At 64.7% G+C, this 112,210-nt stretch carries 108 protein-coding genes and 5 tRNA genes (2 of these 113 only partly in view); 61 read left to right on the top strand and 52 right to left on the bottom strand.

Annotated elements, in window-relative coordinates:
• Positions 1–358 carry the beginning of a cysteine desulfurase family protein gene (locus tag B5483_RS05130; protein ID WP_079729642.1) on the bottom strand. It extends 722 nt beyond the left edge of the window, so the window shows 358 of its 1,080 coding nt (coding positions 1–358); its start codon is at positions 356–358; the stop codon falls past the left edge of the window.
• Positions 355–1,404 carry a cysteine desulfurase family protein gene (locus B5483_RS05135; protein ID WP_079729643.1) on the bottom strand — a complete coding sequence of 350 codons (1,050 nt, stop codon included), beginning with the start codon at positions 1,402–1,404 and terminating at the stop codon, positions 355–357. The genes B5483_RS05130 and B5483_RS05135 overlap by 4 nt, the downstream gene beginning before the upstream one ends.
• 131 nt (positions 1,405–1,535) lie before the next feature.
• On the opposite strand from B5483_RS05135, the gene B5483_RS05140 reads away from it, so the two are divergent.
• Positions 1,536–2,192, top strand: coding sequence for an alpha/beta hydrolase (locus B5483_RS05140; protein WP_054944773.1), 657 nt, complete (start codon positions 1,536–1,538; stop codon positions 2,190–2,192).
• A gap of 34 nt (positions 2,193–2,226) precedes the next feature.
• Here the strand turns inward: B5483_RS05140 and B5483_RS05145 are convergent, their stop codons facing one another.
• The gene (locus B5483_RS05145) at positions 2,227–2,439 is read right to left on the bottom strand and encodes a hypothetical protein (protein ID WP_054944772.1); all 213 of its coding nucleotides are present in this window, start codon (positions 2,437–2,439) and stop codon (positions 2,227–2,229) included.
• A 126-nt stretch (positions 2,440–2,565) separates the two neighbouring features.
• Between B5483_RS05145 and B5483_RS05150 the strand changes: the two genes are divergently transcribed.
• A complete protein-coding gene (locus B5483_RS05150) occupies positions 2,566–4,425 on the top strand; it encodes a DUF885 domain-containing protein (protein WP_079729644.1) in 1,860 nt (619 codons plus the stop codon).
• Positions 4,426–4,493: 68 nt separating this feature from the next.
• Here B5483_RS05150 and B5483_RS05155 read toward each other — a convergent pair whose 3' ends face one another.
• From B5483_RS05155 to B5483_RS22785, 3 genes are all read right to left on the bottom strand, one after another.
• Entirely contained in the window at positions 4,494–4,847 is a 354-nt protein-coding gene (locus B5483_RS05155) for a hypothetical protein (RefSeq protein ID WP_054944725.1), read from the bottom strand.
• A 148-nt stretch (positions 4,848–4,995) separates the two neighbouring features.
• Positions 4,996–6,597 (bottom strand): phosphoenolpyruvate carboxykinase, encoded by a 1,602-nt coding sequence (locus B5483_RS05160; protein WP_079729645.1) that lies wholly within the window; start codon positions 6,595–6,597, stop codon positions 4,996–4,998.
• Positions 6,594–6,842 carry a hypothetical protein gene (locus B5483_RS22785; protein ID WP_139383906.1) on the bottom strand — a complete coding sequence of 83 codons (249 nt, stop codon included), beginning with the start codon at positions 6,840–6,842 and terminating at the stop codon, positions 6,594–6,596. The genes B5483_RS05160 and B5483_RS22785 overlap by 4 nt, the downstream gene beginning before the upstream one ends.
• Here B5483_RS22785 and B5483_RS05165 point away from each other — a divergent pair.
• The 8 genes from B5483_RS05165 (at position 6,841) to B5483_RS05200 (ending at position 12,629) form a co-directional block, all read left to right on the top strand.
• Entirely contained in the window at positions 6,841–7,614 is a 774-nt protein-coding gene (locus B5483_RS05165; protein ID WP_054944727.1) for a response regulator transcription factor, read from the top strand. The two genes, B5483_RS22785 and B5483_RS05165, sit on opposite strands and share 2 nt — an antisense overlap.
• Entirely contained in the window at positions 7,607–9,184 is a 1,578-nt protein-coding gene (locus B5483_RS05170) for a sensor histidine kinase (RefSeq protein WP_079729646.1), read from the top strand. The genes B5483_RS05165 and B5483_RS05170 overlap by 8 nt, the downstream gene beginning before the upstream one ends.
• A complete protein-coding gene (locus B5483_RS05175; protein ID WP_079729647.1) occupies positions 9,169–9,618 on the top strand; it encodes an HPr kinase/phosphorylase in 450 nt (149 codons plus the stop codon). Before B5483_RS05170 ends, B5483_RS05175 begins: the two co-directional genes overlap by 16 nt.
• A 70-nt stretch (positions 9,619–9,688) precedes the next feature.
• Positions 9,689–10,627 carry an RNase adapter RapZ gene (gene rapZ, locus B5483_RS05180; RefSeq protein ID WP_079729648.1) on the top strand — a complete coding sequence of 313 codons (939 nt, stop codon included), beginning with the start codon at positions 9,689–9,691 and terminating at the stop codon, positions 10,625–10,627.
• Between the two features lie 48 nt (positions 10,628–10,675).
• The gene (locus tag B5483_RS05185) at positions 10,676–11,080 is read left to right on the top strand and encodes a PTS sugar transporter subunit IIA (RefSeq protein WP_007014998.1); all 405 of its coding nucleotides are present in this window, start codon (positions 10,676–10,678) and stop codon (positions 11,078–11,080) included.
• A complete protein-coding gene (locus tag B5483_RS05190) occupies positions 11,077–11,355 on the top strand; it encodes an HPr family phosphocarrier protein (protein ID WP_007014997.1) in 279 nt (92 codons plus the stop codon). The genes B5483_RS05185 and B5483_RS05190 overlap by 4 nt, the downstream gene beginning before the upstream one ends.
• 5 nt (positions 11,356–11,360) lie before the next feature.
• Entirely contained in the window at positions 11,361–12,170 is an 810-nt protein-coding gene (locus B5483_RS05195; RefSeq protein ID WP_079729649.1) for a TrmH family RNA methyltransferase, read from the top strand.
• A gap of 48 nt (positions 12,171–12,218) precedes the next feature.
• The gene (locus B5483_RS05200; RefSeq protein WP_054944731.1) at positions 12,219–12,629 is read left to right on the top strand and encodes an META domain-containing protein; all 411 of its coding nucleotides are present in this window, start codon (positions 12,219–12,221) and stop codon (positions 12,627–12,629) included.
• A 3-nt stretch (positions 12,630–12,632) separates the two neighbouring features.
• On the opposite strand, the gene B5483_RS05205 is transcribed toward B5483_RS05200, so the two are convergent.
• The 3 genes from B5483_RS05205 to recR all read right to left on the bottom strand — a co-directional run bounded on the left by B5483_RS05205 (position 12,633) and on the right by recR (position 15,532).
• On the bottom strand, positions 12,633–14,180 hold the full coding sequence (locus B5483_RS05205; RefSeq protein WP_079729650.1) for a DNA recombination protein RmuC: 1,548 nt from the start codon (positions 14,178–14,180) through the stop codon (positions 12,633–12,635).
• 111 nt (positions 14,181–14,291) lie between these two features.
• Positions 14,292–14,861: a peptide deformylase gene (gene def / locus B5483_RS05210; protein WP_054944733.1), complete on the bottom strand. Its 570-nt coding sequence runs from the start codon at positions 14,859–14,861 to the stop codon at positions 14,292–14,294.
• A gap of 74 nt (positions 14,862–14,935) precedes the next feature.
• Entirely contained in the window at positions 14,936–15,532 is a 597-nt protein-coding gene (gene recR, locus B5483_RS05215) for a recombination mediator RecR (protein WP_054944734.1), read from the bottom strand.
• Positions 15,533–15,646: 114 nt separating this feature from the next.
• Here recR and fmt point away from each other — a divergent pair, with 114 nt between their 5' ends.
• The 3 genes from fmt to B5483_RS05230 are packed head-to-tail and all read left to right on the top strand — an operon-like array spanning position 15,647 to position 18,420.
• Complete coding sequence (gene fmt / locus B5483_RS05220) at positions 15,647–16,555, top strand: methionyl-tRNA formyltransferase (protein WP_079729651.1); 909 nt, start codon at positions 15,647–15,649, stop codon at positions 16,553–16,555.
• A gap of 4 nt (positions 16,556–16,559) precedes the next feature.
• Positions 16,560–17,306, top strand: a complete 747-nt coding sequence (gene truA, locus B5483_RS05225; protein ID WP_054944736.1) for a tRNA pseudouridine(38-40) synthase TruA — start codon at positions 16,560–16,562, stop codon at positions 17,304–17,306.
• A 1-nt stretch (position 17,307) separates the two neighbouring features.
• Positions 17,308–18,420, top strand: coding sequence for a zinc-binding dehydrogenase (locus B5483_RS05230; RefSeq protein ID WP_079729652.1), 1,113 nt, complete (start codon positions 17,308–17,310; stop codon positions 18,418–18,420).
• A gap of 25 nt (positions 18,421–18,445) precedes the next feature.
• On the opposite strand, the gene cobS is transcribed toward B5483_RS05230, so the two are convergent.
• Together cobS and B5483_RS05240 are read right to left on the bottom strand one after the other, a co-directional pair.
• Positions 18,446–19,438, bottom strand: a complete 993-nt coding sequence (gene cobS, locus B5483_RS05235; protein ID WP_079729653.1) for a cobaltochelatase subunit CobS — start codon at positions 19,436–19,438, stop codon at positions 18,446–18,448.
• Positions 19,439–19,549: 111 nt separating this feature from the next.
• Positions 19,550–20,269 carry a winged helix-turn-helix transcriptional regulator gene (locus tag B5483_RS05240; protein WP_079729654.1) on the bottom strand — a complete coding sequence of 240 codons (720 nt, stop codon included), beginning with the start codon at positions 20,267–20,269 and terminating at the stop codon, positions 19,550–19,552.
• 115 nt (positions 20,270–20,384) lie between these two features.
• On the opposite strand from B5483_RS05240, the gene B5483_RS05245 reads away from it, so the two are divergent.
• From B5483_RS05245 to B5483_RS05275, 7 genes are all read left to right on the top strand, one after another.
• Positions 20,385–21,065 (top strand): glutathione S-transferase family protein, encoded by a 681-nt coding sequence (locus B5483_RS05245; protein WP_054944740.1) that lies wholly within the window; start codon positions 20,385–20,387, stop codon positions 21,063–21,065.
• Between the two features lies 1 nt (position 21,066).
• Positions 21,067–21,426 carry a DUF1428 domain-containing protein gene (locus B5483_RS05250; protein ID WP_054944741.1) on the top strand — a complete coding sequence of 120 codons (360 nt, stop codon included), beginning with the start codon at positions 21,067–21,069 and terminating at the stop codon, positions 21,424–21,426.
• A gap of 2 nt (positions 21,427–21,428) precedes the next feature.
• Positions 21,429–22,229 (top strand): VOC family protein, encoded by an 801-nt coding sequence (locus B5483_RS05255; protein ID WP_176167948.1) that lies wholly within the window; start codon positions 21,429–21,431, stop codon positions 22,227–22,229.
• A 76-nt stretch (positions 22,230–22,305) separates the two neighbouring features.
• A complete protein-coding gene (locus B5483_RS05260; RefSeq protein ID WP_079729656.1) occupies positions 22,306–22,932 on the top strand; it encodes a glutathione S-transferase family protein in 627 nt (208 codons plus the stop codon).
• Positions 22,933–23,002: 70 nt separating this feature from the next.
• Positions 23,003–23,389 (top strand): VOC family protein, encoded by a 387-nt coding sequence (locus B5483_RS05265; RefSeq protein ID WP_079729657.1) that lies wholly within the window; start codon positions 23,003–23,005, stop codon positions 23,387–23,389.
• On the top strand, positions 23,386–24,039 hold the full coding sequence (locus B5483_RS05270) for a glutathione S-transferase family protein (protein WP_079729658.1): 654 nt from the start codon (positions 23,386–23,388) through the stop codon (positions 24,037–24,039). Before B5483_RS05265 ends, B5483_RS05270 begins: the two co-directional genes overlap by 4 nt.
• A 33-nt stretch (positions 24,040–24,072) precedes the next feature.
• A complete protein-coding gene (locus B5483_RS05275; RefSeq protein WP_079729659.1) occupies positions 24,073–24,531 on the top strand; it encodes an SRPBCC family protein in 459 nt (152 codons plus the stop codon).
• Between the two features lie 89 nt (positions 24,532–24,620).
• Here B5483_RS05275 and B5483_RS05280 read toward each other — a convergent pair whose 3' ends face one another.
• Positions 24,621–25,211 (bottom strand): J domain-containing protein, encoded by a 591-nt coding sequence (locus tag B5483_RS05280; protein ID WP_079729660.1) that lies wholly within the window; start codon positions 25,209–25,211, stop codon positions 24,621–24,623.
• Between the two features lie 39 nt (positions 25,212–25,250).
• On the opposite strand from B5483_RS05280, the gene B5483_RS05285 reads away from it, so the two are divergent.
• Positions 25,251–25,523: a BolA family protein gene (locus B5483_RS05285; RefSeq protein ID WP_176167949.1), complete on the top strand. Its 273-nt coding sequence runs from the start codon at positions 25,251–25,253 to the stop codon at positions 25,521–25,523.
• A gap of 2 nt (positions 25,524–25,525) precedes the next feature.
• Here the strand turns inward: B5483_RS05285 and B5483_RS05290 are convergent, their stop codons facing one another.
• Positions 25,526–26,596 carry a DUF2332 domain-containing protein gene (locus B5483_RS05290; protein ID WP_079729662.1) on the bottom strand — a complete coding sequence of 357 codons (1,071 nt, stop codon included), beginning with the start codon at positions 26,594–26,596 and terminating at the stop codon, positions 25,526–25,528.
• A gap of 43 nt (positions 26,597–26,639) precedes the next feature.
• Here B5483_RS05290 and hisG point away from each other — a divergent pair, with 43 nt between their 5' ends.
• The 8 genes from hisG (at position 26,640) to B5483_RS05330 (ending at position 34,859) form a co-directional block, all read left to right on the top strand.
• The gene (gene hisG, locus B5483_RS05295) at positions 26,640–27,299 is read left to right on the top strand and encodes an ATP phosphoribosyltransferase (RefSeq protein WP_079729663.1); all 660 of its coding nucleotides are present in this window, start codon (positions 26,640–26,642) and stop codon (positions 27,297–27,299) included.
• Positions 27,299–28,588, top strand: a complete 1,290-nt coding sequence (hisD, locus tag B5483_RS05300; protein WP_079729664.1) for a histidinol dehydrogenase — start codon at positions 27,299–27,301, stop codon at positions 28,586–28,588. The genes hisG and hisD overlap by 1 nt, the downstream gene beginning before the upstream one ends.
• A complete protein-coding gene (gene nusB, locus B5483_RS05305; protein WP_007014975.1) occupies positions 28,585–29,028 on the top strand; it encodes a transcription antitermination factor NusB in 444 nt (147 codons plus the stop codon). Before hisD ends, nusB begins: the two co-directional genes overlap by 4 nt.
• A 39-nt stretch (positions 29,029–29,067) precedes the next feature.
• Complete coding sequence (gene thiL, locus B5483_RS05310; RefSeq protein WP_079729665.1) at positions 29,068–30,036, top strand: thiamine-phosphate kinase; 969 nt, start codon at positions 29,068–29,070, stop codon at positions 30,034–30,036.
• 145 nt (positions 30,037–30,181) lie between these two features.
• Positions 30,182–32,278: a sodium-translocating pyrophosphatase gene (locus B5483_RS05315; protein ID WP_054944750.1), complete on the top strand. Its 2,097-nt coding sequence runs from the start codon at positions 30,182–30,184 to the stop codon at positions 32,276–32,278.
• Between the two features lie 152 nt (positions 32,279–32,430).
• Positions 32,431–33,624, top strand: coding sequence for a GNAT family N-acetyltransferase (locus tag B5483_RS05320; protein WP_245828819.1), 1,194 nt, complete (start codon positions 32,431–32,433; stop codon positions 33,622–33,624).
• Complete coding sequence (locus B5483_RS05325; RefSeq protein ID WP_054944752.1) at positions 33,621–34,457, top strand: cupin domain-containing protein; 837 nt, start codon at positions 33,621–33,623, stop codon at positions 34,455–34,457. The genes B5483_RS05320 and B5483_RS05325 overlap by 4 nt, the downstream gene beginning before the upstream one ends.
• 96 nt (positions 34,458–34,553) lie before the next feature.
• A complete protein-coding gene (locus tag B5483_RS05330; RefSeq protein WP_054944753.1) occupies positions 34,554–34,859 on the top strand; it encodes a hypothetical protein in 306 nt (101 codons plus the stop codon).
• A 15-nt stretch (positions 34,860–34,874) separates the two neighbouring features.
• Here the strand turns inward: B5483_RS05330 and uvrC are convergent, their stop codons facing one another.
• Together uvrC and B5483_RS05340 are read right to left on the bottom strand one after the other, a co-directional pair.
• Complete coding sequence (gene uvrC / locus B5483_RS05335) at positions 34,875–36,836, bottom strand: excinuclease ABC subunit UvrC (RefSeq protein ID WP_079729667.1); 1,962 nt, start codon at positions 36,834–36,836, stop codon at positions 34,875–34,877.
• Between the two features lie 55 nt (positions 36,837–36,891).
• Positions 36,892–39,852, bottom strand: a complete 2,961-nt coding sequence (locus tag B5483_RS05340) for a TonB-dependent receptor (RefSeq protein ID WP_245828820.1) — start codon at positions 39,850–39,852, stop codon at positions 36,892–36,894.
• A 199-nt stretch (positions 39,853–40,051) separates the two neighbouring features.
• On the opposite strand from B5483_RS05340, the gene infA reads away from it, so the two are divergent.
• The 10 genes from infA to B5483_RS05390 all read left to right on the top strand — a co-directional run bounded on the left by infA (position 40,052) and on the right by B5483_RS05390 (position 50,207).
• Complete coding sequence (gene infA, locus B5483_RS05345) at positions 40,052–40,297, top strand: translation initiation factor IF-1 (protein ID WP_007014967.1); 246 nt, start codon at positions 40,052–40,054, stop codon at positions 40,295–40,297.
• A complete protein-coding gene (locus tag B5483_RS05350; protein ID WP_245828821.1) occupies positions 40,278–40,913 on the top strand; it encodes a Maf family protein in 636 nt (211 codons plus the stop codon). Before infA ends, B5483_RS05350 begins: the two co-directional genes overlap by 20 nt.
• On the top strand, positions 40,906–41,880 hold the full coding sequence (locus B5483_RS05355) for a ribonuclease (protein WP_079729669.1): 975 nt from the start codon (positions 40,906–40,908) through the stop codon (positions 41,878–41,880). Before B5483_RS05350 ends, B5483_RS05355 begins: the two co-directional genes overlap by 8 nt.
• Positions 41,877–42,044 (top strand): DNA gyrase inhibitor YacG, encoded by a 168-nt coding sequence (gene yacG, locus B5483_RS05360; RefSeq protein WP_079729670.1) that lies wholly within the window; start codon positions 41,877–41,879, stop codon positions 42,042–42,044. The genes B5483_RS05355 and yacG overlap by 4 nt, the downstream gene beginning before the upstream one ends.
• 101 nt (positions 42,045–42,145) lie before the next feature.
• A tRNA-Phe gene (locus B5483_RS05365) sits at positions 42,146–42,221 on the top strand.
• Positions 42,222–42,453: 232 nt separating this feature from the next.
• The gene (locus B5483_RS05370) at positions 42,454–43,650 is read left to right on the top strand and encodes an efflux RND transporter periplasmic adaptor subunit (RefSeq protein WP_139383907.1); all 1,197 of its coding nucleotides are present in this window, start codon (positions 42,454–42,456) and stop codon (positions 43,648–43,650) included.
• 6 nt (positions 43,651–43,656) lie between these two features.
• On the top strand, positions 43,657–46,851 hold the full coding sequence (locus B5483_RS05375) for an efflux RND transporter permease subunit (protein WP_079729671.1): 3,195 nt from the start codon (positions 43,657–43,659) through the stop codon (positions 46,849–46,851).
• Positions 46,848–48,260: an efflux transporter outer membrane subunit gene (locus B5483_RS05380; RefSeq protein ID WP_079729672.1), complete on the top strand. Its 1,413-nt coding sequence runs from the start codon at positions 46,848–46,850 to the stop codon at positions 48,258–48,260. The genes B5483_RS05375 and B5483_RS05380 overlap by 4 nt, the downstream gene beginning before the upstream one ends.
• A gap of 175 nt (positions 48,261–48,435) precedes the next feature.
• On the top strand, positions 48,436–48,924 hold the full coding sequence (locus B5483_RS05385) for a MarR family winged helix-turn-helix transcriptional regulator (protein WP_079729673.1): 489 nt from the start codon (positions 48,436–48,438) through the stop codon (positions 48,922–48,924).
• Positions 48,925–49,214: 290 nt separating this feature from the next.
• Positions 49,215–50,207 (top strand): AMP-binding protein, encoded by a 993-nt coding sequence (locus B5483_RS05390; protein WP_079729674.1) that lies wholly within the window; start codon positions 49,215–49,217, stop codon positions 50,205–50,207.
• 36 nt (positions 50,208–50,243) lie between these two features.
• On the opposite strand, the gene B5483_RS05395 is transcribed toward B5483_RS05390, so the two are convergent.
• The 4 genes from B5483_RS05395 to cysD form a co-directional block, all read right to left on the bottom strand.
• The gene (locus tag B5483_RS05395; protein ID WP_079729675.1) at positions 50,244–50,690 is read right to left on the bottom strand and encodes a MarR family winged helix-turn-helix transcriptional regulator; all 447 of its coding nucleotides are present in this window, start codon (positions 50,688–50,690) and stop codon (positions 50,244–50,246) included.
• 120 nt (positions 50,691–50,810) lie between these two features.
• On the bottom strand, positions 50,811–51,548 hold the full coding sequence (locus B5483_RS05400; protein WP_079729676.1) for a 3'(2'),5'-bisphosphate nucleotidase CysQ: 738 nt from the start codon (positions 51,546–51,548) through the stop codon (positions 50,811–50,813).
• Positions 51,545–53,470: a sulfate adenylyltransferase subunit CysN gene (gene cysN, locus B5483_RS05405; protein WP_054947387.1), complete on the bottom strand. Its 1,926-nt coding sequence runs from the start codon at positions 53,468–53,470 to the stop codon at positions 51,545–51,547. The genes B5483_RS05400 and cysN overlap by 4 nt, the downstream gene beginning before the upstream one ends.
• On the bottom strand, positions 53,470–54,372 hold the full coding sequence (cysD, locus tag B5483_RS05410; protein WP_054947386.1) for a sulfate adenylyltransferase subunit CysD: 903 nt from the start codon (positions 54,370–54,372) through the stop codon (positions 53,470–53,472). Before cysD ends, cysN begins: the two co-directional genes overlap by 1 nt.
• A gap of 108 nt (positions 54,373–54,480) precedes the next feature.
• On the opposite strand from cysD, the gene B5483_RS05415 reads away from it, so the two are divergent.
• Entirely contained in the window at positions 54,481–55,575 is a 1,095-nt protein-coding gene (locus tag B5483_RS05415; RefSeq protein WP_079729677.1) for a helix-turn-helix transcriptional regulator, read from the top strand.
• A 10-nt stretch (positions 55,576–55,585) separates the two neighbouring features.
• Here B5483_RS05415 and thiE read toward each other — a convergent pair whose 3' ends face one another.
• Positions 55,586–56,257, bottom strand: a complete 672-nt coding sequence (thiE, locus tag B5483_RS05420; RefSeq protein WP_054947384.1) for a thiamine phosphate synthase — start codon at positions 56,255–56,257, stop codon at positions 55,586–55,588.
• Positions 56,258–56,335: 78 nt separating this feature from the next.
• Here thiE and B5483_RS05425 point away from each other — a divergent pair, with 78 nt between their 5' ends.
• Positions 56,336–56,803: a hypothetical protein gene (locus tag B5483_RS05425; RefSeq protein WP_245828822.1), complete on the top strand. Its 468-nt coding sequence runs from the start codon at positions 56,336–56,338 to the stop codon at positions 56,801–56,803.
• Here the strand turns inward: B5483_RS05425 and B5483_RS23425 are convergent.
• The 8 genes from B5483_RS23425 to B5483_RS22790 form a co-directional block, all read right to left on the bottom strand.
• On the bottom strand, positions 56,800–57,006 hold the full coding sequence (locus tag B5483_RS23425; RefSeq protein WP_054947382.1) for a hypothetical protein: 207 nt from the start codon (positions 57,004–57,006) through the stop codon (positions 56,800–56,802). The two genes, B5483_RS05425 and B5483_RS23425, sit on opposite strands and share 4 nt — an antisense overlap.
• 44 nt (positions 57,007–57,050) lie before the next feature.
• Positions 57,051–57,347, bottom strand: a complete 297-nt coding sequence (locus tag B5483_RS23430) for a hypothetical protein (RefSeq protein ID WP_245828823.1) — start codon at positions 57,345–57,347, stop codon at positions 57,051–57,053.
• Positions 57,348–57,429: 82 nt separating this feature from the next.
• On the bottom strand, positions 57,430–58,341 hold the full coding sequence (locus B5483_RS05435; protein WP_079729679.1) for a fructose bisphosphate aldolase: 912 nt from the start codon (positions 58,339–58,341) through the stop codon (positions 57,430–57,432).
• Between the two features lie 123 nt (positions 58,342–58,464).
• Positions 58,465–59,664 (bottom strand): phosphoglycerate kinase, encoded by a 1,200-nt coding sequence (locus B5483_RS05440; RefSeq protein ID WP_079729680.1) that lies wholly within the window; start codon positions 59,662–59,664, stop codon positions 58,465–58,467.
• Complete coding sequence (locus B5483_RS05445; RefSeq protein WP_079729681.1) at positions 59,661–60,095, bottom strand: MOSC domain-containing protein; 435 nt, start codon at positions 60,093–60,095, stop codon at positions 59,661–59,663. Before B5483_RS05445 ends, B5483_RS05440 begins: the two co-directional genes overlap by 4 nt.
• A gap of 62 nt (positions 60,096–60,157) precedes the next feature.
• Positions 60,158–61,165, bottom strand: coding sequence for a type I glyceraldehyde-3-phosphate dehydrogenase (gene gap, locus B5483_RS05450; protein ID WP_079729682.1), 1,008 nt, complete (start codon positions 61,163–61,165; stop codon positions 60,158–60,160).
• Between the two features lie 14 nt (positions 61,166–61,179).
• Positions 61,180–63,168, bottom strand: coding sequence for a transketolase (tkt, locus tag B5483_RS05455; RefSeq protein WP_079729683.1), 1,989 nt, complete (start codon positions 63,166–63,168; stop codon positions 61,180–61,182).
• Between the two features lie 88 nt (positions 63,169–63,256).
• Positions 63,257–63,637, bottom strand: coding sequence for a hypothetical protein (locus B5483_RS22790; RefSeq protein WP_176167950.1), 381 nt, complete (start codon positions 63,635–63,637; stop codon positions 63,257–63,259).
• On the opposite strand from B5483_RS22790, the gene B5483_RS05465 reads away from it, so the two are divergent.
• The 3 genes from B5483_RS05465 to B5483_RS05475 all read left to right on the top strand — a co-directional run bounded on the left by B5483_RS05465 (position 63,615) and on the right by B5483_RS05475 (position 64,914).
• The gene (locus B5483_RS05465) at positions 63,615–63,938 is read left to right on the top strand and encodes a cell division protein ZapA (RefSeq protein WP_079729685.1); all 324 of its coding nucleotides are present in this window, start codon (positions 63,615–63,617) and stop codon (positions 63,936–63,938) included. The genes B5483_RS22790 and B5483_RS05465 overlap by 23 nt on opposite strands.
• Positions 63,939–64,094: 156 nt before the next feature.
• Complete coding sequence (locus tag B5483_RS05470) at positions 64,095–64,697, top strand: 5-formyltetrahydrofolate cyclo-ligase (RefSeq protein ID WP_054947373.1); 603 nt, start codon at positions 64,095–64,097, stop codon at positions 64,695–64,697.
• A 1-nt stretch (position 64,698) separates the two neighbouring features.
• Entirely contained in the window at positions 64,699–64,914 is a 216-nt protein-coding gene (locus tag B5483_RS05475) for a DUF2842 domain-containing protein (protein ID WP_079729686.1), read from the top strand.
• 236 nt (positions 64,915–65,150) lie between these two features.
• On the opposite strand, the gene B5483_RS05480 is transcribed toward B5483_RS05475, so the two are convergent.
• Positions 65,151–65,227, bottom strand: a tRNA-Asp gene (locus B5483_RS05480).
• 66 nt (positions 65,228–65,293) lie between these two features.
• Positions 65,294–65,370, bottom strand: a tRNA-Asp gene (locus B5483_RS05485).
• Between the two features lie 215 nt (positions 65,371–65,585).
• On the opposite strand from B5483_RS05485, the gene B5483_RS05490 reads away from it, so the two are divergent.
• Positions 65,586–66,035, top strand: coding sequence for a hypothetical protein (locus B5483_RS05490; RefSeq protein WP_079729687.1), 450 nt, complete (start codon positions 65,586–65,588; stop codon positions 66,033–66,035).
• A 68-nt stretch (positions 66,036–66,103) separates the two neighbouring features.
• Here the strand turns inward: B5483_RS05490 and B5483_RS05495 are convergent, their stop codons facing one another.
• The 4 genes from B5483_RS05495 to thyA all read right to left on the bottom strand — a co-directional run bounded on the left by B5483_RS05495 (position 66,104) and on the right by thyA (position 70,886).
• Positions 66,104–67,438, bottom strand: a complete 1,335-nt coding sequence (locus tag B5483_RS05495; RefSeq protein ID WP_079729688.1) for a dihydrolipoamide acetyltransferase family protein — start codon at positions 67,436–67,438, stop codon at positions 66,104–66,106.
• 4 nt (positions 67,439–67,442) lie between these two features.
• Positions 67,443–68,495, bottom strand: coding sequence for an alpha-ketoacid dehydrogenase subunit beta (locus B5483_RS05500; RefSeq protein WP_054947369.1), 1,053 nt, complete (start codon positions 68,493–68,495; stop codon positions 67,443–67,445).
• A 5-nt stretch (positions 68,496–68,500) separates the two neighbouring features.
• Positions 68,501–69,799, bottom strand: a complete 1,299-nt coding sequence (locus B5483_RS05505; protein ID WP_079729689.1) for a 3-methyl-2-oxobutanoate dehydrogenase (2-methylpropanoyl-transferring) subunit alpha — start codon at positions 69,797–69,799, stop codon at positions 68,501–68,503.
• A 112-nt stretch (positions 69,800–69,911) separates the two neighbouring features.
• The gene (gene thyA, locus B5483_RS05510; RefSeq protein ID WP_079729690.1) at positions 69,912–70,886 is read right to left on the bottom strand and encodes a thymidylate synthase; all 975 of its coding nucleotides are present in this window, start codon (positions 70,884–70,886) and stop codon (positions 69,912–69,914) included.
• Positions 70,887–71,064: 178 nt separating this feature from the next.
• On the opposite strand from thyA, the gene B5483_RS05515 reads away from it, so the two are divergent.
• The 5 genes from B5483_RS05515 (at position 71,065) to B5483_RS05535 (ending at position 74,918) form a co-directional block, all read left to right on the top strand.
• Positions 71,065–71,400, top strand: a complete 336-nt coding sequence (locus B5483_RS05515) for a hypothetical protein (RefSeq protein WP_054947366.1) — start codon at positions 71,065–71,067, stop codon at positions 71,398–71,400.
• A gap of 6 nt (positions 71,401–71,406) precedes the next feature.
• A complete protein-coding gene (locus B5483_RS05520; RefSeq protein ID WP_079729691.1) occupies positions 71,407–72,954 on the top strand; it encodes a methyl-accepting chemotaxis protein in 1,548 nt (515 codons plus the stop codon).
• Positions 72,955–73,040: 86 nt separating this feature from the next.
• Positions 73,041–73,117 (top strand) — tRNA-Pro (locus B5483_RS05525).
• A 174-nt stretch (positions 73,118–73,291) separates the two neighbouring features.
• The gene (gene trhO, locus B5483_RS05530) at positions 73,292–74,281 is read left to right on the top strand and encodes an oxygen-dependent tRNA uridine(34) hydroxylase TrhO (RefSeq protein ID WP_079729692.1); all 990 of its coding nucleotides are present in this window, start codon (positions 73,292–73,294) and stop codon (positions 74,279–74,281) included.
• Positions 74,265–74,918, top strand: a complete 654-nt coding sequence (locus B5483_RS05535) for a glutathione S-transferase (protein ID WP_054947364.1) — start codon at positions 74,265–74,267, stop codon at positions 74,916–74,918. Before trhO ends, B5483_RS05535 begins: the two co-directional genes overlap by 17 nt.
• Before the next feature lie 180 nt (positions 74,919–75,098).
• Here B5483_RS05535 and B5483_RS05540 read toward each other — a convergent pair whose 3' ends face one another.
• The 5 genes from B5483_RS05540 to B5483_RS05560 form a co-directional block, all read right to left on the bottom strand.
• Positions 75,099–75,581, bottom strand: coding sequence for a response regulator (locus B5483_RS05540; protein WP_245828824.1), 483 nt, complete (start codon positions 75,579–75,581; stop codon positions 75,099–75,101).
• Positions 75,582–75,716: 135 nt separating this feature from the next.
• Complete coding sequence (locus B5483_RS05545) at positions 75,717–76,367, bottom strand: response regulator (protein WP_245828825.1); 651 nt, start codon at positions 76,365–76,367, stop codon at positions 75,717–75,719.
• Positions 76,364–77,878: a response regulator gene (locus B5483_RS05550; protein WP_054947362.1), complete on the bottom strand. Its 1,515-nt coding sequence runs from the start codon at positions 77,876–77,878 to the stop codon at positions 76,364–76,366. The genes B5483_RS05545 and B5483_RS05550 overlap by 4 nt, the downstream gene beginning before the upstream one ends.
• Positions 77,878–78,291 carry a response regulator gene (locus tag B5483_RS05555; RefSeq protein ID WP_245828826.1) on the bottom strand — a complete coding sequence of 138 codons (414 nt, stop codon included), beginning with the start codon at positions 78,289–78,291 and terminating at the stop codon, positions 77,878–77,880. The genes B5483_RS05550 and B5483_RS05555 overlap by 1 nt, the downstream gene beginning before the upstream one ends.
• Positions 78,292–78,530: 239 nt before the next feature.
• Entirely contained in the window at positions 78,531–80,378 is a 1,848-nt protein-coding gene (locus B5483_RS05560; protein WP_139383909.1) for a PAS domain-containing sensor histidine kinase, read from the bottom strand.
• A 221-nt stretch (positions 80,379–80,599) separates the two neighbouring features.
• Here B5483_RS05560 and B5483_RS22795 point away from each other — a divergent pair, with 221 nt between their 5' ends.
• Positions 80,600–81,799, top strand: a complete 1,200-nt coding sequence (locus tag B5483_RS22795; RefSeq protein WP_176167952.1) for a sensor domain-containing diguanylate cyclase — start codon at positions 80,600–80,602, stop codon at positions 81,797–81,799.
• 18 nt (positions 81,800–81,817) lie between these two features.
• Here the strand turns inward: B5483_RS22795 and recG are convergent, their stop codons facing one another.
• On the bottom strand, positions 81,818–83,875 hold the full coding sequence (recG, locus tag B5483_RS05575; RefSeq protein WP_079729696.1) for an ATP-dependent DNA helicase RecG: 2,058 nt from the start codon (positions 83,873–83,875) through the stop codon (positions 81,818–81,820).
• Between the two features lie 105 nt (positions 83,876–83,980).
• On the opposite strand from recG, the gene B5483_RS05580 reads away from it, so the two are divergent.
• Positions 83,981–84,403 carry a host attachment protein gene (locus tag B5483_RS05580; RefSeq protein ID WP_054947356.1) on the top strand — a complete coding sequence of 141 codons (423 nt, stop codon included), beginning with the start codon at positions 83,981–83,983 and terminating at the stop codon, positions 84,401–84,403.
• Between the two features lie 57 nt (positions 84,404–84,460).
• Positions 84,461–84,745 carry an FAD assembly factor SdhE gene (locus B5483_RS05585; protein ID WP_054947355.1) on the top strand — a complete coding sequence of 95 codons (285 nt, stop codon included), beginning with the start codon at positions 84,461–84,463 and terminating at the stop codon, positions 84,743–84,745.
• A gap of 26 nt (positions 84,746–84,771) precedes the next feature.
• Here B5483_RS05585 and B5483_RS05590 read toward each other — a convergent pair whose 3' ends face one another.
• The gene (locus B5483_RS05590) at positions 84,772–85,527 is read right to left on the bottom strand and encodes an SDR family NAD(P)-dependent oxidoreductase (protein ID WP_079729697.1); all 756 of its coding nucleotides are present in this window, start codon (positions 85,525–85,527) and stop codon (positions 84,772–84,774) included.
• A 107-nt stretch (positions 85,528–85,634) separates the two neighbouring features.
• On the opposite strand from B5483_RS05590, the gene mfd reads away from it, so the two are divergent.
• Positions 85,635–89,120, top strand: coding sequence for a transcription-repair coupling factor (mfd, locus tag B5483_RS05595; RefSeq protein WP_079729698.1), 3,486 nt, complete (start codon positions 85,635–85,637; stop codon positions 89,118–89,120).
• Between the two features lie 18 nt (positions 89,121–89,138).
• On the opposite strand, the gene B5483_RS05600 is transcribed toward mfd, so the two are convergent.
• On the bottom strand, positions 89,139–90,467 hold the full coding sequence (locus B5483_RS05600; RefSeq protein WP_079729699.1) for an EAL domain-containing protein: 1,329 nt from the start codon (positions 90,465–90,467) through the stop codon (positions 89,139–89,141).
• 98 nt (positions 90,468–90,565) lie between these two features.
• On the opposite strand from B5483_RS05600, the gene B5483_RS05605 reads away from it, so the two are divergent.
• The 4 genes from B5483_RS05605 to B5483_RS05620 all read left to right on the top strand — a co-directional run bounded on the left by B5483_RS05605 (position 90,566) and on the right by B5483_RS05620 (position 93,326).
• Positions 90,566–91,360 (top strand): NAD kinase, encoded by a 795-nt coding sequence (locus B5483_RS05605; protein WP_054947351.1) that lies wholly within the window; start codon positions 90,566–90,568, stop codon positions 91,358–91,360.
• A gap of 121 nt (positions 91,361–91,481) precedes the next feature.
• A tRNA-Asn gene (locus B5483_RS05610) sits at positions 91,482–91,556 on the top strand.
• A gap of 269 nt (positions 91,557–91,825) precedes the next feature.
• Positions 91,826–92,821, top strand: coding sequence for a glycosyltransferase family 4 protein (locus B5483_RS05615; protein ID WP_079729700.1), 996 nt, complete (start codon positions 91,826–91,828; stop codon positions 92,819–92,821).
• A gap of 79 nt (positions 92,822–92,900) precedes the next feature.
• The gene (locus B5483_RS05620) at positions 92,901–93,326 is read left to right on the top strand and encodes a hypothetical protein (RefSeq protein WP_139383911.1); all 426 of its coding nucleotides are present in this window, start codon (positions 92,901–92,903) and stop codon (positions 93,324–93,326) included.
• A gap of 215 nt (positions 93,327–93,541) precedes the next feature.
• Here B5483_RS05620 and B5483_RS05625 read toward each other — a convergent pair whose 3' ends face one another.
• The 5 genes from B5483_RS05625 to B5483_RS05645 all read right to left on the bottom strand — a co-directional run bounded on the left by B5483_RS05625 (position 93,542) and on the right by B5483_RS05645 (position 100,950).
• Positions 93,542–94,849: a PepSY-associated TM helix domain-containing protein gene (locus B5483_RS05625; RefSeq protein WP_054944130.1), complete on the bottom strand. Its 1,308-nt coding sequence runs from the start codon at positions 94,847–94,849 to the stop codon at positions 93,542–93,544.
• Positions 94,846–95,424, bottom strand: a complete 579-nt coding sequence (locus B5483_RS05630) for a hypothetical protein (protein WP_079729702.1) — start codon at positions 95,422–95,424, stop codon at positions 94,846–94,848. The genes B5483_RS05625 and B5483_RS05630 overlap by 4 nt, the downstream gene beginning before the upstream one ends.
• Entirely contained in the window at positions 95,424–97,523 is a 2,100-nt protein-coding gene (locus B5483_RS05635) for a TonB-dependent siderophore receptor (RefSeq protein ID WP_079729703.1), read from the bottom strand. Before B5483_RS05635 ends, B5483_RS05630 begins: the two co-directional genes overlap by 1 nt.
• A gap of 220 nt (positions 97,524–97,743) precedes the next feature.
• Positions 97,744–100,482, bottom strand: a complete 2,739-nt coding sequence (gene secA / locus B5483_RS05640; RefSeq protein ID WP_079729704.1) for a preprotein translocase subunit SecA — start codon at positions 100,480–100,482, stop codon at positions 97,744–97,746.
• A gap of 108 nt (positions 100,483–100,590) precedes the next feature.
• Positions 100,591–100,950: a hypothetical protein gene (locus B5483_RS05645; RefSeq protein ID WP_245828827.1), complete on the bottom strand. Its 360-nt coding sequence runs from the start codon at positions 100,948–100,950 to the stop codon at positions 100,591–100,593.
• A gap of 71 nt (positions 100,951–101,021) precedes the next feature.
• On the opposite strand from B5483_RS05645, the gene argJ reads away from it, so the two are divergent.
• From argJ to B5483_RS05660, 3 genes are read left to right on the top strand one after another with little or no spacing between them, the layout of a single operon-like run.
• Positions 101,022–102,248: a bifunctional glutamate N-acetyltransferase/amino-acid acetyltransferase ArgJ gene (gene argJ / locus B5483_RS05650; protein ID WP_054944125.1), complete on the top strand. Its 1,227-nt coding sequence runs from the start codon at positions 101,022–101,024 to the stop codon at positions 102,246–102,248.
• Complete coding sequence (locus tag B5483_RS05655) at positions 102,248–102,871, top strand: glutathione S-transferase family protein (protein WP_054944124.1); 624 nt, start codon at positions 102,248–102,250, stop codon at positions 102,869–102,871. The genes argJ and B5483_RS05655 overlap by 1 nt, the downstream gene beginning before the upstream one ends.
• Positions 102,868–103,677, top strand: coding sequence for an inositol monophosphatase family protein (locus B5483_RS05660; protein ID WP_054944123.1), 810 nt, complete (start codon positions 102,868–102,870; stop codon positions 103,675–103,677). The genes B5483_RS05655 and B5483_RS05660 overlap by 4 nt, the downstream gene beginning before the upstream one ends.
• Positions 103,678–103,753: 76 nt before the next feature.
• On the opposite strand, the gene trxA is transcribed toward B5483_RS05660, so the two are convergent.
• The 5 genes from trxA to B5483_RS05685 form a co-directional block, all read right to left on the bottom strand.
• The gene (gene trxA, locus B5483_RS05665) at positions 103,754–104,074 is read right to left on the bottom strand and encodes a thioredoxin (protein WP_007014895.1); all 321 of its coding nucleotides are present in this window, start codon (positions 104,072–104,074) and stop codon (positions 103,754–103,756) included.
• Positions 104,075–104,150: 76 nt separating this feature from the next.
• On the bottom strand, positions 104,151–107,651 hold the full coding sequence (gene addA, locus B5483_RS05670) for a double-strand break repair helicase AddA (protein ID WP_079729705.1): 3,501 nt from the start codon (positions 107,649–107,651) through the stop codon (positions 104,151–104,153).
• Positions 107,648–110,644 carry a double-strand break repair protein AddB gene (addB, locus tag B5483_RS05675; RefSeq protein ID WP_079729706.1) on the bottom strand — a complete coding sequence of 999 codons (2,997 nt, stop codon included), beginning with the start codon at positions 110,642–110,644 and terminating at the stop codon, positions 107,648–107,650. The genes addA and addB overlap by 4 nt, the downstream gene beginning before the upstream one ends.
• Entirely contained in the window at positions 110,637–111,362 is a 726-nt protein-coding gene (locus tag B5483_RS05680; RefSeq protein ID WP_054944120.1) for a nucleotidyltransferase family protein, read from the bottom strand. Before B5483_RS05680 ends, addB begins: the two co-directional genes overlap by 8 nt.
• Positions 111,359–112,210, bottom strand: the 3' portion of a protein-coding gene (locus tag B5483_RS05685) for an aminoglycoside phosphotransferase family protein (RefSeq protein WP_079729707.1). 144 nt of this gene lie beyond the right edge of the window; the window shows 852 of its 996 coding nt (coding positions 145–996); its start codon lies beyond the right edge, outside the window — the gene reads right to left on this strand; the stop codon is at positions 111,359–111,361. The genes B5483_RS05680 and B5483_RS05685 overlap by 4 nt, the downstream gene beginning before the upstream one ends.

Below are 112,210 nucleotides of genomic sequence, written 5' to 3' on the forward strand. Positions count from 1 at the left end.
CCAACCCCTCTTCGTCGACGGGCAGGATAGTCGTGGCGGGATCGAGCGTCCGAGCCGTATCGAGCACTGCGGCATGTTCGATGGCCGAGACGGCAAGATGCCTGCGCCCCACACCGGCAAGCGCGAGGTTGAGCGCCTCGGTCGCGCCGGATGTGAAGACGACACGACCACCGGGCGGGAGAAGCGCGGCAACCTGATCGCGCGCCACTTCCACCGCCGCAGCGGCCGCCCGGCCCGGACGATGCGGGCTGTGCGGATTGGCGAAACCCATGGTGCCCGGCCCGCCAAGCCAGGGCCTCATCGCCTCGAGCGCTTCGGGCGCGAGCGGCGTCGTCGCCTGATAGTCGAGGTAGATCATTCCACTGCCTGCTTTCCGGCGATCTCGCGCCATGCGTCGAGGAAACGGTCGATGTCCGCCTCCTGAGTTTCCCGTCCGATGCTCACACGGATGACCTCGGAAGCCGCCTTGTCGTCCAGCCCCATGGCTGAAAGCACGTGACTGGTACGCAGCGAGCCCGAGGAACAGGCGCTTCCAGCCGAAACCGCTATGCCCATCGCGTCAAAGCGAATGAGCTGCGCGGCCGAGGATTTGCCGGGCATGCGATACCCCCCGATCGTCGGACTGCGTTTCGCATCGGCCGCAATCACCTCGCCACCGGCGGCGACAATACCCGCTTCCAGCTTGCCGCGCAGCCGCGCCGCTTCGCCCATCCAGTCGCAACCGGCATCCAGAGCCGCCGCCATCGCCAGCACGCCCGGCAGGTTTTCCGTCCCCGCGCGATAGCCGCGCTCCTGCCCACCGACCGGTTCGAGCAGCGCCCAGTCGCGCACCAGCAGCGCGCCAATTCCAATCGGCCCGCCGAACTTGTGCGCCGCGAGAGCGATCAGGTCGGCATCGGGGAGCGAGAGTTTTCCCGCCGCTTGCGCGCAATCGGCGAGGAGGATGCCGCCGCTCTCGCGCAGTTTCACGGCTATCCCGTCGAGCGGCTGGATGACCCCGGTCTCGCTGTTCACCTGCTGAACCGCAACAAGGCCATCGCCGCCCGCCGAATCCGCATCGACATGGCCCGAGGCGTCCACAGGCAAGCGCCGCGCATCACCGGCATGGCGCAGCACCGCTTCGTGTTCGACAGGAGAAACCGCGCGTAGCGGCTTCTTGCTGCGCCCGATCGCCAGCGCGAGCGCTTCGCTGGCGCCCGAAGTGAACACCACTTCGCCCGTCCACCCCAGCAGTTGCGCGATTCTTGCGCGCGCCTCCTCCAAGGCTGCGCGCGCCGCGCGGCCTTGCCGATGGGGACTGGAAGGATTGGCCCAGATCGCCGCTCCTTCGAGCCAGGCATCGCGCGCGGCAGGCAGGAGCGGTGTGGTTGCCGCATGGTCTAGATAGAGTGGTTTGGTCGACATCGCTTGCAAAGTTGTTTTCAGAGCAAAGGTTTCTATATAGCGAACCTCATCTTTTCCACTCCCGCAGGTGGCAGGCGATCAGGATCGCCGCCGGTTGGCGGGAGTTTCAACAGGTCAGGTCCCGAACGCATATGCCCGCAGTCATCTTCCCCGGTCCCGAAGGTCGCCTCGAAGGCCGGTTCCAACCCGCGCCGCGCCCGCGTGCGCCGGTCGCGATGATCCTTCACCCGCACCCGCAGGCGGGCGGCACGATGAACGACCGCATCACGCAGCACCTGTACAAGACGTTCGTGGCACGCGGCTTCGCGACCTTGCGCTTCAACTTCCGCGGCGTAGGCCGCAGCCAGGGCAGCTTCGACAACGGCATCGGAGAGCTTTCGGACGCAGCCGCCGCGCTCGACTGGGTGCAGTCGATCCACCCCGAAGCCTCGACCACCTGGATCGCGGGCACCAGCTTCGGCGCGCTGATCGGCATGCAACTGCTGATGCGCCGTCCGGAGATTCGCGGGTTCATCTCGATCGCTCCGCCGGCGAACATGTACGACTTCAGCTTCCTGGCGCCCTGCCCCGCCTCGGGCATCATCATTCAGGGCACCGCAGACACCGTGGTCACCCCGAATGCGGTACAGAAGCTGGTCGACAAGCTGCGCACGCAAAAACACATCACCATCCACCACGACGAGATTCCGCGCGCCAACCACTTCTTCGAGAACGAGATGGGCGACCTGATGCGCGCCGTCGACAACTACCTCGACATGCGCCTCGCGCCGGACTGCCCGATCAAGTAAGTGGGCATCGCCATGAAATTGCAAAGGCGTCGGATCATTCCGGCGCCTTTTGCTTGTCTGCCTGGGTGACGAGCGACTGGCCTTCGGAATTAGGCAATGTCCAGATCACGACATTGGCCGCCATAACTATGGCCAGGACCAGCATCAGCATCGCCTGCTTGCGGAAGCCTCCGCGACGAAACAGTGCGACGGCGCCCAGCACGAGGGCGATGGCGGTCAGCACGAGAAGGGAAATCGCGATATCCATACCACGCCCTCTAGCGCAGTGGGCATAGCCGCGCGAGCGCGTTTGACTTGTCAGATGGCCCCCGCCAACTTCCCGGCCATGACAAACACCCCCCCTGTTTTCAGCCACCCCCATGTTTCCAACCCGATGTCGCGCCGCTCGGCGCTGCATTTGCTTGCAGCAGGAACGGCGAGCCTTGCCCTTCCCGGCTGCGCCCGCTCGATAGCCGGAACGCCGCCGCCCCCTGCCCCTGCAACACCTGCAAGCCAGTCCGGAACTGCGCAGGCTTCGGCCCTGCTCGACAGGATCGCGTGGCGCCTGCTCGAACATGCGCCCGAAGCCGCGACCAGCCTTGGCGTCGACGAAGGCGAACATGCAGCGCTGCGCTATCGCCTCGAAGACCGTTCCGCAGCAGGCAAGGCCAGGCTTGCCCGGACCTTGAGCGAAGACCTCGCCCGGGTCGAAGCCGTCGACACCGCCGAACTCGATCCTTCCACCCAGACCAGCCTTGCCGTCGTCAGAAGCGCCTACCGGACCGCGCTCGACGGTCTAGCCCAGCCTTATGGCGACGTCGCCGTCGGCGGCTGGCGCAACACGCCCTATGTCGTGATCCAGAACGTGGGCGCCTATCTCGACACGCCGCGCTTCCTCGACGCAGATCATACGATCAAGACCGAGGCCGATGCGCAAGCCTACGTCGCACGGCTCGGCCAGATGGACCAGCAGCTCGACGGCGAGCTGGACCGGATGAAGGACGCGGCAGCGCAGGGGCTTGTCCCGCCCGACTTCCTGCTTGACCGGGCCATTGCGCAGATGACCGGCACGATCGCAGACGCGCGCGACAACGGTGGTGGCCTCGTCCATTCGCTGGTCAGCCGCACCACGTCGATCCCGGGCAACTGGGAAGCGCGCGCGAGAGAGATCGTTGCAAAGCGGACCCTGCCTGCGCTCGAACGCCAACTTGCCGAACTCAAGCGCCAGCGGACAATCGCCAAGGGCGATCCGGGCATGCGCGAGCGACCGGGCGGCGAAGCGTTCTACGCTTGGGCACTAAGGGCGAGCACCACCACGCAGGTACCGCCTTCCGAAGTCCACCAGCGCGGACTGGAGGAACTGGCAGCGCTCCACGCGCGCATGGATCCGATCCTCAAGTCTCTCGGCTATAGCGACGGTTCGGTCGGCATGCGCATGGCGGCGCTGGGCAAGGACAAGCGCTTCATGTTCCCCGGAGGCGATCCCGGCCGCGCCGAAATCCTCTCCTTCATTCGCAAGCGGATCGACTGGATCCGCGCACGGATGCCGCGCGCCTTCCGCGAAGTCGTGGCGGGCAATGTCGAGGTACGCCGCCTGCCGCTCGCTGAGGAACCGGGCGCGCCGACGGCCTATGGCGGTGCGGGTTCGATCGACGGATCGGTACCCGGCAAGATGTGGATCAACTTGCGCACTACCGACCTGCACCGCAAGTACGACCTGCCCACGCTCGTCCACCATGAGGCGATTCCGGGCCACGTCTGGCAGGGTGAATACGCCAACCGCCTGCCGCTGATCCGCTCGATCCTGGCGTTCAATGCCTATTCGGAAGGCTGGGCGCTATACGGAGAGCAACTGGCCGACGAACTGGGCGCCTATGACGACGATCCGGTCGGCCGCCTCGGCTACCTGCAGTCCATCGCCTTTCGCGCCTGTCGCATGGTCGTCGACACCGGGCTGCACACCAAGGGCTGGACTCGTGAGCAGGCCGTGCGCTTCTTCATGGAGAAGAACGGCAACAAGCGCGAGGAAGTGGTCAACGAAGTCGACCGCTACTGCTCATGGCCGGGTCAGGCCTGCGGGTACAAGATGGGCCACAGCGAGATCAACCGGCAGCGTGAACGCGCCATCGCCGCGCTCGGCAATGGCTACGACCTGCGGGACTTCGACCAGGCCGTCGTCGATGGCGGCAATGTTCCGCTCGACGTGCTGGCGGACAATATCGAACACTACATTGCGCGAATGAAATCCGCCTGACTTCTGCTTCCGGACGCGCGGCTTCCCCTTCGAGGAACCGCACGTCCGGGAGTGGCAGGCGGGGTCCCTTACTTCTTCCCGAAGAAACCTTTGGCCATGTCGGTCAGGTCGTCGATGGCGCTGCCATCACCATCCCTGTCGAAGATGGCAGAGAACCTGGCAGGGTCCCGGGCCACTTCACCCGCGAACTGGCTGAGCGAACCCTCACCGCCGATCGCAGTGATGACCTTCATGATGGTGTCGAGGTCGAGGCCGGTCCTGTCGGCGGCAAGCTGCGCCGTGTCGCCGGGTTCCTGATGCGCCATGCCAAGCGCGGCAATCGCCTTTTCGGCCATCGCCGGATCGATGCCCAACTGGCCCGCCAGATTGGCAACGTCCGCGTGTTCGCTCACCTGGCCGAGAATGCCGTCGAAAAGTCCCATGCGCCGATCTCCAGATTATCGAGGACGGCAGGATGCCGCATTACGGTGACGGTACAAGGACTTCTCGACGAACTGGCTTCGCTGCAAAGAGAAAGGCCCCGGAACCGCAGTTCCGGGGCCTCTTTCCCGTCAGTCCGTCAGGCGCCGGTCAGGCGGCCACGGGCGCTGCCTTGCGCACGCCTTCATCGACGTGGTCTTCGAACTGCTCGAAGTTGTCGATGAACTGCTTGACCAGGGTCTGAGCGGTCTTGTCATACTCGGCGACATCGGCCCAGGCACCGCGCGGATCGAGCAGCTTGCTGTCAACGCCTGCCACGGCGACCGGAACCTCGAAGCCGAAGTTCGGGTCTTCCTTGAACTCGGCATTGTTGAGGCTGCCGTCGAGCGCGGCGTTGAGCAGGGCCCGGGTCGCCTTGATCGGCATGCGCTTGATGCCTTCCATGGTGGCCTTGCCGCCCGACCAGCCGGTGTTGACGAGCCAGCACTTCACGCCGCCCTTGGCGATACGCTCCTTGAGGAGGTTGCCGTAAACGGTGGGATGACGCGGCATGAACGGCGCGCCGAAGCAGGTCGAGAAAGCCGCTTCCGGTTCGGTCACACCGATTTCGGTACCGGCAACGCGCGCGGTGTATCCAGAAAGGAAGTGATACATCGCCTGGTCCGGGGTGAGACGCGCGATCGGCGGCAGAACGCCATAGGCATCCGCGGTCAGGAAGATGATGTTCTTCGGAACCGGGCCGAGGTTCTTCTCCGAAGAATTCGGAATGAAGTCGATCGGGTAGGAACCGCGGCTGTTCTCGGCCAGCGAGTTGTCGTCGAGGTCGATCTGCCGGGTAACCGGATCGATCACCACGTTTTCGAGCACGGTGCCGAAACGCTTGGTGGTAGCGAAGATCTCCGGTTCGGCTTCGGCCGAAAGGCGGATCATCTTGGCGTAGCAGCCGCCTTCGAAGTTGAACACGGCCGTGTCGGACCAGCCATGCTCGTCGTCACCGATCAGGGTGCGCGATGCATCGGCCGAAAGCGTGGTCTTGCCGGTGCCCGAAAGACCGAAGAACACCGCGGTATCGCCATCGGGACCGATATTGGCCGAGCAGTGCATCGGCATGACGCCCTTGGTCGGCAGCAGGTAGTTGAGGATGCCGAAGACCGACTTCTTCATCTCGCCGGCATAGGCCGTGCCGCCGATCAGGATCAGCTTCTCGGTGAAGTTGACCGCGATGACGGTTTCACTGCGGCAGCCATGACGTTCCGGATCGGCGCGGAAGCTGGGCAGGTCGATGATGGTGTATTCCGGCTCGAAACCGTTCAGTTCTTCTGCGGTGGGACGGACCAACAGGGTGCGGATGAACAGGTTGTGCCAGGCGAATTCGTTGATGACGCGGACATTGACGCGATGCTCGGGCTGCGAGCCGCCGAACAGGTCGGCCACGTAAAGCTTGTCCTTCTCGGCGACGGCCTTGAGGAAATCTTCCTTGAGGGCGGCAAAATGCGCAGGGGTCATCGGGACGTTGGTCTTGCCCCACCAGACGGTGTTTTCCGTCTCGGTGTCCTTGACGATGAACTTGTCCTTCGCGGAACGGCCGGTGTGCTTGCCGGTTTCAACGACGAAAGGACCGTCTGCAGAAAGCATCCCCTCCCCGTTACCAACTGCGTGCTCAACCAGCGGCGCCGTGCCCAGGTTTGCGAAGATCTCGGCCTCCGTCTCGATGCCTTGGCGGGCGAGCGGGTAGCTAAGGGAAGCGGTCAATGTTTTCTCCTCCAAATTGACGCGTCTGCCAGCAGCGATTTTGGTCGACGCATCGACAATTCCTGAAAGGAATCGACCGGCGCATAATCGACACCTCCTTGTCCGTCAAATCTGTCAAAATTGAAACCTTCGTGCGGCGGATTACCTCGATATGCGAGCTTTTCGGCTGGACGATTGTCATGCACGCCCCGACCCGCTAACCAGCCCGTTGGAATTTGCAGCAAAGGCAAAATCACCGCGTCCATGGTCGATGCACCTCCATCCAACGGTCCTGCGAGCGAAGGGCAGACGCAACCGCCGATCGAGCAGCAGAAGTCGATCGCGCTCGTCGACGATGACCGTAACATCCTGACAACGCTCTCTATCAGCCTGCAGGCCGAAGGTTTCGCAACACGCGTCTATACCGACGGGGAAACGGCGCTGAAGGCCTTGCTCGATAATCCGCCGGACCTCGCCATCTTCGACATCAAGATGCCGCGCATGGACGGTTTGCACCTGCTGCAGGCGCTGCGCGAACAGTCAAGCCTACCCGTAATATTTCTTACCTCCAAAGACGAGGAACCCGACGAGGCCCTCGGCCTGGCCCTCGGCGCGGACGACTACATCACCAAGCCGTTCAGCCAGCGCCTGCTCGTTGCGCGGATTCGCGCGATCCTGCGCCGCAGCGAACTGGTGCGCGCAACGCCGGAGGAAGCGGTGCAGGAGAACCTGCCCGAGCCCGTCGTGCGCGGCCGCCTGCGCCTCGACCCGGCCCGCCACCTGGTCGACTGGGACGACAAGCCGGTTTCGCTCACGGTCACCGAATTCCTGATCCTGGAAGCCATGGCCCTGCGCCCCGGCGTGGTGAAGAGCCGCAACCAGCTCATGGACGCAGCCTACAGCGATGACGTCTATGTCGATGACCGCACGATCGACAGCCACATCAAGCGCCTGCGTCGCAAGTTCCGCGCCGTCGATCCCGAATTCGCCGCCATCGATACGCTGTACGGCGCCGGCTATTCGTTCTCCGATGGCTGAACCGACAGGCAAGCGCCGCAAGCACTCGCTGGCCGCGCGCCTCGGGCTGTCATGGCGCGTTTCACTCACAGCGCGCATCCTCGCGGTGAACATCATTGCACTTGCCCTGCTGGCTGGCAGCCTGTTCTACATCGACAGCTATCGCCGTGAACTGCTGGCCGAGCGTTATCGCCTGGCCCAAGCGGAAGCGGAAATCACTGCCAATGCCCTTGCCGGGGAGACACCGGAAAAGCAACGCAAGCTGATCCGCCGGATCGGCACCAGCCAATCGCTGCGTCTGCGCCTCTTCGGCACGGACGGCAGCCTGCAGATCGACAGCTTCGACCTTGCCCGGCCCTCCTATCGCCTGATCGACCCGGCCAGCGAACCCTGGCTGCAGGATGCCGCCCGCGCGCTTGATCGCGGCATGGATTTCCTGCTCGGTGCGCCGCCGATTCCCGACTATCGCGACCCGGCGGACAGCAACGCCGGCGCCTGGCCCGAGATCGCCGCCGCACTGGCCGACGGGCGGACCGAGATCGGCCACAAGGCCGCTCCGGACCAGACCCCGGTCATCATTGCGGCCACACCCGTCGGCAGCACCGGCATGGCCCTGCTCGTCACCCGCAATGCCCGCGACATCACCGAAAACGTGCGCATGGCGCGCCAGACCCTGGCGATCATCGTCGGTGCCGCGCTGGCCGTCTCGATCCTGCTTTCGCTGTTTCTGGCCCGCACCATCGTCGAGCCCTTGCGCAAGCTCGTGCGCGCCGCCGTCCGTGTGCGGCTCGGCCGTGACCGCAGTGTCGTCGTCCCGCGCCTGCCCGACCGCCGCGACGAGATCGGCCTCCTCGCCCGCGCCATTTCGGACATGAGCGTGGCCCTGCGCCAGCGTATCGACGCGGTCGAAAGCTTCGCCGCCGATGTCGCGCATGAGCTCAAGAATCCGTTGACTTCGCTCCGCAGCGCGCTGGAGAGCCTGGACCGCGTCGACAAGCCGGACTTGCGCCGTCAACTCCTCGGCATTGCCAAGGACGACGTGCGCCGGATCGACTTCCTCGTCACCGAGATCGCCGATGCAAGCCGCATCGATGCCGAATTGAGCCGAACCGTCTTCGAACCCGTCGACATGGGCCAGATGGTCCGCGGCCTCGTGGCCGAACGCGACCAGCGGGGCGTCAACGGGACCTGCACCATCGTTATCGGCCGTGAAGGGACCGCTCCGCTCACGGTTGCCGGCGATCCTCCGCGCCTCGAACGCGTGCTGCAGAACCTGCTCGACAATGCCGTGTCGTTCTCGCCCGATCACGGCACGATCGAAGTGGCCCTCTGTGCGAAGGACAATCGCGTGAAGATCAGCATTTGCGACCATGGGCCCGGCATCCCCGCCGATGCGCGCGAGCGGATATTCGAGCGTTTCCATTCACTGCGCCCTTCCGGCGAGGAATTCGGCAAGCACAGTGGGCTGGGCCTGGCGATCGCCCGAACCATCGTGGAGGCGCATTTCGGCCGGATCTCGGCGAACGACCGGCCCGACGGCGGCCCCGGCGCCAGTATCGAAATTTCCTTCCCGGCATGGCAGGCCGGATGACGGCCACCGGCGAACCCATCACGCGGCAAGCGACCTGCGTTGCGATTGACGGGCGCGGCGTGCTGATCGAAGGACCGCCGGGCAGCGGCAAGACCAGTCTCGCGCTCGAACTGATCGATCGCGGCGCTCTGCTCGTGGGCGATGACGGGGTACTCCTTCGGACCGAAGGCTCGCGCCTGATTGCCAGCCCGCATCCCCGCACCCGCGGCATGATCGAAGTGCGCAACCTTGGAATCCTCGAGTTTCCCTGCACCGACGGTGTACCGCTTGCACTGGCCTTGACCCTGGACGCCAAGGCCCCGCGCTTCATCGAGCGAGCCGGGACGCACGAGATCGCCGGAATCGCCTTGCCGCACTTGCGCACCTGGCCGGAAGGCGGGCCGCTTGCGATCAAGGCCGAACTCGCGCTCAGGCACTTCGGCCTGCATTTCTGAGCTCGGGCATTCAACAGGATCGCGCCACGCCCCCTTTCATTTCCCGGTCATCGGGCGCAAACAGCCGCAGATGACAGTCGAGTCCGGCAAAGAAGCTCCCGAGGTCGCAAAACAGCGCGTACTCCTGGTTACCGGCATGCTGGGTGCCGGCAAGACGACAGCCCTGCGCGTGCTCGAAGACCTTGGCTGGGAAATCATCGACAACTTCCCGATCCGCCTGCTCAAGGGCCTGATCGAGACCTCTCCCGGAGACGGCCACGGCACGCCGCTCGCCATCGGCTTCGACAGCCGCACCCGTGGATTCGATCCGCAGCGGATCATTCGCCAGGTCCAGACCCTGGGCAAAAGCGGCACGATCGAACTTACGACGCTGTTCCTCGATTGCTCGGGCCGGGAACTGGAGCGTCGCTACAACGAAACGCGGCGGCGCCATCCGCTGGCTTCGGACGCCCCGGCTTCGACCGGAATCCGGGCCGAGCGCGAACTGCTGACCCCGCTGCGTCGCTGGGCCGACATCCTGCTCGATACCACCGATTTCAGCTCGAACGACTTGCAGCGCACGATTCGCGAACAGTTCGCCTCGAGCGCACCGAACGAACTGACGGTGACCGTCTCCAGCTTCGGATTTTCGCGCGGGATGCCACCTGTCGCCGACCTCGTCTTCGACATGCGCTTCCTCAACAATCCGCATTGGGACACCGATCTGCGGCCGATGACCGGGCAGGATCAACCCGTGGGCGAGTACATCCGCAAGGACCCCGCGTTCGACGAGGCATTCAACCGGATTCGCGATCTCGTCCTTTTGTTGCTGCCGCGTTACGCGGCGCAAGGGAAGGCGTACGCCCACATAGCCTTTGGATGTACCGGAGGGAGACATCGTTCAGTATTCGTTGCCGAACAGTTAGCTGCGGCCTTGCGTCAGAATGGATTTTCCCCCACATTGCTGCACCGCAACTTGGGCTCGCGAGCAGCCGATCTTCTGGAAGGAGGTCTGCGGCGTGAAGGATAACTGGAAAACCCAAGGGCGAATGCAGGTATTTCGGAGCGCTCTTCCCGCATGATCGGTATGATTCTGGTCACTCACGGCAATCTCGCCGAGGAGTTTGTTCACGCCATGGAACACGTCGTCGGCGATCAGCCGGCGGTGGAGACCATCTGTATCGGTCCCAATGACGACATGGAAAAGCGCCGCGGGGAGATTGCCGACGCGATCAAGGCGGTCGACAGCGGTGAAGGCGTCATCATCCTGACCGACCTGTTCGGCGGCACGCCATCGAACCTCGCCATTTCGCTGATGCAGGCAGGCAAGGTCGAAGTGATCGCCGGTATCAACCTGCCCATGCTCATCCGCCTCGCCAAGGCGCGCGCCTGCATGCCGGTGCGCGATGCCGTGGCCGCTGCGCGCGATGCCGGACGCAATTACATAACAATAGCTTCGGAATACCTGGGACAGGATGCATGATCGATTGCCGTGAGTCGGTGCTCATCGTCAACAAGCGTGGGCTCCACGCACGCGCCAGCGCCAAATTTGTGAACCACGTCGCCGACCTGCCCGGTTCGGTCACCGTCACCGTCATCAAGGACGGTTCGGAAGCTTCGGGCGGATCGATCCTCGGCCTGATGATGCTCGGGGCCGCCAAGGGCGACACCATCGAAATTGCCTGTTCCGGCGAAGGTGCCGAAGGTGCGCTCTCGACGCTCGCCTCGCTCGTCAGGGACGGCTTCGGCGAGGATTGAAGCCAGTGGCCACGCGCCGCACGATTACCGGATTTTCCAACCCGCTGGTCAAGTTCCTGCGCTCGCTGCGCGAGAAAAAGCACCGCAAGCGGGAAAAGCGCTTCCTTGCCGAAGGATTGCGCCTGCTGACCGATGCGCGCGAATGCGGGATCGTGCCCGAGATGCTGGTCATGGCGACCGGCCGCGATCCGCACCCGCTGCTCGACGCGCTTGAAGACGCCGTGGCCGCAGCGGGCGGCGAGATCGTCGAGATGGACGTCGATATCCTCGCAAAGGTCACCGGCAAGGACAATCCGCAGGCCGTCGCCGGAGTCTTCGCCGAATTCGACACGCGCATCGCCAATGTCGACCGCCGCGCCGCGCCGATCTGGCTGGTCGCGCAGGCGCTGCGCGATCCGGGCAATCTCGGCACGATGCTGCGTACCGGCGATGCAGTCGGCGCAGGCGGCCTGATCCTGATCGACGATTGCGCCGACCCGTTCTCGGTGGAGGCCGTGCGTGCCAGCATGGGCGCAATCTTCACGCAGAAGCTCGCCATCGCGCGCTGGGACGAATTCATCGCATGGCTGCGCGAGGACGAAGGCCAACTCGTCGCCGCATCGCTGCGCGATCCAACCGATTATCGCGAGGCGCCTTACGCCGCGCCGTGCTTCCTCATGGTCGGCAACGAGTCGCAGGGGCTACCGCGCGAATACGAGAATGCATGCGACCTGCGCGTGACCATCCCGATGCGTGGCCGGGCCGACAGCCTCAATGCCGCGGTTGCCGGTGCAGTTCTTGCCTATGAAGCACTGGCGCATCTGGACAGGTCCTGAGAACAGGTTCATCCTGCCATCATCAAAGGCCGTTAAGGTGCTGCGACGATGCTACTTCGTTCCGCACTCATTCTGGCCTTGTCTCTCGGCGCCGCGTCCTGCGGTACTGGTCCCAAGGCCGACGTCCAGCTCAAGGGGAGCGCCTGGCGCTTTGCGCTGATCGACGGGAAGCGACCGTCCACCGACGCGGCAGACCTCGTATTTCTGGGCAGCAAAATTCGCGTCCAGATCGGCTGCAACCTCATGGAGGGCCGCTGGCACGTCGAGGATGACCGCCTCGTCGCCGCCTCGCTGAACCAGTCGGAAGTTCCGTGCAGCAAGCCTGTCTGGGGACAGGAAAAGGCGGTGATCGCTCTCCTCGTCGCCACCCCGCGCCTTGCGGTAGACGACGATCGCATGATCATCCAGTCCAGCGGTCACACCGCCGAACTGGTCCGCGACCTCCAGACTGCGAAGTAGTGCCTAACCGGCCGCGGCCGGAAGCGCCGGCGTCTCGGAATCGTCCTCAAGCGAATCGACACCATAGCGCGGCATGGATTCCACCTGCGGCACATCCTCGATCTCGCGCTTGCCGATCTCGATGTGCTTGTCGCGCAGGCGTTTGCCCGAGGAGAGCACATTGCGTTCGAAGCTGCCGACGAACTTGTTGTAGTTGTTGACCGCACTTTCCAGCCCCGCCCCCACGCGCTTCATGTGCTCGGCCGCGACGGCGAGGCGATCGTAGAGCTCGCCGCCCATGCGCCCGATCTCACGCGCCTCGCGGGCAAGACCGTCCTGGCGCCAGACCTGTGCGACGGTGCGGGCAATCGCGACGAGGTTGGTCGGCGTTGCCAGCAGCACGCGGTTGCGGAAGGCGAAGTCCCAAAGCTCCGGATCGTATTCGAGCGCAGCCGCCACGAAGTGCTCACCCGGCACGAACATCACGACATAATCCGGCGCATCCTCGAACTGGCTCTGGTAGCTCTTCGCGCCGAGCGTCTGGACGTGGCCCCGCATCGAGGCGACGTGCTGGCGCAGCGCGCCTTCGCGCGCGATGTCGTCCTGCGCTTCGAAGGCCTCCTGATAGGCATTGAGCGAGACCTTGGCGTCGATCACCAGCTTCTTGTGACCGGGGATGTTGACGATGGCATCGGGGCGCAAGCGCCCATCCTCGGTCTCGATCGAATGCTCGGTAATGAAATCGGTGTGTTCGGACAGCCCGCACTGTTCCAGCACGTTGCGCAGCTGTTGCTCGCCCCAGCGCCCGCGGGCCTTGGGGGCATTGCGCAGCGAATTGCCGAGCCTTGCGGCTTCCTCGCGCACTTTCTCCTGCCCCTCACGCATCGACTGGATCAGGCCGGTGAGCTGGCCGAACGAATCGACCCGCTTGGCCTCGAGCACCTGCACCTGCTCCTCGTAGCTCCTCAGGCGGGCACCGACCGGTTCCAGCAGCGAACGGATGCGCTCGGCATTGGCTTTCTCGCTTTCCTCGAAGCGGGCTCCGGCGCGGCGCAGGAACGCTTCCTGCGCGCCTTCGAGGACCTTGGCCCCGGCATTCTCGAATTCCTTGCGCAAGGCTTCCTGCGCTTGGAGCAGCAGGCGCTTCTGCTCGTCGAAATTGGCTGTCTTCTCGCGCAGGGTCGCCAGTTCGGAGGCCAGTTCGCGCTGCTCGCGGCGCAAGCCGTCGACAAGCGCTGCATTGTCCGAGCGGACCTTGTCGAGCGTGGCGGTCGCTTCACTGCGGACGCGATCCAGCCCAGCACCGGCCTCGGCGCGCAGCTGTTCGATGCGTTCGGCTTGTTCATTGCGCGTCCGCTCAAGCGCTTCGCCCAGCGCATCGGCGCGACTGGCGCGCTCTTCGGCGCTCGCCAGATCGCGAATCGCGGCGCGGAACTTCTCGTCCAGCTCACGCGCCTCGCGGTCGCGCGTCTCGAACTGGCTGCGCCACTGCGCACCGGTCCGCGATCCGAAGAACCAGCCCAGCCCCAGTCCGATGACGAGGGCGACGATAGCGAAAATGATCCCTTCCATTCCGGCAGGTTATCCGGAACGTTTCAGGAACGCCAGACCTTCCGGCGAACTATCGACAGGATTGACATCAGGGTGTGGGAGCGGCCCTGTACCCGGGCCGCTCCGCAGCGATCAGGCTGCCTTGCGCAGCTTGTCGAGCTTCTTGAGGACCATCTGGCGCTTCAGGCGCGAGAGGTGGTCGATGAACAGGATGCCTTCGAGGTGGTCCATCTCATGCTGGAGGCAGGTGGCCATGAGGTCATCCATGTCCTCTTCGTGGACATTGCCCTCAAGGTCCTGCCAGCGCGCGCGGATGCGCGAAGGACGCTCGACCTCGGCGTAGATCTCGGGGACCGAGAGGCAGCCTTCCTGATAGACCGAATGCTCTTCGGAAGGATCGAGGATTTCCGGGTTGATGAAGACCCGCGGTTCGCGCTTCGTCGGCTGATGCGTGTGGGCATGGCCGCCGTGGGCAGTGCAGACTTCCGGCTCGGCGTCGGGATCATCGGGCTGAAGATCGATGACGAGCACACGCAGCGGCACACCGACCTGGATGGCGGCAAGGCCGATGCCCGGGGCATCGTACATCGTCTCGAACATGTCATCGACGAGCGTCTTGAGCTCGTCGTCGAACTTTTCGACGGGCGCGGAGACCTGCTTCAGGCGCGGGTCGGGAACTTCTAGGATTTCGCGAATAGCCATGTATCGCAAATAAGCGCGAAGCGCGTTTTTCGCAATATTGGCGATGCGCGGGAAATGCGCGGGGCGGCGATTTCTCAGCCCACCGGCCGACGCGCCCGGATCGCCTGGGCCAGCGTACCCTCGTCCAGATAGTCCAGCTCACCGCCCACGGGAAGCCCATGGGCAAGCTGGGTGATGCGCACCGGATAGTCTTCCAGCCGCTCGGCAATGTAATGCGCGGTCGTCTGGCCTTCGAGCGTGGCATTCATCGCCAGCACCACCTCGTCGACCTGCCCTTGCGCGACTCGCACCAGCAGGCGGTCTATCGTCAGGTCTTCCGGACGCACTCCGTCGAGCGCGGAAAGGCGGCCGCCGAGGACATGGTACTTGCCGGTGAACAGCCGCGCACGATCGAGCGCCCACAAGTCGGCGACTTCCTCGACGACGCAGATCGAACGGGCATCGCGGCGCGGATCGGCACAGATCCCGCAGGGATTGGCGGTGTCGATATTGCCGCAGGTATCGCACTCCACCAGCGTATCGCGCACGGCGGAAAGCGCCTCGAGCAACTGGATCAGCGACGTCTCGCGCCGCTTGATCAGCCAGAGAACCGCACGGCGCGCCGAACGCGGGCCCAGCCCGGGCAGCCGCGACAAGGCGGCAGTAAGCGTCTCGATCTCTTGCGATGCCATGACCAATTCCCTAACCGCTCGGGCAGAGCTTGTCGAAGCACGACCATGTCTTATGCGCAATCGCGCCCTTCGACTCTTCGACAGGTTCGGGCCTCAGGCGAGCGGAGAATCGAATTGCGCATCATCTTCATGGGAACGCCTCAGTTCGCTGTACCGGCGCTCGTCGCGCTGGTGGAAGCCGGGCATGATGTCGTCGCCGTCTACACCCAGCCGCCGCGCCCCGGTGGCCGTCGCGGCAAGGAACTGACCCCCTCACCGGTCCACAAGGAGGCCGAGGTGCGCGAAATCGAGGTGCGCCATCCGGTCTCGCTGAAAGGCGCGCACGAACAGGCCGTCTTCGCCGCGCTAGAGGCCGACGTCGCCATCGTCGCCGCTTACGGCTTGCTGCTGCCACAGGCGATACTCGATGCCCCCCGCAAGGGCTGCCTCAACATCCATGCCTCGATCCTGCCGCGCTGGCGCGGCGCCGCGCCGATCCAGCGGGCCATACTGGCCGGTGATCCGACAACGGGCGTGACGATCATGCAGATGGAAGCCGGGCTCGATACCGGGCCGATGCTGGCGACCTTGCGCACGACCATCGACAGCAAGACCGCAGGCGAACTGACCGAGGAACTGGCCAACAAGGGCGCGCAGCTCATGGTCGGCACCTTGCGCCAACTCGACAATCATCGCCCTGTTACCCAGCCCGAAGACGGCGTGACTTATGCCAGGAAGATCGACAAGACCGAGGCCCGCCTCGATTTCACCGCCGAAGCCGAGCAGGTGGAGCGGCAGGTTCGCGCCTTCCAGCCCGCCCCCGGCGCTTTCTTCGAACTGGAGGGCGAGCGCTACAAGGTTCTTGCGGCACAAGTCGTCGCAGGATCGGGTGAGCCCGGCAGCGTGCTCGACGACGCCCTGACGATCGCCTGCGGTTCGGGCGCGATCCGGGTCACCCGCATCCAGCGCGCCGGCAAACCCGCCATGGATACCGCAGACCTGCTGCGCGGCCGCCCGGTTCCGGCCGGAACCTTGATCGCCTGACTCGATGACGCGCTACGCCCTCACCCTCGAATTCGACGGCGGCCCGTTCATGGGCCTGCAGCGTCAGGCCCATGGCCCCTCGGTACAGCAAAGCGTCGAGGACGCCGTCCACGCAATCACCGGCGAAACCGCGATCATGCATGCTGCCGGGCGCACCGACGCCGGCGTTCACGCGCTGGCGATGCAGGCCCATGTCGAGATCGAGAAGCCCTTCACGCCGTTCCGGCTGATGGAGGCGATCAACGCCAAACTGCGCCCCGATCCCATCGCCGTGACTGCCTGCGAGGAAGTGCCCGACGACTGGCACGCCCGCTTTTCGTGTATCGGGCGCGCCTATGTCTATCGCATCGTCAATCGCCGCGCGCCGCTCACGCTCGAACGCGGCAAGGCCTGGCAAGTTGCCAAGCCGCTCGACGCACAGGCGATGCATCGCGCCGCACAGTTCCTTGTCGGGCGCCATGACTTTACCACCTTCCGCTCGGTCCATTGCCAGGCGCAAAGCCCGCTCAAGACGCTCGACCGCCTCGACGTAAGACGCGAAGGCGAGCATGTGCTGATCGAGGCCGAGGCGCGCAGCTTCCTGCACCATCAGGTGCGCTCGATGGTCGGCTGCCTTGCCATGGTCGGGATGGGCCGCTGGCGCGAGGAGCAGGTGCGCGAAGCACTGGAAGCGCGCGACCGCCAGGCGCTCGGATTGAATGCCCCCCCCGACGGCCTCTACTTCGTGAGGGCCGTATACCCTGGAGAATGACATGAGCTTTGCCGGCAAGGAACTCACCACGAGGCTCGATGCTGACGGCACGCTGACCGTTCAGTTGAACGAGCGGACCTGGGATGCGCCGAAAGGACGCCAGGTGCTCGTTCGTATGGAGGCATCCCCGGTCAACCCTTCGGACCTTGCCCTGCTCTTCGTAGCCGCGGATCTCGAAAACGCGACTTACTCACCCGGAAAGCTCGTCGCGCAGATGCCTGAGGGGTACACCAGGGTCGCGAGCGCCCGCCATGGCCTCGACCTGCCCGCAGGCAGCGAAGGCGCCGGCACGGTTGTCGCTGCCGGTGACGACCCGGCGGCCCAAGCGCTGATGGGCAAGCGCGTCGCCTGCGTTCCGGGCACGGCCTATGCCAGCTACGCCTACTGCGACGCCGCGATGGCGATTGCCCTCGACGATGGGATCAGCGCCGAGCAGGCGGCCTCCAGCTTCGTCAATCCGATGACAGCGCTGGGCTTCGTGGAAACGATGAAGGCCGAAGGCTTCACCGCCCTGATCCATGCCGCGGCGGCATCGAACCTGGGCCAGATGCTGGTGCGCATCTGCCAGGAGGACGGGATCGACCTCGTCAACATCGTGCGCAGCGAAGCGCAGGTAAAGCTGCTCCAGGACCTTGGCGCGAAGTACATCGTCAACTCGTCCGAGCCCGACTTCATGTCCCGGCTCGTAGCCGCGGTTTCCGCAACCGGCGCGCGCCTCGGCTTCGATCCCATCGGCGGCGGCACGACGGCCAGCGCCATGCTCAATGCGATGGAAATGGACGCGACAAGGGACATGGCCTTCAACCGCTATGGTTCGTCCGAGTTCAAGAAGGTCTTCATTTACGGAAAGCTGGATACCGGCCCGACCACGATCGCCGGGAACATCGGCCTTTCGTGGGAGCTTGCGGGTTGGCTGCTGACCAATTTCCTCGCCAAGGTCGGGCCTCAAGTGGCCGGGCGCATGCGCGCCCGCGTGATGAAGGGCCTCGGCACGACTTTCGCCAGCCACTTCAGCGACCGCATCGCTCTCGACGACATGCTCACGCGCGAAGCGGTGTGCCGCTATGCGGCGCGGCGGACCGGACAGAAGTTCCTGATCCTGCCCAACGGCTGATCGGGCAGGCCTGTCGTGGGCAGGGTCAGACCTTGCCCACGACGCTTTCGGGAAGTTCGGTGCCGAAGACACGCTGGTAGTACTCGGCCACCATCACGCGTTCGGTCTCGTCGCACTTGTTGAGGAAGGTGAGACGGAACGCGAAGCCCACGTCCTTGAAGATCTCGGCGTTCTGGGCCCAGGTGATCACAGAGCGCGGGCTCATCACGGTCGAGATATCGCCGTTCATGAAACCCTGGCGCGAGAAATCGGCGACCTTCACCATGTCGGAGATGGTCTTCACGTCCATGCTCGGGACCTTCTTGTGGACGATGTCCACCTCGATGTCCTCGGGCAGGTAGTTGAGGCCGACGACCATATTCCAGCGGTCCATCTGGCCCTGGTTGATCTGCTGGGTGCCGTGATAGAGGCCCGAGGTATCACCCAGACCCACGGTGTTGGCCGTCGCGAAAAGGCGGAAATTGCGGTCCGGGCGGATCACGCGGTTCTGGTCGAGAAGGGTCAGCTTGCCCTCGGTTTCGAGAATGCGCTGGATCACGAACATGACGTCCGGACGGCCTGCGTCGTACTCGTCGAAGACCAGCGCGACCGGGTGCTGCAATGCCCAGGGCAACAGGCCCTCGCGGAACTCGGTGACCTGCAATCCGTCGCGCAGGACGATCGCGTCGCGGCCGATCAGGTCGATACGGCTGATGTGCGCGTCGAGGTTGATGCGGATGCACGGCCAGTTGAGGCGTGCCGCGACCTGTTCGATGTGGGTCGACTTGCCGGTGCCGTGGTAGCCCTGCACCATGACGCGCCGGTTGTAGGCAAAGCCGGCAAGGATCGCCAGCGTGGTGTCCGGATCGAAGACGTATGTCTCGTCGAGATCGGGCACGCGCTCATCCGCCTTGGAGAAGGCAGGCACCTTCATGTCGATGTCGATGCCGAACGTCTCGCGGACGTCGATCTCGATATCGGGAGCGGCAAGCAGCGTGGAATCGCGGCGGTCGGTCTTGATGTTCGCGGAGTCAGTCATTGCGTGACCTCGCCTAAAGGACCGGACGCTGCACCGCAATAAGCTTTAAGGGTTCGAAGCGGTGGACCTGTGACTTGCGGGAGGCAGGCCGCCCCGCCATCCCGCTGCGCATCAGCCCTCGCACTTGGGCGGCAAGGCGAAGAGATCGATGAAACGCTGGACCATCGCCGGATCGCCATCGATCTTCAGTCTGCCCCCGGCTTCGGCAGCGCTTCGCTTGCCGTAGAAGACGGGCAGGAAATCGCTGGCCGCGGGCGCGGTGAAGCGCAAGTCGGGCGAAGTCATGCCCTCCCCTATCGGGTGAATCGCCAAATCGCCTTCGCGCAGCCGTCCCGCGAAGTGCTGCTCACCGATGTCGAAGGCAATCCACAGCTCCAAACCGCTCGCCCGGGCCGGAACGATCATCGTGCGCATCGATAGCATCAGCGCAACCGGCGTCAGCGGCAGCGTGTGATCGTGCATAGGCGAGCGCACGGCCCAGCGGCCGAGTTCCTGCAGCACCGGCTCTAGCGCCCGACCCCAGTCGGTCAGGCCGTAGACTTGCGCGGAAATCGGCGGCTTGCGGAACGAACGGGCGACGATTCCGTTCGCCTGCAGCGTTTCCAGCCGCTCGGTCAGGACCTTGGCGCTGAGGTTCGGCAGCGCCTGCCGCAGTTCGCTGAAGCGGCGGGCGCCCAGCATCATCTCGCGCACGATCAGCAGCGACCAACGCTCGCCGAGCAGTTCCATCGCGAAGGCCGCCCCGCAGGCATCGCCATACCAGCGCCCATGCGGGCCCTCGCCACTGCTCACCGCAGATTCCGACCCCTTGGTATCTTTTTGTAACTTCATAGTTGCTTTTTGTAACCTGCAAGGACACCCTCGCGCAAGCTCGATTCGCCCCAATGCGCATCGCAAGCAAACACGGACTGCCCCCCGCCGTTCGTCCACAGACAGGAGAGTACGGATGCCGATTCGCCCTGATGCCGAAATCGAGATCACTGCCTTCGACTGGGTTCCTCCCTTCGCCAAGGGCTTCGTGCGCGACTTGCGCCCGCGCTGGGCCTGCGAGGAACTGGGCCTGCCCTATCGCGAGCGACTGATCAGCGCAATGAAGCGACCCGAGTGGTATTACGACGATCAGCCCTGGGGCCAGGTCCCCTACTTGCGCCACGGCGAAATCTGCCAGTTCGAAAGCGGGGCGATCCTGATCCACCTCGCCGAAACAGGCGGCGGCCTGCTGCCCGGAGGCGGGCAAGAGCGCGCATCGACACTTTCCTGGCTATTCGCGGCGCTCAACAGCATCGAGCCGATGTTGTTCGAGTTGAGCAACGTCGAGGTCTTTTCCGCAAAGTCGGACTGGGCACCGCTGCGCCGCCCCTCTCTGCTCGAAACCGTAGGCAAGCGGCTCGACCGGCTCGAAGCGCGGGTGCCGCAGGACGGCTGGATCGCCGGCGAGTTTTCCATAGCCGATATCGCCTTGGTCACGGCCCTGCGCGAACTGGCCGGACGCGGACAGCTCAAGGACCGCGCCACGCTCACCGCCTATGTCGAACGGGCCACGGCGCGCCCCGCGTTCCAGGCTGCGCTCAAGGCACAACTGGCCACCTTCGATGCCCATGCGCCGGCCGAAACCGCAGGAGCCTGACATGACCTACGTCGAAGGATTCGTGATCGCAGTACCGACCGCGAACAAGGCCAGCTTCATCGCCCATGCCGAGGAATTCGACGCGCTGTTCGTCGAAAAGGGCGCCAGCCGCGTGGTCGAATGCTGGGCAGAAGACGTTCCGCACGGAAAGCAGACCGACTTTTACCGCAGCGTTGCAGCCAGGGATGACGAGGCGGTCGTCTTCAGCTGGATCGAGTGGCCCGACAAGGCCACGCGGGACAAGGGCATGGAAGCCGTCATGGCCGATCCACGCATGGACATGGGGAGCAATCCCGTCCCCTTCGACGGGGCGCGGATGATCTTCGGCGGCTTCACGCCTGTCGTCGACATGGGAGCATGACCATGACCAACCCGGCAGGAAGCTTCATCTGGTACGAACTGATAACAACCGATCCCGATGCGGCCGCCCGGTTCTACGGCTCCATCGTCGGCTGGACGGTCACGCCGGGCACGGCTGAGCAGACCGGCGGCATGGATTACCGCATGCTCGTGCGTTCTGACGGCGGCAATGCGGGCGGGATGCTCAAGCTAACCGACGAAATGGTCGCAGGCGGCGCGCGGCCCACGTGGTTGCCCTACCTGCACGCACCCGATGTGGACCGCGAAGTGGCCGCGATCGAAGCGGAAGGCGGCAAAGTGATGATGCCGGCGACCGACCTGCCGGTAGGCCGCATCGCCATGGTTACCGATCCGCAGGGCATCCCGATCTATCTCATGGACCCGATCCCGCCTGCAGATAAGCCCGATGCCGCCAGCGACGTCTTCTCCGTGACCGAAAGCCAACACGTACGCTGGAACGAGCTGGCCAGCCCCGACCAGCCCGCTTCGATGGACTTCTACGCCCGCCATTTCGGCTTCGCCTTCAACGAGCGGATGTCGATGGGCGAAATGGGCGATTACTGCTTCATCGACCATCACGGCGTTACGCTGGGCGCGATCATGCCGCAGATGAACCCGCAGCAGCCTGCCCTGTGGCTGTTCTATTTCGGGGTACCGTCCCTGCTTGCCGCAAAGCAGCGGGTCGAGGATGGCGGAGGACAGATCATCATGGGGCCGCACGAGGTTCCGGGCGGGGACTGGATCGTGGTCGGGCTCGATCCGCAAGGCGCCCCGTTCGGTCTGGTCGGACCCAAGGGCGAATGAGCGAATAGGCATTGACGCGGGACACGTGTTCTACGCATGTTCCGCCTTAGCCTTGGCGTCTTGAGGAGTCCGGACAGTGGCCGATTATACCTTCTTCACCAACCCGATGTCGCGCGGACAGATTGCCCGCTGGGCCCTGCACGAAGTGGGTGCGGACTACGAACAGGTCCTTGTCGACTGGAAGGACAAGCAAGCCGAATTTCTCATCGCCAACCCGATGGGCAAGGTGCCGACCCTGATCCATCACGCCGAGGACGGCGACAGGGTAGTAACGGAGGCTGCGGCGATCTGCCTCTATCTCGCCGAGATGCATCCCGAGGCGGGCCTGCTGCCCAACGATTCGGAGATGGCAGACTACTACCGCTGGACCTTCTTTGCCTCGGGGCCGGTGGAGCAGGCGATCACTTCGCGCAGCCTCAAGTTCGAACCCGCGCCCGAGCAGGAAGCGATGGCCGGTTGGGGCAGCTTCGATCGCACCATGGACGCACTCGAAGCGCACCTGGACAACGTTCGCTGGGTTTGCGGCGACCGCTTCACGATGGCGGACGTCTATGTCGGCAGTTCGGTCGACTGGGGCCTCAACTTCGGCGTCATGCCGCCCCGTACCGCCTTCGTCGCATATGCCGAACGGGTCCAGTCGCGCCGGGCCTACAAGGAAGCCAAGGCCGTCGACAGCGCCCTGATAGCGGAGATGAGGAAGTGACTGTCCGCAGCAGCATCTGCCTCCGGAACGAAAGCGCAGCCGAAAGGGACGCGCGCGGCGGAGCAGAAGCATGGGCATCGAACTGAACCACACGATCGTCTGGTCTTCGGACAAGGATCGCTCGGCACAGTTCGTCGCGGAAATTCTCGGACTGCCAGAACCCGGCAGCTTCGGGCGCTTTCGCGTCCTTGAGCTTGGCAACGGCGTTTCGCTGGACTTTGCAGACCGACAGGGCCCGATCGCGCCGCAGCACTATGCTTTCCTCGTCAGCGATGATGAGTTCGACGCCATCTTCGCCCGCATCAAGGACAGGGGCATCCGTTTCTGGGCCGATCCCGGCCAGCAACAGCCCGGGCAGATCAATCACCGGTTCGGCGGCCGGGGCGTCTATTTCGAGGGGCCTGACGGCCATGACCTCGAGGCCCTGACTGCCCCATACAGTGGGGCAGAGGCATGACTCTCGCGCTCTACGGCCATCCTTTTTCATCCTACACCTGGAAAGCCCTGATCGCACTTCAAGCGGCAGGTATCGCATTCGATTTCCGTATCGTCGACCCCGACCATCCCGAGAATGGAGAGGTCGTGCAGACGACGGGGCCACTCGGCAAGTTTCCGGTCCTTGTCGACGGCACGACGCGCATCTTCGAGGCGACTTCGATCGTCGAGCATCTTTCCCTGCATCACGCGCCCGATGCGGGCCTGTTACCCTTCGATGCTGCAGAAGCGGCGCGGGTGCGGATGATGGACCGCGTGTTCGACAATTACGTCATGACCCCGATGCAGGCCGTGGTCGACGAACACCTGCGCGCGCCCGGGAACCCGGACATGACGCGCGTGGCCGAACAGCGCGGACGGCTGGACCGGACTTATGGCTGGCTGGAAGCCTGGCTCCGCTCCTACGAATTGCCTGAAGGCGTAACGCTGATCGAATGTGCTGCAGCGCCTTCGCTGTTCTACGCCGACTGGGTCCATCCCATTGCCGATGGCATGTCCCGGCTCAAGCGCTGGCGCGCGCACCTGCTGGCCCTGCCCCCGGTCGCCCAATGCGTCGAGGCCGCCCGGCCCTACCGCGCATTCTTCCCGCTCGGCGCGCCCGACCGCGACTGAGGCGCCACGCCAATTCCACGAGGAGAGAAATCGATGTCCGATGCGTCCCATGAGCTTTCGGTGACCCGATTCATAGCCGCGACTCCTGCCAAGGTCTGGGAAGTCATGGCCGAACGGCAGGAAGAATGGTGGTGCCCCAGGCCCTGGCGCGCGGAAGTGGACGAGCAGGACCGCCGCCCCGGTGGCGCGTGCCGCATGACCATGTACGGCCCGGGCGGCGAAGTCGCTCCGCAGGACGGCATCTACCTCGCCTATGACGAGGGCCGCCGCTTCGTAACGACCGATGCCGTCGTCGGCGATTTCGAGCCGGCCGGCCCCTTCATGATCGGCATATGGGAAATCGCGCCCGAAGCGGACGGTACCCGCTATACCGCCAAGGCCCGACACTGGAGCGAGGAAACCCGCCGCAGTCACGAGGAAATGGGCTTTGTCGACGGCTGGAATGCCTGCGCGGCACAACTCGCCGAGATCTGCGAAGCGGAGGCCGGTTAACCCCGAGCCCGCTCTTTCGCGTTCCAGTGGCAGGCCGTCGAAACGCCCGCCTTCGCAGGGATGGCGGGATGGTCGTGGCCTGATTGCCCTTACGCGAAAGCGGCCGCCCGGCGCAGCAGCTGATAGGCCTCTACCACGACCTGAAGACGCGCCTCGTGACCGCGATCACCGCCGTTATGGTCGGGATGGTACTTGCGCAGCAAGCTCGTGTAGCGTTGGCGCAGGCCTCTGCGGTCGATTTCCGCGTCCAGCCCGAGCACGTCGAGCGCGCGCCGTTCGTCCGGCGTGAAACGGTGGTTCTGCGGGCCCATGCCTGCCTGACGGCGCCGCACGTGCGCGCGGGCCCTGCCGCTGATCGCCTCGAGCGGATCGGCAAAGTCGGCCCAGCGCGGCACGCCGTCCACCCCGGCGTCGGGCCGGAAGGCGCGGGTATGGGTTTCCCAGCCGTGCAAGGGAGACTGGGCGCGCAGGATTTCCTCCGCCTCCATGCCCTCGAAGTAGTCGTAGCCCGCGTTGAATTGCCGCACGTGTTCGAGGCAGAACCAGCGGTAGTCTCCGGGCCCGTCGAAGCCGGAGGGCCGTGCCCCCGGAGCCCGGAATTCGCCTGACTGCTCGCACCCGGGCCAGCTGCATTCGCGACCCGCGGTTTCGTGTCTTCCATGAAATCTGCTGTACTTCACCCGCTTCAAGATGGACTCAGATGCGCCTAAATGGAAGACATGAACGGATCGATAGCACAGGAAATGCGGCAACTGCTCACAGCGGCCTTTGCCCCCACACAGCTGGAAATCATCAACGATTCCGCCAGTCACAGCGGTCATCTGGGCGATGATGGCAGCGGCGAATCGCACTTCACGATCCTGATCGAGAGCGAAAGGTTCGCAGGCGCTTCGCGCCTGCAGCGCCAGCGCCTCGTCAATGCGGCGCTGGGCGATATCCCGGGTCAACGTGTCCATGCGCTGGCGATCAAGGCCCGCGCGCCGGGCGAATAAACCTAGGCGGGGAACCACTCCACCCATGCGCCATGCGCATGGACCTCGCCCAGCAGGGCCTCCTCGCCACCGCCGGGCCAGTGCCGCACGCGAATCTCGTGGCGGAAGGTCCGGCGGTTGGTCTCCACCCTGATCCAGGCCAGTGGCCGCTCGGCGCTCGCTTCCTTCCCTGCCCGCTCCATGACCTGCTCGATCAGGGTGCGCGATACGGGCGGCAGATACTGCCAGACGATGGTATGGAACAGCACCCGCGCGACCCCTGCGTCCTGCGGCGCGGCCAGCATGCGGGTCACGAAATCGGCGGCATCGGCGCGCTCGACCGAGGGCTTGCGCTCGACAGCGAGTGCCTGCGCCGCATCGATCCGCTCCAGCCTTTCGTGCATCTCCGCCCAGACGTAGCTCTTGAGGCGCAGCGCCTGCACGGGATCGGTCAGGTCGATCGGGGCAATGTCGCAGCCGCGGATCGAGGTGATTTCGACATCGGCCTGTGGCGGCATTGCGCCGCGCCATTCGGGCGCAATGTGCATCGGCGAAGTGCGACCGCCCACCCTCACTCCGCCCAGATCGAACGAAAAGCGGTCAAGCATCGTGTTGATGCCCGCGCTCGATCCCAGCTCCATGAGCGCAAAGCGCGGTCCGATCCGATCCGAAAGCCACAGCAGCGCGCCCATGACGCCCGCCGATCGCCCTGCTTCGTTGGTCTGCGGAGGACCATCGAACCAGGGCAAGAGCTGCGCATCGTGGTCCTGCGCCACTGCCAGCACGATCGCATCCACCTCGCCCTGAACCGTGGTTTCGCCACGATAGACCGGGCCAAGGCGCATTTCGGCGCCGGTCAGGTGGAGGTTGTGAAATCCCCCGGCAAGCCGCAGCGGCATGGCATCCTCGAGCGAGAGCCCTTCCCATTCACGCATGCGCCCGGCCACCGCGAGATCGGTGCCGAGCAGCGCCAGAAAGCCCAGAAGCAAGCGCCCGGTGCACGGCGCGCCATTGCGCATACAATGCTCCGCCTGCCAGCGGATCGCCCGCTCGACATCGGCAATGTCCATGATCGCGCCGTTTTCACCCTCCATCGCGTGTTGCCCTTTGCCGCTACCGCGCCTAAATGCGCGCCCTATGCCAAATCCGCTGACATTTGCCGTGCCCAAGGGCCGTATCCTCGACGAGGCGTTGCCGCTGATGGCGCGCGCCGGTGTGGTGCCCGATGCGGAGTTCCACGACAAGAAGTCGCGCGCGCTTTCTTTCGCCTGCGAAGGCAGTGACATGCGCCTCATCCGCGTGCGCGCTTTCGACGTCGCCACCTTCGTCGCACACGGCGCCGCGCAGGTTGGCATCGTCGGCTCCGACGTGGTCGAGGAATTCAACTATTCCGACCTCTACGCCCCGGTCGATCTCGACATCGGTCATTGCCGCCTCTCGGTCGCCGAGATGGCCGAAAAGGTCGGCGGACCGCTGCCCTCGCACCTGCGGATTGCCAGCAAGTACCCGAATCTCACCCGCCGCCACTTCGAGAAGCTGGGCGTGCAGGCCGAGGTCGTGAAGCTGAACGGCGCAATGGAACTCGCCCCGACGCTGGGACTGTCGAGCCGCATCGTCGATCTCGTCTCAACGGGACGTACCCTCAAGGAAAACGGCCTGGTCGAAACCAGCCGCATCCTTGACATCTCCGCGCGCCTGATCGTCAACCGTGCTGCCCTGAAGACCGACGAGCGTGTCGCCGCACTGGTCGAGCGTTTCCGCGCCCTCGTTGCCGAAGACGCCGGGGCTGCCGCCTGATGCTGCGCCTTTCGACAAGCGATGAAGGCTTCGCCGAGGCCTTCCGGCGCGTCGTGGCCGACCGCCGCGAAAGTGCGGTCGACGTCGCAAAGGATGTCGCCGATATCCTCGCAGCCGTGCGCGAACGTGGCGACGGCGCGCTGGCCGACTACACGCAGCGCTTCGACGGTCACGATCTGAACCAGAGCGGCTGGCAGGTCGATGCCGAAACCTGCCGTCAGGCCTTCGAAGCGCTCAAGCCGGAGCTGCGCGAAGCGCTCGAACTGGCTGCGACCCGCATCCGCGCCTATCACGAGGCCCAGCTTCCCGAAGATCGCGACTATACCGACGCGGCCGGCGTGCGCCTTGGTGCAACCTGGCGCGCGGTCGATGCCGCAGGCCTCTACGTTCCCGGTGGACGCGCGGCCTATCCTTCCTCGATGCTGATGAACGCGATCCCCGCCAAGGTCGCGGGTGTCGAGCGTCTGGTCGTCGTCACGCCCACGCCCAAGGGTGAAGTCAACGCGCTGGTGCTCGCCGCCGCGCATCTTGCCGGCGTGGACGAAGTCTGGCGGGTGGGCGGCGCCCATGCCGTTGGCGCGCTGGCCTATGGCACGGAGCGGATCGCCCCTGTCGACGTGATCACCGGCCCGGGCAATGCCTGGGTCGCCGAAGCCAAGCGCCAGCTTTACGGCGTCGTCGGCATCGACATGGTCGCAGGGCCGAGCGAAATCCTCGTGATTGCCGACGCAAAGAACGAACCGCGCCGGATCGCCGCCGACCTGCTGAGCCAGGCCGAGCACGACCCGACCTCGCAGTCGATCCTGATTACCGACGACACTGCCTTCGCCGATGCCGTCGCTGCGGCAGTCGAAACCGAACTGGCGGCGCTCGCGACCGAGCAGACCGCCCGCACCAGTTGGAGCGACAACGGCGTGATCGTCGTCGTAGGCAGCTTCGACGAGGCACCTGCACTCGCCAACGCGCTGGCCGCCGAACACGTCGAGATCGCCACCGACGATCCCGAGGCACTGATGAAGCAGATCCGCCATGCCGGTTCCGTATTCCTCGGCCGCATGACGCCCGAAGCGGTCGGCGATTATGTCGCCGGGCCCAATCACGTACTGCCCACCGGACGGCGCGCACGATTCTCTTCGGGCCTATCGGTCCTCGATTTCATGAAGCGTACCAGCTTCATCCAGCTCGACCTGGCGGCGCTCGAGGCCATTGGCCCCGCCGCCGTCGCCCTTGCCGATGCGGAAGGGCTCCCTGCGCATGCGCGCTCGATTCAAGTAAGGCTTGGCCAATGACCGCCCGTAACAAAGCCCGTGCCGCCGCCCGCCTCGCCGCGGTGCAGGCACTCTACCAGCATGACATGGAGGCGACTCCGCAGGCTTCGCTGCTCGACGAATTCCACCGCCATCGCCTTGGCATGGAAATCGACGAGGACCAGTACGCCAAGGCCGAGACCGCCTTCTTCGACGACGTCGTGAAGGGTGTGATCGCCCGCCGCGACGAGATCGACGAGATCCTCACCGGCAAGCTGGCCGAAGGCTGGTCGCTCGCCCGCCTCGACAAGACCATGCTCCAGATCCTGCGCTGCGGCGCATGGGAGCTGATGGCCCGCGCCGACGTGCCGACCGGCGCCGCGATAAGCGAATACGTCGATGTCGCCCATGCCTTTTTCGAGGCGCGCGAGGCAAAGTTCGTCAACGGCGTGCTCGATTCGGTGGCCAAGGCGGTTCGCTGAACCCTCGACAGGATCGCCGATCATCGCCATGCTTCTGGCGTGACAAGCGAATTTGCCTTCATCGAAGCGCTGCGCGCGATTGCCACCGATCCGGCCGCGCGCGGGCTCGACGACGATGCTGCCGTCATCGAAATCGGCGGAGAAAGACTGGTCCTGACCATGGACACCATGGTCGATTCGGTGCATTTCCTGCCCGACGATCCGCCGGCCGACGTCGCGTGGAAGCTGGTCGCCGTCAACGTTTCAGACCTTGCCGCGAAAGGCGCAGAGCCACTTGGCTGCCTATTTTCCCATGCACTTGGCGAAGATGGCTGGGACACTGCGTTCCTTGCCGGTCTCAAGGCCGCTGCCGAACATTTCGCAATTCCCCTGCTTGGCGGCGACACGGTGCGCATGCCCGAAGGCGCGCCGCGCAGTTTCTCGCTGACCGCCCTGGGACGTGGGCCCCGTGACTGCCCGGTTCCCTCGCGTTCGGGCGCGCAGCCGGGCGACCGGGTGTGGGTCAGCGGTACGATCGGCGATTCAGGTCTGGGCCTCGCAGTTCTGAACGGGACGCTCAAGAGCGACGCGGTCGTTCCCGAGCATGCACGCTGGCTGGGCGAACGTTACCGCCGCCCCGCTCCCGTCCCCGCGCTGGGCATGGCGCTTGCCTCGATGGTCAATGCGATGATGGACATTTCCGACGGCCTGCTCGTCGATGCGCGGCGCATGGCCGATGCCAGCGCGGCGCGGATTGTGCTGGGCCTCGAAAGCGTACCGCTCTCGCGGGCCTTGCGCGAAACCTCCGGACAGGACCGCGCGGCCCGTCTCGCCGCGGTCACGGCCGGGGACGACTACTGCCTGCTGTTCACCGCACCGCCGGAAAGAACGGCCCGAATTCGCGAACTGGCAGCGGGCCTGGGCTGCGAGGTGAACGCGGTGGGCATCGTCGTGAAAGGCGATGGACTGACGCTCATGCACGACGACCAGCCAGTCCCCCTGCCCGATCGTCTCGGCTACCAGCACTGACATTCCGGCCCGCTGCAAGTCGATGAACAGTCCGCAAGCGACTGGAACAAGGCGCTTGCCAGTATCGAGGCTTGTCTATAGCCCTTGCCACTTCGAGCGGGAAAACTCGCCGAAATAAAGGAACTCTTTGGGAAGGGGGCGTTCTGTGAGTCTAGTCACGATCGCAATAGGCCTCGGACTTCTGGCCATTATCTATGGCCTGGAGACCAGTAGGCAAGTGCTGGTCAATTCGACCGGCAACGAAAAGATGCAGGAAATCGCAGCAGCCATTCAGGAAGGCGCACAGGCCTACCTGAAGCGGCAATATTCCACGATCGCACTGGTCGGCATCGTCGTCGCGATAATCATCGCGGTTACGCTGGGCACGATTTCGGCCGTAGCCTTCGTCGTCGGCGCCGTCCTGTCGGGCGTAGCCGGTTTCGTCGGCATGAACATTTCCGTCCGCGCCAACGTGCGTACCGCCGCTGCAGCCCAGGAAGGATTGCAACAGGGGCTGACACTGGCTTTCCGCGCCGGCGCGATTACCGGCCTGCTTGTGGCGGGCCTGGCCCTGCTCGCGATTTCGGTCCTGTTCTGGTACCTGACCGGACCGGCCGGATTTGGTGTCGGCGGCGAAGACCGCACCGTCGTACAGGCGCTGACCGCCCTGGCCTTCGGCGCTTCGCTGATCTCGATCTTCGCACGCCTTGGCGGCGGCATCTTCACCAAGGCCGCGGATGTCGGCGCCGACCTTGTCGGCAAGGTCGAGGCCGGAATTCCCGAAGACGATCCACGCAACCCTGCCGTGATCGCCGACAACGTGGGCGACAACGTGGGCGATTGCGCCGGCATGGCCGCCGACCTGTTCGAGACTTATGTCGTTACCGTCGGCGCGACGATGATCCTCACCGCGCTGCTCATGAAGAACCTCGGCGAAGTGCTCATCCAGATGATGTCGCTGCCGCTTCTGATCGGCGGTGTGTGCATCGTAACGTCGATCATCGGCACCTATTTCGTCCGCCTTGGCAAGTCGAACAACATCATGGGCGCCATGTACAAGGGCTTCCTGGTCACCGCCGTCCTGTCGGTTCCGGCGATCTGGTGGTCGATCAGCTTTGCCCTCGGCAGCATGGAAGCCCCGATCGGCGATGCCGACTTCAACGGCCGCTCGCTGTTCTACTGCGCGCTGCTGGGTCTCGTCATCACCGGCCTCATCATCTGGATAACCGAGTACTACACCGGCACGAACTTCCGGCCGGTCAGGTCGATTGCCAAGGCGTCGGTCACCGGTCACGGCACCAACGTGATCCAGGGCCTTGCCGTCAGCCTTGAGGCAACTGCCCTGCCGACCATCGTCATCGTCGCCGGCATCATCATGGCTCACCAGCTCGCGGGCCTGCTCGGGATTGCCTATGCAGCCACCGCAATGCTGGCGCTGGCCGGCATGGTCGTGGCGCTCGATGCCTATGGTCCGGTCACCGACAATGCCGGCGGCATTGCCGAAATGGCCGGTATGGACGACGAGGTCCGCGAAAAGACCGACGCGCTCGATGCCGTAGGCAACACCACCAAGGCCGTTACCAAGGGTTATGCCATCGGCTCGGCTGGCCTCGCCGCACTGGTGCTCTTCGCCGCCTATACGACCGACTTGCGGGAGTTCTTCCCGGGGCTGACCGTCAACTTCAGTCTCGAGAACCCCTACGTCATCGTCGGCCTGCTGCTCGGCGCGCTCCTGCCCTATCTCTTCGGAGCCATGGGCATGACCGCGGTGGGCCGCGCGGCGGGTGACGTCGTCGTCGACGTGCGCGACCAGTTCGCCAAGAACAAGGGCATCATGGAGGGTACTTCGAAGCCCGACTATGCCCGCACGGTCGATCTCGTCACCAAGGCGGCGATCAAGGAGATGATCGTCCCCTCGCTGCTGCCGGTGCTGGCGCCGATCGTGGTCTACTACGTGATCACGGCGGTGGCCGGGAGCGAGAACGGCTTTGCCGCTCTGGGCGCACTGCTTCTGGGCGTGATCGTCGGCGGCCTGTTCGTCGCACTCTCGATGACCTCGGGCGGCGGCGCATGGGACAATGCCAAGAAGTACATCGAGGACGGCAACTACGGCGGCAAGGGCTCCGAAGCCCACAAGGCCGCCGTCACCGGCGACACCGTGGGCGATCCTTACAAGGATACTGCGGGGCCGGCCGTCAACCCGATGATCAAGATCACGAACATCGTGGCATTGCTGCTGCTGGCAGCGCTCGCCGCGGGATAGAATTTACCACACGACGGTAAGACTGCGGGTCTGCCGGGACATCCGGCAGGCCCGTTTTTCTGTCCGCTTCCCGGCACAGCAGGGTGAATGGCCATCGTTAGCAATTCCTTGAAGGAAAACCGTTAGGTCGACCTGAAGAAATCCCTGCTCGCTTGAAGTGGAAGTTCAGGACAGTGGCCAGCCTGCCCAAGGAGGAACGCACGCGCCCGGTCTCGGCGACCGAAACCGCATACCTGCATCCCGATGCCGGAACGCTGAACTGCATCGACTGGCGCGACCTGGAGCGCGAGATCGCAGCTTGGGAAGGCCTTGCGCGCGAAGCCAGCGAACCCAATCCCTTCTTCGAAAGCTGGTATCTGCTGCCGGCGCTGCGGCATTTGCCCGGCAGCGATCAGGTCGGCATACTGCGCTTCGAGCGCGGCGGCCGCCTCACGGGGCTCCTGCCGGTCCTGCGTGAGAAACGCTACTATCGCTGGCCGGTCCCCCAGATCTCAAGCTGGCTGCACGCCAACTGCTTTTGCGGCGCACCGCTGGTCGCACGGGGAAGCGAGCGCGAATTCTGGCGAGCCATGCTCGAATGGGCCGATCGCAGCCCCGGTGCAGCCCTGTTCATGCACTTGCGCGCCATGCCGCTCGGTACGCCGCTGCACCGTGCCCTCGAAGACGAACTGACCCAGCAGAACCGGCAGGTCGAACTCGTTCACCTCGAACATCGGGCGATGCTGGCATCCAATCTGGCACCCCAGGCCTATCTCGATGCGTCGCTTTCCACCAAGAAGCGCAAGGAGCTGCGCCGTCAGGCCAAGCGCCTCGCCGACGAAGGCGAACTCGCCGTGATCCGCCAAGGCGATGCCGAAGGGATCGCGGCATGGTGCGATGCCTTCCTCTCGCTCGAAACGTCTGGCTGGAAGGGCAAGGCCGGCTCTGCCCTAGCCTGCGATCCGGCGACGCAAGCACTGTTCCGTGAAAGCCTGGAGGGTGCTGCGTCTTGCGCTAGGCTGGAGCGGCTGACGCTGACGCTCGACGGCAGACCGCTGGCGATGCTGGCCACGTTCCTCGCTCCGCCGGGGGCCTTCTCGTACAAGACCGCCTTCGATGAAGCCTACGCGCGCTTCTCGCCCGGTGTGCTGCTGCAGCGGGAGAACCTGGAGATGCTCGCGCGACAGGACATCGACTGGACGGACAGTTGCGCCGCCGCCGACCATCCGATGATCGACCACTTCTGGCGCGAGCGCCGTCCGGTCGGGCGTCTCTCCATTGCGATCGGCGGACGCCTGCGCCGCGCCGCCTTCCGCCAATTCGTGCGCGCCGAAACCGCACGCAATCCGTCAGGAACATCTTCATGAGCGTCTTCCCGCCCAGCGTCCGCGCGACTTTTGCGTCCAATTACCCGGAGATCCCGCACAAACTGGTCCATGCACTCGGAGACCACCCGCTGATGGAACTCGGGGCGCTCGCCGACCTTGCCGAATCGCTGCCGCAAGCTTCGATCGAGTACAACGCAGGCAACCAGCCCATCGGCATAGACGGCAAACCCGAGGCGACCGGAATACCTATCGGCGAGACAATCCGCACGATCGTGACGAGCAATTCCTGGGCCGCGCTCAAGAACATCGAGCAGCATCCTGCCTACGCCGCCCTGCTGGAGGAATTGCTGGGCGAACTGCGCCCGCAGATCGAGGCGAAGACCGGACGCATGCTCAGGACACAGGGCTTCATCTTCGTGACCTCGGCAGGCGGCGTGACGCCCTATCACTTCGATCCGGAGCACAATATCCTGCTGCAGGTGCGCGGTTCCAAGGTCATGACCCAGTTTCCCGCCGGGGACGCCCGCTATGCGCCGGACGAGGTGCACGAAACCTATCACACCGGCGGGGGGCGTGAATTGCGCTGGAGCAGCGACCTGATCTCGGGAGGCCGGGAATTCGCGATCACCGCGGGCGAAGCGCTGTTCGTGCCGGTGATGGCGCCACATTTCGTCCGGAATGGACCGGAGCCTTCGGTCTCGCTGTCGATTACCTGGCGCTCCGAATGGAGTTTCGCCGAAGCCGATGCCCGTGCCTTCAATGGCTTGCTGCGCAAGTACGGTCTGAGGCCCCGCTGCCCGGGACGCTGGCCCGCCCGTAATCTGGCCAAGGCCTATGGCTGGAGAGTGGCGCGCAAGTTGGGCGCGCGATAACGCCTACCAATTAATAACCGTTCGCAGAAACGGTATGCCCCCTGCACAAGTTCGTGGCCACCTGCTAGAAGATTTCGGGGAGCACAGGGGTGTACCATGTCCGAAGTTAGCAGTTTCAATCAGGTCGAGCCTTTCCCTCAGGCATCGAGAGCAAACTCTATTGCCGAAGAGCTTGGCAAATTACTTGAAGTACTGAAATCTGAATTTCCCAAGGCCATCAAGGTCTTCTTCGAATTCGACGGCAAGCTGAAGTTACATATCGACGTGCGCACGGGCGAAGAAGTCTCCACCGCCTCGGCTCGGCTGGGCAGCCTGTGCGGCGGGATCTTCGTGAACATCCATAACGGAGCGACTCCGCACCACCCCTTCTTCCACCGCGTGACGGCCGAAGTGCACCGCTGACGGAAATTTCCCGGTTCAACCGTTCGGGTGATAGAAGTCGTAGATCGTCTGCGCGACGGCCTTGCTGACACCCGGCGCCCTCTGCAGGTCTTCCAGGCTGGCCGCCCGCACTTTCCCCGCCGTACCGAAATGCAGGAGCAGCGCCCGCTTGCGCGCGGGGCCGATGCCCGGGATTTCGTCTAGCGGACTGGCTGAAATGGCGCGGCTGCGCTTTGCCCGATGCGCGCCGATCGCATAGCGGTGGACCTCATCGCGCAGGCGCTGCAAATGAAACAGCAGCGGCGAATTGACCGGCAGCATCTTTTCGCGGCCATCGGGAAAATGGAACACCTCTCGCCCCTCGCGGCCGTGGTGCGGCCCCTTGGCAATGGCGACAAGCGGCACATCCTCGATGCCCAGTTCCTCAAGCGCGTCCTTGACCGAACTCATCTGTCCCTTGCCGCCGTCGATCAGCACCAGATCGGGCCAGGTCCCGCTTTCGCGCTCGGGATCTTCCTCTTGCGCTCGGCCGAAGCGACGGGTCATCACCTCGCGCATCATTGCATAGTCGTCGTCGGTCTGGGCCGACTTGATATTGAACTTGCGGTACTGGTTCTTGAGGAAGCCCTCGGGCCCGGCAACGACCATCGCGCCCAGCGCCTTGGTGCCCTGAATGTGGCTGTTGTCGTAGACTTCGATGCGCTGCGGCACGTCCGGCAGTTCGAGGAACTCTGCCAGTTCGCGCAGGATCTTCGCCTGCGTGCCCCGCTCGGCAAGGCGACGGTCGAGCGCCTCTTCCGCATTGCGATGGGCCTGCGCCATCAGTCTCTTGCGATTGCCGCGCTGGGGAACGGAGATCTCGACCCTGCCGCCCGCCAGTTCGCGGAAGGCTTCCGCCAGAAGGTCCGCCTCGGGCAATTCACGGTCGACGAGAATGGTGCGCGCTGGCGGCACTTCCTCATAGAACTGGGCAAGGAAGCTCTGCATGACTTCTTCTTCGGACAGCCCATCGGTGTGCGTGGGAAAGAAGGCCCGGTGCCCCCAGTTCTGGCCGCCGCGGATGAAGAAGGCCTGCACCCCGACATGGCCACCCTTGTTCGCCATCGCGAAGATATCGGCGTTGTCGAGCCCTTCCGCATTGATCGCCTGGCTACCCTGGATGAACGTGGCGGCGCGCAACCTGTCGCGCAGCATGGCCGCGCGTTCGAAGTCCAGCGCTTCTGCCGCCTCAGCCATCTGCGATTCGATCTTGCGCTGCACCGCGTTCGACTTGCCGCCAAGGAAGTCCTTCGCTTCCTGCACCAGTTCGGCATAGCCCGCCTCGTCGATCCGGTCGACGCATGGGGCCGAACAGCGCTTGATCTGGTAGAGGAGGCAGGGCCGTTCGCGCCGGGAAAAGAAGCTGTCGGTGCAACTGCGCAGCAGGAACAGTTTCTGCAGCGCATTGATCGTCGTGTTCACCGATCCCGCGCTGGCGAAGGGGCCATAGTAATTGCCCTTGGCCTTGCGCGCGCCGCGATGCTTCATGATCCGCGGAAAGGCGTGGTCCGCGCGCAGCAGAATGAACGGGAACGATTTGTCGTCGCGCAGCAGCACGTTGTAGGCCGGACGAAAGCGCTTGATCAGCTGCGCCTCGAGCAGCAGCGCCTCGGCCTCGGAATTGGTCGTGACGATCGTCATCGACCGGGTCTGGCTGACCATGCGCTGCAAACGGCTGGGCAGCCTTTCCCACTGCACGTAGTTGGCCACGCGGTTCTTGAGTGCGCGCGCCTTGCCGACATAGAGCACTTCGCCGCGCGCATCCTGCATGCGATAGACACCCGGCTTGTGCGGCAGGGTGCGCACCGTGTCGCGGATCACTTCGGCACCGGCCTGCAGGTCGGGCTTGTCCGACCCGCGCACGGTCGTCGCCGCCCGCTCCTCGTTGAAGCGTTCGAGGCCCTTGGGGTGATCGGGTGTTCCGGCTGGTGTTCGCGCCATGCCCGCCAGATAGGACATGGTGCGCAGGAGCGGTAGACCCGCGCACCATGTCTTCCTCAACTGAAGCGGCGGTTCAAAACATCTTGCGGAAATCGATGCCCACGACACGGCCCTGCGGCTGGCGGTAGGCCGCCTGATAGGCCAGCGGCACAAGGCCGTTCTCGTCCGTCACCTTTTGGCGCGAGTCGAGCAGGTTGTCGGCGGTCAATGCGATGCGCGCACCCTTGAAGAACGGGGCCTTGGCGACAAGGTTCTCCATGCGCCCAAGGTCGACAAAAAGCCGCGCGTCGAGGATGAAGGTGCTGCCGAAACGCAAGTCGGAGCTGCTGGGAAGACCGCTGCCGTTGACCTTGGCCGGAGCATTCCACTCGCCCTTGAGGCGCAGGCCGTAGCCGTTCTTGAACAGGCCGCCCTCCATCTCGATCGAATGACGCGGCACGCCGCCTGCGCTGATCGCATCGCCGGCCAGTTCGTCCAGTTCCGGAACGCCCGGGGCGATGCGCACCCGGTCGACGAACCGCCAGGTGTGATAGACCGAGAGGTTCCAGCGCCCGCCACCCGGAGGACCGAAGCCCGAGCGTTGGCTGCCGCCACCGCCGGAGGACGATTCGCCGGACTGCTTCTTCTCCGCGGGCGCTGCGCCCGCTGGCGCGGCTCCTTGCGGAGGGGCACCGTTACTGCTGCACACCCGCTCGCGCATGGCGGCCAGGCGCGCCTTGTCCACCTGCCCATCGGGCCCCTTGAGCCGTTCGAGCATCGGTTCGGGCAGCTTCGAAAGATCGGGCTCGGAGCCACCGTCGGTGCAGACCGCCTGACGCAGCCTCGCGAAGCGCTCGGGATCGAAGCCGCCGGGAGCCCACGGAGCTTCGGCCGAACAGACCCGCTGCTTCATCCTCTCGAGCTTTTCGGGATCGACCTTGCCGTCCGCGCCCACCAGGCGTTCGCGCATCCGCTCAGGCATGGCCGAGAGATCGGGCGATGCGCCCTCGCCCGCCGGTGCGCAAAGGCTCTTGCGCATGGCCTCGAAGCGCGAGGGATCGAAGCCGCCCCCCCCGGTAGGCGGAGGGCCGCCAGACAGCCCCGGCGGCGCAGGCACTTCGCTTCGCACCGGGGGCGCCGCGCGCGTTGGCCGGCCGCCCCCGCCACTGCCCGAAGCGCTGTCACTGCCCAGTTTGCCGGAAATATTGAAACCCCAGCGCATGCTCGAGGTCGACACCTCGTCGTAAGTGACCGCGCGCCGGTCGATGGCAATCAGGTTGCCAAAGGCGTCGCGCGTGACGCGTCCCGGGAACGCTGCTTCGATGGCGGGAGTCAGCAGCGGGAACGCCTTGGTGACGTCGCTGGACCGGTTGCGGAAGTATTCGACAATCAGGTTCGAACGATCGAGGAAGGGCAGCTGCCACGTCGCCGACAGCTTGATGTCGCGCTGCTTTTCCTTGACCAGATCGGGGTTGCCGCCGGTCGTGACCGTCACCAGCGAGGTCGTCGCATTGGTGAAGTCGTAGACCGAGACATTGTAGGTCACGATGTTCGGCGCGCCGAGTTGCGAGAGCGACGGCGCGGCATCCTCGACGAGATAGCTCGCCTGGAAGGAAAGCTTGTCGGTCGGGTTCCAGGTCAGCCCCAGGTTCCAGTTCTTCAGCGTACCGAAGTCGGAGAGGTGATCGATTCCGCCGCCCAGGTTGAGCGTAAAATCGCCGATGGCGCCGAGGAAATCCTCGGCTCGGCTGGTGAGCGGCAGGGCGAGGTTGATCCCGCCCGACACATCCGATCGCTTGAGCGTGAAGGCGCCGACATCGGTGCGGGTGTCTTCGCTGGTGGTGCGGTTGAAATCGAACCCGCCATTGAGCGTCAGGTTGGCATCGCCGGCGGGCATCCGAAACGGCCGCCCGGACAGGGTCGTCAGCGTGGCGAGCGCCAGCGCACGATTGCGCGCGACATCGACGCCCGCTCCTGGCACCGTGGGCAGCGCGCCGTCGATTGCCAGAGAGCCATCGGCCGCAGCGGCAACGAGGCCATCGGTATCGCGCCGCCTGTCCGTGCGCGTATTGGTGTCGGTGTAGCTGCCGTCCGCCGTGGTCGAGAACGTCCAGTCCCCGATCATCGTGTTGTAACCCAGCCCGCCTTCGAAGGTATCGATCACCGAACGGGTGGTCAGCGGATCGGGCAGCGTGCGGATCTCGCTGTCGCCGTTGTGGGTCAACATGACCGTGTCGAGGCCGGAAAGCGAGGTCGTCTGCTGATGCGTGTAGGCGCCATTGACGGTGATCGAGCCGTCGAGACCGCCCTCGCCGATGCCCTGCGTCATCGTGCCGTTCAACTCGAGCGTCGAATCGGCATCGGCAAGGCTGCGATAGCGTGCCGGTTGCGGATCGCCGGAAACGGTCGGCTGGCCGGATGCGCTCTGCCGGATCCTGCGCTCGGCCTCGGTCAGCATCGTCGTCTCGGTCAACTTCGCGGAGAAGTTGTACCGGCGCGGTCCCGATATCTTGAAGACACCGCCTTCCGCTTCGTAGTTGTCATAGCCACCGCGCGTCGGGACATTGTACTCGCCCGCGGCCATGATCGACGCGAAGTTGTCCTTCAGGATCATGTTGAGGACGCGCTGGTTGGCCGGATAGCCGAAGCGCAGGGCAACCTCTTCGGGCAGCACTTCCATGCGCCGGATGGCCTCGGGCGGGATTCGATGCAACTCGCGGAAGCTGGCGATGCGCTGACCGTTGACGAGAATCACCGGGCGTCCAGAGCCGCGCCCGCGCCCGCTGCCTGTCTGCGGCGAGATGGCCGCGATCAGGTCGGCGATCGAGTCGGCGCCGTAGGCCGCGATGTCTTCCTCGTCGAAAGTCTGGACCGGCTGGTTGGGGACTTCGACCTGCCCGCGAATACGCGGGGCGACAACGACGATCTCGCTCGAATTGACTTCGATCGCATCATCATCCTCATCGATGATCGTGGCAGGAGCCGTAACCTGTGCGAAGGCCAGGGAAGGCAGGGATGCACCCGTAATCAGGGGAAGCCAAATGTGGGAACGCAAACAAATTTCTCCGCCAAAATACGCCTTCCCCATCCCATCGCGCTCTTGCCGGGAGTGGATTCAAGCCGCAAGCCGCGGCCGGGTAACAATTTGTCGCAAGTAACTTGCGCGCGAATGAACAAGCGAGGCTTCCCTTTTTCGCGAGTCGTAGCTATGGCGCGCCGCACTGTTGCAGCAAAACTACGGATATTGATCGCCGATGGCGAAAGAAGAACTTCTCGAGATGCGCGGCCGCGTTGTGGAACTGCTTCCCAACGCCATGTTCCGCGTCGAACTGGAAAACGGTCACGAGATCCTTGGCCATACCGCCGGCAAGATGCGCAAGAACCGCATCCGCGTGCTGGTTGGCGACGAAGTTCTCGTCGAACTGACGCCCTATGACCTTACCAAGGGGCGCATCACCTATCGCTTCATGCCCGGTCGCGGTGGCCCCGGTCAGTACTGAGGCCCTGCCCGTCGCCGGGACGCAAGCCGGTGACACCCGTGCTCACAGCCCACGGCTGATCCTCGCTTCGGCCAGCCCGCGCCGGCGCGACCTGATCGCGCGCCTCGGCCTGGAGCCCGACGCCGTCATCGCTGCAGAGATCGACGAGACCCACGGACCGCGCGAATTGCCGCGCGTCTACGCCTGCCGCATGGCGCGCGAGAAGGCCATGGCCGTCGAGGCCGCCGACGCGCATGTGCTGGCCGGCGATACGGTCGTCGCCTGCGGACGGCGCATCCTGCCCAAGGCAGAAGACGAAAAGGCGGCGCGCGACTGCCTCGAACTGCTGTCCGGCCGGCGCCACCGCGTGCTCTCGGCGATCGCGCTCAAGGGACCTGACGGCACCTTGCGCGAGCGCGTGTCCGAAACGGTCGTGCGCTTCAAGCCGCTCAGCCGCGAAGAGATCGAACATTACATCGCCGGCGGCGAGTGGCACGGCAAGGCTGGTGGCTACGCAATCCAGGGCAGCGCCGAGGGCCTGATCGCGTGGATCGGCGGAAGCCACTCGGGCGTCGTCGGCCTGCCCCTTTTCGAAACCCGCGCGCTGCTCAAGGCGGCAGGATTCCCGATTGGCTGAGTGGCTCGTCGAGGAAGGGATCGGGGAAACCCGGGCAGTTCTCGTCGAGGCCGGGCAAGTACTGGCCGCAAGGCTTGAGTGGCCCGGCTCGCTGGCAGCGGGCGAAACGGCCGATGCCACTCTGATTTCCCGAAGGAGCGGTGCCAAACGAGGCACGGTGCGCTTTGCCAGCGGCGAAGAGGCCCTGATCGACGGGCTTCCCGCCAATGCCAGCGAAGGCGCCAGCGTGCGCGCAACGATCACCCGCGCGGCCATTGCCGAGACCGGCCGCCTCAAGCGCGCCCAGGCCCGTTTCACGGACCGACCCGCCCGCCCCGCCCCGTCGCTTGCACAACGTCTGCGCGAGGACGGCGCACCGGTGCGCGTGGTAAGTCGCTTCCCGGACGATCCCTGGCCCGAAATCATCTCCGAAGCACTCGACGGCCTCATCGCCTTCGACGGCGGCTCGATCGTCGTCAGCGCGACGCCCGCCATGACCCTGATCGACATCGACGGCGCGATGGCTCCGCGCATGCTTGCCCTCGCGGCCATTCCCGCCATCGCCACGGCCATCGGCCAGTTCGACCTCGCCGGTTCGATCGGCATCGACTTTCCCTCGCTGGAGCGCAAGGATGAGCGTCGCGACGTGGATGAAGCCCTTGCCGCTGCACTCGACCATTGGCCCCACCAGCGAACGGCGATGAACGGATTCGGTTTCGTCCAACTCGTGGCCCGGCTCGAACGCCCGTCGATTCTCCAGCGCGTGCGGCAGGAGCCTTGCGCAGCCAGCGCCAGACTGCTGCTGCGCCGCGCAGAGCAGGTCAGCGAACCCGGCGTGCTGCTGCTCAAGGCCCATCCACAGGTCTGCAACGCAATTGCGACTGCCTGGCAGGACGAACTGCAACGACGCACCGGGCGCCGGATTCGCATCGAACCGGACAGCAACCTTGCACTCGCCGGAGGATTCGCTCAGGCCGTGGCGTCATGACCCGTTCCGAACGCAAATGCCCGCTCTGTTCCAAACCCCGCACCGCCGAGCACAGCCCTTTCTGCTCGAAACGGTGCCGCGACCGCGACCTGTTGCAATGGCTGGACGATGGCTATGCCCTGCCCGGTCCGCCCAGCTTTTCGGATATTCCACAGGATGAATGAAAATTACTGAGCGATAGGGGGTTGCAAAGGTGCGCGAGCTTCGTCATAGGCCCGCCACCAACGCACGACGGGACGCAAACGCAACCGTCTCTGGCTTAGATGCCCGGGTAGCTCAGTTGGTAGAGCACATGACTGAAAATCATGGTGTCGGCGGTTCGATTCCGTCCCCGGGCACCACTCTTCTCCCCCAAGGGAACACAAGAGTGGCGCACTGACATAAGCCCCCGATCGATTATCACCCAAGATTGCACGCCTGCTCTGGACCCGCATGTCCGGTGCGCCCGCCCTTGCGAAATGTAATCGTCATTCGCATAGCTGTAAGAATTTGTCGCAATTGCGAAATGCAAGCTTGCGACGTCATCCGAATGAACGGATATCAAGGCCTTCTGATCATCAGACGGTGCTTGTCTTGAAACTTCTCCCCCCTGAGCCGGCGCGTGCCGGGCAGCTTCGACGTGGCATCATTGCAGCGATCACCCTGACGGCCCTTTCTGCCTGTTCCGGTGGAACGTCGCAGGATCGCGGCGCAAGAACGGCCACGGTCGGCTATGTCGTCGCCAGGCCGACCGACGTGCCAGTGGAAGTCGTGCTGGGAGGGCGCACAGTCGCCTACGAGACTTCGGAAGTGCGCCCCCAGGTTTCGGGCGTGATCAAGAAGCGCTATTTCACCGAAGGCAGCTTTGTCCGTGCCGGACAGCCCCTTTTTCAGATCGACCCCAGCCTCTACCGCGCCGCAGTCAACCAGTCCGAGGCCAACCTCGCCAGCGCCCGCGCCTCGGCCGATGCCGCTGCAGTGAAGGCCGAGCGCTACCGGCCGCTCGCCGACATGGAAGCCATCGCCAAGCAGGACTACACCGACGCTCTGGCCCAGGCCCGCGTCGCCAAGGCCGCCGTTGCGCAGAATGCCGCGGCGCTCGATACCGCGCGCATCAACTTGCGCTTCACGACCGTCCCCGCACCGATCAGCGGCCGCATCGGTCGTTCGCTGTTTACGGTCGGCGCCCTTGCCAGCGCGAGTCAGAGCGACCCGCTTGCGGTGATCCAGCGCACCGACCCGATCTTCGTCGACATGAAACAGTCCTCCACGGACCTGACCGCCTTGCGCCAGAAGCTGAGCCGGGGCGGTGCGCGCGCGGGCAGCGCGTCGGTTCGCCTCAAGCTGCAGGACGGAACGGACTATGGGGCAACCGGCACGGTCAAGTTCTCCGAAGTGACGGTCGACGAGGCGACCGGCACCGTGACCATTCGCGCCCAGTTCCCCAATTCCGAAGGCCTGCTGCTGCCGGGCATGTTCGTGAACGCCGTCTTCGACCAGTCCGTCGAGCAGAACGCCTACCTCGTGCCGCAAGCCGCAGTGCTGCGCGACTTCGACGGCAGCGCCTACGTCATGGTCGTAGGCAAGGATAACAAGGCGATGCGTCGCAAGGTCACCTCCGGACGCACGAGAGGCCAGTACTCGGTCATCACCGGGGGACTTTCCAGAGGCGACAAGGTCATCGTCGACGGGCTGAACGGTCTCAAGCAGGGAGCTGGGATCAAGCCGGTACCGGCCTCCACCCCGGAAAAGGTTGCTTCGCCCGCCAAGCCTTCCGGCAAGCAAGACTGACCGCGAATGTCCCGGATCTTCATCGACCGCCCGATCTTCGCCTGGGTGCTTGCGATCATCGTGATGCTTGGGGGCATCGGTGCGCTCGCACTCCTGCCCAACGAACAATACCCGGACATCGCGCCGACCGAAGTCAACATCCGCGCCACTTACCCGGGCGCTTCTGCCGAGACCGTCGAGAACAGCGTAACGCAGATCATCGAGCAGCAGCTTACCGGGATCGACGGCCTCCTCTATTTCAGTTCGCAGTCGACCAATCGCGGCCAGGGCACCATCACTGCAGTCTTCAGCAAGGGGACCGATCCGGACATCGCCCAGGTCCAGGTCCAGAACAAGGTGCAGACCGCGCTGTCCCGGCTGCCGCAATCGGTCCAGAACCAGGGCGTAAGGGTCACCAAGTCCAACCCGGACCAGTTGCTGGTTGTCGCGGTCTTTGACGAGACCGACACGCGTTCGAACCAGGACGTTTCCGACTACCTGACCTCCCACATCCAGGACCCGCTATCGCGCATCGAAGGCGTGGGTGACGTTCGCGTCTTCGGATCGCCGCACGCCATGCGCATCTGGCTCGATCCGGCACGGCTTGCCGCGGTCTCGCTCATGCCCAGCGACGTGATTACCGCAATCAGGGCCCAGAACACCGAAGTCGCGGCCGGCGAAGTGGGCGGCCTGCCCTCACCCGACGACCAGGCCATCGATGCCATCGTCACCGCCGGTTCGAGATTGCAGACCCCGGATCAGTTCCGCCGGATCGTCGTCAAGACGAAGACCGACGGCTCGACCGTGACCATCAGCGACGTCGCGAGGGTCGAAATCGGGGCAGAAAACTATTCCTCGGTCACCCGCGTCAACGGGCACCCCGGTGCCGGCATCTCGATTTCGCTGTCGCCCGGCGCCGACGCGCTGCAGACCGCAGAGCGCGTCAAGACGGCGATGACCGCCCTTTCGTCCGATTTGCCCGACGGCATGAACTACATCTACGCCAACGATTCCACGACCTTCATCAAGCTGTCGATCTCGGAAGTGGCGAAGGCCCTGTTCGAAGCCATCGTGCTGGTCGTGCTGGTGATGTTCGTCTTCCTGCAGAGCTGGCGCGCCACGCTCATTCCGGCCATCGCCGTCCCGGTCGTCCTGCTCGGCACCTTCGGGATCTTCTACCTCGCGGGCTTCTCCATCAACACCATGACCCTGTTCGGGCTGGTGCTGGCGATCGGCCTGCTGGTCGACGATGCCATCGTCGTGGTCGAAAACGTCGAGCGGCTCATGGAGGAAAATCCCGGCATGAGCGCACGCGAGGCGACCATCCTGTCGATGCAGGAAATCCAGGTGGCCCTCGTCGCGATTGCGCTGGTACTTTCGGCCGTGTTCCTGCCCATGGCCTTTTTCGGCGGCTCCACCGGCGTGATCTATCGCCAGTTCTCGCTGACGATCATCTCGGCCATGGTGCTCTCGGTGCTGGTCGCGCTGATCCTCAGCCCGGCCCTGACCTCCACCCTGCTCAAGCCCAGGAACGGCGACGACGCGCCGGCCTGGCTGGAAAGGCGCCTGCCCTCATTCGCGCGGTTTCTGGACAAGTTCCACAAGGGCTTCAACCGCACCGTCGAACACGGCACGGAGCGCTACGGCAGGGCCGTCGAGCGCGTCGTCGAGCAGAAATGGCGGTGGCTTGGTATCTTTGCGGTGGTCTGCGTCGCAACTTATGCCCTGTTCATCAGACTCCCCACCGGCTTCCTGCCCAACGAGGACCAGGGCTCGATCTTCGTGCAGTGGCGTCTGCCGGCCGGAACGCCGCGCTCGAAGACGGAGGAGGTACAGGATCAGGTCGAGAAGTATTTCCTCGGCGAGAACAAGGACCTCGTCTCCGGCATGCTCACGATCTCGGGCGGCGGGCTCGGGGCATCGGGCCAGAACACAGGCACCGGGTTCCTCAACCTGATCGACTGGGACGACCGGCCCGGCGACGAGAACACGGCGCAGGCCATCGTCGACCGCACCTCGGCAGCGTTCGGCGGCTTGCGCAATGCACAGGTTTTCGCGCTGGTGCCCGGATCGATCCGCGGTCTCGGCCAGAATTCCGGCTTCACCATGGAACTGCAGAACAATGGCGGGATGAGCCGGACCGATTTCGCCGCCGCGCGCGACAGGCTTCTGGCGCTGGCGAACAGCGATCCCCGCCTCGCCCAGGTTCGCCTCAGCGACTTGCCCGACGTCTCCACGCTCAAGGTCGATACGAACACGCAGGCGCTGAGCGCCTATGGCCTGTCGCAAAACGACGTGAACGCGACCCTGAGCACCGCCTGGGGCGGCGACTACGTCAACGATTTCCTCGACGAGGGTCGCATCAAGAAGGTCTATGTCCAGGGCGACGCGCAGTACCGCTCGCGCCCTGAAGACCTCAGCCAGTGGTTCGTGCGCGGTTCCAACGGGCAGATGGCGCCATTCTCGGCCTTCTCGAAAGTGAGCTGGTCGACTGCCCCCAGCAGCAGTTCGCGCTTCAACGGACTTCAGGCCTACGAGTTCTCGGGCACGCCCGCGCCCGGCGTCAGTTCTGGCACGGCGATGGACGTGATGGAGGAACTGGCCAGCCAGATCCCCGGCACGAGCGTGGCCTGGGCAGGTTCCTCCTACCAGGAGCGGCTCTCCACGGGTCAGGGGCCACTGCTCTACGGCCTTTCGCTGCTGGTCGTGTTCCTGTGCCTTGCCGCACTTTATGAAAGCTGGTCGATCCCGGTCGCGGTGATCCTGGTGATCCCGCTCGGTCTGCTGGGAGCGATCGTCTTCGTAACCCTGCGCGGCCTGGAAAACGACGTCTACCTGCAGATTGGCCTGCTCACCACGATGGGCCTTGCCGCGAAGAACGCGATCCTCATGATCGAGTTCGCCGAGCAGGCCGAACGGCAAGGCAAGCGCGTGATCGACGCCGCCCTCGAAGCGGCGCGGATTCGCCTGCGTCCGATCCTGATGACGAGCTTCGCCTTCATCTTCGGCGTGCTGCCGCTGGCACTGGCGACGGGTGCCGGCGCGAACAGCCGCGTGGCCATCGGCACCGCCGTCGTCGGCGGGATGCTGACCGCAACGATCCTGGCGATCTTCTACATCCCGCTGTTCTTCGTCCTTGTCCGGCGCGGCGTTCGCGACGGCCTGGCGGCAGCCCGGCGCAAGCTTGCCGAGCGACACTCAGAAGCGGGAGAAGGCGCATGATGCTCTCCTCCAGGGCACGCCTTGCCATCTTGCTCCCGGCCATGGCGCTGGGGGCCTGCTCGATGGCCCCGAAGTATGTCCAGCCCGACGCACCGGTGCCGGCTTCCTGGCCTGCGGGCGACGCATACCTCACGGAAAGCGAGGCTGCGCTTCCCCTCGTCTCCTACACCGGGATCTTTCGCGACGAGCGACTGCAGGCGCTGATCCGGCAGGCACTGGCCAACAACCGCGACTTGCGCGTGGCCGCCGCCAATGTCGCGGCAGCCCGTGCGCAAGTGCGTGTCGTGCGTTCAGACCAGTTCCCAGAACTCGGCGTGAGCGGCTCTGCGACTTATGCCGATCGGCAGGGCAGCAGCGGCGACGGCTGGTCCTATTCGGCGCAGGGCGGCGTCTCCAGCTTCGAACTGGACCTGTTCGGCAAGCTCGCCAATGCCACCGAAGCGCAGCGCAATGCGGCGCTGTCGACGGAATCGGCGGCACGGACCGTCCGGCTCGGCCTCGTCGCGGATCTTGCCCGCGCGTGGTCCACGTATGCGGCGGACAAGGACCTGCTGCGTATTGCACAGGAAACTGCAGCCAATGCTCAGCGCAGCGTGGAACTGACCGGTGCCCTGCTGAAGGCGGGCGTCGCTCCGCGCACGGATCTGCGGCAGGCCCAGCAGGTCCTCGAGACCGCGCGCGGGGACCTCGCTTCGCAGCAGACGGCGCTGGCGCAGGACATCAACGCCATCCGCCTGCTGGTCGGCGCCGACATCGACCGGACCATGCTTCCCGACACCATCGACCAGGTGAACGATAGTCTGGCCGTCCTGCCCGCCGGGACGAGTTCGCAAGTCCTGCTTCGTCGCCCCGACGTCATCGGTGCGGAATACGACCTGCGCGCCGCCAATGCCGACATCGGCGTGGCCCGCGCCCAGCTCTTTCCCTCGATCTCGCTGACCGGCCTGCTGGGATTTGCCAGCAAGTCGCTGTCGTCGCTGTTTACCGACGGGGCCTTTTCGGCGACCGGCGGCGGGAATGCCGGCTGGTCGATCTTCAACGCTGGCGGCAAGGGCGCGAACGTCGATGTCGCCAAGGCCCGGCGCGACGCAGCCCTCGCCACTTACGAAAAGACGATCCAGACCGCCTTCAGCGAAGTGGCCGACGCCCTGGCCGATCAGGGTACGCTGTCCGAGCGCCTGCGCTCTGCCCGGGCATTTACCGAGGCCGCCAACGATACGGCGAAATTGACCGAGGCCCGCTACAGACAGGGCATCGACAGTTATCTCGACAACCTCGATGCCCAGCGCAGCCTCTATTCGGCGCGCAAGACCGAAGTGGCTGTTCGGCTTGCCGTCGCTTCGAACCGGATCACGCTCTACCGCGTGCTGGGCGGCGACCAGGCAAGCGACGCTGCCGCTTCCGACTAGACCGGCACCTCTCGCGAACCGGACGAAGGACCGACAAGGTATCGCGCCGTCGAAAACTCGGCGAGCGAGCTTGACCTTGCGCCTTGCCGAAGCTCACCCTTGCACTGCGCGATTGTGTCAGTTCCACAAGGGGCGGCGCAGGGTGCGGGATCGAAGGGTACGGCAAGGAGCGGACGTGGCGACTGAAGCTGAAAAGACATCCGCGGACATTTCCAAGAATCCTTTCAGCGGCGAGAATATCGACCCCCGCCGCCAGATCGCCTTGAACTTGACCGTCATTGCCCGGCTCTTGCGCAACAATTTCGATCGCAAGGTCGCAACGCTCAACGTCACCCGATCGCAATGGACTCTGATCGCTGTCGTTTCCCGCAATCCCGGTGCCACGCAGCGGGTGATCGCCGAGCACCTGGAAATGTCGGAAGCCTCGGCGGGGCGCCTCATCGACAGGCTTTGCGCCGAGGGCCTGCTGATCCGGCGCGACCGCAAGGATGACCGCAGAGCCCGTGCCATCTACCTGACCGAAGCGGCCACCCCCTTGCTCGAACAGCTCCACCAGATCGCCACGGCCAGTGAAGACCGCATGTTCAGCCACTTCTCCGTCGAGGAGATCGATCAGCTCAAGGATTTCATGGCGCGCATCTACGAGAACGTCAGCCGCGGCTGAGACATAAGGTGCGCGCTAACCTCTCCGCGGAGCGCGCACTCTTCTTCGCATCCGCCAAAAGCTCTCCCGCCCCCTGACTTTTGCGCCGAAAAGCACTACATTCAGCCGAAAGCAGATAAAGATGCGGTGAGGATGTCGAGACCATGGTCGAGACCCGGCTGACAGTTGCTGCGTTATGTTCCGAGCCTGCTCATCAGGCCCGCCTCCTTTGGCGCGTACCGCCATCGTGCGCGCATTCCCCGATCTTTCGCCCACCCCGCCGTAACGGTCCCAAAGGCTGAGTAGATCAGATGAACATCGCACTCCTTCTCGAACGCGCGGCCGCATCCGCACCCGACCAAATCGGACTGGTCTGCAACGAGCGATCGTGGCGTTACGGAGACCTGCTCGATGCCGCGCGCGGCGCCTTCGAACTGATACAGGAGAGCGAAGCCGAGGCCGTCGCAATCATCGACGAGAACAACGAAGCCGCCGTCTTTGCGATGTTCGGCGCAGCCCTGGCAGGCGTGCCGTATTGCCCGCTCGACTGCGCACTGCCCGACGAGGTGCTGACCGCCGAACTGGAACGGCTCGTTCCCGCAATCGTCATCGGCGACGAGGAACGCGCTACGCGCATTGCCGGTGCGCAGGGACACATGATCCTTTCGCGCGAAGAATTCAGCCTCAAGGCGCAAGAGACTGTACCTGCCGACGATGCCCGCGAATACGATCCCGGCGAAGGCGTCGCCATCGAGATTTTCCAGCATGTCACCAACGGATCGCCCAAGGCGGAGATCTTCCGCCACGCCGAATTGCTGGAACATGTCTCCCGTGCACCGGCCACGCTCGCTTCTGACCAGCCGGGCGTCACCTTACTGGCTGTGCCTCCCCATGACGGTGCTGGCATTCTTGCCTTGCTCTGCTCCGTTCAGGCGCATCGCAAGGTGATCCTGCTGCCCGCCATCACCACCGAGAGATGGTTTGCCTTGGTGGAAACCCAGAGGGTTTCTCAGGCACTGGTGGTTCCGCCCCTGCTGGCGCGCATTGTCGAGGAGATGGAAGCGGGAATGGCGCGGGATCTCTCGACCCTGCGCGGCATCGCCTGCGCCGGAGCCGAGATCCCCCTGGAGATCATGCGAAGAGCACTTGAGCTGTTTCCCTCGACAGATTTCACCAGCGCCTGGGGCCGCGCAGGGCCACGCGACACGATCACCGCCCTTGCGCACGACTCGCTTGCCGGAGTCGAAGCAAAGCTGGCGCATTCCGAAGGGCCGATGCCCCGTATCGACATCCGACCGAGCTGACTGGCGCAAGCGGTTCTCCGCCGAACCAACAGGCGTTCAATCCTCGTCGTGAGCCGGTGCGATCGGCTTGCCGCTAAGGTTCAGGCGGATTTTCTCGAGAGTTTCGAACAACTGGGCCTGTTCGGCATCCGAAACACCGGCGAGGGCCAGGTCGGAAATTTCAACCGAAAGCGGTTCAAGCTGCCCGACAAGTCCCTGCCCGCGTTCCGTCAGGAACAGGCGCCAGGCCCGGCGATCGGTGGGATCGGCGCGGCGCTCAACCAGCCCTGCATCCTGCATGCGGTCAATCATGCGACCGGCAGTAATCGGCTCAACTTCGAGGATCTCGGCCAGTTCGCCCTGCTTGATGCCTTCATGGCGTCGCAAGACGTAGATGACCTGCCACTGGGGGCGCGTGATGCCGATTTCCCGCGCGCGCTGGTCGAATCTGCGACGCATCAGCCGCGCGACCTGCCCCAGAAGTGTGCCGAGCCTTCGTTCCATGGCCGAAAACTTAGTAGGCTTGCTTATTATTGACCAGTGCAAATATTGCGTCGGTCAGTGCACGATGCAAATGCCTTGCGGGGATCCAGCTGCAATGCCGGATCACCGCAAGCACCTGAATCAAAAGAAGGCTTTCACTTCGCGCAGGACCATCTCGGCATGTTCCTTACGGCAGATCAGCAGGTCGGGCATGTAGACGTCCTGCTGGTTATAGACGAGCGGGTTGCCGTCGATGCGCGACACATGCAGGCCCCAGCCAAGCGCGACCGCAGCAGGCGCGCAGCTGTCCCACTCGTACTGACCGCCCGAGTGCAGATAGATATCCGCTTCGCCGCGCAGGATCGCCATGGCCTTGGCACCGGCAGAGCCCATGGGCACGAGTTCGCCGCCAATCGCCTCGCACACGCCGGTGGCCTCCTTGGCCGGACGGGTGCGGCTTACCACCATGCGCAGCTTTTCCGGTGCAGCGGGAAGTTCACCCGGCTGATCCGACCGCAGGACCTCGCCAAGCCCGGGCAGCGCAACCGCGCCCAAGACCGGCACGCCATTTACCGCCAAGCCGACGTGGACGGCCCAGTCGGCACGCTCCTCGCCATATTCACGGGTACCGTCGACCGGATCGACGATCCAGACGCGCTCCTTCGAGAGGCGTTCAGCGTTGTCCTTTTCCTCCTCCGAAAGCAGTCCGTCATCCGCACGCTGCTGGCGCAGCGCGTGGACGAGGAACTGGTTCGCCGTCTGGTCCCCCGCCTTGCCGAGCGACTTGCCCTCGAACATGCCGGATTCACGCACCTCGATGAGGATCTTGCCGGCGACCCCGGCAAGATGTGCGGCAAGATCGCCGTCAGTCATCATCATGCGTCTCCCAGAAGCGTGTCGACGATCAGGTTCGCCGCCTCTTCAGGCGACATCTTCGTCGTGTCGATCCGGATTTCCGGGCTGCGCGGGGCTTCGTAGGGGCTGTCGATGCCGGTGAAGTTCTTCAGCTCACCGGAACGCGCCTTCTTGTAGAGGCCCTTGACGTCGCGGGCTTCGGCCACCTTGAGCGGCGTGTCGATGAAGACCTCGAAGAATTCGCCGTCGGGCAGCATCGAACGTACCATTTCGCGATCCGCCTGGAAGGGCGAGATGAACGCGGTGATGACGATCAGGCCGGCGTCCGCCATCAGCTTCGAGACTTCGCCGACGCGGCGGATGTTCTCGATGCGGTCGCTTTCGGTAAAGCCTAGGTCCTTGTTCAAGCCGTGGCGCACGTTGTCGCCATCGAGCAGGAAGGTGTGCCGGTTCATCCGGTGCAGCTTCTTCTCGACCATGTTGGCGATGGTCGACTTGCCCGAACCGGAAAGACCGGTAAACCAGAGCACTGCCGGCGTCTGGTTCTTGAGCGCTGCATGCTGCTTGCGACCGATGTCGAGCGCCTGCCAGTGCACGTTCTGCGAACGGCGCAACGAGAAGTTGATCATGCCCGCCGCAACCGTGGCGTTGGTCATCTTGTCGACGAGGATGAACCCGCCCAGCGCCCGGTTGTCCGCATAGGGCTCGAACACGACCTGCTTGTCGGTCGTGATTTCGGCCACGCCGATCTCGTTCAGTTCAAGCGTCTTGGCCGCCATGTGCTCCATGGTGTTGACGTTGACCGTGTACTTGGGCTCCTGAACCGTGACCGATACGGTCTGCGTGGCAAGCTTGAGCCAGTAGGCCCGGCCCGGCACCAGTGCCTCGTCGGCCATCCACACGATGGTGGATTCGAACTGGTCGGCCGTCTGCGGCGGATTGTCGGCGACCGAGATCACCGAACCGCGCGAACAGTCGATCTCGTCCTCGAAGCAGACGGTGACGGACTCGCCGGCCACTGCCTCTTCGATGTCGCCGTCGAAAGTGACGACCTTGCTGACGGTGCTGGTCTTGCCCGAAGGCAGGACACGGATCTTGTCGCCCGGCTTGACCGCACCGGTGGCGATGAGACCGGAGAACCCGCGGAAGTCGAGGTTCGGGCGGTTGACCCACTGCACCGGCATGCGGAACGGCTTGTCAGCGTCGACCGAGCTGATGACCTCGACGGTCTCGAGATGCTCGACGAGCGTCGGGCCCTTGTACCAGGGCGTGTTCGCCGAAAGCGTCGTGATGTTGTCGCCCTTGAAGCCCGAAATCGGCATGGCCGTGAAGCTCTCTATGCCGATCGAGTTGGCGAACCCAGTGTAGTCGGCGACGATCTTGTCGAAGACTTCCTGGCTATAATCGACGAGGTCCATCTTGTTGACGGCCAGGACGATGTTCTTGATGCCGATCAGGTGGCACAGGTACGAGTGACGGCGCGTCTGCACCAGCACGCCCTTACGCGCGTCGATCAGGATCACCGCGAGGTCGGCGGTCGAGGCGCCGGTCACCATGTTGCGGGTGTACTGTTCGTGGCCCGGGCAGTCAGCGACGATGAACTTGCGCTTCTCGGTGTTGAAGAAGCGATAGGCGACGTCGATGGTGATGCCCTGTTCGCGCTCGGCGGCGAGACCGTCGACCAGCAGCGCGAAGTCGATTTCCTGCCCCTGCGTACCGACCTTCTTCGAATCCGAAGTCAGCGCGTCGAGCTGGTCCTCGAAGATCATCTTCGAATCGTAGAGCAGACGCCCGATCAGCGTGGACTTGCCGTCATCGACGCTGCCGCAGGTGATGAAACGCAGCATCGTCTTGTGCTCATGCTGCTCGAGGTAGGCGTCGATGTCCTGCGCGATCAGCTCGTCGACGACGTACACCGGCTCGTTCCGGGTCTTGGTGTCGGTCATCAGAAGTACCCCTGCTGCTTCTTGACTTCCATGCCGGCACCGCCGGCATCCTTGTCGATGGCGCGGCCCTGCCGCTCGGACGTGGTGGTGAGCAGCGTTTCCTGGATCACCTCGGGGAGCGTCTTCGCCTCGCTCTCGACAGCACCGGTCAGCGGGTAGCAGCCCAGCGTGCGGAAGCGGATCGAGCGCATGACCGGCTCTTCGCCGGGCTTCAGCGGGAAGCGTTCATCGTCGACCATCAGCAGCATGCCGTCGCGCTCAACGGTCGGGCGCTTTTCGGCGAAGTAGAGCGGAACGATCGGAATGTCGTTCAGGTGGATGTACTGCCACACGTCGAGCTCGGTCCAGTTCGAGATCGGGAAGACACGGATCGATTCCCCGCGCGCCTTCTTGGCATTGTAGAGGTTCCACAGCTCGGGCCGCTGGTTCTTCGGGTCCCAGCCATGCGAGGATGTGCGGAACGAGAAGATGCGCTCCTTGGCGCGGCTCTTTTCCTCGTCCCGGCGCGCACCGCCGAATGCGGCGTCGAAACCGTACTTGTCGAGCGCCTGCTTGAGCCCCTCGGTCTTCCACATGTCGGTATGGAGCGAACCGTGATCGAAGGGGTTGATGCCCTTCTCCTGCGCTTCGGGGTTCTGGTAGACGAGCAGATCCATGCCCGAGAGTTCGGCCATCTTGTCGCGCAGCTCGTACATCGCCCTGAACTTCCAGGTCGTGTCGACGTGGAGTAGCGGGAACGGCGGCGGCGAGGGATAGAAAGCCTTGCGCGCAAGGTGCAGCATGACGGCGCTGTCCTTGCCGACCGAGTAGAGCATCACCGGCCTTTCGGCTTCGGCAACGACTTCCCGGATGATGTGGATGCTCTCGGCCTCCAGCCTCTCGAGGTGGGTCAGTGTCTTCATCTCAATCCCTTCGCGTGGGCTTCGGCGGGGATCGGCACGGCCGTCGCCCGTCTGTCGCGCATGTCATTGCAGGGATGACTTTTGCGCGAACCTCCCATATGGGAGGGCATGGCTCTGACCAGCACCGACGAAACCGATCTGATCCTCCCCCTGTTCACGGGAATGCGCGAGAATCCGCGCTTCGCGACGTTCCTCGAGCGCCTGCGCCGCAGGACGGATGCAAACCATATCGGACTCATCCATCGCACTCACGATTGGGCCGGGAAGCGTGAGGCCACCTATTTCGCCGGGGAGGACCTGCGCCGCCGCGCAGTCGAGACCGGCAGTCCCGATCCATTCGAGACCGACCACGCGCTGTTCGAACAACTGCGGTCAAACCGGGTGTACAGCCTCTCCGAACTCGTCGAACACGACCCTGTCGCCCGAGCCGCCCGCGCACGCAGAATGGCGAACCTGGGCCTTGCCGACGAGCGCATCGTGCGCATCACAGATGGCGAGACCTTCACAGCGTGGCTCATGCTGGCCCGGAGCAAACCCTGCTCCGCCGCCGACAGCGCCCTGCTCTCCAACCTCGCTCCTTATGTCGCAATCGCGCTGGGCAATCTGGTGGCCGCCGAACGCGACCGCCTGCTTGCCCGGATCAATTCCCTGAGCCTCACCCGCGCCGGTCGGGGCTGGATGACCTTCGACCGCGAGCAACGCCTGACCGCCATCGATCCCGAGACCGCGTCCTACTGGGAAAGGCATTGCGGCGGCGAACCGCGCATCGGCGAGCGGCTGCGCGCACTGGACCACGGCGCGGAACGCGAGCTGGCGATGGCTATCACCGATCTGTCAGACAATCCGCAGCATCCGGCGCACCCCGTCCTGCTGCGCCGGGCCCCCCGGATGGAAGCGCTGTTGATGGCCATGGACGGAGGGAGCGAGCAGCCCGGAGATATTCTGGCGCTCGTCCCTCTCCCGCACGATTCGCCGACACAGGGCGCGACGCGGCTTTCACAGGTTCACGATCTGCCCCCGCGCGAAGCCGAGCTTGCCATGGCACTGGCCGGTGGACACTCCATCGCCGAAAGCGCCGAGCGCATGGGCCTTACGCTGGAGACCGCGCGGAACTATTCGAAGCGGCTCTACGCCAAGCTGGGCGTGCGCGGTCAGGCCGAACTGGTACGCCTCGTCTACGAGAGTACCGCGGTCCTCGCCTGACCGCGAGGTATCACGGCATCGCGGCGGCAATCGCCTCGTTGAAAGCCTTTACCGCGGCCACCTCGTCGCCGTTCCAGACCGCCCCCGACACGGCAAGGAAATCCGCCCCTGCCGCAACGAGCGATCCGCAATTTTCAGGCGTGATGCCGCCGATAGCAACACAGGGGATCTCGAAGATACGCTGCCACCATTCGAGCAGGTCGAGGCCCGCCTTGTGCTTCACGTCCTTGGTGGTGGTGGGAAAATAGGCGCCGAAGGCCACGTAGTCGGCCCCTGCATCGCCCGCTTCCATGGCGAGGTGGCGACTGTCGTGACAGGTCACGCCGATCTGCGCATCGCGGCCCAACGCCTTGCGGGCCTCCTCGACGGTACCGTCTTCCTGTCCGAGATGCACGCCGTCCGCGCCCAGGCGCTTGGCGAGGCTGATCGAATCGTTGACGATGAAGGCGACATCCCGCTCGGCGCAGATCGCCTGGAGCGGCTCGGCAAGCCGCGCGGCCTCGTGCTGGTCAATGTCCTTCACACGAAACTGGAAGGCCGCGACCGGCCCCGCGTCGAGCGCGCGGGCAAGGCGCTCGGGAAAGTCCCCGTCCACCTTGAGCGGAGAGATCAGGTAGAGCAGCGTCGGCTCGCGCGCGATTTCGTCCTGGTCGGCTTGGTCGGTGTCGATTTGATCGGTCATGGCAGCCCTCTAGCCCTGCACGCGCCTTGCGCCAAGCATTCCGGAGCGGTTCATCTGCCGCATGTTGTGATCGCACCCATGATCGCAAGACAATCCTATCTTCTGCTCGCCAGTCTGGCGGCAGGCTTCGCCCTTGCCGGGTGCACCATCATTCCTCCGGCAGAGCCACAGTCCGCCCCGCTGCCACCACAGGAACAGACGAACGACGCCCCCACGGGCGAGCAGGCTCCCCTCACGTACGCAGCCCTTGGCCAGAGCGTCTATGTCGACGGTCCGCGCGTCATGCCGCTGGAGGTCCTCGAAGACAGCCGCTGCCCGATGAACGCCCGCTGCGTCTGGGCCGGACAAGTCCGCCTGCGCATCCGGATCGATCTGGGCTCCGGCAGCACCACCCGCGAGATCGCCTCCGGCAATCCGCTTCAGGTGGCCGACGGCAGCCTGGAACTCGTCGAAGTACGACCAGACCGGGTGGCCGGAGGCGAAAGCGGCGGCGTGATCGATCCGGGCACCTATCGCTTCGGCTTCCGCTTCATGGGCGGGCTCTAGGCGGCAGCGTCGATCGCGCACTCTGTGCAGCCATGCCAGCCCAGCCCGCGACAGGTCTCGTAGCCGGGAGTCAGGCCATAGGCGACGATCCTGCCGTCCTTGCTGTCACAGCCCCACTCTGCCTCGGGCTTGAGCGGATAGGTCTTGCCGAATGCACCCGGCTCGGTCGATGCGATGACCCGGTAGCGGGAATCGGGCAGCATGACCCTGGAATGCTTGCGCACTTCCAGCGAAAGAGAAATGCCCCCTACGATGGACCGTGCCGGAACCAGTCCTCGCGCGACACATCGGCACCGATGACGCCGCGGTAGCGCTCGGGCCGGCCATTGGCGATGACATTGCCGGAACGATCGGCAATCGAGAGATCGAGATAGACGGTGCAGGACCACAGGATCGTGGCGAGCCGGGATGCGGCATGGGCAACGGCTTCGTCACTGGGCTGCTCGGCCACACCGACCAAGGCACTGTCGGTCGCCCACCAGCGTACATCGCAGGAGCGTTCGTAGAAGTTACGGTCCATGATCTCCACGGCATTGCGCGCCATGTCGGCATAGCGGCTGGGAGCACGAAAAAAGGCGGCGCCCGCTCGGGCACCGCCTTTCCGCAAGCCGGTAAGATCAGACCGGTCAGGCCGCCGCAGCGGCGCCAGCCTTCTGGGTCGAACCCTTGTAGATCTCGTCTATCGCAGCGCCGAGCGAGGCGTCGAATTCCTCGTCGCTCATCTGCGCACGCAGGTCCTGCAGCAGCGCGCGGCTGAAGCTGGCGATGATGCCCTTGTTCTTGGCAAGCTCGACGCAGGCCTCGGGACGCTCGTAGCCGCCCGAAAGCGCAACAACGCGCAGCACCTTGGGATGTTCGACGAGAGCGTCGAACGTGCCCGGGACGACCGGCAGCGAAAGCTTGAGCATGACCTGCTGGCCTTCCGGCAGCGCGTCGAGGTTCTTGAGGATCTCGGCGAGCAGGAGCTTGTCGCACTCGGCGCGCGTCTTGCTCTTGATGTTCACCTCGGGCTCGATGATCGGCATCATGCCGTGCGAGAGGACCTGCTGGCCGATCTCGAACTGCTGCTTGACCACGGCGGCGATGCCTTCGGCGTTCGCCGAATTGATCACCGAACGCTCCTTGGTGCCGAACACGCCCAGCGCCCTGGAACGTTCCAGCAGCGCGTCGAGCGTCGGCATCGGCTTCATCAGCTGCACGCCGTTGGCTTCATCCTCGAGACCCTTGTCGATCTTGATGAAGGGCACGATGCCCTTGTTGATCAGCGCGGTCGGAGTGGGAACGCCGTCAACCTGGCCGTCCATGGTGCGCTCGAACAGGATCGCGCCGATGACCTTGTCGCCGGTGAAGGCAGGAGAAGAGATGATGCGGCTGCGCATTTGATGGATCAGACCGAACATTTCCTCTTCGGTCGACCAGGCGCCTTCCTCGATGCCGTAGCCCTTGAGGGCCTTCGGCGTGGAGCCGCCGCTCTGGTCGAGCGCGGCTATGAAACCGTCTCCATCGGCCATCTTGGCCGTCATCTGTGAAACTTGCATGGTTCTCCTCCTGGTTGTCTCACGTGTTGATAATCGGGGCTATCTACGGGGGTGCTGGCGCGCAACCTCGGCAAAGGGCTTAATCCGCTCAAGCGCCTTTGCCTCGCGAGGTGCGGTTCGCGCTCAGGCCTCCAGCACGGCGACGCCGGGCAGTTCCTTGCCTTCCATCCATTCGAGGAAAGCGCCGCCGGCCGTCGAGATATACGAGAAGTCCTGCGCCACGCCCGCGTGGTTGAGCGCAGCAACGGTATCGCCGCCACCGGCCACCGAGATCAGCGAACCCTCCACGGTCAGGGCCGCGGCCGTGCGTGCGAGGGCGACCGTCGCCGCATCGAAAGGCACAGTTTCGAAGGCACCCATGGGACCGTTCCAGACGAGCGTGCGGCAGGTCTTGAGGACATCGCCAAGCGCCTCGACTGCAAGCGGGCCGACGTCGAGGATCATCTCGTCGGCAGCAACCTCGTGGACGTTGCAGGTGCGCAGCGACGGCGGGTTGGCCGCGAATTCCTTCGACACGACCACCTCGTAGGGCAGATGCACGGTGCAGCCGGATTTGTCAGCGTCTTCGAGGATCTCGTTGGCGGTGCCGGTCAGGTCATGCTCGCAAAGCGACTTGCCAACATCGACGCCCTTGGCGGCGAGAAAGGTGTTGGCCATGCCGCCGCCGATGATCAGGTGATCGACCTGGCTCACAAGGTGCTTGAGCACATCGAGCTTGGACGAGACCTTGGCGCCGCCGACAACGGCCGCCACCGGCTTTTCCGGTGCCCCGAGCGCCTTGTCGAGCGCTTCAAGCTCGGCCTGCATCGATCGGCCCGCATAAGCCGGCAGGACGCGGGCCAGGCCCTCGGTCGTCGCATGCGCACGGTGCGCGGCAGAGAATGCGTCGTTGACGTAGAAGTCGCCGTTCTCGGCAATCGCCTTGACGAAATCTGGGTCGTTCTTTTCCTCGCCCTTCCAGAAGCGCGTATTCTCGAGGATCGCAATGTCGCCGGGACGCAGGATGTCGACCGACTGCGCAACTACGGGACCGGTGACTTCGGGCACGAACATGACTTCCGTGCCCAGAACCTTCTCGACCGCGCCGACCACCATCGAGAGCGACAGGGTAGAGGAGCGTTCCCCCTTCGGACGGCCGAAATGGGCCAGCAGCAGGACCTTGGCCCCCTTCCCGGCCAGCTCCAGAATCGTCGGAGCAGCCGCGCGAATGCGGGTCTCGTCGGTTACCGCGCCGCCCTGCATCGGCAGGTTGAGGTCGACGCGCACCAGCGCCACCTTGCCGTTCACGTCGCCCAGGTCATCAAGGGTCTTGAAAGCGCTCATTGCTCGATCCTTACTTCGTTTCCGACGGCGATTTCGCCATCGTCCAGCACCCGGCCCAGCACGCCGCCACGCCAGTCCGGCGCCAGCGCGGCCATCAGCCCGGGCTTGATTTCATCCATGCGGCTGCATGGATCGCATTCCATGGTTATCTCGATGCGGCAGTTCGGCCCGATCACGATCACCGCACCCGCTTCTCGCGGCAGACGAAGGCCCGAGACGCACAGGTTCGCCCGCCGGGCATGCCACGGCAGGAGCGCATCTTCGGAAATGTGCAGATCGTGCAGCGCTGCGTGCCAGCTCTCAAGCTCGATCAACGAGACCTGCCGGCGCGGCTGCCGCTTGCGCCCGTCCGGGCCCTGACGCACGACGCCGCGAAAGTCCCCTTGGACTCCCGCGGCGGCAGTGACGGCGACGGACGGTAATTCCTCCATGGCACCACGCGATCGCGAACGCCGCGCTATGCCAAGGAGTGTGCCCGTCGCCGGATTCACTTTCAGAGGAACTTCGCCATCGCACCCGCAGTGTCGAGCATGCGGTTCGAGAAGCCCCACTCGTTGTCGTACCAGGATACGACGCGCACGAACTTGCCTTCCATGACGGCCGTTTCGAGGCTGTCGACGGTCGAGCTCGCCGGGTAGTGGTTGAAGTCCGAGGAGACCAGCGGCTGATCGGTGTAGGCCAGAACGCCCTTCATCGCGCCTTCCGACGCAGCCTTGAGCGCGGCGTTGATCTCTTCCTTGGTGGTTTCGCGCTTCGGCACGAAGCACAGATCGACCAGGCTGACGTTCGGGGTCGGCACGCGGACCGAAGAACCGTCCAGCTTGCCCTTGAGTTCCGGCAGCACGAGGCCGACCGCACGGGCAGCGCCGGTGGTGGTCGGGATCATGTTGGCGGCACCGGCGCGGGCGCGGCGCAGATCGCTGTGGATCTGGTCGAGCATGCGCTGGTCGTTGGTGTAGCTGTGGATCGTGGTCATGAAGCCATGCTCGATGCCGACGGTGTCGTTGAGCACCTTGGCAACCGGGGCGAGGCAGTTCGTGGTGCACGAAGCGTTCGACACGATGATGTGATCAGCGGTCAGCGTCTCGTGGTTCACGCCGAAGACGACGGTGTTGTCGACGCCGGTGGCCGGAGCCGAGATCAGAACGCGCTTGGCGCCCGCGTCGAGGTGCGGCTGCGAAGCTTCCTTAGACTGGAAGAAGCCAGTGCACTCGAGAACGATATCGATGCCCAGTGCCTTGTGCGGCAGCTTGCCCGGCTCACGCTCGGCAGTGACGACAATGTCCTTGCCGTTGACGGTGATCTTGCCTTCGCCGGCCTCCACGGTGCCGGGGAAGCGGCCGTGGGTGCTGTCATAGGCAAAGAGGAGAGCGTTCGACTTGGTGTCGGCCAGGTCGTTGATCGAAACGAGGTCGAGACTGCAGTCCGGGCGCTCGAGAATAGCCCGGGCGACAAGGCGTCCGATACGTCCGAAACCGTTGATAGCAACCTTGGTCGCCATAAAATTCTCCTCCTTTAGGCGCTTAGCTTATCAAGAATCTTGGGCACGATGGATTCGGCGGTGAAGCCGAAGCGTGCAAACAGGTCCTTTGCCGGCGCGGACGCGCCGAACCGGTCGATGCCGATGTTGAGACCGCCGTTGCGGCTTGCAGCGGTATAGCGCTCCCAGCCCAGGGTCGAACCGGCCTCGATCGAGACACGCAGGATCGACGGATCGTGCGGCAGCACTTCGTGCTTGTACGCTTCATCCTGCGCTTCGAACAGCTCCATGCAGGGCATCGAGACGACATCGGCGCCGATATCCTGCGATTCCAGCTGCTCTGCGACCTTTACCGCCAGTTCCACTTCGGAACCGCTGGCGACCAGGATCACCTTGCGATCGGCCGAAGCATGCCGAAGCGTGTAGGCGCCGCGCGCGGAGAGCATGTCACCGCTCTTGCGAAGCTGCGGCAGGTTCTGGCGGGTCAGCGCGAGAACCGAAGGCGTGTCCTTGGACTGCAGCGCGATGTTCCAGCACTCGGCCGTCTCGATCACGTCCGCAGGGCGGAACACATAGAGGTTCGGGATCAGGCGCAGGCTCATGACCTGCTCGATCGGCTGGTGGGTCGGGCCGTCCTCGCCCAGACCGATGGAATCGTGGGTCAGGACGTAGATCGCGCGGGTCTGCTGCAGCGCCGAGAGGCGGATCGCATTGCGGCAGTAGTCCGAGAAGATCAGGAAGGTGCCGCCGTAGGGAATGACGCCGCCGTGCAGCGCCATGCCGTTCATCGCCGCGGCCATGCCGAATTCACGGATGCCGTAATAGACGTAGCGACCGGCGTAGTTGTCCGGTGTGAACGGCTCCTGGCACTTGGCCTTGGTGTTGTTCGAGCCGGTAAGGTCAGCCGAACCGCCGACCATCTCCGGCACTACCGGCGCCAGTACGTTGAGGCAGTTTTCCGAAGCCTTGCGGGTGGCGACGGTGGTGTCTCCATCGAGCCAGCCAGCGAAAGTCTTCGCGGCCTCGTCGCCTTCCGGCAGGTCGCCGGCCATGCGGCGGCTGAATTCGGCAGCGTCGGCACTGGCAGCCAGACGGCCTTCCCACTCAGCACGGGCCTTGGCGCCGGCTTCGCCCAGCGAACGCCAGTCGGCAAGGATTTCGGCCGGGATCTCGAAGGGAGCTGCCGTCCAGCCCAGGTATTCGCGCGCAGCGGCGACTTCATCGGGGCCGAGCGCGGCGCCGTGGACGTCGTGGCTACCCTGCTTGTTGGGCGCTCCCTTGCCGATCACCGTCTTGCAGGCCACGAGCGAAGGCTTGTCCGAGGCAGCGGCTTCGGCCAGCGCACGCTCGATGTCGGCGAAATCGTGACCGTCGCACGAGAAGACGTCCCAGCCGGTGGCGCGGAAGCGCGCGGGGATGTCCTCACTCGTCGACAGCGAGGTATCGCCGTCGATGGTGATGTTGTTGTCGTCCCACAGAACCTTGAGGCGGCCCAGCTTGAGATTGCCGGCAAGGCCGATCGCCTCGTGGTTGATGCCTTCCATGAGGCAGCCGTCGCCAGCGATGACCCAGGTCTTGTGATCGACGAGGCCGTCACCGAAAGTGCCGTTGAGCTGACGCTCGGCCATCGCCATGCCGACCGCCATCGCAAGGCCCTGGCCCAGCGGACCGGTGGTGCACTCGACGCCCGGGATCAGGAAGTTTTCCGGGTGGCCGGCGCAGACCGAGCCGAGCTGGCGAAAGTTGCGGATGTCGTCCATCGTCGGGCTGGCGTAGCCGGTCAGGTGGAGTAGCGAGTAGATCAGCATCGAGCCGTGACCGGCCGACAGCACGAAGCGGTCGCGGTCGGGCCACTTGGGCGCGGCAGGATCGAACTTCAGGAACTTGGAGAACAGCACCGTGGCGACATCGGCCATGCCCATCGGCATGCCGGGGTGACCGCTGTTGGCAGCCTGGACCGCATCCATCGAGAGCGCCCTGATGGCGTTGGCCATCGGCGCGAGGCGGTTGGGGGCAAGGGTCATCTGGTGGCTCCCGAAAACGGAAATTACTGGGCGATTCGAAATTCCGGACCCCCTTTAGGGAGAGGCGGCTCCCCGTCAAGTTCGCCAGTCAGTTTCGCGCGACCGACCAGTTGAGCAGCACGTCGAAATGATTGTGAACAACAAGGGCCAATTGCTTGCGTTTTATCTGCTTTCCGGTAGCCAAAGAACGATGGAACAGGCGGCGATCTGTGAAGCACTGCAAAGGATCGAGGCAGCGCTTGCGCGTGTCGAGGGAGCAACTCGGCAGGCCGTCAACCTGCGCGGTCGCCACGAGGCCCTGATCGAGCAGCACGAAGCCCTCGCCACCCGGCACGTGACGCTCAAGTCCAGCGTCGAGCAATCGCTGTCCCGGATCGACGGACTGATCGGACAGGCCGATAAATGATCCGGCGGATCCCGAACGATTTTTCGAAGCCCCTGAAGTCATGAGCAACGTCACCCTTTCCATCGGCTCACGCCGCTTCACCGTCGCCTGCGCCGACGGCGAGGAAGCCCACGTCGCCGAACTGGGAGACCTGATCGACGCGAAGGTCAACCAGGCTGGCGCCCAGGGCCAGACCGAAACGCGCATGCTCCTCTTTGCAGCACTCCTGCTGGCAGACGAGGTCCACGAGCTGCGCCGCTCGGGCACGAACGCCCCTGCCCCGGCAGCAGAACTGCCCGAGGATCTGGCCGAACGCCTTGCCCAAGTGGCCGACCGGATAGAAAATATCGCAAACCTCCTTGAGGCTGGCGCCGGCAACGCCTAACTAGGGCTCGACGGGATCTGCCCGGCACGAGCCGTTCGAACATCCCTGAGGCTATAAGCAATCCAAGGGGGCTGTCCCTGCCCGGACCCTGGTCCGACGCACATGGCTCCCACCTGACGTTGAGGCGTCAGAGGATTTCTAGGAAAACGACCCACGGTGGACCCGTCACCCCCATTTCCCGCGAATGAAGCGAAGGCCCGGCTGCGCAGGGCCTTCCGGACCGCACGGCGCGAGCATGTCGCCGCGCTGCCGCAGGGCATGCGCGCGCTCATGCTCAACCGGCCGCCGTCGCCCATTGCGCAGATGATGCCTGAAGGGGCCGTGATCGGCCTCTATTACCCGGTCGGCGACGAAGCGCCTTCGCTGGGCTGGGCGCGCTGGCTGGTCGAAAACGGCCGCCGCATTGCCCTGCCCGCTTTCGAATCGCGCGAGAGTCCGATGGAGTTTCGTGCCTGGACCGATCCCTTCGTCGACGACGAACTGGCAATCTCACCATGGGGCGGGTTGCAGCCCGACCGCCCTCTTGAGCCGCTGATCCCCGATCTCGTCGTCGTGCCGCTGATTGCCTTTACAGAGCGCGGTGAGCGTCTCGGTCAGGGCGGCGGACACTACGACCGCTGGCTCGCCGCCAATCCGCATGTACGTGCCATCGGGCTTGCATGGGATTGCCAGATCGCCGATGCGCTTCCGATCGAGGATCACGACAGGCTTCTCGAAGCCGTCGTGACGCCGACCCGGATCTATCAAGGAAGCGAATGAGATGCGCGAGACACCGACATGGCGAATCCCGATCGGGGTCCTGGGTCTGTGCGTCGCGCTTGCGGTCTACAGCATTCTCATTGCGACTTACGTGCCGCCGCTGATCGGCAACTGGCATACCCTGGCGCAGACGCCCGTCTACGTCGTGCTCGGCGTCGTGTGGATCATGCCCCTGCGACGCTTCCTGATCTGGATGGAGACCGGTCGCTGGGGCTGAGCCTTTTGCAGCCGCGGACAGTTCCCGAATTTCGTCACGGACGGCCGCCTGCGCGGCCATCCAGTGCAACCCTGAACCAATGCGGATGATGCAAGCCTAAGGGTGATCGAGTCGCTGCCTCGGCACCCTCGCCGGGTCTGCCAGACATCGCCTGCAGGATGCTGATCGCAAAAAGAAAAAGGCCGGGACAAGCCCGGCCTTTTCTTCTGATGATCCACCTCAGGACGTTCCTGAAATGGCGCGAGTGACGGGGCTCGAACCCGCGACCTCCGGCGTGACAGGCCGGCACTCTAACCAACTGAGCTACACCCGCTCATCAGTGAAAAGAACTGCACCTGAGTTCTTTCTATATCCCCTGTTTTCACAGGTTTTTCCCAAGTGGCGCGAGTGACGGGGCTCGAACCCGCGACCTCCGGCGTGACAGGCCGGCACTCTAACCAACTGAGCTACACCCGCGTTCTCGTGCGGTGCGTCCGCTTGGGAGCCGCGCCACTAAGACAGGCTCACCGGGCTGTCAACTGCCTTGAGAGGGTAAGTGGATTTTTTGCGCGCCCTGCCCTGACAGGCTCGCGCAAGGCCGTCGCAATCAAGTCCGCGTTAACCATATTTTGGCGAATTGGCCGTCAATCTCCCCTGCATCGCCAACAGGCCAGCGGGGCTGTCCATATCCTATGAAAAGCCAGTTTATCCTTCTCGCCGCCATGACGCAGGCGCTGTGTGCGCCGGCCCTGGCCCAACCGGCAGCGCCGGTCTCCGTCGCCACCGACAGCGCCGTCTTCGTCGAGAAAGTCATGGCAGATTCGAGCAGCCGCCTCGAGCCGGCCGCGCGCCTATCGCGCGGCGACAAGGTCGTGACCGTCGTCACCTGGTACCGCATGGGCGGCAACGGAGGCTTCGTCATCACCAACCCGATGCCCGCGAAACTCGCATACGAAGCGAGCGCGAACGAGGGACAGGAAGTGTCGGTGGACGGCGGCCGCACCTGGGGCCACCTCGGCGCACTGCGCAAGGGCGGGCGAATGGCGACCGCTGAGGACGTCACCCATGTGCGCTGGCGCATTCCGGCAGGCCGCGCTGCGCACGGCCGCGGCCAGCTCGCCTACAGCGCCATCGTGCGCTGACGCCCGATTTTCGGTGAAAGCGGGACGGCGGCCCGCACTCTGGAGCAAGCCGCCCTTCCCGTCCGTTCCTAGCCGGCGAGGATCAGCGCCGGTGCCTCGATCAGCTTCTTGAGATCCTGCGCGAAGCTGGCGGCATCCCAGCCGTCGACCACGCGGTGGTCGCAGCTCATCGAAATATTCATCGTCTTGCGCTTCTCGATCCGCTCCACACCGCCGGCATCGCGCACGAACATCGGGCGCTCGACGATGCGGTTGGGGCCAAGGATCGCCACTTCGGGACGATTGATGACCGGCGTCGTCGCCACCCCACCCATCGGGCCGAGCGAAGTGATGGTGATCGTCGAGCCGGACAGCTCCGAAGACTTGGCCGAACCATCGCGCGCAGCCTGTGCGAGGCGCGAAATCTCGCTCGCCAGCTGCCACAGGTTACGGTCCTGCGCATCGCGGATCACCGGGACCATCAGGCCCGCCGGGGTCTGCGCCGCCATGCCCAGATGGACCGAACCGTAACGCGTCACCACGCCCGCCTCGTCGTCGTAATGGGCGTTGAGCATCGGGTACTTGGGGATCAGCTTGCAGATCGCTGCGATCAGGAACGGCAGCATCGTCAGCTTCGGACGATCCCCACGCCCTTCGTTGAGCTGCGCGCGGGTTTCCTCCAGCGCCGTCACGTCGAATTCCTCGACATAGGCGAAATGCGGGATCTGGCGCTTGGATGCCGCCATGTTCTCGGCAATGCGGCGCCTCAGGCCGATGACGCGGACCTGCTCGTCCCTGCCCTTGAGACCGGCTGGCTGGAAGCCACCTGCAGCGTTGTACGAGAGGAAGGCATCAAGGTCGGAATGGCGGATGCGGCCATCCTCGGCCGGGCGAACCTCTCCCAAATCGATGCCGAGGTCTGCGGCACGCTTGCGCACCGCAGGGCTCGCCATGACGCGTGCGTGGCTGTGCGTGCGTGCCGCCACGGGGACCGGTGTCGGAGTTGGCGCAGGTGCAGGCTCGCGCGCCGGACTCATTTCGGCAATGGGAGCGGGAGCCGGTCCTGGTGCAGGCGTGGGCGCGGAAGCCGGTTCGGGAACCGGCGGCTGGGACGCTTCCTCCGCCACTTGCGCGGGTGCTGCGGCGGGGCGCCAACCCTTGCCGTCGCGTTCATTGCCCTCGCCTTCGACTTCGATCACCACCAGCGGCGAGCCGATGGCAATGACGTCACCCTCTGCCCCGGCGACTTCGATCACCTTGCCCGAAACCGGGCTCTCCATCTCGACCGTCGCCTTGTCGGTCATCATGTCCGCAACGCGGCCGTCCTCCTCTACCATGTCGCCGACTTTCACGTGCCAGGCGACGATCTCGGCTTCGGCAATTCCTTCCCCGATGTCGGGCAGGCGGAATGTATAGCGACCCATCGGATCAATCCTTCATGAGCCGGTCGACCGCCTCGCCGATGCGGACGGGACCGGGGAAATAGGCCCACTCGAGGCTGTGCGGATACGGGGTATCGAACCCTGTCACACGCTCGATCGGCGCCTCGAGATGGTAGAAGCAGCGTTCCTGGACGAGCGCGGAAAGCTCGGCACCGAAACCCGAGGTGCGCGTCGCCTCGTGAACGATCAGACATTTGCCGGTCTTTTCCACCGACTTTTGCACAGTCTCGATGTCTAGCGGAACGAGCGTGCGCAGGTCGATGATCTCGGCATCGACGCCCTTTTCGGCGAGGACCGCCTCGACCACGTGGATCATCGTGCCATAGGCCAGCACAGTCATCGCCGCGCCTTCGCGAACCACCCGGGCCTTGCCAAGCGGGATGGAATAGTAGCCTTCCGGCACCTTGCCGCCGGCGTGGTTCTTCCAGCTCTTCGACGGATTGTCGTAATAGCCATCGAAGGGGCCGTTATAGATCCGCTTGGGCTCGAAGAAGATGACCGGGTCGTTGTCCTCGATCGCGGCGATCAGCAGGCCCTTGGCATCGTGCGGGGTCGACGGGATCACCGTCTTGAGTCCTGCAACGTGGGTGAACAGGGCTTCCGGACTCTGGCTGTGGGTCTGGCCGCCGAAGATGCCGCCACCGAAAGGAGAACGCACGGTGATCGGCGCCACGAACTCCCCTGCCGAGCGGTAGCGCAGACGCGCCGCTTCCGACACGAGCTGATCGAGACCGGGATAGATGTAGTCGGCGAACTGGATCTCGGGCACCGGGCGCAGGCCATAGGCGGCCATGCCCACTGCGGCACCGATGATGCCGCATTCATTGATCGGCGAATCGAACACGCGGTTCTTGCCGTACTTGCCCTGCAGGCCCGCAGTGGCGCGAAACACGCCGCCGAAATAGCCCACGTCCTCGCCCAAGATCACGACGTCGGGGTCGCGCGCCATCATGACGTCGAGCGCCTCGTTGATCGCCTCGATCATGTTGAGCGAGCGCGTCGGGGCATCGTGGAGGCTTACTGCATCTTCTTCGAGCATCGCCCTTACTCCTTCCACTCGGGCCACTTCGTCTGGCGTTCGCGAATGGCCTGCTCGGCCTGTTCCTCCAGATGCCAGGGAAGTTCCTCGAAGACATCTTCGAACATGGTGTGAAACGGGTGGTGCAGTCCATGGCCGAGGATGCCGTTCTTTTCAGCCTCCTTGGTTGCCGCCTTCACGTCTTCCGCCAGTTCGCGGTCCATGTCGGCGTGCTGTTCTTCCGACCATTCACCGATTGCGATCAGGTAATTCCTGAGCCGCATGATCGGATCGCCCAGCGGCCATTCCTCGCGTTCGTGCGCCGAACGGTAGGCACTGGGATCGTCCGAGGTCGAATGTCCCTCGGCGCGATAGGTGAAATGCTCGATAAGCGTCGGGCCCATGTTGGCGCGGGCGCGGTTTGCCGCCCATTCCATCGCCGCATAGACTGCCAGCGCGTCATTGCCATCGACCCGCAAACCGGCAATGCCGTAGCCCGCGGCGCGAGCGGCAAAGGTCGTACGCTCCGCCCCGGCAAAACCGGAGAAGCTGGAGATCGCCCACTGGTTGTTGACTACGTTGAGGACGACCGGCGCGTTGTAGACGGCAGCGAAAGTCATGGCCGCGTGGAAATCGCCCTCGGCGCTGGAACCCTCACCGATGAAGCTGGTGGCGATGCGCGTATCGCCCTTGATCGCGCTCGCCATCGCCCAGCCCACCGCCTGCGGGAACTGCGTGGCGAGATTGCCCGAGATCGTAAAGAAGCCATAGTCGCGCGCCGAGTACATGATCGGCAACTGGCGACCCTTCAGCCGGTCCGCGCGATTCGAGTAGATCTGGTTGATCATGTCGACCAGCGGGTAGCCGCGCGAAATCAGGATGCCCTGCTGGCGATAGCTGGGGAAGACCATGTCATCGCCCGCAAGCGCCAGGGCGCACGCGACCGAGATCGCCTCCTCGCCGGTGCACTTCATGTAGAAGCTGGTCTTGCCCTGCCGCTGGCCACGATACATGCGATCGTCGAAGGCGCGGGTCAGCGCCATGTTGCGCAACATGCGGCGCAACGATTCCGGATCGAGATTGGGGTTCCAGGGACCGACTGCCTTGTCGTCGTCGCCCAGGACGCGGATCATGTCGGTGGTGAGAGGCCAGGTCTCGCTGGCCTCGCAAGCCTCGTCGGGCCGCGCCAGCTTGCCTGCCTCGGGAATTTCGAGGTGCGAGTAATCGACCTTGTCGCCCGGCCGGTACTTCGGCTCGGGCACATAGAGTTCAAGCGGCGGCAAGTTGCCGCGCGGCTTTCCAGACCTGACCGGACTTTCGCCCATCTTCGTTCTCTCCCGCCAGTTTCGGCCCGTGAGAACTCCACACACCGGGAGAATCGGCGTGCATCAAAATTCTACGGTTAAGTCATAATATTTCAAACCTCGGCAATGTCAATCAGACCGCAACCGGTGCGGAGATATGCGACTGGGGTGCATATCCGCGCACTTCGAAGTCCTCGATACGATAGTCGAAGACACTGTCCGGACGCCTCAGGATCTCTAGCGTCGCCTGCCCTTCGGGCTCGCGGGAAATCTGCTCTTCCACCAGCGCACCGTGGTTGAGGTAAAGATGGACATCACCCCCTGTCCAAACGACTTCACCCGGTTCCAGGTTGCATTGCTGCGCGAACATGCGGGTCAACAGCGCAAGCGACCACATGTTGAAGGCGAAACCCAGCCCCAGGTCGCAGCTGCGTTGGTACAGCAAGCACGATAGGCGGCCATCCGCGATGTGGAACTGGTAGGTCTTGTGGCACGGCGGCAGCGCCATTGCGTCAAGCTCGGCGACGTTCCAGCCTTCGATGATGTGGCGACGGCTACCCGGATTCGTCTGCAGGGATTCGATCACCTGCGCGACCTGGTTCACGCCCTGCTCGCGCAGACGGAACAGACCGTTCCCGGCATCTTCATAGACCGGCCAGTCCACCCACTGCTTGCCGTAGACCGGTCCAAGATCGCCCCACTGCTCGGCAAAGGCAGCATCGGCGACGATCCGGTCTGAAAAGTCCACGCGCGAAATGTCGTGGCCGGTCTCGCGCCGATAGCGAGCGAGCGGCCAGTCGGTCCAGATCTGCACGCCCTGCGCGCACAGCGAGCGGATATTGGTGTCGCCGGTCAGGAACCAGAGCAATTCGCGCGTCGCCGTCTTCCAGTAGACCCGTTTGGTCGTCAGCAGCGGCATGGCCCCGCCTGCAAGATCGAAGCGAATCGTTGCGCCGAAGATCGAGCGGGTTCCGACACCGGTGCGATCCACCCTCTCATCGCCATGTTCCCAGATCCGGCGCATGAGATCGAGATATTGCCACTCCCAGTGAGGCGCGCGGCCTGTGGCGGACGATTCGGATTGAAGCAGTGTCGATGGCGCGTTCATGCGCGCAGCCTAGACCTGCCTGCACGCAGCGAAAAGAGCCGTTCCGCGCGATTTCCCCGCCCACGCGAGTCAGTACGGGCGCGACCCATGCATTACCGTGATGAAGCCCCTTTCCTCCGGGCTTGCCCGTAGGCTCGGCTTTCCGTCACCGCAGGACCATCGGGTGCAAAACGATTGCATGGCTCAATCGCTCAGATCGCTGCTTTCACGGTGCCTGCCCGGTCCGCTTGCCCTGCAAGGGATCGTCGCCGGCCTCGTGTTGATCGTCGCGCTGTCTCCTTCCGAAGGCGGCGCTGCGATCTATCTTCCGTTCGACGGAAGCGGAGCAGCCCGTACCGTCGCCTGGTCGCGCGAACGCGGCGCAGAAGTGGTTGCAAGAGGCCCATACGAGGGCGCTTTCATTCTGCGCATCCCGCAAGGCCATCATGCCATGGAAGCCTTGCGGCAAGGCGCCCTGCTGATCTCGGTTCCGGAATTCCTGTGCGGTTCGCCCGATCCATCAAAGAAGACATAACCGGTCATGAACGAACTCGACGAAATGCGCCGCAAGGGCGCCCAGATTCTCCTTGCCATTTCCTGGCTATGCGTTGCCATCATCGCAGGCTGCGCCTGGGCCTCGGGCTCGGGTCCGGCCCCCGCCCTGCTGGCGGCTGCGGTCACCATCGTGCCCACGCTCCAGGTCCTGGGCCGCAACAGCGGACTCCAGGCCCGGCTTGCCCTTGGCCTGGCCATTCCGCTCTACCCGGCCATCATGTTGTGGCAATGGAGCGGTGAGAGCTGGATGCTCGACATCCACATGACCTTCTTCGCCGCCATCGCCATGCTCACCCTGCTCGCCGACTGGCGCCCGGTGCTGCTCGCTGCCGGCGTGACCGCGGTCCATCACCTCACCACCAATTTCGCGGCTCCTTCGCTCGTCTTCCCCGACGGCGCGGACTTTGCCCGCGTGCTGCTCCATGCCGTCATCGTCGTTCTGGAAACCGGCGTTCTCGTCGTGCTCTCCGGCGGGTTCGAGCGGCTGGTCATCGATCAGGCGGCAGCGCACGAAGCGCGCGCGAATGCCGAGAAGACCGCCCAGATCGAACGCACCCGGGCGGCAGAGGACCAGAAACAGGTGATCGACCAGATCGGCCGGGGTCTGCGCGGCCTTGCCTCGGGCGACCTCTCGCTGCGCCTTTCCGACGCCTTCCCCGAAGGCTATGAGGAACTGCGCGGATACTTCAATTCGGCCGCCAGCGATCTCGACGACATCGTGCGCGACGTCACCCGCTCGGCCGGGCAGATCGAATCGGGTTCGCGCGAAATTCGCAGCGCCAGCGACGACCTTGCGCTGCGCACCGAGCAGCAGGCAGCGACGCTGGAAGACATTGCCAATACCCTGCGCCAGCTCAGCACGACCGTGCAGGCCAATGCCAAGAGCGCACAGAATCTGCAGGCCAATGTCGCGCGGGCGCGCAGCGATGCGCTCTCCGGTAACTCCGTCGTCGCGAGCGCCGTGGGCGCCATGGGCGAGATCGAACGATCCGCGGACGAGATCCACCAGATCATCACCCTGATCGACGGCATCGCCTTCCAGACCAACCTGCTCGCCCTCAATGCCGGCGTCGAAGCGGCGCGTGCGGGCGAGGCGGGCAAGGGCTTTGCGGTGGTCGCCAACGAAGTGCGCGCCCTGGCGCAGCGCTCCGCGGAAGCCGCCAACCAGATCAAGGACCTGATCGGCACGTCCTCGGTGCAGGTCTCCGAGGGCGTGAAACTCGTCGGCCAGTCGGGCGAATCGCTGATGACGATCGTCTCTGGCATTGCCGAGATCGACGAGGCGATTGCCCGCATAGCCAGTGTATCGCAGGAACAGGCGGTGGAAATCGGCCGCATCAACGAACGCATCGCCCGCCTCGATTCAGCGACGCAGGAAAATGCGGCCATGGTCGAGGAAGGCACGGCAGCCGCCCGCCACCTTTCGAGCGAAGCCGAAGGCATGACCCGCACCGTCGCCCATTTCCGAGTTTCGGGCCAAAAGAATGCCGGGAAGCAGGACGGTTCCTGTGCAAAACTCCTTCAAGCCGCATAAAGTCACTTTGGCCCCTTGCCAGCCCCGGAATCGCTCTCTATAGGCGCGCTCCTGCCTCGGGCCGCTTTCAAAGTGGCTCGATCGGTCGGGGAGTAGCTCAGCCTGGTAGAGCACTGTCTTCGGGAGGCAGGGGCCGGAGGTTCGAATCCTCTCTCCCCGACCATTTCATCCTAAAATCAGGATATTGACGCAGCCATTTCACATGGAATGGCTGCGTCATGTCTGTTCGTCGGATGCGGCGGCAGACGTATGCTTTCCGCTGCCTGTCCCGTGGGCGAAGCACGATCTCGCGCTCGCCTGCTGACGCGGCCGCTGCATGGCGCTATGGGGCTCGGCCATGGACACACACTGCCATGACATCGAAGCGCCGCTGCGCGTAGCTGCGCTCTATCGCTTCGCCCGCTTCGAGGACTTCGCCAGCCTGCGCGAGCCGCTCGATCGGCTTTGCCGGGAACAGGGCATCCGCGGCACGCTGCTGCTGGCCGCCGAGGGCATCAACGGGACCATCGCGGGAACGCCGGAAGGTATCGACACCGTGCTGGCGCACATTCGCGCCCTGCCCGACTGCGCGGATCTCGACGTGAAGCTGTCGAGCGCTTCGGTCATGCCCTTCCACCGCATGAAAGTGCGCCTCAAGCGCGAGATCGTGACGATGGGCCAGCCGGACATCGATCCGCGCGCCAGCGTCGGCACTTATGTCGAAGCGCAGGACTGGAACGCACTGATTTCCGATCCCGACACCATCGTGATCGATACCCGCAACGACTACGAAGTGGCCGTGGGCACCTTCGAAGGCGCGATCGATCCCCGGACGCCAAGCTTCCGCGACTTTCCCGAGTGGTTCCGACAGGAACGCGAACGCCTGCTGGGCGCCGGCAAGCCGCCCAAGGTCGCGATGTTCTGCACCGGCGGCATTCGCTGCGAGAAGTCGACGGCTTTCCTGAAACAGGAAGGCATCGAGGACGTCTTCCACCTCAAGGGCGGCATCCTGAAATACCTCGAGACGGTACCCGAAGAGGAAAGCCTCTGGCGTGGCGAATGCTTTGTGTTCGACCAGCGGGTTACGATCGGCCACGGGCTGGTCGAGGGCTCTTACTCGCTATGCCATGCCTGCCGCCGTCCAGTGAGCAGGGAAGATGCTGCTTCGCCACTCTACGAGGCGGGCGTGAGTTGCCCGGCGTGCCATGGCGAGCGCACCGAGGAGCAGCGCGAATCCTATCGCGAACGGCACCGCCAGGAGGCTCTGGCCGCGGCCCGGGGCGAGGCCCATGTCGGCGCCCATTTCGATCCCGTCCGGCCCGAACAGCGCGATGACCGCAACGCCTGATCCAGTCCTCTACAGCTTTCGCCGCTGCCCTTACGCAATGCGCGCAAGGCTGGCGCTGATGATGAGCGGCACCGCGTGCGAGCTGCGCGAGGTGAAGCTGTCGGCCAAGCCCGAGGCGATGCTGGCCGCTTCCCCGAAGGGAACGGTGCCCGTGCTCGTCACCGCCGAAGGCGAAGTCATCGACGAGAGCATCGACATCATGCGTCGTTCGTTGCAGCGCAACGATCCCGAAGGCTGGCTGGAGCGTGACGACGCAGACCTGATCGCCCGCAACGACGGACCGTTCAAGCACGACCTCGACCGCTTCAAGTATCCCGAGCGCCATGGCTCCGATGCCCTTGCCCACCGCGAGGCCGGCCTTGCGGTACTGCGCGATCTGGACGCGCGCCTGGCGGGGCAAGGTCAGTTGTGCGGAGTGCAGCGTGGACTGACCGACATGGCGATCATGCCGTTCGTACGCCAGTTTGCCGCGGTCGACCGGGCATGGTTCGACAGCCAGCCGCTGCCACACCTCAAGTCATGGCTCGAGAGCCATCTCGAGAGCCATCTGTTCAAGGCGATCATGCTGCGGCCCAAGCCCTGGTCGCCGGGCGATCCGATAGTCCGTTTCGCGGCACCGGAAGGTCCCTCGCCATGAAAACGTGGCCTCCCGGCAATGCCGAGAGGCCATACAGGCGCTAATCTTGTACTTTGTCCGCATTATGCGGTTGGTGCGACCCGAAAGGCTCTTTGCTTGCGAAAACCCTTTTCGGTTTGAGCGGGGCCGGACACCCCCCAGCGCCGGCCCCCGCTCAGATGTCCCCCCGATGCTTGCGCCTCAGGGGATGCGCTCGAAGTGGGCGGCGAGAATGCCGGGCACCGCTTCGAAATCGCGCGACTTGTGAAGGTACTGATCGGCCCCCGCAGCCAGGCAGCGCTGCCTGACCGAAGCATCCGACTGGTTCGTCAGCACGATGATGAAACAGGTGCTGCTGACCTTGCGGATCGCCTGTACCACTTCCAACCCCGAAAGAAGCGGCATGGCGAAATCGAGGATGACCGCGTCCGGCCGCTTCGCTTCGAAGCTCCTCTTTGCCTCCAACCCATCGTAAACCGGACCGACGATCTCGAACTGTCCCGTTTCCCCCACGAGATCCGCCAGCCGGACAGCGACGCTGCGTGCATCGTCTGCAATCAGCACGCAGCGTCGCTTCCCCATGCGGGCCACCCCCATGCTGGCCCGCGCCTGTGCCTTGCCAACGCCCCCCTGGCTTTTGACAAGGCCTCCACACTGCCCCCCGTAAATTGCCTCGGTGACCATGGGGCCAGAATAGGGATTTGCGCCAAGGGGTCTTGTCGGAACGTTCGGCAGCCGGTGTCAGAAAATTGACTACACGGGCATCGGCATATTCAGGGCGACCGGGAAGCGAACCGCGTCGTCGGCGCGCTCACCGCGCTAGTTCACCAGGTCGTGCTGCATGGCGTAGCGCGCCATTTCCACGGCATTGGCAAGGCCCGTCTTTTGCCGGATCCGGGCGATGTAGGTGGCGACCGTCTTGTCGCTGATTGCAAGGTCTGCCGCGACTTCCTTCACGGCGCGGCCCATTGCCAGCCTCTTCAGGATTTCCAGTTCACGTTCGGAGAGTCTTTCGTGCGGCAGTGGCTCGCTGTCTTCGCGGATGCCACGGGCTATGGCGGCAGCAACGTCTGCGTGCAGGTACGTGCCGCCTTGCGCCACCATCTCGATCGCCCGGACAAGTTCATCGGGCGGCAAGTGCTTGTTGATCAGGCCGTTCGCGCCGGCCTTGATCGAACGCACCGCGAAGGAAACCTCTCCCTCGGCGGTGATGACGAGGATCGGAACCCCGGCGTTGACGTCCCGGATGCGGCCGAGCACTTCAAGGATGTCCATGCCGCCCGGCATCATCATGTCGAGCAGGATGAGCCCCCAGTCGCCTTGCGAGACATTTTCGACGACAGCCTGCGAATCCCCTGCTTCGGCCACTTCCACTTCGCCGAAAATCTCGCGCACCATGGACAGCAACCCGCGCCGCGTAATGGCGTGATCGTCCGCAACGAGGATCTTGCCGATCGCCATGTCCGTCATTTGGGCACCCTGGCGCTGACTTGCGCCCCGCTCGGAGCATTCGGGACGATCCGTATGGAGCCGCCGAACAGCTCAACCCTCTCGCGCATGCCCAGAAGGCCGAGCGAAGTTCCTTCCCTGGGGATCTCGGCGAAGCCCTTGCCGTCGTCCGTCACCGTCAATCGCCATTCGTCGTCGGTCGCCTCGAATTCGATGCGGACATGGCTCGCCTGCGCGTGCCGGATGATATTGGTGAGCATTTCCTGCAGGACCCGGAAGAAGGCCGTGGCGATTTCCGGCGGCGGCAGGTCGCTCTCGTCGATCCGACATTCGGCGGTCAGGCCATTGCGCAATTCGAAACGGCGCGCCTCATCCTCCATGGCCGCAGCAAGGCCCAGGACGTCCAGCGCGCTGGGCCGCAATTCCGCGGCGATGCGCCGGACCGTCTCGATCGTGGCGTCGATCAACTCACTGGCATCGTTGAGCTTGGGGACCAGGATGTCCGCCAGCGGCGAGTCCGCGTCGAGCTTGCGGTTCATCCACCAGACGTCCATCTTCAGCGCCGTGAGCAATTGCCCCAGTTCATCGTGAACCTCTCGGGCAATGCGTTTCTGCTCTTCCTCGCGCACGGTGTTGAGGCGCGCCGTAAGCTGCCGCATCTGCCGGTCGCGGATCTTGAGCATTTCGAACTGGGCGCGCATCTGCGCTTCCTGCTTGCGCTTCTCGGTCACGTCCCGGCAGATCGCGCCGAACTGCTGGATGGTCCCCTGCGCATCCGGGAGGCCGAAGGCGACCACTGAAAGCGTCATCTGCCGACCGTCTCGTGCCAGCAGGGTAATCTCGTGCTCGCCCGCACTGGCGCCCTGTAGGGCACCGGCCAGAATGCCGCGTTGCTCGACCGCGCTCTCGACATCGACGGCGCGCAGCAGATCGTGCGCCCGCGTGCCGACGGCCTCTGCCGAGGCATATCCGAAGATGCGTTCCGCGGCGGGGTTCCAGCTCGTGATCGTCCCGTCCGGCCCGCCGCTGAACACCGCATCGCCGGATGCTTCGACGATACCCGCCAGCAGCGCGTGCAACTGCTCTGCCCGCTGGCGCTCCGAAGCTTCACGCGTTCGGGCCACGGCATAGCGAATGGCCCGCGCCAATGCCGTGCCCTTGAGATCGGACTTGGGAATGTAGTCCTGCGCACCGGCCTCCAGGCATTGGAGCGCCAGGCTTTCCTCGTCCAGGCCGGTCAGAACGACAATCGGCGCATCGCTGGCGACACTGCGGATGGCGTGGACGCATTCAACGCCGTTGCCATCGGGCAGGCCAAGGTCGAGCAGGACGGCAGTGACGGCCGCATCGCGCAGGGCCTCGGTCGCCCTGGCGATCGAAGTCGCGTGGATCAACTGCGATCGCTGGTCGGAGAGAATTTCTTCGATGTAATCGGCATCGCCGGGGTTGTCTTCCACCAGCAGGATCGGACCGAGGTCCTCGACATGGTGGCCGCCGGGGCCGTTATCCCGATCTCCTGCCACCAAGGCCATCACGGCAACTGGGCGACCGATAGCCAGAAGTTTTCGATCTCCTTCACCCGGGACTGGAATTCCTGCAGCCCCACCGGCTTGGTGACGTAGCAATTGGCGCCCAGATCGTAGCTTTCCTCAACGTCGGGCCGGGCATCCGATGAGGACAGCACCACGACCGGGATACGCTTCAACCGTTCGTCCCGGCGAATTTCCCGCAGCACGCCATGGCCATTGAGGCGGGGCAGGTTCATGTCGAGCAGGATGAGGTCGGGCTGCGCGGCATCCTGATAGGGCGCGCGCGCATGGAGATAGTCGCAGGCCTCGACGCCGTCCTTCACGACCACCGGATCGCAGGCAAGCGGACCGGGCTGCAGCGTTTCGGTGATCAGGAAGGCATCGGCTTCGTTGTCCTCAACGATCAGTAATCGCACCTGACTGCCCATGCCCTGGCCTCTTCAATCTGAGATTTGCGCCTGAACCGTTCCGCATCGACAGGCTCAATCGGCACGATATGACTTGCCAGCCGGAAATCAAGCTAAAGCAAACGGATAGGTACAATCAAGTATAGCACCGCCGCCCGGAACCAAGGTAACAAGGATTTAACCATCCCACCCCTTACGCAAAGGGTCATTTCCGCGCTGGATAGGGCCGGATTACGCAATCGTTTGCCCTAAAGATCGGCGGGAAGCGTGAAGAAGAACGTGGTACCCCTGCCCGGCTCCGATTCGACCCGGATCGATCCGCCGTGGCGCTCGACGATTCGCTTGGAAATGGCGAGGCCGATCCCGCTACCCTCAAAGGCCGACCGCTCATGCAGGCGCTGGAACATCTGGAAGATGCGGTCCGCAAAGCGCATCTCCATGCCGATGCCGTTGTCGCTTACGGCAAATCGAACCATCCTGCCCTCCACCTCGGATAGAACGCGAACCCTTGGCGGTTCATCCCCGCGGAACTTGAGCGCGTTGCCGATCAGGTTCTGGAACAGCTGGGCAAGCTGCACCTCATCGCCCCGCACGCGGGGAAGGTCGTCCCACTCGACCATGCCGCCGCATTCTTCGAGCCGACGCTGGAGTGTGTGGACCACGCGGTCCACGACGGCATTGGTCTCTACCGGAACCGGAGGCTTGCCCTGCGATCCCACGCGCGAATAGGCCAGCAGGTCGGAGACGAGCTGCTGCATCCGCCTTGCACCGTCCGATGCATAATGGATGAACTTGTCCGCCCGCTCGTCAAGCTGACCGGTATAGCGCTGGCTCAGCAGTTCAACGTAGTTCGCGACCATGCGCAGCGGTTCCTGCAGATCGTGTGACGCGACGTAGGCGAACTGCTCCAGCTCGGCATTGCTGCGCTGGAGTTCGAGATCCTTGAGCTTGCGCGCACTGATGTCACGGATGATCGAGGAGGCGCCGATAACCGTACCGGATGCGAGCAGGATCGGCGAGACCGTGATCGATACGTCGAGCATGCTGCCATCCTTGCGTCTGCGCACGGTCTCGAAGTGATCGATATGTTCCTTGCGATGGATCCTTGCGAGTATCTCGGTTTCTTCTTCGGCCCTTTCCGCGGGGATCAGCATCTGCATCGGGCGGCCAATCGCCTCGCGCGCGCCATAACCGAAGAGACGTTCACCGCCCCTGTTCCAGCTGGTGATGATACCATTCAGATCCTTGCCGATGATGGCATCGTCCGAGGATTCGACAATGGCGACGAGGCGCGCCTCGGTGCGGTTGATACGGCCGATCTGGGCACTGGTGACGACCACCATGGCGCCAAGGGTTATGATCATGATCACGGCAACGGCAGCAAAGCCGAACGAGGTTCCGACAAGACCGACGCCGACCAGCCAGTTCGCCGCGCCGCCGATCACGAAAGGCGCGATCACCGCAACCGGCATCATCAGCTGGAAAGCGCTGCGCGCCTGCGGGCCGGTCGCGACATGCCTCAGCCAGCCCCGTTTCGGATCGAGCATCAGGATCGCCATGGCGAGCAGCGTCACGACCAGCGCCGTGGGAAAGGCCATGGCCGAAAAGCCAAGGACCTGGGTCAGCGCAGCAACTTCATAGGCATAGCCGACGATCGCGCTGCCCGAGATCATCAGGGCACCGATCGCCAGGCCGGCGCCAAGGTAATAGCGCTGTGCGCCGATAGCGGCGATGGCGCCGGACAGAAGCAGGAAGCTTACCGCCGTCGCGGGAGAAAAGCGCCCCATGCCTGGTCCCATGAGGTACCCGGCATCGCCCAGGTCCAGGGCATACTGCCCCAGGGCCACCAACGATATGGCCGCGACCAGCGCGCAGGCGACCATCCAGACGATCCGCCACCCTGTCCGCTCATCCCGATCCTTTGCAATGACGGCGATCACCACAAGGATCGCGCAGGCTGCGGTCGCAAGCGAAGTCTTCGCCGCCCCTACCCCGAAACTGGTGAGCGCCGGCAAGCCGAGCATCCAGCCCGCGGCAGCCACGCCGGAATAGAGTGCGACCACTCCGGCCAAACCGCGGCGCGTCAGAGCGAGCATGGCATCCAAGACCTGAGCAGCACCGGCGTCCTCCCGAATTTCATCGCCCTGACAATGTCTTGCGACTAACGCTTCAGGTCAATCTCTCTTTCCGGTCGTGCCAATCCAACCGGACTTTGGCGCCTGCCGTGACGTTCATCTGTCCGTCCCGCCCCGGCATTGATTTACTCGAAAGTAACTATCTCCCAACAGTTCGTATCCTGCGCCACCGAGTGGAGACCGTGACAAGATCCCGGAATTTTCTGAATACGGTCAATGACCTGTACTCGCGCGTCGGGCTTTTCATCGCTTCAACGGTGCTGCTCGGATCGCTCCTCATTGGCTCAAGCTTCATCGCCTGGCGGGCCAATGTCCAGCAGCAGGAACTGGCGCGGCTCAATTCCGAAACGATTGCCCTGTTGCGCGATGCCCACCGGATCAGGCTGGCTGCGCTCGAAGCGCTGCGCGGGCAGCGCGGCTACCTGCTGACAGGCGACCCGCGCTATCTCGAACCCATGCTCGAAAGCGAACGCGAGCTTCCCGGCCTCATGGCAGCCCTGCGCAGTCACATAGACGGTAACGAGGAAAACACCCGGGAGCTCCAGCGGCTAGGGAACGAGGTGCAGAGCTATTTCATGGACCTTCGCACCGTGATCGTCTTCGAAAACGCCGGGTTGAAGAAGGAGATGCTCGATGTCGTGCGAACCGGGCACGCCCGTCGCTCAATCAACCGGATCAATGCGGACGTCCAGCGGATCGTCACGCGCGAACGCGCGCGGCTCGGCTCGGTCAACGCCAAGACCCGGTCGGTCAACAATATCCTGCCGATGTACCTTCTGGTCATGACCACCGCCGGTGTCTGCCTGCTGTTCACGACATCGCTGACGGTAATCGCGCTTCGCCGGTCCATCGCGCGCGAACGCACCTACCAGCAGGAGCTGCGCTATATCGCCCAGACCGACGAACTGACCGGCATTGCCAACCGGCGCGAATTCCTCGCCGCTCTCGATCGGTCGATCGCCTTCGCGCGCCGCAACCAGTCAGAATTTTCGCTCGCCATCTTCGACATCGACCATTTCAAGGGCATCAACGACAGCTACGGCCATGCTGCCGGCGACGACGTGATCCGCCGCGTTGCGAAGCTGGCCGTCGGCGCCGTGCGCGCCTGCGACCTTGTCGGCCGGATCGGCGGGGAGGAATTCGACATACTTCTGCCCAATGCCGATGGACAGGAAGCTGGGGCCGTCTGCGAAAGATTGCGCGTGGCGATCCATTCGCAGGCGATGGAAGTGCCACCGGATTCAGCGGTGCCGGTCACGATCAGTTCCGGCGTCGCGCAGCTCGATCCGATAGAGAATGCCAACAAGCTGATGGAGCGGGCCGATCGGGCGCTCTACGAAGCCAAGCACGGCGGGCGCGACCAGGTTCGCCTCGCTGCGTGATTCTCGGTCGCGCGGGATTTAACCGCCGCGCAACAGTTGCACGCCCCAATCGCGCTCGAACAGGTAGAGCAGCAGTCGCGCCGCTTCGCCGCGCGCACCCGACAGGCCGCCGTCGCGCTCGATCAGCAGCCTGGCATCGTCATGCGCCAGCGGCAGCAATTTCTGGATCTGCTCCAGCGTGGCAAGACGGAACGGCGTGTCGCCGGACTGACGCGTGCCGAGCAACTCACCGCCACCGCGCAGTTCCAGGTCCTCCTCGGCCAGCCGAAAGCCGTCCTGTGTCTCGCGCATCAGGGCCAGGCGCTGGCGTGCGGTTTCGCTGAGCTGTTGCCCGCGCAGCAGCAGGCAGGTCGATTTCTCGCTGCCACGCCCGACACGGCCGCGAAGCTGGTGGAGCTGCGCCAGCCCGAAACGCTCGGCCTGCTCGATCACCATCAGCGTGGCATTGGGCACGTCGACGCCGACTTCGATCACCGTCGTCGCCACCAGCACTTTGGCCTCGCCGCTCGCGAAGCGCTCCATCGCCGCGTCCTTGGCCTCGGGCTTGAGTTGGCCGTGGACAAGGACGACGTCCTCCCCGAACCGCTCCTTTAGCGAGGCATAGCGCGCCTCGGCGGCGGCAAGGTCGTCGCTCTCGCTTTCGCGCACCATCGGGCAGACCCAATAGGCCTGTTGCCCGGTCTCCAGATGGCGGACAATGGCACCGACGACATCGTCCATTCGCTCGACCGAAACCACGCGCGTGTCGATCGCCTGACGTCCGGGCGGCAGTTCGTCCAGCCGCGAAACTTCCATCTCGCCATACTGCGCCAGCGTCAGCGTGCGCGGGATCGGCGTGGCGGTCATCGCCAGGGTATGCGGCGTGCGCCGTCCCTTGCGCGCCAGCATCAGGCGCTGCCCGACGCCGAAGCGGTGCTGCTCGTCGATCACCACCAGCGCGAGGTTCTTGTAGGAAACGGTATCCTGGAAGATCGCGTGGGTGCCTACGACGATATCGATGGAGCCGTCGATCAACCCCATCAGGATCGATTCGCGCGCCTTGCCCTTGTCGCGTCCGGTGAGCAGGGCAATCTCGACGCCGGTGCCCTGCGCCATGCGCGACAAGGTTTCATGGTGCTGGCGAGCCAGAATTTCAGTGGGGGCCAGCAGCGCCGCCTGTGCCCCCGCTTCGACCGCGATCAGCATCGACGAGAGGGCAACCACGGTCTTGCCCGAGCCCACGTCGCCCTGCAGCAGGCGCAGCATCGGCGACTTCTGTGCAACATCGCCCTCGATCTCGCCGATCGAGCGCTTCTGCGCCCCGGTCAGCTCGAAAGGCAGCCGCAACTTCGCGCGCAACGAACCGTCCCCCGCCAGCGGCGTACCGGACTGCGCGCGGTTGCTTTCGCGCACAAGCATCAGCGCCAGCGCATTGGCGAGCAGTTCGTCATAGGCCAGACGGTCGCGCGCAGGGCCATTCACCCCCTTGTGCGCTGCCAGCAGGGCCTCGCGCCAGACGGGCCACTTCATCTTCCCGAGCAGTCCCGGCTCGATCCATTCAGGCATTTCCGGCAGGACTTTGAGCGCCTGCTGCACCAGCCCGGATACGCGCCCCTGCGTCAGCCCCTCGGACAGCGGATAGACCGCCTCGCACAGTTGGCCGTGCAGCGCCTGCCTGCTTTGCGCGACATGTTCGGGATGCACGATCTGCAGCATCTGCCCATACTGGTCGAGGCGGCCTGCGATCCAGCGCGTCTCTCCCACCGGCAGCAGCTTGCGCGCAGTGTACGAGGCGCGCCCGAAGTAGGTGAGCGTGCAGATATTGCCCGCCACGTCCTCGGCGATGACCCGGAACGGCCCCCTGCCGGCAGATGCCCGGTGCTCGCGCACGGTCAGGGCGACGATGATGTTTTCGCCCACCCCCGCATCGTCGAGATTCTCGACCGCGCGACGCTCGACGAACCGGTCGGGCAAGTGGTATGCAAGGTCCCTGATCCGCGTGAGTCCGAGCTTTTCAAGCGGACGCCGCAGTTTCGGACCGACACCGTCGAGAGCATCGACTTCGACGAACAGGGAATTGAGCGCTTCAGGCCTCATGAGGAGCCTCTTAGCGCGAGACTGAAGCGTTTCGCCAGACGCCAGGGAACAGGGATGGGGACAGCGTTGTTGGCCTTACAGGCATGACCGGAAAAGGAGAATCGGATGCTTTTGCCCAACGGAACCGTGTTCGCTATCGTCGACGGCGAGAAGTTCGAGCTTTATCGCAACTCCGGAATCGAAGCCGAGCCACGGCTCACGGCGTTGACGGTTCCCGAACTGGAACCCACCAATTTCAGCGCAGGCGCGCGTGAACACGATGCCGGATCGCGCCACAAGGCCCGAACCGGAGACCCCAGCAACGACTCGCTCGACGAGCGCGCCCACGTCGCGGCAGTGACCGACTGGCTCAACCGTCAGGTGCTTGAGCGGGAGATCGACCAGCTGATCGTCGTCGCCGATCCGCGCTCGCTGGGCGAAATGCGACGCCACTATCACAAGGAACTCAAGCAGGTGCTGGTCGGCGAAGTGGCCAAGACGATGACCGGACGCCCGCCAGCAGAGATCGTGCGCGCCCTGCACGACTGAGCCCCGGGGCCCCGGCCCCACTTGCTCATGACAGCGCCGTCGCGTAACGGCGCTGTCATGGCCGACGAAAACGCTTCCGAACTCTCGCCCCGTCTCGCGCGCATGAAGTTTCGCGCCTGGCATCGCGGAACGCGCGAAGCCGATTACATGATCGGCTGCTTCTTCGACCGTTTCCACCATACCTGGTCCGAAGCCGAGCTCGACCTGTTCGAGAAGATCATCGAGGAAGAGGACGTCGACATCATGGCCTGGGCGCTTGGCACCCAGACTATCCCCATGGAATACCGCGGGCCCATGCTCGAGCGCATGATGAAGCTCGACTACGTTGAGATCCCGCGCTGACCTGACCTGAACTGCCTGCCGTGCGGCTACAGGGACGAAACGACGTGCCCGCCGTCGACCGGAATGACGACGCCGGTCATGTAGCGTGAGGCATCGGAGCAAAGCAGCAACAACGGGCCATCGAGGTCCTCGAACTCCCCGAAGCGACGTTGCGGGATGCGTTTGGCAAGGGCCTCTCCCGCCGGGCTGGCGAGGAAATCGTTGTTCATCGCGGTAGCGAAATACCCCGGCGCCAGCGCATTCACGCGAATGCCGTAGCGCGCCAGTTCCAGCCCCATCTGCCGCGTCATCTGCACGACGCCGGCCTTCGACATCGCATAGGCCGCCAGTTGTCCGCCCTGCCTCAGGCCGAGGATGGATGCGACGTTGACGATGGCGCCACCCTTCCCGCGGTCGCGCATTCCGCGTGCTGTCGCAGTCGCGACGAGGAACGCGCCGCGCAGGTTGGCATCCATGATGAAGTCGAAGTCGGCTTCTTCGCAGTCGAGTATCCCCACGGCCTTCGAAACGCCGGCATTGTTGACCAGGATATCGATGTCCCCGGCCTGCTCGACTGCGCTGCGTACGCTTTCGCCGTCGGTCACGTCGAGCGCCACAGGCACGGCCGCAACACCGAAGTCCCGGACAATCTCGCCGGCAAGCTGCTCGAGCGCATCCTGACGCCGCGCGGCGAGCACGACTTGCGCACCGGCCCCGGCCAACACGCGGGCGAAATGCCGCCCCAGCCCGCTCGATGCTCCCGTAACCAGCGCGCGCCGGGCGACCAATTGCCTGTCGATCATCGTTCTCTCCTGCCTCGTCCCGTCGCGATGCGGCACCAAGTTCGGCCCGGCAACTATCAACAAGATTGAAATTCCCTGCCGACCCCTTATCAGCCGCGCTTCCCGCCATGCCCGATTTCCAGCGACTACTCTCGGCCACGACGCCCCTCACCCTCGCCGCGGTAACGCGCGGCGCGCAGCCGCTCGTGATGGCCGACCTCGCCCGCGCGGCAAAAGGACGCGCCGTCTTCATCGCCGACAACGAAGCGGCGATGAGCGCGATTGCCGAGGCAGCGAAGTTCTTCGCGCCCGAACTCGACGTCGTCGAATTCCCGGCATGGGACTGCCTGCCCTACGACCGCGCCAGTCCGGCCCTGTCGGTGAGCGCACGGCGGCTTGCGGCGCTCTACCGGCTTCAGGCGAAGCGCAGCGGACCGCAACTGCTGGTCACTACCGCCAATGCCGTGCTCCAGCGCGTCCTCACCCCGTTCCGCATCCGGGAATCGGTCCGCCTGATCAAGCCGGGCATGGAAATCGGCCACGAAAGCCTGATCGGCCTGCTGCGCCGCCAGGGCTACCAGCGAACCGATACCGCGATCGACGCGGGCGAATTCGCCGTGCGCGGGTCGATCTTCGACATCGTGCCTTCGGGCCTGGACGGCGGTCTGCGCCTCGACTTCTTCGGGGACGAGCTTGAAACGCTGCGCCTCTTCGATACGGGCACCCAACGCTCCACCGGCACCATCCCCGAGCACCTGCTCGTGCCTGCCAGCGAAGCCCTGCTGGACGACGATACGGTCAAGCGCTTCCGCAGCCGTTACCGAGAGATGTTCGGCGCCCATGCCACAGCCGACCCGCTCTACCAGGCGGTCAGTGACGGACGCCGCCTCGCGGGCATGGAGCACTGGCTTCCGCTGTTCGAGGAACGCCTCGTCAGCCTGTTCGACCACTTGTCGGACGACGACCTGATCGTTGCCGACACTTCCGCCATCGGCGCGACCGAAGAGCGGCTCGGCGATATCGCCGACTATCACAAGGCGCGCCTCGATACTTCGGGACAGAAGGCGGGAAGCTATCGCCCGCTGTCGATCGATTCGCTTTACCTCGGCGCCGAGGAACTGGAGCAGGCGCTGTCCGGCTTCCCGGTTCACCGTGCCGATCCCTTCGCCAAGCCCGAAGGCAGCAAGATCATCGACTTCGGCTTTGCCAATGCCCGCGACTTCACGCCCGAACGCGCGCGCGGCGACAATGCCTACGAAGCGGCGGCAAAGCATCTCCACGCCGTCGGCAAGTCCGGACGCAAGCCGATCCTCGCCGCCTATTCGACCGGCAGCCGCGCGCGGCTCGTCTCGATCCTCGGCGAAGCGAGCCAGACCAACAAGTGGGGTCCGGAACCGCGTCTCGCCGATACCTGGCAGGAAGCGCTGGGCCTGGCCGTACAGGGCCGCTCGGCCGCGCTGGTGCTTCCGCTCGAAACCGGCTTTGCGAACGACACCCTGGAGGTCATCACCGAGCAGGACATCCTCGGCGACCGCCTCGTGCGCCGCAAGAAGCGCAAGAAGGACTCCGACGCCTTCCTGGCCGAACTGGCGGCACTGACGCCCGGCGACCTGATCGTCCACATGGATCACGGCATCGGCCGCTACGAGGGCCTGCAGTCGATCCCGGTCGGCCAGTCCCCGCACGACTGCGTGATGCTGACCTATGCCGGCGGCGACAAGCTCTACATCCCGGTCGAGAACCTAGACGTCCTCTCGCGCTACGGCAGCGAGAGCGAGGGCGTCATGCTCGACAAGCTGGGCGGCGAAGCCTGGCAGAAGCGCCGTGCCCGCCTCAAGGAACGCATCCAGGAGATCGCCGGCGAGCTGATGAAAACCGCCGCCGCGCGCGCCTTGCGACAAGCCCCGGCGATGGTTCCGGAGGGATCCGCCTACGACCAGTTCGTCGACCGCTTCCCCTGGCAGGAGACCGAAGACCAGGACAACGCGATTTCCGACGTCCTGGAAGACCTTGCCGCGGGCAAGCCGATGGACCGCCTCGTCTGCGGCGACGTGGGCTTCGGAAAGACCGAGGTCGCGTTGCGTGCCGCCTTCGTTGCCGCCATGGCCGGGCAGCAGGTTGCCGTCGTCGCACCGACCACGCTGCTCGCGCGCCAGCACTTTTCCGGTTTCGCCGAGCGTTTCGCGGGCTTCCCGCTCAACGTCGGTCGCCTCTCGCGTCTCGTGCCCGAAAAGGAAGCGCGCACCACGCGTGAGGGCCTCGCCTCAGGCACCGTGGACATCGTCTGCGGCACCCACGCGATCCTGTCGAAGTCGGTCCAGTTCAAGCGCCTCGGCCTCGTCATCGTCGACGAGGAACAGCGCTTCGGCGTCAATCACAAGGAGAAGCTCAAGCAGCTTCGTACCGACGTCCACGTCCTGACGCTCACCGCAACGCCGATCCCGCGCACGCTGCAGATGGCCATGTCGGGTCTGCGTGAGCTTTCCACCATCCAGACCCCGCCGGTCGACCGCCTTGCGGTGCGCACTTACGTGATGGAATGGGACGACATGGTGATGCGCGAGGCGCTGCTGCGCGAGCACCATCGCGGCGGGCAGAGCTTCATCGTCGTCCCCCGAATTTCGGACATGGCCGAAGTCGAGGACTGGCTGCACAAGCACGTTCCCGAAGTGAAGTGCATCACTGCGCACGGCCAGATGAGCGCTGGCGAAGTGGAAGAGCGCATGAGCGCCTTCTACGAGGGCAAGTACGAAGTCCTGCTTTCGACGACGATCGTCGAATCCGGGCTCGACATTCCGCGCGCCAACACGATCATCATCCACCGCGCCGACCGCTTCGGCCTCGCCCAGCTCTACCAGCTTCGCGGCCGCGTCGGGCGCTCTAAACTGCGCGCCTATGCCTACCTGACCACGCCAGCGAACACCGCGCTGTCGGAAGTCGCCGAAAAGCGTCTCAAGGTGCTGGGCGATCTCGACAGCCTGGGCGCAGGCTTCCAGCTCGCCAGCCACGATCTCGACATTCGCGGGGCGGGCAACCTCTTGGGCGACGAGCAGTCCGGGCACATCCGCGAAGTCGGTTTCGAACTCTACCAGTCGATGCTGGAAGACGCGATCATGGCCGCGCGCGCGGGCGGCGTCGGGCTGGAGAAGGACACCTCGGGCCTCAGCCCGCAGATCACCGTCGATGCGCCGATCATGATCCCGGACGACTACGTCCCCGATCTCGCGGTGCGCATGGCGCTCTATCGCCGCCTCAACGATGCCGAGAGCCAGCAGGAGATCGAATCGCTCTCCGCCGAAATGATCGACCGCTTCGGCGCCCTGCCGCAGCCGACGATCAACCTCATCAAGCTCATCGAGATCAAGCGACAGGCCATCGAGGCGCATATCGCCAAGATCGACGTCGGCGCGCGCGGCACGCTGGTCAGCTTCCACAACGACAGCTTCCCCAATCCTGCCGGTCTTATTGCCTATGCCGAAAGGCTGCAGGGCACGGTCAAGCTGCGCCCGGACAACAAGCTTGTCCTCACGCGTGCCTGGGGCGATCCCAATTCGCGCCTCAACGGCCTGTTCCAGCTGACCAAGGGCCTCAGCGCCGTCGCCCGGAAGGGCTGACGGCTTTGCAGCGGGCGATCAGCCCGCCGCGCGCGCCAGTTTCTCGAACATCGCTGCGCTCATCGGCTGTGCGCGCAGGAAGCCCTGATAGTAGGCGCAGCCTTCCTTCGCCGCGACTTCGCGCTGGGCTTCCTCCTCGATCCCCTCGGCGATCACTTTGAGGTCGAGCGCCTCGGCCATGGCCACGATCGCGCGTAGCACGGCTACGTCACGCTTGTCGCTGGCGACGCCTTCGATCATCGAACGGTCGAGCTTGAGGTAGTGGATCGGCAGGACCTTGAGGTAGCGGAAGTTGCAGAATCCCGCCCCGAAGTCATCGAGCGCAATGCGGATTCCCTGCGAAGAGAACTCGGCCATCGTCTGCGCGGCCAGGGTTACGTCACTGATCATCGCCTGCTCGGTCACCTCCAGCGTCAGGCGGCGCAAGGGAAAGCCGCTCTCACGGACAAGGTCGAGCATCTGGCGCACGTAACTGCCAAAAGCGAGATCGGCCGGCGTGACGTTGATCGAAAGGCGCAGGTCGCCGGACCAGTTGCGGGCAGCAGCGAGTGCCTTGTGGGCGATATGGCGCGAAAGCGGTGCCACGTGGTCGGCGCGCTCGGCAATGGAAAACAGCGCCCCGGCGCCGATACGGCCGAGTTCGCGATGGTTCCAGCGCGCCAGCGCCTCGGCACCGGTCAGACGGTCGTCTTTCAGGCTGAACTGGGGCTGGAACAGGATTTCGATTTCATCGCGGTCGATGGCACCGAGCAGGTCGGCCTCGAGCTGCGCGCCCGAGCGGCCCGGTGGCGTGACTTCTCCGTCGGCCCAGGCGAGGCGACCACTCTGCTGTTCGTGCACGCCCTGCAGCGCATGGCCGAGCCGGTCGAGCATCGAATCCACGCTCTCGTCATCGAGAGCCCGAATCAGCGCGATCCGGGGAGACAGGCGCAGCACGCCCGACGGCACCGCAATCGGGCGCGCGATGGCTTCGGCAAGCTGGTCTGCGAAAAGCTGCCAGCGCTCGCGGCTGCACGCCTCGTTGGCGATCAGCAGGAACGTGCCGCCCCCGGCCCGTGCCACCATCCAGGCGCCGTCCAGTTCGTCTTCCGCAAAGTGGCTGATTCGCGAAGCAACTTCCTCCAACGCGCCGTCTCCGGCCGCTGCGCCATAGGCGATATTGATCGCGTCGAGCCGCCGCAGCCCCAGCAACAGGGCGTGGACATGGGCGTGCTGCGGAGCGCATGCTCCATCGGCACGCCAAAGTTCAATTCGCTCGCGCACGACTTCCAGACCGGGAATCCCGGTCAGACGCGCCTCGATACCTCGTGCCCCGCTCAATGCCAGCCCTTGCTGTATGCCACCCATGACGTGCAGCCTTAGCGCAAAGCCCTTGCCAAACCGTTCAAAATTTTTCAGCCCCAGCAACTCGGGCAACACCCGCCCCGATCCCGGGCAGATGGAATATGGGGGAACATTCCTTGAGTAGCGAACCGAAGCTTGCCCTCGTGGTCTCGAACAGCGCCAAGGCGCAGGCCGGGGCCGACACCTTGCGCAACTCGCACAACTGGGTTTCGCCGGAGGAGGCGGACATCCTCGTGGTCCTGGGCGGAGATGGCTTCCTGCTTCATGTCCTGCACGAAATGCTGGACAGGGACTGGCTGAAGCCCTGCTACGGATTAAATCTTGGCACCGTGGGTTTCCTGATGAACCACCCGCACGGGCAACAGCAGATCGCCAAGCGGGTCGCAGAAGCGCACCCCGTCCCCGTCAGCCCGCTGCGCATGGACGCGGTGGACCGTTCGGGCAAGGAATTCAGCTACTACGCCATCAACGAAGTCTCGATGCTGCGCGAAACGCGCCAGACCGCGAAGCTGGAAGTGCGCATCAACGGTCGGGTTCGCATGGACGAACTGGCAGGCGACGGCATCCTGGTGGCAACGCCTGTGGGATCCACGGCCTACAACCTCTCGGCCAACGGACCGATTCTGCCGCTCGGCTCGCGCATGATGGCACTGACGCCGATCAGCCCCTTCCGCCCGCGCCGGTGGAAAGGCGCGATCCTGCCCGAAAGCGCCGAGGTCGAGTTCCGGATTCGCGAACCGGAAAAGCGCCCCGTCGCCGCCGTCGCCGACCAGAAGGAAGTGCGCGAGGTCCAGTCGGTACGAATCCGTGCAGCGACCGAGAAGGAACTGACGATCCTGTTCGACCCCGGCTACACGCTGGAAGAGCGGATCTTCGCCGAACAGTTCCAGGTCTGACCCGCAGGAAAACAAGGGCGCGAAAATTTTGTCAAAATTTCCTGCGCCTCGGGCTTGCCAACCCAATCAGTGCCGCTTATAGGCGCACCCCTGCCCCGCGGTGGAGACACTGCAGGGCTGCTCCCCGATAGCTCAGCGGTAGAGCATTCGACTGTTAATCGAATGGCCGTAGGTTCGAATCCTACTCGGGGAGCCACTTTCTTCCTTCCTCCACGAAGGGAAAAAACAAGCGGCCTTAGGGCCGCTATTTTTTTGCCCGATGCAAACGAATCGCCCTCTCGCAATGCCGGACCGATTCGCCGAACGGGGTAGCCCCATCTAATCCGAAAGAAGTAGATCAGGCCGGGCTGCTATCAGCCCGCATGACACCCATGCGCCTTGTTGCACCGCAACATCGACTGCCATACCCGAAGATGCGCCCGGCCTCCTGACGCTTGGCCGATCGCATGAAGGGATCGGGTATCCATGAAGATCCAGATCTATTGCCGCAGCTTCGCTCCAGCCGTCGGCGGAATGGAAAAGCTGATGGAAGTGCTGGCCATGCAGTTTCATCGCGAGGGCCATGACATCGCCGTCGTCACCGAGACCGAAGGCAGCGCCGATCTGCCCTATCCGGTACATCGGCGACCCGGCTTCGCACGCTACCTCTCTCTTTGCCGCGACAGCGACATAATCCTGACCGCACCGCTGTCGATGCGGCGCATTCTGCCCCAGGCGCTATCGCGAAGGCCGATCGTGGCCGCCCCGCCCGATCCCTTCGTCTGGACGAACCGGAAAGAGCGCATCGCGGCAGCGATCAAGTGGTGGGCGAGCGCACGCGTCGATAACATCGTGCCCAGCCGGTACATGGCGACGCGCTTTGCCCGCGCCACCGTCATCATGAATCCCTACGACGAGGAGACGTTTCACCTGCCGCCCCCCGGATCGCCGCGGGAAGGCATTCTTTTCGTCGGCCGCCTCGATGCGCGCAAGGGCGTGTCCCTGCTCGTCGAAGCCTTTGCGAAGATCGCCGCACGCCAGCCGCAGGCGCACCTCACGATCGTCGGCGACGGGGGCGAGCGCGACGCCATCGCAGTGCAGATCACCGGACGGGGCCTTGTCGACCGCGTTACCCTTGCCGGAACGCTGCGGGGCCACGCGCTGGTCTCCGAAATGCAGCGGCACGCGATCATGGTGGTTCCCTCGATTACCGAAGAACCTTTCGGGATCGTGGCGCTGGAAGGGCTCGCCTGCGGTTGCCGGATGGTCATTGCACGCTCAGGGGGCCTCCCGGAAGCGGTCGGCCCTTTCGCCCTGACGTTCGCGCGGGGCGATGCCGATGACCTTGCCGCCCGCCTGATCGAAGCCCTTGGCGAGCGGGACCCACCCTCGCCCGAATCCGTCTCGCGCCACCTGCAGCAGTTCCGTCCCGCAGTGATCGCCCGCCAGTACCTGGAAGTGCTGCGCAGCGCCGCCGCCTAGAGCAGGCTTGCCTTGGTCACCCAGGAGGTTCAGCCTCGCTGCATCGGGACAGGCGAAGGGAGCAGAGGCAATGACTGGCATGCGACTTGGAAAAGCGCGTCGACTTGGTTTGACCGGGGCGCTGATCCTCCTGGGCGCGGCGTCGCCCCTTGCCGCGCAGGACGCTTTCGAAACGGCCCAGATCCTCTCCGGCACGGCGCAGCAATCGGGTGCGGGCCGCTCGCTGGGCTCCGCTATTTCGCGCAGCATGAACGCAACCGCGCAGGCCATTGAAGGCGGTCAGGTTCGGCCGGCCCGGATCGAAACGAGCAGCAGACGGCGACACAACTCACGAAGCAGCGCCGCAGTCCCAAGTCAGGTTGCCCCCGTTCCTGGCGGTGTCGATGCCCTGACCAGCACCGATGCGCCTGCATACCGGACCGACAGCGGCGCGACGATCCGCACGAGCGGCGGACTGATCGCAACGCCCACGGGCACGTGCGTCGAAAACTGCCCCGAGCCCTGAAGCAGGCGCAGGCATTTCAGGTCGGCAATCCGGAATGCGGATTTGCTTACGGCACACAAAAAAAGCCCGGCGGGGAAGCCGGGCTATTTTTGTGTGGAGATATGGCAAACTGTGGGGTTTGAGCTTGTTCTACCGCAGCTCTTGAGCGTCATAGTTCTTCCACGCTGGTTAAGAATTATCGGCTCATCATGGTTAACAACCAGTTTACGTTTACCTCAGGAAGCTAACGTAGACTTCTTGAAGTAAGAAACCTTGTTATATTTCAAGACGATGAAGGCTATAAAAACGATAAGATAAATAATCCAAAAAATCGCAGCGAATGGCGCTTCGTTACCCCAGGCATGGCGCGCGATATACGTCGCGGCCAGTGCGAGTGGCGCTCCCCAGACCACGCCATCCCATCCGGCCCGCAGAACCGGCTCGTCGCGACCACGCCTGCGGCGCTTTCCGAGCCAAATATATGTGCCCGTTGCACAGATCGCGGTGAGCGCCGCTCCGAAGACGACATAGGCGATTTTCACCCAGAGCCCGCCGAAGTTGCCGAAGTGCAGGTCATATGTCGATGCCGCGGCCTGTTGACCCAACGCGCCATCGGCCAGCCCGACGGTGCCGGTGAACCGCCCCCCGGCGTCGAAGCCGTAGTACTCGCCGAAGATCAGTCGCCGCTCGGGCTTGCCGATCAGCCGCATGGCCTGCCCTGCGGTCTGCGGGTCCTCTAGCACGACGTAGTCCACGGCCACGTCCGGCTGGGCGCTGGCCATGTAACGCAGCGCGCTCGCCACATCGGGCACTGGCGCGGCCGCCTTGTCGGGCGTGGGTTCCTCACCGAAGATCGTCGCGAAGACGGCCTCGGTATCGCCGCCGTAGCTTGCACTGGCGACCGAAAAGGCTGTCAGGCTCGCCAGACCGATCGCAGCGCCAGTCAGGGCGATGGCGATCGAGAACGGCAGCGTCCACACGCTCAGGCGGTTATGCCAGTCGGCGAGCCCCACCCCGCCCTTGTCCCGCGCGCGCAGGCGGAAGGCGTCGCGGAAGATGCGCGGATGCGCCACGACACCGGACAACGAAAGCGCCAGCATCATGACACCCAGCCCCCCGACAATGGAAATACCGATGAGGCTGGGCAAGTTGAGCTTGTAATGCAGCGCTACGAGGAAGTCGGTCCACGCGATCTCCTCCGTCTCTGCCAGCGAACCGTCAGGATGGAGGTGGCGCGCACCGTTGTCCGTGGTGATCGTCGCGCGTGGCAGGTCCGCGCTGGGCATGTGCACGTAGAGATGACCGGTCGCCGGCTTGCCCGCCTCGGCGGCCAGCATCGCCTCCACCCCGCGCTGGACCGCATCGGGCGAGATATGCGTCATTTCCGGCGCGGCCGATTGCTCAATCCGCTGCAGTTCCTTGGCGAACACGCAGATCGTGCCTGTAAGCGAGACGAGATAGAGCAAGGCCCCGGCCACCAGTCCGATGGCAGCATGGGCGGAAAGGGCGCGCTTGACCGTACCCGGTTCGATGGCGGCACTCATGTCATGGCTCCGATCAGATAGGCGGGAACGGCCGCGACCGCAGCGATGGCGAGCATGACGACCTGGCGGCGGCGGTTACCGGTCATCATCAGGGCGTAGGCGAGCCCCATCCAGGCCAGCGGTGTAACGAAAAGGCTGATCGCGTTGGCGTTGGCCTCCCCTGCCCCGGCAACAAGTGCCAGCAGACGCCCCGCCATCGCAAGCGCCAGCGATGACGCCAGCGCGAGGATCGCAACGAAGGTGAAAGTCACGATGCGCCGTCCGATACCCAGCGGAGCCCCGTTCTCGGGCAACATGCCGACCCGACGGTTCGATGCCAGTGCCTTGCCCGGCGGCGACGTCCAGGCTGCCCATCCCAGAAGTACGAAAGCCAGCGCCATCGCTACAATGGCCTCGACCGCAGCCCCCCACGCACCGGCGCTCGCCCAGCCCAACGCGGTGGACAAGGCCAGCGAGCCCCAGGCCGCGAGGTTGAGACCATGCGAGCGGGTGCGACGCGACCATGACCGGCGCAGCATCGCCACGCCTGCCACTGCCAGCACCGCGCCGAGAGAGAGGACCGCGTCACCCATCATCAGAAGTGGTAGCTCACCGTGCCGAACACGTTGCGCGCTTCGCCCATGAAGCAGTCGCCTCGGGCGAGACAGGAGGAGTAGAAGCGCTTGCCCAGCAGGTTGGTGGCATTGACCCGGAAAGACCAGTTCTGCCAGTTCACCTCGGCCAGCGCATCGACCAATGTGTATCCGGGCGTGCGAAGACCATCGGGGAAGGCGGCGCCATAGGAGCGCTGCGCGCCGGTGTGGCGCACACCGCCTCCCAACAGAAGCGAGACGTCCGCAGAGAGCTGGAACGGCCGCGTCGCCCAGAGCGATGAATTGTACTTGGGCACGTTGTCGAGCTGCTGCCCGGTCCCTGCCATTTCGGCCTTGTTATAGCTGAAGTTCGCAAGGATCTGGAACTCGCCCGGCAGTACGGTGCTTCCCTCGACCTCGATACCCTTGGAGAAGGCTTCGCCGATCTGCCTCATGCCGGTAATGACATTGCCGGGATTGTCAGGATCGTCGATGGCCACCGAGACCGGGCGATTGCGCTCCTTGATGTGGTAGGCGGTAATCGTCAGCAAAGTCGCTTCACCCGGATGGAACTTCACGCCCGCCTCGAACTGGCGACCACGCTTGGGCCGGTAGACATCACCGTCGACAGTGGTGCCGGCAATCGGCTCGAAACTCTCGGTAAAGCTGAAGAACGGCGAGACGCCGGAAACCAGCTCACCGATTACGCCAGCGCGGAACGAGGTCGCACTGTCATCGATGGCCTTCACACCGAAGCTGCGCGAAGTCACCTTGTCCCGGCGAACGCCAACGACGACGGAAACCCGGTCGGCAAAGCGGGCCTGGTCCTGCAGATAGAGACCCAACTGCTCCTGCCTGGTATCTTCGGACAGCGCGGACCCTGGCGGCAGACCGCCGCCAAAATCGCTCAGGGCATCGCGGTCGATATTGTAGATATCGATAGTTTCCCTAGCCCTGCCGCTGATCTTGCGAACGCGGTTCCAGCTGTAGTCGACACCGGCCAGCAGCTTGTGCTCGACAGCACTGCCGGTGTTGAAGTCGAACTGCACATTGTTGTCGGTTGAGAAGATTTCCATCCGCGCCTTCGAGCCCGAGGCAATCAGCGTGATCAGCCGCTGGTCTTCATCGAGATAGGGATCGGTCGGGTTCGAATAGCTGTTCGGGTAATGCGAGAAATAGGTCAGGTCGCTATCGATGTAGCGCGTCTTGAGGTTGACCTTCACGGCATCGCTGAAGCGGTGGCCCAGCATGGCCGTGCCCTGCAGCAGGCGGCCGTCATAGCGGTCCCATCCCGGCTTGCCGACGAACAGGCTGTTCTTCAGCCTGCCGTTGGGATTGGGCAGGATCGTGCCGACCAGCGGCAGGAACTGTGAGGTCGAGCCGCCGTCATCCTCCTGATAGAGGCCGATAAGCGTCAGGTCGGTGCGGGCATCCGGGCGCCAGGTCAGCGACGGCGAGATCATGACGCGGTCGTCGGGAACGTGGTCCGTCTGCGTACCGGAATCGCGAACCCGCGCGACCACCCGCCCGGCGAGCGTGGACGAGATCGGCCCGGTCAGGTCGGCCAGCATTTCCTTGCGATCGTGCGAACCGTAGAGCAGCGAAACATCGCCCGCGCTCTCGAACTGCGGCTTCTTCGATTCCAGGTTGATGATGCCGCCGAGCGAGCCCTGACCGAACAGGACCGATGCCGGGCCGCGGATCACCTGCACGGACGAGAAGTTGTACGGATCGGCGCGAATGCTGGCGTAGTAGCTGTAGATGTCACGCATGCCATCGCGGAACTGCAGGGCATTGATACCACGCACGAAGCCGCCATCGACGCGGCTGTCGGGGCCATAAGGGTTGGACTGGACACCCGCGACATAGCGCAGCGTGTCGCTCACCGAAATCGCACCCTGGGCGGTATAGAGCTCTTCCGGGATCACCGTGACCGGCTGCGGCGTCTGGATCGCCGGGGTATCCGTCTTCAGGGCCAGACCGCTGTTCTCGCGCTCACCCGTGACAATGATGTCACTACGAACATCCGCAGCTTCCTCTGCCATAGCAGGCAGCGACACCAATGCCGTGCAGCATACGGCCATAATCCGGATCGTCTTCATGAAATCCCCTGTTGACTGAACGGCGACCAGTTAACGCGAGTCATTATCATTAGCAAGTCCGCCGTTGCAATTTATCGTTGCGCATCAATGGCAATCGCTTGCACCCCGCAGAAACGGCGCCCTTGCGGACACAAAAAAGAGCCCCGGAGGATCACTCCGGGGCTCCCGTTCTCTCTGCTATGCCAGCGCGGCGCCTGGGGCTACGCGGCGGTCCGAGGCCTCAGACCAGTGCGCCGTGGCAGTGCTTGTACTTGTTGCCCGATCCGCAGGGGCAAGGCGCATTGCGGCTGATCGGCAGGTCGGCGTAAGGATTCTCACCGGTACCGCCCGGGCTTGCCGTCGCCTGCGGGCTACCCGCCAGCGAGCCGAACAGGGCAGCGCGCTGGGCCGAACCGTCACCGTCGTTGGAATTCTCCAGACCCGTGAGCGGATCGATGTGCCCGGTCAGGAAGTCAGGCAGCTCGGGCAACTGGGCCGGCTCGGGAATGCGCAGTTCGCTGACCGAGAGAATGCGGGTCACGTCCTCGCGGATCGTCTCGAGCATGTGCTCGAACAGGCCGAAAGCTTCCTGCTTGTATTCGTTGAGCGGCGTCTTCTGCGCATAGGCGCGCAGGAACACAACCTGGCGCAGCGCATCGAGCGTTGCGAGGTGATCCTTCCAGTGATGGTCGATGCGGTCGAGCAGGATCGACTTTTCAACCTGTCGCCAGATCGCCGGATCGTCGTTCGACATCTTCGCCTGCATGCGGGCGTCGGCCAGTTCCGCAAGGCGCTCCTCGACGATTTCCGGCTCGATGCCGTCTTCCTCGATCCAGCCATCGATAGGCGCATCGACGCCCAGGATGTCCCTGGCCTTTTCCTTCAGACCCTCGATGTCCCAGTGTTCCGGGTAGGAACCCTGCGGGCAGGCATCGGCGACAAGCGCATTGACGGTATCGGTCCGCATTTCGACAACGACATCGTCAACCGTCTCGGCGTCCATGATGTCAGAGCGCTGCTCGTAGATCACCTTGCGCTGATCGTTCATCACGTTGTCGTATTCGACGACCTGCTTGCGCACTTCGTAGTTGCGCGCCTCGACCTTCTTCTGCGCTGTCTCGATGGCCTTGGACAACCACTTCGAACCGATCGCCTCGCCATCGGCCAGGTTGCTGTTCATCATCTTGGCGAACAGCGTGTCCGGACCGAAGATGCGCAGCAGGTCGTCCTCGAGGCAGAGGTAGAACTTCGAGAGACCCGGGTCGCCCTGACGGCCGGAACGGCCGCGCAGCTGGTTGTCGATGCGGCGGCTTTCGTGGCGCTCGGTGCCGATGACGCACAGGCCGCCCGCAGCGATGACGCGGTCCTTCTCGTCGCTGACTTCCATTTTGATCCGCGCAATCGCCGCTTCGCGCTCGGGACCTTCAGGAATGTCGGAAAGTTCGTCGTCGATGCGGAATTCGTAGTTACCGCCGAGCTGGATGTCGGTGCCGCGACCCGCCATGTTGGTGGCGATGGTAACCGCACCGTAGCGGCCGGCCTGGGCGACGATGTGGGCTTCCATCTCATGGAAGCGCGCATTGAGGACCGAGTGTTTGACGCCTTCCTTGTTGAGGAAGTCCGAGAGCAGCTCCGACTTCTCGATCGAAACGGTGCCGACGAGGACCGGCTGGCCCTTCTCGTTCTTCTCGCGGATCAGCTTGGCGATGGCGGCGAACTTGTCGAGCGTGTTCTTGTAGAACTCGTCTTCCTCGTCGACGCGCGCGACCGGCAGGTTGGTCGGAATGGTGACCACGTTCATCTTGTAGATGTCGTAGAATTCCGCAGCCTCGGTCGCGGCAGTACCGGTCATGCCCGAAAGCTTGGGGTACATGCGGAAGTAGTTCTGGAAGGTAATCGAGGCGAGCGTCTGGTTTTCCGGCTCGATCCTGACGCCTTCCTTGGCCTCGACCGCCTGGTGCAGGCCGTTCGACCAGCGCCGGCCGTCCATCATGCGGCCGGTGAACTCGTCGATGATGACGACCTTGTTGTCCTTGACGATATAGTCGGTGTCGCGCTTGAACATGACCACGGCCTTGAGAGCCTGGTCGAGGTGGTGGACCACCTGCGTGTTCTCGACGTCGTAGAGGTTCGACCCGACCAGCAGTCCGGCATCCTCGAGCATGCGCTCGGCCTTTTCGACGCCGTCCTCGGTCAGGGTGATGTTCTTGGTCTTCTCGTCGGCATCGTAATCTTCCGGCTCGAGCCGCTTCACGATCGCGTCGACCGAGATGTACAGCTCCGACTTGTCGTCGGTGGGGCCCGAGATGATCAGCGGCGTGCGCGCCTCGTCGATGAGGATCGAGTCGACCTCGTCGACGATTGCGAAGTTGAAGGGGCGCTGCACCATCTGGGAGCGCTCGTGCTTCATGTTGTCGCGCAGGTAGTCGAAGCCGAACTCGTTGTTGGTGCCGTATGTGATGTCGGCAGCATAAGCCTCGCGGCGCTCGAACTCGTTGAGGTTCGGCACGATTACGCCGACGGTCAGACCGAGGAAGTTGTGCAACTGCCCCATCATTTCCGCGTCGCGGCGGGCCAGGTAGTCGTTCACCGTAACGATGTGGACGCCCTTGCCTTCCAGGGCGTTGAGATAGGTCGCGGTGGTCGCGACAAGGGTCTTGCCCTCGCCCGTGCGCATCTCGGCGATCTCACCGCGATGCAGGACGATACCGCCGATCATCTGCACGTCGAAATGGCGCATGCCGAACACGCGCTTGGACGCCTCGCGCACGGTGGCGAAGGCTTCGGGCAGGATGTCGTCGAGCGTTGCGCCGCCTGCCAGCATCTCGCGGAACTTGACCGTCTGCGCGGCGAGTTCCTCGTCGGTGCAGGCTTCCAGCGTCGGCTCGAAGCCGTTGATCTGCTGGACGATCTTTTCGAGTGACTTGACGTAGCGTTCGTTGGACGAACCGAAAATCGACTTGACGAGTGCGCCGAGCATGGCGGGAATCCCTGTTTTACGTGAATGCGTATGGTCTGAAGGCGCGCCCACGCTCATGGCAGGCGCGACAGGATATCGCGAAAAAGCGAAAGAATGCGCGCCCCGGCGCTATTCGCGGGCGCGATCTATCCCGGCAAGAACAGCGGGCGCGGCAAGGGCGAGCGGCTCTGCCGAAACCAGCACGGGCGCGTGCCTGCGGGCATTGCGCAGGCCCGGCTCCGGCAGTTGTGCCAGTGCCACGGGCGCACGCGGCGCCTTGACCGCCGATGCCTCGGCCAGGGTACCGACCTGCATGCTCGCCACCTGCGACGCACGCGCCTCGGCCGGACCGATCTGCGCGGCAAGGCCCGTCAGAAGTGCGAGCAAAGTCAGGATCAGGCGGTTCGCCATGCGGACCAGATAGGGGCGAGCAATGTAATAGTCCACCCGAAGCATGGCTTCGCCCTGCAATTTGCACAGTTCGACCATGCCCGCAGACGCTCCCGGTCGCGAACGCAATGCGCTTGACGCGGCGCGCGCACGCGTTACGCGCTGCAGGCATGGCATATCCCGTCTCACCGCTCGCATCGCCCTTTCCCGCCCTGCCGCCGATCGCCGGCGTGACCGCGCGCGTCGTGCGCGCCGGGTACAAGGACTGGGGCCGATGCGACCTGACGTATGTCGAGCTCGACGAAGGCACCAGCGTCGCCGGGGTCTTCACCCGCAACCTGTGCTGTTCCAGCGAGGTGGAACTGGGCCGCGCCAACATAGGCCAGGGCAAGGCGCGCGCCCTGATCGTCAATGCCGGCAATTCCAACGCCTTCACCGGATACCGCGGCCGCGAGGCGGTCGAGCAGATCATGGGGCAGGTCAGCGCCCACCTCGGCTGCCCGCCGGAACAGGTCTTCGTGTCTTCGACCGGGGTGATCGGCGTGCCGCTGCCCAAGGACAAGGCACGCGAAGGCGTCGAAAAGGCCCTGACGGCGCAGCCCTGCACCTGGGAGGACGCCGCCAACACCATTGCCACCACCGATACTTTCGCCAAGGGCGCGACCGCCACCGCGATCGTCGACGGCAAGACAGTGACGATCAGCGCCATCATCAAGGGTTCGGGCATGATCGCGCCGGACATGGCGACCATGCTGGGCTACCTCTTCACCGATGCCACCGTTGAGCCGGCATTCCTGCAGGAGTGCCTCTCCGCCGCAAACCAGCGCACATTCTCTTGCATCACCGTCGATTCCGACACCTCGACCAGCGATACGGTCATGGCCTTTGCCACCGGCAAGGCCGGCAATGCCCCGCTCGCCTCGTTCGAGAGCGCCGGTGCCGATGCCTTTGCGGCCGCCGTCCACGACGTGTGCCGCCAACTTGCCCACCTCGTCGTGCGTGACGGCGAAGGCGCGCAGAAATTCATCGCCGTGACCGTCTCGGGCGCCATCTCGGACGAAAGCGCGCGCAAGGTCGGCCTTGCCATCGCCAATTCGCCGCTGGTCAAGACCGCGATTGCCGGTGAGGACGCCAACTGGGGCCGCGTCGTCATGGCCGTAGGCAAGGCGGGCGAACCGGCAGACCGCGACAAGCTCTCCATCGGCTTCGGCGGCACCTGGGCCGCGCGCGAAGGACTTCCCCTCGCCGACTACGACGAAGCCCCGGTTGCCGAACACCTGAAAGGACAGGACATCTCCATCGAGGTCGACCTTGGCCTGGGCGAAGGACAGGCCACTGTGTGGACATGCGACCTGACGCACGGCTACATCTCGATCAATGCGGATTACCGCAGCTGATGAGCGGTCCGGTCTTCACGATCTGGGGGCGGCTGAACTCCCACAACGTCAAGAAGGTCGCGTGGTTCGCCGAGGAACTCGGCCTGAAATACGTGCGCCACGATATCGGCGGGCAGTTCGGCTACACCGACGACTATCTCGAGAAGAACCCGAACCGCCTGATCCCGACGATCGAGGACGGCAAGCTGGTCCTGTGGGAATCGAACGCGATCCTGCGCTACATGGCCGCAGAATACGGTGGCCCGCGCTGGTACGCGCACGATCCCATCGACCGCGCGCTCGCCGACCGCTGGATGGACTGGCAGATCACTTATGCAGATGCCCAGCGCCTGCCCTTCCTGAGCTTTGCCCGCACCAAGCCGGAAGACCGCGACATGCCCGCCATCGCGCGCGACATCGCCAGATGTGCGCAGCAACTTGCCGTCATGGAGCGGTATCTCGGCGAAAAGCCCTGGCTCTCGGGCGGCCAGTTCGGCATCGGTGACATTCCCATGGGCGTCTACGCCTATACCTGGTTCTCGCTGCCGTTCGACAGGCCCGAGTTCCCCAAAGTTTCCGCATGGTACGAGCGCATCAGGGAGCGTCCGGGCTTTGCCGAGCAGGTAATGATCCCGCTGACATGATCACGCCCGAACTCACCCGCTCCGTCGAGGCTATCATGCGCGATGCCTCGGATCGCGCCATCGCGCCGCGCTATCGCTCGCTTGCCTCGCACGAGATCATCGCCAAGGCCGCGGACGACGTCGTTACTGTCGCCGATCATGAGAGCGAGGCGATCCTCACCGAAAGGCTGGCCGCGCTTCTGCCGGAAGCCGATGTCGTGGGCGAAGAGGCCGTTCATGCCGACAAGACGGTGCTCGAAAGGCTCAAGGACCGGCTCTGCTGGATCGTCGATCCGCTCGACGGCACGATGAATTTCTCGCAGGGCAAACCGCCCTTCGGCATTCTCGTTGCGCTTGCCGACAAGGGCGAGACCATCGGCGGCTGGATTCTCGACACGCTGACCGGGCGCTTCTGCCATGCCGGGACCGGTACGGGCGCCTGGATCGACGGCGAACGCGTGACCGCGCGCACGAGCGGAGAAACGCCGCCCGTCGCGGCAATCTCGACGATCTTCATGGACGAAGGCGCGCGCGAGAAGGTCATGCACCATATCGCCCCGCATTACCGGATGGTCGACATTCCGCGCTGCGCGGCAGAGCAGTATCCGCGCCTGGTGCTCGGCACCAACGACATATCGGTGTTCAACCGCACCCTGCCCTGGGACCATGCCGCAGGCGTGCTGTTCCTCAACGAGGCAGGCGGCAAGGCCGCGCGGCCGGACGGCAGCGCCTATCGCGTCGACGAATACGAGCGCCGCGAACTGCTGGGCGCGTCATCGTCCCGGCTGTGGGACGAATTCGCAGAAATCATCGCCCGGATACGCTGAACCCCTCCCACCCTGGGAGGTGAGAGGGGCTCGGCATTCGGCATTGCAGGCGCCGGGGCGCCCGTGCAAAGATCGATCAGATGCTGCTTTCGATCCAACCCTTGAGCGCGCTCTTGGGAGCGGCGCCGAGCTTGTCGGCCACCTTCTCGCCGTTCTTGAACAGCACCAGGTAGGGAATCGACTTCACGCCAAAGCTGGCCGGCGTGTCGGTGTTGGCCATGATGTCCATCTTCGCGATGGTCACCTGCTCGCCCAGCTCATCGCTGATTTCCTCGAGAGCCGGACCGATCATCTTGCACGGACCGCACCAGTCCGCCCAGAAGTCCACGAGAACGGGCTTGTCGGACTTCAGGACATCGTCTTCGAAGCTGGCATCGGTGACGGCAATAGTCGGCATGAAATAACTCCTCAAATGGGCTTTGACTGCAATCTAGGGAAGAAACCGCGCGTGACAACGCCTGTGCGGTGAAGCTTTACTCGGGTGGCATGAAGTCCGGCTTGTGCGCTGCAAGGACTTCGGCAGGCACGGTGATGAGCCGCGGGGCGGTGGTGTATAGCAGCGCCACTTCCACCGCGCGGCCCGGAAAGGCCACTTCGAGCGCGGCTGCATAGGCGGCCATCTGCCTCAGGTTGCCCTTGGGCACGGCCTCCAGCGATTCGGGCGGACGGCGCGATGTCTTGTAGTCGACAAAGCGGACGCGCCCGGGTTCGACCACCAGCCGGTCGATCGTCCCCGCAACGACCTGCCCGCCAACGATGGCCGCCACCGGCACTTCGGCAAGGCTTCCCTCGGCAAACAGCGGCGCCCATTCCGGATTGGCGAGAACGCCCAGCGCATCGCCCAGCATGGATTCACGCCGGGTCTCTTCCAGATCGGCGGCATTGCGCGCAAGCCAGGCGCGCCCGGCCGCTTCGCGCTTCGTCGCCGCCACTTCGGGCAAACGCTCGAGCAGCTTGTGAACCAGGGTACCGCGGCGCGCGGCATCGCGGCCCGCGCCCGGCGGGAACGGCGGATCGGGTGCTTCCTCCTCGCCCAGGGCCGAAGGCGCGAGCGGCCTTGGTGGACGCGGTTCGGCTGGCGGCGCGCGTTCCAGCCAGACCGGCAGCGGTTCTGGCAAGGGCAGTTCGACCGGGCCGGCGTCCGGCGCGACCGGCTCGGGCAACTCGCCCCATTCGCACCGGGCGCCCCATATCGGGTCGACGATCTCGGCCTCAGGCGGAAAGAGATCGCGCAGGCGGGCGTACCAGCTCTTGGGCGCAGGCACGCCCTTGTCGCTCTTGCCCAGCGCCCCGCCAACGAACAGCGCCTCTTCCGCGCGGGTCATCGCGACGTAGAGCAGGCGCCAGTGTTCCTGCTCGTCCGCCGCGCGGTTGGTCTCGATCTCGTCCCTGATCCGCCCGATTTTCTTCGCCGCAGAAGGGAGCGGCGGCAACGGGATCTTGCGATGCTCGTCGCGCGGGTCCGGCAGGTCGAGGCCGCGCTCGCGGCTGCGTTCGGGATTGCCGGTGGCATCGGCGAGGATGACGATGGGCGCCTGCAGGCCCTTTGAACCGTGGACGGTCATCACGCGGACCAGTCCGGCAGCGCTGTCCGCCTCGCGCTTCAATTCGCCGTCGCCCGCGTCGAACCAGGCAAGGAAACCCGCAAGGCTCGGCGTATCGGTCGCGACATAGGCCTGCGCGGCGTTAAGCAATTCGTCGATGGGATCGTTGGCCTCGCTGCCGAGGCGCGCGACCAGTTTGCGCCGCCCCTGCCAAGGCCCCACCAGCACCCAATGCAGCAATTGCTGCGGCGGCTCGAAGTCGGCCAGCGCCAGTAGCGCGCCCAATTGCTGCAGCACGGCGGCGACTTCAGGTTCGCTCGAGGCGCGCAGGTGCGACCAGAGCCTGGTATGCTTGTCCCGATAGCCGTGGCGCAGCAATTGCTCCTGGCTCCATCCCACCAGCGGCGAGACAAGCAGGCCGGCAAGGTTGAGATCGTCGAAGGGCTGGACCGCGAAGCGCAGCGCGGCGACGAGATCCTTCACCGCCAGCGGCGCACCCAGACGCAGGCGGTCGACACCGGCGACAGGCACGCCCGCGGCATGGAGCCGCCCGACGATCAGCCCGGCCAGCTCCTTGCGTTGGCGCACCAGCACCATGATGTCCCCGGCATGGGCGCGGCGCGGCTTGCCCTTTTGCAGGGTGAAGCCCGGAGCCATGGGATCGAGCCATGCCCGGACCTGCCGGGCGATGCCTTCGGCCATCTGGCGGTCCGGCTTGGACAGCCAGCCCTCCTGACCTTCATCTTCGCCATCGTCGCGCGGATCGTCGTCATCCTCGGCAACTGCGGCGCCGACCGGCTTCCAAAGGGCGACGTAGCCGGGCCGATCCTGCCCATCATGGCGCTCGGGCGCTTCGTCGAGACCAAAATTGGCATGGCCGATCCCGCCGATTGCATCGTCAACGAAATCGAGGACTTTCTGCGCGGTGCGGAAACTGCGGTCGAGCCCGAGCTGGAGCAGACGGCGCGGGCGGAAGTTGCTGCGCAGCAATTCCGCGTTCTGCGCCGCGGCGTTCATCTTGGCACGAACCTTGTCGGCCGCGCGCCGGAAGTTTTCCGGGCTGGTGCCCTGAAAGCGGAAGATCGCCTGCTTGTAATCGCCAACGACGAAAAGCGTACGCATCAGGTCGCCGTGCTGGCCGAGGCCCGCCCAGAACTCCTCGGCCATGGCGAGGATGATGTCCCACTGCGCGGCATTGGTGTCCTGCGCCTCGTCGACAAGGATGTGGTCGAAGCGGCGATCGAGCTTGTAGCGGATCCAGTCCGCCTGCGACTGGTTGCGCAGCAGATCGGCGGCGCGACGGATCTGGTCGTCGAAATCGATCAGGCCTTCGCGCTGCTTGGCCTCGTCCCATGCCAGCGCAAAAGCGCGGCCAAGCCGCAGCGCCGGCACGAGTCGCTCGGTCAGGTCGAGCAGTGCCTTGGTCTCGCGCACCCGGGCGATGCTCTCCTGCACACGCAGGATGTAGCCCTCGTAGTCGGGGTCGCGCTTCAGGATGTTCGTCAGCTGCTTGGGCGCATCGGTCGTCTTGGTGAACAGGCCGAAGTAGAGGTCGTCGATCGTCGCGGCACGCTTCTCCGGCGATGCGGAGAGCCAGACGACCGAGGCTTCGGAACCTTCGCGTCCGGCCTTGGTATCCCAGGCCGCCAGCGTCTCGCAGCAGCGGCGCAGAGAGCGCACATCGAACTGCTCGTCGTTGCACAGCTCTGCCAGAAAGGCCCCGTCCGCATCGCTGGGCAGGCCAAGCAGGCGCAGCACGTTCTCACGCATCGGCTCCTGCCAGCCGCCGGGACCGAACCACGCCTCGCGCGCCGAGGCACAGCGCAGCAGGAAGGCCTCGACCGCATCGGGCCCATGCTTGAGCGAAAGGTCGCTGATCGCGCCCAGCAATTGCGGATCGCCGAAGGGCTGGCTCTGCGCCGAGACCAGCAGGTCGGCCAGCACCTGCCGCGCGAGCAGGATGCGCTCACGGTCTTCCATGGGCCGCGATCCGGGGATCAGTTGCGCCTCGAGCGGAAACGTCGCCAGCAGCCACTGCGAGAACGCGTGGATCGTATCGATGCGCAAGCCCCCGCCGGGGCAGTCGAGCACGGCGGCAAACAGCGTGCGCGCCCGGGCCATCGTCTCGGGATCGGTCTTCGCGCCGATCGCGTCGAGCCTCGCGAACAGCTGCGTATCCTCAAGCCGCACCCATTCGGCGAGCGTGCCGTTGATGCGCGCCGCCATTTCGGTCGCGCCCGCCTTGGTGAAGGTCAGGCACAGGATCTGCGACGGTTCGACGCCCGGCTGCAGCAGAAGGCGCAGCACGCGTGAGGAAAGGACCTGCGTCTTGCCGGTCCCCGCCGACGCGGAAAGCCACACGGTCTCCTCGGGATCGACCGCGCGCATCTGGTTGCCGTGAAGCGGATGGACGGAAGCCGGACCGCTCATGCCGCGTCCTCCCCGTTGCCGCCCAGCGCCGTGATCCACTCATCCAGACGCATCAGCTGGTCATAGTCGGCATAGCTGCCCAGTTCGGGATTGAGCCGCGCGGTGAAGGGATCGGTGCCCAGTATCCACTTGTCGAGCGCATCGTTGAGGTAGGCCTCGGTCTCGTCGAGGAAGTCTTCGCGCAGGACCATCTTCTCCTGCTTCTTCGGATCGTCGGTGACCGGCTCCACCGCATAGCCGAAGTCCTCGGTGCGCGGCATCTTCGCGAGCGACCAGTATTCGAAACCGCTGGCCTTGCCCTCGATACCCTTGAAGCCCCCTTCTTCGGCGATCATCGCAATCAGGCCGAGCTGCAGCGCAAAGCCTTCCTTGACCTGCAATGGCTTTGGCGGGCCGCCGGTCTTGTAGTCGACCACGGCAAGCGTGCCATCGGCCTTGCGGTCGATACGGTCGGCACGGCCATGGATGCGCACGTCACGATAGCGCATGTCGCCCCAGGCCTCGACGCAGAGCACTTCGCGGCCCTGCTCCTTCTGGTCGGCGACCATCCTATCGAACGTCTTGAGGGCGGCATCCAGGCGCGGCCACCACAGCGCCCGCATCAGCGGGTGCGCATTCGCCTCGTCGAGCACTTGCCCGGCGATGGTGTGCAAACCGCCCTTGGGCTCACCTGCCTTGTGCCAGAGTTCGAGTATCCTGTGCGCGATCTCGCCCTTCCAGGCCGCGCTCGGCTCGGCATCCAGAGCATCGAGGGTGCGCAGGCCGAGGATCGAGCTGGCATAGAACTGGTAGGGATCGCCGCGCAGGCGATCGAGACCGGTGACCGAGATGTCGACCTTGCGCTGGTCTGCATCGGGCATCGGCTGCGGGCGCGGATGGGGCGGCACCCTCGCCGCTTCGTCGAGCCTGCGCGCCAGTCGCAGTGCCTCGCTCTCGACATGGCGCGCCGCCTGATCGCCGAGCATCGCTTTCACGCGCAGCACGAAGCGCGAAGGAATGACCGGTCCGCCTTCGTCGCGCTGCGCCCAGCTCAGCACCACTTCGGGCGCGCCCAATGCTGCGGCAAGGTCATGCGCGGCAAGGCCGATACGGAAATCGGCACCCGGCACACCCAGCGCGCGCAGCACCGCGGGTGGCAGCAGCGAATCCTGCGAGGGCGATGCGGGCCAGGTGCCCTCCACCAGCCCGCCGCAGATGACCAGATCGGCGCGGCTCATGCGCGCTTCGAGCAGGCCATAGATGGAAACGCGCGGATGCCCGCCCCAGGGCGGGCGCACCGAGACGCGGTCCATCGCGTCGCGCAGCACCGCGTGCAGTTCGCGCGGATCGAGCACGGTACCCGCCGCGCTCGCTGCGCCGCGCAAGTCCTCTACGAAGGCGCTGAGTGCGCGGCCGTCCGGCCCGGTCCACAAGGCATCGCCGCAAAGCGTCTCGGCGACTTGGCTGAATGCGCCGAGCAGCACTTCGAGCGGCTCCGCCTCGCCAAAGGCGAACAGCGGCGCGAGCATGTCCGCAACGCCTCCCCACCACTCGCCCAGCCTGGCTTGTTCGGCGAGCACGGCGACGGGGGCCAGCCCTGCGCCCGGTCGCGGACCGCGCAAGGCCAGGTCGAGCCTGCGGGCATTTTCCAGCCAGCGCGCGCGCCCTTCCCCGGCCCCGGCCAGGGGATGGGTCAGCAGGGCGATGAGCGGCACGGGCGCGCCCTGTTCGGCAACCAGTTCGGCCAGCAGCAGCAGGAGCCGCCCCGCCGCGGTCTGCGGCAAGGGCCGCCCGGCGGTATCGTCGGCCTCGATCCCCCAGCGTTCCAGATGCGCAACGACGCGCCCGGCAAGCCCACGGTTCGGGGTGATCAGTGCGACGCGGCGCTCGGGCGTTTCCAGCGCCTCGCGGATCATCACTGCAATCGCCTGAGCCTCTTCGCCCGGATGCGCGCTTTCCATCAGTCGCACACCGGAGAGGCGGCGCTTCTCGGCGGGCAGATCGACCCAGACGGACGAGGCGCGCGGCGGCAGGAACAGATTGGAAATGACCTTGCTGCGCTCTGGCGGTGCGGCACCGTGGCCCGACCGGTGCCAGGGCTGCACTTCGTCGCGCGCGATCCCCATGCGGTTGAGCAGCAGTTTGAGGTGATATTGCGGATGGGTCACCGCATCGCTGCGGCCGAAGGGCGGGTCATCCGGCCCGACCGGATTTCCGGCCGTGCCCAGTTCGTCCCAAACCCCCGCATCGAGCGCAAGATCGAGGTCGGGCAGGATCACCGAGCCGCCGGGCAGTTCGCTCACTACACGCAGCATCTTCGCCAGCGCCGGAGAGGCACTGGTAACGCCTGCGGCAACCACCGGATGCTGCGGCGGCGCAGTGCGCCAGCTGTTCGCGGCATGTTCGAAGAGCCGGTTGCGGCGTTCCGGCGCATCGATCTGCCCGCGCCCGGCCAGTTCGGCAATCCAGTGCTGCTGCACCTTCAGGAAGGCGCGAGTATTGTCGGTCCAGTGCCCGGCAAGATCGCCGACGATGCCGATGACCCGTTCAGACATCAGGTCAATCGGCGCAATCCCCTCGACCAGCAGCCGGTCCATCGTGCTGCCCAGTTCCCATGCCCGGCGCAGCAGCGCCGCACCCTTCCCGGCCTCGTCGCCTTCGACTTCGCGCAGGTAATGGGCAAGACGCAGCCAGCGGCGCATCGGATCGGCGGCGGGCGGAATATCCGCAGCGCCCAGCGGATCGAGCAAGGGGCCGAGCGTCTCGTCAAGGTCGAGGTCGCCCACCACGGCCATGCGCGGCAGCAGCTTCCCCCGCGTCTCGCTCTCGCCCGAATGCCGCACGAATGCCTCGGTCACGGTTCGCACCGCACGGCGGCTGGGCAGGAGCAACGTCAACCGGGCAAGGCCAAGTTCCCCTTGCGCATAGCGCGGCACGAGGCCCGCCACGAGAGCATCGGCAAACCCGCGGTGCGCAGCAATCGAGTAAACGCGCGGCCCGGCGCGATCAGGCACGGGGCAGCCATGCCTCGGTGGGCTTGATGGCGCCCGGCTCACCGACCTCGAACCACAGGCCGGTATGCGAAATGCCGTAGAGACGGCCTTCCTCGATCGCGCGCGACCACAGGACATTGGTCGAGAACGGGCCTTCGGGCGCATCGCGCAGCAGGCGATGCGAGACGATCTGGATGCCGGTGTAGATGAACGGCGCGACCCGGCCCTTGCCGCGGCGGCTGACCTTGCCTGCCGGATCGAGGTGGAAGTCCCCCTCGCCACGATAGTTCAACGCGCGCGGGTGCGGCACCAACAGCAGAAGCGCATCCATTCGTTCGGGATCCCACGCCTGCGAAAGCTCGGCGAACACGTCACTGGGCCCATCGAGCCAGACATTGTCGCTGTTGAGGCAGAAGAACGGATCGGGCAGCATCGGCGCGGCCTTGACCATGCCGCCACCGGTTTCGAGCAGGACATCGCGTTCGTCCGAGATCGTGACCGCAGGCCCGCTCTTGCGCACCTTCATGTGGCCTTCGAGCGCATCGGCAAGATAGTGGACGTTGACGACCGCCTTGGCGACGCCCGCGTTATCCAGCTTTTCCAGCGCATGATCGATCAGCGCCTTGCCGCCGACACGAACCAGTGGCTTGGGTTGCGCCGCGGTAAGCGGGCGCATGCGCTTGCCCAGCCCTGCCGCGAGGATCATCGCGGTATCGCTTGCGAGGGGTTTGGCGCTCATAGTCCGAACTTGCCTCCACCGGCCTGCCGCACATCCATCGGGATGTTCGCATCGAACCATTCCGCCACCGGCGCCAGCGCGGGATGCGCAAGGTCACGCTCGAGCAGTGCCCAGACGCGCGGGATCATGTCGAGGTAGCGCGGCTTGCCGTCACGCTTCCACAGGCGCACGAAAATGCCGACGATCTTGGTGTTGCGCTGCGCGCCCAGCCTTGCGTAGTCGGCGAGGAAAGTGCCGGCATCCACGCCGCTCGCCTGCGTGTAATGGTCGAACATCTGGGCTTCCAGCTCGGCCGAGACATCGCGGCGCGCGTCCTGCAGCAGCGAGACGAGGTCATAGGCGGGATGGCCGACCAGCGCGTCCTGGAAATCGAGCAGCCCCTGCTTTTCCAGCGCGCCCAGAAGCATGATGTTTTCCGCGTGATAGTCGCGCAGCACGGTCACGCCCGGATGCTGGCGCGGGAGCATGCCGCCCAGCGTTGCGTCCCAGGCCGCGATGAAGCCGGGCACATCGACCTTGAGGCCCCGCGCCGCGCAGTACCAGTCGACGAAGAGCCGCGCCTCGCGCTGGTACTCGCTCATCGAATATTCGAGGAACGGCCCCGGTGGCAGCCGGTGCAGCTTCACCAGCGCATCGACGGCGCCCTTGTAGGTGTCGGTCTCGTCCGCGGGCCACTGGTCGAGGTAGTCGCGCATGCGCGCCTCGCCGAAATCCTCGAGCAGGACGAGGCCGCGCTCGGCCTGCTCGGCCAGAATGCGCGGCGCGCGCATGTCATTGGCATTGAGCCAGTGCGCGGCGCGCAGGAACGGGCCCGGGTCCTCGTTGGGCGGCGGGGCGTCCATCAGCAT

It is taken from the genome of Novosphingobium mathurense, from assembly GCF_900168325.1.
GTDB classification, from domain to species: domain Bacteria; phylum Pseudomonadota; class Alphaproteobacteria; order Sphingomonadales; family Sphingomonadaceae; genus Novosphingobium; species Novosphingobium mathurense.

Excerpts from the sequence above, each read along its gene's own strand:
- B5483_RS05135 (WP_079729643.1), bottom strand. The coding sequence starts at position 1,404 with ATGTCGACCAAACCACTCTATCTAGACCATGCGGCAACCACACCGCTC.
- B5483_RS05140 (WP_054944773.1), top strand. The coding sequence starts at position 1,536 with ATGCCCGCAGTCATCTTCCCCGGTCCCGAAGGTCGCCTCGAAGGCCGG.
- B5483_RS05145 (WP_054944772.1), bottom strand. The coding sequence starts at position 2,439 with ATGGATATCGCGATTTCCCTTCTCGTGCTGACCGCCATCGCCCTCGTG.
- B5483_RS05150 (WP_079729644.1), top strand. The coding sequence starts at position 2,566 with ATGTCGCGCCGCTCGGCGCTGCATTTGCTTGCAGCAGGAACGGCGAGC.
- B5483_RS05155 (WP_054944725.1), bottom strand. The coding sequence starts at position 4,847 with ATGGGACTTTTCGACGGCATTCTCGGCCAGGTGAGCGAACACGCGGAC.
- B5483_RS05165 (WP_054944727.1), top strand. The coding sequence starts at position 6,841 with ATGGTCGATGCACCTCCATCCAACGGTCCTGCGAGCGAAGGGCAGACG.
- B5483_RS22785 (WP_139383906.1), bottom strand. The coding sequence starts at position 6,842 with ATGGACGCGGTGATTTTGCCTTTGCTGCAAATTCCAACGGGCTGGTTA.
- B5483_RS05170 (WP_079729646.1), top strand. The coding sequence starts at position 7,607 with ATGGCTGAACCGACAGGCAAGCGCCGCAAGCACTCGCTGGCCGCGCGC.
- B5483_RS05175 (WP_079729647.1), top strand. The coding sequence starts at position 9,169 with ATGGCAGGCCGGATGACGGCCACCGGCGAACCCATCACGCGGCAAGCG.
- rapZ (WP_079729648.1), top strand. The coding sequence starts at position 9,689 with ATGACAGTCGAGTCCGGCAAAGAAGCTCCCGAGGTCGCAAAACAGCGC.
- B5483_RS05185 (WP_007014998.1), top strand. The coding sequence starts at position 10,676 with ATGATCGGTATGATTCTGGTCACTCACGGCAATCTCGCCGAGGAGTTT.
- B5483_RS05190 (WP_007014997.1), top strand. The coding sequence starts at position 11,077 with ATGATCGATTGCCGTGAGTCGGTGCTCATCGTCAACAAGCGTGGGCTC.
- B5483_RS05200 (WP_054944731.1), top strand. The coding sequence starts at position 12,219 with ATGCTACTTCGTTCCGCACTCATTCTGGCCTTGTCTCTCGGCGCCGCG.
- B5483_RS05205 (WP_079729650.1), bottom strand. The coding sequence starts at position 14,180 with ATGGAAGGGATCATTTTCGCTATCGTCGCCCTCGTCATCGGACTGGGG.
- def (WP_054944733.1), bottom strand. The coding sequence starts at position 14,861 with ATGGCTATTCGCGAAATCCTAGAAGTTCCCGACCCGCGCCTGAAGCAG.
- recR (WP_054944734.1), bottom strand. The coding sequence starts at position 15,532 with ATGGCATCGCAAGAGATCGAGACGCTTACTGCCGCCTTGTCGCGGCTG.
- truA (WP_054944736.1), top strand. The coding sequence starts at position 16,560 with ATGACGCGCTACGCCCTCACCCTCGAATTCGACGGCGGCCCGTTCATG.
- B5483_RS05230 (WP_079729652.1), top strand. The coding sequence starts at position 17,308 with ATGAGCTTTGCCGGCAAGGAACTCACCACGAGGCTCGATGCTGACGGC.
- cobS (WP_079729653.1), bottom strand. The coding sequence starts at position 19,438 with ATGACTGACTCCGCGAACATCAAGACCGACCGCCGCGATTCCACGCTG.
- B5483_RS05240 (WP_079729654.1), bottom strand. The coding sequence starts at position 20,269 with ATGAAGTTACAAAAAGATACCAAGGGGTCGGAATCTGCGGTGAGCAGT.
- B5483_RS05245 (WP_054944740.1), top strand. The coding sequence starts at position 20,385 with ATGCCGATTCGCCCTGATGCCGAAATCGAGATCACTGCCTTCGACTGG.
- B5483_RS05250 (WP_054944741.1), top strand. The coding sequence starts at position 21,067 with ATGACCTACGTCGAAGGATTCGTGATCGCAGTACCGACCGCGAACAAG.
- B5483_RS05255 (WP_176167948.1), top strand. The coding sequence starts at position 21,429 with ATGACCAACCCGGCAGGAAGCTTCATCTGGTACGAACTGATAACAACC.
- B5483_RS05265 (WP_079729657.1), top strand. The coding sequence starts at position 23,003 with ATGGGCATCGAACTGAACCACACGATCGTCTGGTCTTCGGACAAGGAT.
- B5483_RS05270 (WP_079729658.1), top strand. The coding sequence starts at position 23,386 with ATGACTCTCGCGCTCTACGGCCATCCTTTTTCATCCTACACCTGGAAA.
- B5483_RS05275 (WP_079729659.1), top strand. The coding sequence starts at position 24,073 with ATGTCCGATGCGTCCCATGAGCTTTCGGTGACCCGATTCATAGCCGCG.
- B5483_RS05285 (WP_176167949.1), top strand. The coding sequence starts at position 25,251 with ATGAACGGATCGATAGCACAGGAAATGCGGCAACTGCTCACAGCGGCC.
- B5483_RS05290 (WP_079729662.1), bottom strand. The coding sequence starts at position 26,596 with ATGGAGGGTGAAAACGGCGCGATCATGGACATTGCCGATGTCGAGCGG.
- hisG (WP_079729663.1), top strand. The coding sequence starts at position 26,640 with ATGCCAAATCCGCTGACATTTGCCGTGCCCAAGGGCCGTATCCTCGAC.
- hisD (WP_079729664.1), top strand. The coding sequence starts at position 27,299 with ATGCTGCGCCTTTCGACAAGCGATGAAGGCTTCGCCGAGGCCTTCCGG.
- nusB (WP_007014975.1), top strand. The coding sequence starts at position 28,585 with ATGACCGCCCGTAACAAAGCCCGTGCCGCCGCCCGCCTCGCCGCGGTG.
- B5483_RS05325 (WP_054944752.1), top strand. The coding sequence starts at position 33,621 with ATGAGCGTCTTCCCGCCCAGCGTCCGCGCGACTTTTGCGTCCAATTAC.
- B5483_RS05330 (WP_054944753.1), top strand. The coding sequence starts at position 34,554 with ATGTCCGAAGTTAGCAGTTTCAATCAGGTCGAGCCTTTCCCTCAGGCA.
- uvrC (WP_079729667.1), bottom strand. The coding sequence starts at position 36,836 with ATGTCCTATCTGGCGGGCATGGCGCGAACACCAGCCGGAACACCCGAT.
- infA (WP_007014967.1), top strand. The coding sequence starts at position 40,052 with ATGGCGAAAGAAGAACTTCTCGAGATGCGCGGCCGCGTTGTGGAACTG.
- yacG (WP_079729670.1), top strand. The coding sequence starts at position 41,877 with ATGACCCGTTCCGAACGCAAATGCCCGCTCTGTTCCAAACCCCGCACC.
- B5483_RS05375 (WP_079729671.1), top strand. The coding sequence starts at position 43,657 with ATGTCCCGGATCTTCATCGACCGCCCGATCTTCGCCTGGGTGCTTGCG.
- B5483_RS05380 (WP_079729672.1), top strand. The coding sequence starts at position 46,848 with ATGATGCTCTCCTCCAGGGCACGCCTTGCCATCTTGCTCCCGGCCATG.
- B5483_RS05390 (WP_079729674.1), top strand. The coding sequence starts at position 49,215 with ATGAACATCGCACTCCTTCTCGAACGCGCGGCCGCATCCGCACCCGAC.
- B5483_RS05395 (WP_079729675.1), bottom strand. The coding sequence starts at position 50,690 with ATGGAACGAAGGCTCGGCACACTTCTGGGGCAGGTCGCGCGGCTGATG.
- B5483_RS05400 (WP_079729676.1), bottom strand. The coding sequence starts at position 51,548 with ATGATGATGACTGACGGCGATCTTGCCGCACATCTTGCCGGGGTCGCC.
- cysN (WP_054947387.1), bottom strand. The coding sequence starts at position 53,470 with ATGACCGACACCAAGACCCGGAACGAGCCGGTGTACGTCGTCGACGAG.
- cysD (WP_054947386.1), bottom strand. The coding sequence starts at position 54,372 with ATGAAGACACTGACCCACCTCGAGAGGCTGGAGGCCGAGAGCATCCAC.
- B5483_RS05415 (WP_079729677.1), top strand. The coding sequence starts at position 54,481 with ATGGCTCTGACCAGCACCGACGAAACCGATCTGATCCTCCCCCTGTTC.
- thiE (WP_054947384.1), bottom strand. The coding sequence starts at position 56,257 with ATGACCGATCAAATCGACACCGACCAAGCCGACCAGGACGAAATCGCG.
- B5483_RS05425 (WP_245828822.1), top strand. The coding sequence starts at position 56,336 with ATGATCGCAAGACAATCCTATCTTCTGCTCGCCAGTCTGGCGGCAGGC.
- B5483_RS23425 (WP_054947382.1), bottom strand. The coding sequence starts at position 57,006 with ATGCTGCCCGATTCCCGCTACCGGGTCATCGCATCGACCGAGCCGGGT.
- B5483_RS23430 (WP_245828823.1), bottom strand. The coding sequence starts at position 57,347 with ATGGCGCGCAATGCCGTGGAGATCATGGACCGTAACTTCTACGAACGC.
- B5483_RS05435 (WP_079729679.1), bottom strand. The coding sequence starts at position 58,341 with ATGCAAGTTTCACAGATGACGGCCAAGATGGCCGATGGAGACGGTTTC.
- B5483_RS05440 (WP_079729680.1), bottom strand. The coding sequence starts at position 59,664 with ATGAGCGCTTTCAAGACCCTTGATGACCTGGGCGACGTGAACGGCAAG.
- B5483_RS05445 (WP_079729681.1), bottom strand. The coding sequence starts at position 60,095 with ATGGAGGAATTACCGTCCGTCGCCGTCACTGCCGCCGCGGGAGTCCAA.
- gap (WP_079729682.1), bottom strand. The coding sequence starts at position 61,165 with ATGGCGACCAAGGTTGCTATCAACGGTTTCGGACGTATCGGACGCCTT.
- tkt (WP_079729683.1), bottom strand. The coding sequence starts at position 63,168 with ATGACCCTTGCCCCCAACCGCCTCGCGCCGATGGCCAACGCCATCAGG.
- B5483_RS05465 (WP_079729685.1), top strand. The coding sequence starts at position 63,615 with ATGAGCAACGTCACCCTTTCCATCGGCTCACGCCGCTTCACCGTCGCC.
- B5483_RS22790 (WP_176167950.1), bottom strand. The coding sequence starts at position 63,637 with ATGGAAAGGGTGACGTTGCTCATGACTTCAGGGGCTTCGAAAAATCGT.
- B5483_RS05475 (WP_079729686.1), top strand. The coding sequence starts at position 64,699 with ATGCGCGAGACACCGACATGGCGAATCCCGATCGGGGTCCTGGGTCTG.
- B5483_RS05490 (WP_079729687.1), top strand. The coding sequence starts at position 65,586 with ATGAAAAGCCAGTTTATCCTTCTCGCCGCCATGACGCAGGCGCTGTGT.
- B5483_RS05495 (WP_079729688.1), bottom strand. The coding sequence starts at position 67,438 with ATGGGTCGCTATACATTCCGCCTGCCCGACATCGGGGAAGGAATTGCC.
- B5483_RS05500 (WP_054947369.1), bottom strand. The coding sequence starts at position 68,495 with ATGCTCGAAGAAGATGCAGTAAGCCTCCACGATGCCCCGACGCGCTCG.
- B5483_RS05505 (WP_079729689.1), bottom strand. The coding sequence starts at position 69,799 with ATGGGCGAAAGTCCGGTCAGGTCTGGAAAGCCGCGCGGCAACTTGCCG.
- thyA (WP_079729690.1), bottom strand. The coding sequence starts at position 70,886 with ATGAACGCGCCATCGACACTGCTTCAATCCGAATCGTCCGCCACAGGC.
- B5483_RS05515 (WP_054947366.1), top strand. The coding sequence starts at position 71,065 with ATGGCTCAATCGCTCAGATCGCTGCTTTCACGGTGCCTGCCCGGTCCG.
- B5483_RS05520 (WP_079729691.1), top strand. The coding sequence starts at position 71,407 with ATGAACGAACTCGACGAAATGCGCCGCAAGGGCGCCCAGATTCTCCTT.
- trhO (WP_079729692.1), top strand. The coding sequence starts at position 73,292 with ATGGACACACACTGCCATGACATCGAAGCGCCGCTGCGCGTAGCTGCG.
- B5483_RS05535 (WP_054947364.1), top strand. The coding sequence starts at position 74,265 with ATGACCGCAACGCCTGATCCAGTCCTCTACAGCTTTCGCCGCTGCCCT.
- B5483_RS05540 (WP_245828824.1), bottom strand. The coding sequence starts at position 75,581 with ATGGTCACCGAGGCAATTTACGGGGGGCAGTGTGGAGGCCTTGTCAAA.
- B5483_RS05545 (WP_245828825.1), bottom strand. The coding sequence starts at position 76,367 with ATGACGGACATGGCGATCGGCAAGATCCTCGTTGCGGACGATCACGCC.
- B5483_RS05550 (WP_054947362.1), bottom strand. The coding sequence starts at position 77,878 with ATGGCCTTGGTGGCAGGAGATCGGGATAACGGCCCCGGCGGCCACCAT.
- B5483_RS05560 (WP_139383909.1), bottom strand. The coding sequence starts at position 80,378 with ATGCTCGCTCTGACGCGCCGCGGTTTGGCCGGAGTGGTCGCACTCTAT.
- recG (WP_079729696.1), bottom strand. The coding sequence starts at position 83,875 with ATGAGGCCTGAAGCGCTCAATTCCCTGTTCGTCGAAGTCGATGCTCTC.
- B5483_RS05580 (WP_054947356.1), top strand. The coding sequence starts at position 83,981 with ATGCTTTTGCCCAACGGAACCGTGTTCGCTATCGTCGACGGCGAGAAG.
- B5483_RS05585 (WP_054947355.1), top strand. The coding sequence starts at position 84,461 with ATGGCCGACGAAAACGCTTCCGAACTCTCGCCCCGTCTCGCGCGCATG.
- B5483_RS05590 (WP_079729697.1), bottom strand. The coding sequence starts at position 85,527 with ATGATCGACAGGCAATTGGTCGCCCGGCGCGCGCTGGTTACGGGAGCA.
- mfd (WP_079729698.1), top strand. The coding sequence starts at position 85,635 with ATGCCCGATTTCCAGCGACTACTCTCGGCCACGACGCCCCTCACCCTC.
- B5483_RS05600 (WP_079729699.1), bottom strand. The coding sequence starts at position 90,467 with ATGGGTGGCATACAGCAAGGGCTGGCATTGAGCGGGGCACGAGGTATC.
- B5483_RS05605 (WP_054947351.1), top strand. The coding sequence starts at position 90,566 with ATGGGGGAACATTCCTTGAGTAGCGAACCGAAGCTTGCCCTCGTGGTC.
- B5483_RS05615 (WP_079729700.1), top strand. The coding sequence starts at position 91,826 with ATGAAGATCCAGATCTATTGCCGCAGCTTCGCTCCAGCCGTCGGCGGA.
- B5483_RS05620 (WP_139383911.1), top strand. The coding sequence starts at position 92,901 with ATGCGACTTGGAAAAGCGCGTCGACTTGGTTTGACCGGGGCGCTGATC.
- B5483_RS05625 (WP_054944130.1), bottom strand. The coding sequence starts at position 94,849 with ATGAGTGCCGCCATCGAACCGGGTACGGTCAAGCGCGCCCTTTCCGCC.
- B5483_RS05630 (WP_079729702.1), bottom strand. The coding sequence starts at position 95,424 with ATGATGGGTGACGCGGTCCTCTCTCTCGGCGCGGTGCTGGCAGTGGCA.
- B5483_RS05635 (WP_079729703.1), bottom strand. The coding sequence starts at position 97,523 with ATGAAGACGATCCGGATTATGGCCGTATGCTGCACGGCATTGGTGTCG.
- secA (WP_079729704.1), bottom strand. The coding sequence starts at position 100,482 with ATGCTCGGCGCACTCGTCAAGTCGATTTTCGGTTCGTCCAACGAACGC.
- B5483_RS05645 (WP_245828827.1), bottom strand. The coding sequence starts at position 100,950 with ATGGTCGAACTGTGCAAATTGCAGGGCGAAGCCATGCTTCGGGTGGAC.
- argJ (WP_054944125.1), top strand. The coding sequence starts at position 101,022 with ATGGCATATCCCGTCTCACCGCTCGCATCGCCCTTTCCCGCCCTGCCG.
- B5483_RS05655 (WP_054944124.1), top strand. The coding sequence starts at position 102,248 with ATGAGCGGTCCGGTCTTCACGATCTGGGGGCGGCTGAACTCCCACAAC.
- B5483_RS05660 (WP_054944123.1), top strand. The coding sequence starts at position 102,868 with ATGATCACGCCCGAACTCACCCGCTCCGTCGAGGCTATCATGCGCGAT.
- trxA (WP_007014895.1), bottom strand. The coding sequence starts at position 104,074 with ATGCCGACTATTGCCGTCACCGATGCCAGCTTCGAAGACGATGTCCTG.
- addA (WP_079729705.1), bottom strand. The coding sequence starts at position 107,651 with ATGAGCGGTCCGGCTTCCGTCCATCCGCTTCACGGCAACCAGATGCGC.
- B5483_RS05680 (WP_054944120.1), bottom strand. The coding sequence starts at position 111,362 with ATGAGCGCCAAACCCCTCGCAAGCGATACCGCGATGATCCTCGCGGCA.